A 114,610-nucleotide genomic window follows, 5' to 3' on the forward strand; every position below is an offset into this window, starting at 1 on the left:
GGCTGTTCTGCTGAGCCTTAAAGTCTCTTCCCTGGCGGTTGCGCTGAGTTTGCCCTTTGGGATCTTCTTTGCCTGGTTACTGGTGCGCTGCCGGTTTCCCGGCAAAGCGCTGCTCGACAGCGTACTTCATCTCCCGCTCGTTTTACCCCCCGTGGTGGTCGGCTATCTGTTGCTGATTTCGATGGGGCGACGCGGTTTTATCGGCGAGAAGCTCTACGACTGGTTTGGGCTGACGTTCGCCTTTAGCTGGCGCGGTGCGGTACTGGCCGTGGCGGTGATGTCATTTCCGTTGATGGTGAGGGCGATCCGCCTCGCGCTGGAAGGGGTGGACATGAAGCTCGAACAGGCGGCCCGCACGCTGGGTGCCGGGCGCTGGCGCGTCTTTTTCACCATCACGCTCCCGCTTACGCTGCCGGGGATTATAGTTGGCACGGTACTGGCGTTTGCCCGTTCGCTGGGCGAGTTCGGCGCGACCATCACGTTTGTATCGAACATTCCCGGCGAGACGCGAACGATTCCGTCAGCCATGTACACCCTGATTCAAACACCCGGCGGAGAAGGCGCGGCGGCGCGACTGTGCATCATTTCAATCGTCCTGGCCCTGGCTTCGCTGCTGGTGTCTGAATGGCTGGCGCGGCTGAGTCGCGAACGGATGGGGAAATAAGGATGCTGGAACTGAATTTCACCCAGACGCTGGGGAACCACACGCTGACGCTTAACGAGACGCTGCCTGCAAGCGGCATCACCGCCATTTTTGGCGTCTCCGGTGCGGGAAAAACCTCTCTGATTAATGCGATTAGCGGCCTGACACGCCCGCAGTCAGGGCGAATTGTTCTGAATGACCGCGTTCTGAATGACGTGGAGAACAAAATATACCTCTCGCCGGATAAACGTCGCATCGGCTATGTTTTCCAGGACGCGCGCTTGTTCCCGCACTACAGCGTGCGCGGCAACCTGCGCTACGGTATGGCCAAAAGTATGGCCGGGCAGTTTGATAAGCTGGTGACGCTGTTAGGTATTGAGCCTCTGCTCGACAGGCTGCCTTCCTCGCTTTCCGGTGGAGAAAAACAGCGTGTGGCGATTGGCCGTGCCTTGCTGACCGCGCCCGAGCTGCTGTTGCTCGACGAACCGCTGGCTTCGCTGGATATTCCGCGTAAACGTGAACTGCTGCCCTACCTGCAGCGCCTGACCCGCGAGATTAACATTCCCATGCTCTACGTCAGCCACTCGCTGGATGAGATCCTCCATCTGGCCGACAAAGTGCTGGTACTGGAAGAGGGCAGCGTAAAGGCCTTTGGCAACCTGGAAGAGGTGTGGGGAAGCAGCGTGATGCATCCCTGGCTTCCAAAGGAGCAGCAGAGCAGTATCCTGAAAGTGAGCGTGCTGGAACACCACCCGCATTATGCGATGACCGCGCTGGCGCTGGGCGACCAGCATCTGTGGGTGAACAAGGTCGACAAGCCGTTACAGTCCGCGCTGCGTATTCGCATTCAGGCATCGGACGTCTCGCTGGTGCTGCAACCGCCGCTGCAAACCAGCATTCGTAATATTCTGCGCGCCAAAGTGGCGGAGTGCTTTGATGATAACGGTCAGGTGGAAGTGAAGCTTGAGGTGGGAAGCAGGACGCTCTGGGCGCGCATCAGCCCGTGGGCCAGGGACGAGTTAGGTATCAAGCCCGGCCTGTGGCTTTACGCGCAAATCAAGAGCGTCTCGATCACTGCCTGATTACAGCAGGTGGGTATAAATATACTGCGCGATGCTATCGGTGGTGTTATCGCCAATCACCACGTTAGCGCGCGCTTTCACCGCGTCATCGGCGTTGCCCATCGCCACGCCGGTACCGGCAGCCTCCAGCATACTGATGTCGTTATAGTTATCGCCAAAGGCAATCACGTTACGCATCGACCCTCCCTGAGATTCTACGTACTGCGTCAGGCGCTTGCCCTTGCTGTTGCCTTTACGGGCAATATCTACCTGATCGTGCCAGGACCATTCACATTCCAGACCCAGGGTCTGTTCAACCTGTTTCGCGAAGGTATTCAGTTTGGTGGTGTCTTCATCCGTCAGGGCGAATTTCCAGATAGCGTCAACATCCTGAGCGGCCTGGCGCAGGGAGGACACCTGGGTAAAGACCGGACGCTGCGCTTCCGGCAGCGAAAGTGCCCAGTTACTGGTGCGCACCACATGGCCGGTAGGGCGCTCGTACAGCATCGCGTTGTCCACATACATCAGGCCATGAATGGCATGCTCATCCAGCAGATCAATCAGTTGCAGCGCCTGAGGAACCGGTAGCGGGTCGGAGGCTAAAACCTTTTTTGCCTGATAATCATACAAATAAGTGCCATTACAACAAATTGCAGGTGTATCTAACGCCAGTGCCTGATAAAAAGGATGAATGGCAACGTGATGTCGACCCGTTACGATAAGGAGTTGATACCCGGCTTCCTGGGCTCGTTTAAGCGCTTCAAGGGAGGAGGGGAGCAGGGTTTTCTGAGGGGTCAGTAATGTTCCGTCTAAATCCAGGGCAATCACACGCGAGGTCATTTGTTCTTCCGGGTTAATGTTGAATTTTAGGTCTCAGGCGATGTTACACCGAGAGTAAATCGCTGCAAAATTCCTGGCTAAAATTCAGCATTCACCGTTAAAAATAATCACTTTCACGCGCAGTGAGGAAAGGAGTATTCATGAAACAAACCGTTTATACCGCCAGTCCTGAAAGTCAGCAGATCCACGTCTGGCGTTTGAATGCAGAAGGTTCGCTCACGCTGGTTCAGGTTGTTGATGTTCCGGGGCAAGTACAGCCAATGGTCGTCAGCCCGGATAAACGTTTTCTCTATGTTGGCGTACGTCCTGAGTTCCGGGTGCTGGCCTACCGCATCTCGCCGGACGACGGTGCGCTGACCTACACTGCCGAAGCGCCGCTGCCGGGCAGCCCGACCCACATCTCGACCGATCGTAAAGGGCGTTTCATCTTTAGCGGCTCTTACAATGCGGGCTGCGTCAGCGTGACCCGCCTTGACGACGGCATTCCGGTCGACACTGTCGACGTGGTGGAAGGGCTGGAAGGGTGTCACTCGGCGAATATCTCTCCGGACAACCGCACGCTGTGGGTGCCCGCACTGAAGCAGGATCGCATCTGCCTGTTTACCCTGAGCGACGATGGTCACCTGGTGGCGCAAAACCCGGCTGAAGTGACTACCGTTGAGGGCGCAGGCCCACGCCATATGGTCTTCCACCCGAACCAGCAGTATGCCTATGTGGTAAACGAACTGAACAGTTCGGTAGACGTGTGGGAGCTGAAAGATCCAAACGGTCAGATCGAATGCGTGCAGACGCTGGATATGATGCCGTCTGACTTCTCTGACACCCGCTGGGCGGCGGATATCCACATTACGCCTGACGGCCGTCATCTGTATGCCTGCGACCGTACCTCCAGCCTGATTACCGTCTTCAGCGTCTCCGAAGATGGCAGCGTGCTGGCCATTGAAGGTTTCCAGCCAACGGAAACTCAGCCGCGTGGCTTTAATATCGATCACAGCGGTAAATACCTGATTGCGGCAGGGCAGAAATCCCACCATATCGCGCTGTATGAAATCAAAGGCGTACAGGGTCTGCTGGAAGAAAAAGGACGCTACGCCGTAGGCCAGGGTCCGATGTGGGTCCTGGTCAACGCTCACTAAGTGGCCTGAAACAAAAAACCTCGCGAATGCGAGGTTTTTTTATGCCCGGTGGTAGCCGGGTAGAGCACATCAAAACGTAACCAACCTGATTATCATAATGTTGACTTAAGACGATGTAAAATCATCACCAATGAAGAAAAGACGTTCTCAAGCGGTGGTGCGCAAAAATAATTAATATAATCAATTGGATATTTGGTTTTTCTTTATGGATTCCTAAACTCTTCATAACTGTTTTTATGTACAGTAATGGTTTGATATCATTCTGTTCGTTGGTTTGATGTGCTGCAGTTCCGCAATTCAGGATCCTTTTTAAGTCCTGGCTGTCGGGTGGTGCCGACAGTGCCTAAACTGCGGAGCACATCAAAACATAGCCAACACACCTCTGGTGACAGGCAGCGGAAAGGTAAGGCAGAGGAGAAGTGCTCTATACCAAAGGAGTGGCGTATGAGCGGTGTGGAATGGGCAATTCTGTTCCTGCAACTCATGGTTGCGATTATGCAACTAATGGATGCGTATCTTAAGTTTGGTGCCTGACGCATTCAGTCGCAGTAAAAAGGGGGATTAAAATCCCCCTTTTACTCTCATCTTACTGCTTCTTACTGCTTCGGCTCTGCTACCACCTTGCTACCCAGACCGCGGTTGTTGTATTCCCACATGCGGTTGAAGTTCGCGTCATTCAGATTGCGCTGGACGTTCCCTTTATCATCCACCGCACCGGTATTGCCGGAGAACGGACGTTTGGAGATCGCGGCATCAGCCCACGGCTTCGCCATGTTAAAGCCTTCGTTGATCACGCTGTCGCGGATCACGACCTGACCGTTAGTGGCAGAGTCCACATCCAGGGAGCGACCCAGCTGTGCCACGCCGTCGCCGGCAGCGTTAAAGCGGCTGTTAACGGCCAGGAAGCCGTAGAACAGGTTAGACTGTGTTGCTGGCGCAAACACGTAACCTTCCTGCTGAGTGCGCGAGTTCACCACGCGGAAATCGGTGTTTTCAAATACCACCGCACCACGACCGGACACCAGATCCACGTCACCTTCAATGTAGCTGTTGGTTACCAGCGTACGGGTCAGGCGGTTGTTCTGCAGCGTGTTCTTAACATCGCTGTTGGTCACGAAGAAGGTATTCTGACGGCCCAGAATGTTGACGTTGTTAATCTGCACCTTATCGCCATCACTACGCAGCGCGACGGCCTGGTGAGTACCGGCATCGACGCTGTCGCCGAGGGTATTTTGAATGGTCAGGTTTTGCAGCTGCAGACCATTATTTTGGGACCAGAATACCGCCGAGCACATCAGGCCAACGGTAGCGGAACGCTTGCTCTGGCAGTTATCAAACATGTACCACGCCGGTTTACCTGGCATATATTTACCGGCCGGGTTCACCAGGCGACGCCAGGTGGTGCTGTCGATTTCGGAATCAATCGCCAGGCCAATTTTCACGTCGATTGCTTTTTCGCCCAGACCGTAAAGGGTGATGCTGCCTGGTGCGGCCGGAACATACACGGTGCCTTCGTATTCGCCCGGCAGGATCGCGATGTACTGGCGAGAGGCGCTGTGTTTGGTAATGGCCGCGTCAACCGCTGCCTGAATGGACGTGTGCGTTACGCCCTGGGCGCCAGCCGGGCCAACCACGAAGTCAGGCTGTTTCGGCAGGTTAATAGAAGACGGTGTCCACGGCGCAGCGTTAGGATCCATCGCTGAGAAGTAGTGGGCACGGTCGAAGTTCTTCGCTTCATCAGCGGACAAAATCGGGCGGGACGCGGTGCCCGGTGCTACCTGCTCAGAAGGCAGCTGATCCGGTGGTGTTGAACTGCATGCGGATAAGGTCACGCCAAAGGCGAGCGCTAACGCCAGACGGGAAATCCTGGAAATGTTCAAGGTGGAGCTCCTGGGTATGCAAGTCTTAAACGGGATAGACGAAATAGCCTGCTTTTTTATACTAAGTTGAGCGAAACGGGAAGATAAAAAGGGTAAAAGTTGCATTTTTTACCCCCGGGAGGCGGGAAAGTCATCACAAATAAATAACATTTTCTACCAGAACGGTTGACAGCAGACGGCGGATGAAAATAAATGTCTATACAACCTATGACAAGTGGAATGCCCATGCAGCTTCATCCTGACGATGTAATATGGCGAAATGCGCGACTGGCAACGATGGTTCCCGATGCCTCCGCACCCTATGGTCTGAAAGCGCAACATGCCCTGGTCGTGCGCGGTCAAACCATCCTGGCCGTGATGCCTGAATCTGACATTCCTTCCGGTCACCGTCACTGCGTCGATCTCCAGGGGCGTCTGGTGACGCCGGGGCTGATTGATTGCCATACCCATCTGGTGTTTGGCGGCGACCGCGCGGCAGAGTGGGAGCAGCGCCTGAACGGTGTCTCTTATCAAACCATCAGCGCGCAGGGCGGCGGGATTAACGCCACAGTGACGGCGACACGCAACAGTTCGCCGGAAACCCTGTTGAAGCTGGCGCAGCAGCGGCTAGAGCGTCTCATGAATGAAGGCGTGACGACCATAGAAATTAAATCGGGATACGGACTTAACGCGGATGCCGAAGAGAAAATGTTGCTGGTTGCTCGCCAGCTTAGTCTGAGTAATCTGGTCGAGATTAGCCCGACGCTTCTGGCGGCACATGCCGTCCCTGCGGAATACCGACAAGATCCGGATGCGTATCTCACGCTGGTCTGCGAGCAGATCATGCCCACGCTGTGGCAAAAAGCGTTATTTGAAGCGGTAGATGTGTTTTGTGAAAACGTCGGCTTTACCCCGTCGCAAACCGAGCGCCTTTTCCAGGCCGCCACCGCGCTGGGTATTCCGGTGAAAGGGCATGTTGAGCAGCTGTCTAATCAGGGCGGTGCGGCGCTGGTCAGCCAGTATAAAGGGCTGTCAGCGGATCATATCGAATATCTCGACGACGCAGGCATTCAGGCGATGGCGCAAAGCGGTACGGTGGCGGTATTGCTTCCCGGCGCGTTCTATTTCCTTCAGGAGCGCCAGCGTCCGCCGGTTGAACAGCTCAGAAAACAGGGAGTGCCGATGGCGGTGGCCACCGACTATAACCCCGGCACCAGCCCGTTTGCGAGCCTGCACCTGGCGATGAATATGGCCTGCGTCCAGTTTGGCCTGACCCCTGAAGAGGCCTGGGCTGGCATCACGCGACACGCCGCGCAGGCGCTGGGTCGCGGCGCAACCCACGGGCAATTGCAGGCGGGGTATGTGGCCGATTTTATCGTCTGGGATGCTGACCATCCGGTTGAGATGGTCTATGAACCGGGTCGCAATCCGTTGTATCAGCGTATTTTCCGTGGGGAGGCAGTATGAGGTTATGGCGGCCCGTAGCCGAAACGGTCTGGCAGGGGCGTGACGACAGCGCCGAGGCCAGCAATGCAAAGCGTATTTTTCAGACGATACAGCAGCAGGCGCAGTTTACGCCGCTTTCCTCTGGCATCGCGCTGATCGGGTTTGAATGCGATGCAGGGGTTAAACGCAATCAGGGCAGGTCTGGCGCCGTACAGGCCCCTGATATCCTGCGCAACGCGCTGGCGAATATGGCCAGCCATCAGGGACACGAACGGCTGGCGGATATGGGGTCCGTATATGTCGAAGGTGATGAACTTGAAGCGGCACAGCGGGTTTTAAGCGATGCGGTGACGGCCTGCCAGCAGTCCGGGATGCGCACGCTGATCTTTGGCGGCGGGCACGAGACCGCCTGGGCGCATGGTCGGGGCATTCTCGATGCCTTCCCGAACGAGCGCGTGGCAGTGATTAATCTTGATGCCCATCTCGATCTGCGCAAGGCCGAGCGTGCAACATCCGGTACCCCGTTTCGTCAACTGGCCCATTACTGCGAGGACCACAGTCGGGCGTTTCGCTACGCCTGCTTTGGCGTCAGCCGGGCAGCCAACACGCAGGCACTCTGGGATGAAGCGGAACGCCTGAACGTCACGCTGGTGGAAGACTGGCATTTCAGACGCGATGCGTTATCTGCGCTGGAAAAGGTGCTGGCGCAGGCCGATCGGGTCTACCTGACTATTGACCTCGACGTTCTGCCGGCGAGCGAAATGCCTGCCGTATCCGCCCCTGCGGCGTTAGGGGTACCGGCGCTGGATCTTCTGCCGGTTATCGAACAAATCTGTCGCAGCGGTAAGCTGCAGGCCGCCGATCTGGTAGAGTTTAACCCGCAGTACGACAGGGACGGACAGGGCGCGAAGCTTGCCGCTCGTCTGGCCTGGCAAATTGCTCACTGGTGGGCATAACCCTATTTAAGGAGTCATGATGTTTTCACGCTCGCCCCTGGCGCAGTCGAGCCTTCCTGCGCCTTTCTACGAAAAGGTGAAGCAGGCTATCAGCGAAAAAATTGCTACCGGTGTCTGGCGCCCTCACGATCGTATTCCGTCCGAGGCCGAACTGGTGGCGCAATTTGGATTTAGCCGGATGACCATCAACCGGGCGCTGCGCGAACTGACCGATGAAGGTCTTCTGGTGCGCCTGCAGGGGGTCGGCACCTTCGTGGCGGAGCCCAAAGGTCAGTCGGCGCTGTTTGAAATCCGCAGTATTGCCGATGAGATACACTCGCGAAATCATCAGCACCGCTGCGAGGTGCTGGTGCTCGAAGAGACCGAGGCGAGCGCCGAGCAGGCCGCCGAGCTGAATGTTAAAGAAGGGAGCCGCATCTTCCACTCCGTGATGGTGCATTTTGAGAACGACATTCCGGTACAGATTGAAGATCGCTGCGTTAACGCAGAGCGGATACCGGAGTATCTGAGCCAGGATTACACCCAAACCACGCCGCATGCGTACCTCTCGCTGGTCGCACCGCTGACGGAAGGGGAACACATTGTGGAGGCTGTGCGCGCCACGCCGCAGGAGTGTGAACGGTTGCGCATTAAAGAGCACGATCCGTGCCTGCTGATCCGCCGTCGAACCTGGTCATCATCGCAGATTGTCTCCCATGCCAGGCTGCTTTTCCCGGGTAACCGTTACCGGCTGCAGGGCCACTTTATGTCATAAGTTTTATAAGCGTGATCGCTAACGCAATATAACAAAATTGTATCTTTTTTGTTAAAACTGACCTTGTGTGTGCTTGTCTATACAAGTATATCTAAATGCATCATCTGTCCTTTATGAGGAGCACACAATGTCGTCAGGTAAATACCGCCAGCAGGATGTCCGCGCCGCGCGCGGCACCACGCTTACTGCCAAAAGCTGGCTAACCGAAGCCCCGCTGCGCATGTTGATGAATAACCTCGACCCTGAGGTGGCGGAGAACCCCCACGAGCTGGTGGTCTACGGCGGCATAGGCCGCGCCGCGCGTAACTGGGAATGCTATGACGCAATTGTAAAATCCCTGACTCATCTCGAACACGACGAAACCCTGCTGGTACAGTCCGGCAAGCCGGTCGGCGTATTCAAAACCCATAAAAACGCGCCACGCGTGCTGATCGCCAACTCTAACCTGGTGCCGCACTGGGCGACGTGGGAACACTTCAACGAGCTGGATGCCAAAGGGCTGGCGATGTATGGTCAGATGACCGCCGGGAGCTGGATCTACATTGGCAGCCAGGGGATTGTGCAAGGCACTTACGAAACCTTCGTGGAAGCCGGCCGCCAGCACTATAACGGCTCGCTGAAAGGCCGCTGGGTATTGACTGCCGGTCTCGGCGGTATGGGCGGCGCGCAGCCACTGGCTGCCACGCTTGCTGGCGCCTGCTCGCTTAACATTGAGTGCCAGCAGAGCCGCATTGATTTCCGTCTGCGTACCCGCTACGTCGACGAGCAGGCTGATAACCTCGACGATGCGCTGGCACGCATCAAAAAATACACCTCGGAAGGCAAAGCGGTGTCGATCGCCCTGTGCGGCAACGCGGCAGAGATTCTGCCTGAACTTGTCGCCCGCGGCGTTCGCCCGGATCTCGTCACCGACCAGACCAGCGCCCATGACCCGCTGCACGGTTACCTGCCAAACGGCTGGACGTGGGAAGAATATCAGCAAAAAGCGGAAACCGACCCGGAAGGCACGGTACTTGCCGCGAAACGTTCGATGGCTGAACACGTCTCCGCGATGCTGGCCTTCAGCAAGATGGGCATTCCGACCTTCGATTACGGCAATAACATCCGCCAGATGGCGAAAGAGATGGGCGTGACGAACGCCTTCGACTTCCCGGGCTTCGTGCCTGCCTATATTCGCCCGCTGTTCTGTCGCGGCATTGGGCCGTTCCGCTGGGTTGCCCTGTCCGGTGACCCGGAGGATATCTACAAAACCGATGCCAAAGTGAAAGAGATCGTCGCGGATGACGAACATCTCCACCACTGGCTGGACATGGCGCGCGAGCGCATTAACTTCCAGGGCCTGCCGGCGCGTATCTGCTGGGTCGGTCTGGAGTGGCGGCAAAAACTGGGTCTGGCCTTCAATGAAATGGTGCGCAGCGGCGAAGTCTCCGCACCGATTGTCATTGGTCGCGACCACCTTGATTCCGGCTCCGTTGCCAGCCCTAACCGTGAAACGGAAGCCATGCGCGACGGCTCGGATGCCGTTTCAGACTGGCCGCTGCTGAATGCCCTGCTCAATACCGCCAGCGGCGCGACCTGGGTCTCGCTGCACCACGGCGGTGGCGTGGGAATGGGCTTCTCCCAGCACTCGGGGATGGTTATCGTTTGTGACGGTACCGATGAAGCCGCCGCGCGTATCGCTCGCGTGCTGCACAACGACCCGGCCACCGGCGTGATGCGTCACGCGGACGCGGGTTACGAGATTGCTATTGACTGTGCCAAAGAGCAGGGGCTAAACCTGCCGATGATCCCTGCCACACAAGGAAATCATGAATGAACGCCTTAACACTTACGCCCGGTTCCCTGACGCTTAAACAGCTGCGAAACGTCTGGCGTCAGCCGGTTACGCTCTCGCTTGATGAAAGTGCCCACGCCTCCATTAACGACAGCGTTGCCTGCGTGGAGGCCATTGTTGCCGAAGGGCGCACGGCTTACGGGATCAACACCGGGTTTGGTCTGCTGGCACAAACGCGCATTGCAACGCACGATCTGGAAAACTTACAGCGTTCGCTGGTGCTGTCTCACGCGGCGGGGGTCGGCCAGCCGCTGGATGATGAGATTGTCCGTCTGATGATGGTGCTTAAAATCAACAGCCTGGCGCGCGGTTTCTCCGGCATTCGCCTGAGCGTGATCCAGGCGCTGATGGCGCTGGTTAATGCCGACGTCTATCCGTGGATCCCGGCGAAAGGTTCCGTCGGCGCCTCCGGCGATCTTGCGCCGCTGGCGCATATGTCGCTGCTTCTGTTGGGGGAAGGGCAGGCACGCTGGCAGGGCGAATGGCTTCCTGCCAAAGAGGCGCTGAAAAAAGCCGGTTTAGCCCCGATCACCCTGGCGGCGAAGGAGGGGCTGGCGCTGCTGAACGGCACGCAGGCGTCGACCGCCTTCGCGCTGCGCGGCCTGTTTGAAGCGGAGGATCTGTTTGCCTCGGCGGTGGTGTGCGGCGCGCTCACCACCGAAGCCGTGCTGGGTTCGCGTCGTCCGTTCGACGCCCGCATCCACGAGGTGCGCGGCCAGCGCGGCCAGATTGACGCCGCCGCCATGTATCGCCACGTGCTCACCGACACCAGCGAAATTGCGGATTCACACCACAACTGTGAAAAAGTGCAGGATCCGTACTCTCTGCGCTGCCAGCCGCAGGTGATGGGCGCGTGCCTGACGCAGCTGCGCCAGGCCGCAGAGGTACTGCTGATAGAGGCCAACGCGGTATCCGATAACCCGCTGGTCTTCGCCCAGGAAAACGAGGTGGTCTCCGGCGGTAACTTCCACGCCGAGCCGGTGGCGATGGCGGCGGATAATATCGCCCTGGCCATTGCCGAAATTGGCGCGTTGTCAGAACGCCGTATCGCGCTGATGATGGATAAACATATGTCGCAGCTGCCACCGTTCCTGGTGCGTAACGGCGGGGTCAACTCGGGCTTTATGATTGCCCAGGTGACGGCTGCCGCGCTGGCGAGTGAAAACAAAGCGCTGTCGCACCCGCACAGCGTCGACAGCCTGCCAACCTCGGCGAACCAGGAGGACCACGTCTCGATGGCCCCGGCTGCCGGACGTCGTCTCTGGGAGATGGCCGCCAACACCCGCGGCGTGCTGGCGGTGGAATGGCTGGCGGCAAGTCAGGGTATTGATTTGCGTGAAGGGCTGAAATCCAGCCCGCTGCTGGAGCAGGCGCGTCAGGCGCTGCGTGAGCACGTATCGCATTACGATGACGACCGCTTCTTTGCGCCGGACATTGATAAAGCGATACAGCTTCTGGAAGAGGGACGGCTGGTAGGGCTGCTACCTTCCGTGCTGTGATTCGTACCCGGTGGCGCTGCGCTTACCGGGCCTACGAGTGCAAAATGTAGGCCGGGTAAGGCGTAGCCGCCACCCGGCTTTTTTTACGAATACATCGCCGTAATCGACGCGCTACCAAGCGAATGGAAATGCACGTTAAAGCCTACCATCGCGCCACTCGCGCCTTCATCGACCTCAATCTTGTCCACATCCAGCGCATGCACCGTGAAGATATAGCGGTGGGTTTCCCCTTTTGGTGGCGCCGCGCCGCCGTAGCCCGCTTCACCAAAGTCAGTGCGCGTCTGAATAGCGCCTTCCGGCAGGGCGACCAGGCCGGAGCCGGAACCCTGCGGCAGCACGCGCGTGTCGGCAGGCAGGTTTGCTACGATCCAGTGCCACCATCCGGAGCCGGTTGGCGCATCCGGGTCGTAACAGGTCACGACAAAGCTTTTCGTGCCAGCCGGAACCTCATCCCACGCCAGGTGCGGGGAGATATTATCGCCCTGATACCCCATGCCGTTGAAAACGTGGCGTTCCGGCAGCTTTTCGCCGTCGCGCAGATCTTTGCTGATGATTTTCATACGGTTTACCCTCGTTAATCACTCGTTCTCGAAGTGTAACGCATAGGGCTAAATCGTGAAATGCGCGGGTATGTTGACCGCGTCGACTACCGCGGCGGTGAGCTTACGCAGCTGCTCAGCAGTGATGATATACGGCGGCATCAGGTAGATCAGCTTGCCGAAAGGCCGCACCCAGACGCCCTGCTCAACGAAGAAGCGCTGCAGCGCCGCCATATTCACCGGATGCGTGGTTTCAATTACCCCGATGGCGCCCAGCACGCGCACGTCCGCCACAAAATGGGCACCCGAGGCGGCGCTCAGCTCGTCTTTCAGCTGCGCTTCAATCGCCGCGACCTGCGTCTGCCACTCGCCGCTCTCCAGTATGGCTAGGCTTTCACTTGCGACGGCGCAGGCCAGAGGGTTGCCCATAAACGTCGGACCGTGCATAAAGCAGCCCGCGTCGCCGTCGCTGATGGTGTCGGCAACATGACGGGTCGTGAGGGTGGCCGAGAGCGTCATGGTGCCGCCAGTCAGCGCTTTGCCCAGGCATAAAATATCCGGGGCGATACCCGCATGCTCGCAGGCAAACAGCTTCCCGGTGCGGCCAAAGCCGGTGGCGATTTCATCGGCAATCAGCAGAATGCCCTCGCGGTCGCACATCTTGCGAATACGCTTCAGCCATTCCGGATGATACATCCTCATTCCGCCTGCGCCCTGCACAATCGGCTCCAGGATCACGGCGGCGATATCATGACGATGTGCCGCCATGAGTCGCGCGAAGCCAACCATGTCCATCTCGTTCCACTCGCCGTCGAAGCGGCTTTGCGGGGCAGGCGCGAACAGGTTTTCCGGCAGATACCCTTTCCACAGGCTGTGCATGGAGTTATCCGGGTCGCAGACCGACATCGCCCCGAAGGTATCACCATGATAGCCGTTGCGGAACGTGAGGAAGCGCTGGCGCGTTTCGCCTCTGGCGTGCCAGTACTGCAGCGCCATTTTCATCGCCACTTCCACCGCCACGGAGCCGGAATCGGCCAGGAAGACACACTCCAGCGATTCAGGGGTCATTGCCACCAGGCGACGGCACAAATCCACCGCAGGTTGATGGGTGATCCCGCCAAACATGACGTGCGACATCTGGTCAATCTGGGCCTTCATCGCCGTATTCAGGCGCGGGTGGTTATACCCGTGAATGGCCGCCCACCAGGAGGACATCCCGTCAACGAGCTGTTCACCGCTGGCAAGGTGCAGCTCGCAGCCGTGGGCCGAGGCCACCGGATAGACGGGAAGAGGGCGGGTGGTGGAGGTGTAAGGGTGCCAGATATGCTGCTTGTCGAAGGCGAGATCGTCCTGGGTCATAATCGACTTGTAAACCATTTTGAAAAGTTTTAGGTTTACGAGTATAAACCGAACCGAAAATTAACAAAACCCTTTGGAGAAGCCCGATGGCTCACCACGCACGCTGGACGATGTCGCAAGTTACTGAATTATTCAATAAACCTTTCCTTGAGCTGATGTTTGAAGCCCAACAGGTGCATCGTCAGCACTTCGATCCGCGCCATGTTCAGGTCAGCACGCTGCTGTCGATCAAGACCGGCGCCTGTCCTGAAGACTGCAAATATTGCCCACAGAGCGCACGCTATAAAACCGGTCTTGAATCCGAACGCCTGATGGAAGTAGAGCAGGTGCTCGACTCCGCGCGTAAGGCGAAAAACGCCGGCTCGACACGCTTCTGCATGGGGGCGGCGTGGAAGAACCCGCACGATCGCGATATGCCGTATCTGGAGCAGATGGTGAAAGGGGTGAAGGAGATGGGCCTCGAAGCCTGTATGACGCTCGGAACGCTGAACGAAGAACAGGCGCAGCGCCTCTCGGCGGCAGGACTGGATTACTACAACCATAACCTCGATACCTCGCCGGAGTTTTACGGCAACATCATCACCACGCGCACCTATCAGGAGCGTCTGGATACGCTGGACAAAGTGCGTGACGCGGGGATCAAAGTCTGTTCCGGCGGTATTGTGGGCTTAGGTGAAACGGTGAAAGATCGTGCGGGTCTGCTGCTGCAGCTGGCGAACCTGCCAACGCCGCCGGAAAGCGTCCCGATTAACATGCTGGTGAAGGTCAAAGGCACGCCGCTGGCGGATAACGAAGACGTGGACGCGTTTGATTTTATTCGCACTATCGCGGTGGCGCGCATCATGATGCCGACCTCTTATGTACGCCTTTCTGCGGGCCGTGAGCAGATGAACGAGCAGACCCAGGCAATGTGCTTTATGGCCGGGGCCAACTCCATCTTCTACGGCTGCAAGCTGCTGACCACGCCGAACCCGGAGGAAGACAAAGACGTTCAGCTGTTCCGCAAGCTGGGGCTGAACCCGCATCAGACCGAGGTGCTGACGGGCGATAACGAGCAACAGCAGCAGCTGGAGCAGCAGATTTTCAATGCCGACACCGACCAGTTCTACAACGCGGCAGCAGTATGACCTGGCAGGCACGTATCCAGTCGGCGCTCGACGAGCGTCGGGCGACTGATGCGTTTCGCGTACGCAAGGTGGTCGAAAACGGCGCAGGCCGTTTTCTGACCCGCGACAGTCGGCGTTACCGTAACTTCTCCAGTAACGATTATCTCGGTCTTAGCCAGCATCCGGCTATCGTTCGCGCCTGGCAGCAGGGGGCAGAGCGGTTTGGCGTGGGCAGCGGTGGATCGGGGCACGTTAGCGGCTACACCCCGGCACATCAGGCGCTGGAGGAGGCGCTTGCCGACTGGCTGGGCTACCCGCGCGCGCTGTTGTTTATTTCGGGTTTTGCCGCCAATCAGGCGGTGATTACCGCCCTGATGGGGAAGGACGACCGCATTGTCGCCGACCGCTTAAGCCATGCCTCGCTGCTGGAAGCGGCAAGTTTGAGTCCGGCTCAGCTGCGCCGCTTTGCCCATAACGATGCGGGGCAACTCGCTGCGCTGCTGGATAAACCGTGCGAGGGGCAACAGCTGGTGGTCACGGAAGGGGTATTCAGCATGGACGGCGACAGCGCACCGCTTGCCGTACTGCACGAGGCTGCCAGACAGCAACATGCCTGGCTGCTGGTCGACGATGCCCACGGTATCGGCGTGACGGGTGATGAAGGGCGGGGAAGTGTTCACCAGCAAGGCGTCAGGCCGGAGCTGCTGATAGTCACTTTCGGCAAAGGTTTTGGCGTGAGTGGCGCCGCCGTACTGTGCAGCGAGTCCGTTGCAGACTATCTGCTGCAGTTTGCCCGGCACCTGATCTACAGCACCAGCATGCCACCGGCGCAGGCCGTGGCGTTGTCTGCGTCCCTGGCCGTCATTCGTAGCGCAGAAGGGGAGGAACGTCGCCAGCGGCTGGCAGAGCATATCTGCCGCTTCCGTCAGGGACTGGCGGCGCTTCCTTTCCGCAGTACTGATTCGCAAAGTGCCATCCAGCCGGTGATCGTAGGGGAAAACGCTCAGGCGCTCTCCCTGGCACAAACGCTGCGCGATCGGGAGATGTGGGTCACGGCTATTCGTCCACCCACCGTACCGCCGGGCACGGCGCGTCTGCGGCTCACGCTGACGGCGGCGCACGAGACCGAGGATATTGCTGCACTGCTGGAGGCGCTGCATGTTGCCAGTCAATAAGCAGGCCATTGCGGCGGCGTTCGGCCGGGCCGCGCGCAGCTATTCACAGCACGATGAACTGCAGCGCCAGAGCGCACAGGGGCTGATGACGTTGCTCGGCGAGAGGCGCTTTACCCAGGTGCTTGACGCCGGGTGCGGCCCCGGCGGGAATAGCCGACTCTGGCGCGAGGCGGGAAGTCACGTGACGGCCATCGACCTGTCTCCCGCTATGCTGGATGAGGCGCGCCAGCAGCAGGCTGCGCATCGTTATCTGGTGGCGGACATCGAGGCGATTCCGCTGGCGGACGCGCAATTCGATCTGGTCTGGAGCCATCTGGCGGTGCAGTGGTGCAGCAGCCTGCCGCAGGCGTTGAGCGAGCTTTATCGCGTCGCCTGCCCGGGCGGCAAGGTGGCGTTTACCACGCTACTGGAAAGCTCGTTACCTGAGCTCAATCAGGCATGGCAGGCGGTGGATGAACAGCCGCACGCCAACCGCTTTTTGTCATATGAGCAGGTTACGCAGGCCCTGGCAGGCTGGCGCTATCGCAGTACGGTGCAGACCATCACTCTCGATTTTAGCGATGCTTTAAGCGCGATGCGCTCGCTGAAGGGCATTGGCGCCACTCATCTGCATGCCGGGCGCGAGAAAAAACCGCTGACCCGGGGCCAGCTGCAGCGCCTTGAGCTGGCCTGGCCGCAGCAGCGGGGCCAGTTCCCGCTCTCTTATCAACTTTTTCATGGGATTATTGAACGTGACTGAACGTTATTTTGTCACCGGGACGGATACGGAAGTGGGCAAGACGGTTGCCAGCGCTGCCCTTTTGCAGGCGGCGCGAAAGCTTTGGAAAAACACCGCCGGGTATAAGCCTGTGGCTTCCGGCAGCGAGATGACGGCGGAGGGGTTACGTAACACCGACGCGCTGGCGCTTCAGCGTAACAGCACGCTCGAACTCGCCTATTCAGCGGTGAACCCGTATACCTTTGCCGAGCCGACCTCGCCGCACATTATCAGCGCTGATGAAGGCCGTCCGATTGATTTTGCCGTGCTCTCTGCCGGGTTACGAACCCTGGAAAGCCAGGCCGACTGGGTGCTGGTGGAAGGTGCAGGCGGGTGGTTTACGCCGCTCTCTCAGGACCAGACGTTTGCTGACTGGGTGCAGGCCGAGCAACTCCCGGTCATACTCGTTGTCGGCATCAAGCTCGGCTGTATTAACCACGCCATGTTGACGGCGCAGGCCGTTCAGCAGGCAAGGCTGCGTCTCGCGGGCTGGATAGCCAACGACGTGGTCACGCCGGGCAAGCGACACCATGAGTATCTGACGACCCTCAAACGGGTGCTCCCCGCACCATTCCTGGGGGAGATCCCCTGGCTTGCAGACGATGCCGAACAGGCCGAAACCGGTCAGTATCTTGACCTCAGCGTCTTGCTTCCAGCGACATCCAGTGGGCAATAAGCTCATCGTTGAGTTCGTTAACGTGGCCCTGTGCCACGTTACGTCCGCGATAGAGCATGCAAAACCGATCCGCAACCCGGCGGATAAACGACAGCTGCTGTTCTGCCAGCAGCACCGTCATCCCAAGCTCCCGGTTTAGCCGTACCAGCAGTTGTGCAAGCTTATGGGCAAAGCCCTGGCCGGCACCGTGCATAGGTTCATCCAGAATCAACATACGCGGGCGATTGACCAGCGCATTTGCCAGAGCAAGCTGATACTGCGCCTCTGGCGAAAGGGCGTTGCCTCGCGTCTGACGCAGCGCGTAAAGTTCGGGAAAGAGCTCGTACACTTCACTTTTCGCTGCCGGGTCGGATTTATCCATCGCCCGCATGGCAATGTGTAAATTTTCCTCAATAGTCAGCTGAGAAAAAATCCGCCTGTCCTGCGGGACATAGCCAATCCCCGGTCCGGAACGTTGTTCGGCCGTCTGGCTGAGTAAATCACGCGGCGGCGCACCCGCTTCATGCCAGATGATGGTGCCGCTATCCACGGGCACTTTCCCGGCAATGCAATTCATTAGGGTGGTTTTTCCCATCCCTGGCAGGCCAACAACGCCGGTACACATCCCTTGCGGAAAATCTAAATCCACGTTCCATAGCGTATGTTGGCTTCCGTAAAACTGATTCACTGCACGCAGACTCAACATCTTTCTCTCCTTAAAAATGTGTCGGTGACGCTCGGTTTTTGATTGTGCAAAACCCCTGCCAGAAACCGTGAAGTGATTAAAAAAGCGGCTTTTTTAAGAATGTTCCACCACTAAGTGGGGTAAGGAAACCCGGAATTGCACATCGACGGTGCTGGCGGTGTTGAGTCGTGGTGCAGGGGAAAATGGCGGAAATGTGAGCAAGATCCCATCAGGTGGTTATGAATGACGCAACTGTTTATCGACAAAAAATAGCGATAAAAATTTTTTGTTGCCGTCTCGTGGGAAAATCCGGGAATTTGCCGAGCGGCACTCTGCACGGGCTGGAAGCAGTTATCCACTATTCCTGTGGATAACCATGTGCATTAGAGTTAGAAAACACGCGATAAGCGAGAGAAGACGCGGCTTTCGCCCAAATTGACGCGAAACGCGGCTTTAGAAAATATCGTTTAAAATTTAATTGCTTAGATAAAAGCAATTACCGTAATGAAAGTGTCACGCGCTGCCATAAAACTCTCATTACCTGGCTTGACAAATGTTAAAAAAGAAAAAGTTCTGGGGATAACCCACGTTGACTGGTTTTTTATCTCGTCAGAGTCGAAATTTTATCCATTAACGCGCTAATCCTTAAGCCGCTATGCTAAATATCCTGACATGCTACTGGTTTTTCATCCAGTGTTTTTTACTGGCATTCCTGGCAACAACGAGTAAAATTACTCACCTGCCGCTTATAACGTCATCAGGTCGTCGCCCATGAGTAAACCGTTCAAACTGAATTCTGCTTTCCGTCCATCTGGCGATCAGCCTGAGGCGATCCGTCGTCTGGAAGAGGGGCTGGAAGATGGGCTTGCGCACCAGACGCTGCTGGGGGTAACCGGTTCCGGTAAAACGTTCACCATCGCCAACGTGATCGCGGATCTGCAGCGCCCTACGATGGTGCTTGCCCCCAACAAAACCCTCGCGGCACAGCTTTACGGCGAGATGAAAGAGTTCTTCCCGGAGAACGCCGTTGAGTATTTCGTCTCCTACTACGATTACTACCAGCCGGAAGCCTATGTGCCGAGCTCTGACACCTTCATCGAGAAAGATGCCTCAGTGAACGAACACATCGAGCAGATGCGACTGTCGGCGACCAAGGCGCTTCTGGAGCGTCGCGATGTGGTTGTGGTGGCGTCGGTTTCGGCGATTTACGGCCTGGGCGACCCAGACCTCTATCTGAAGATGATGCTCCACCTGACGCAGGGGATGATCATCGATCAGCGTGCGATTTTGCGCCGTCTTGCGGAGTTGCAGTACACCCGTAACGACCAGGCATTTCAGCGCGGAACGTTCCGCGTGCGCGGGGAGGTGATCGACATCTTCCCGGCGGAATCGGACGATATGGCGCTGCGCGTTGAGCTGTTTGATGAAGAGGTTGAACGTTTATCGTTGTTTGACCCGCTAACCGGTCACGTTGAGTCGGTGATCCAGCGTTTTACCATCTACCCTAAAACGCACTACGTGACGCCGCGCGAGCGTATCGTGCAGGCGATGGAAGAGATCAAAGTGGAGCTGGCAGAACGCCGTAAGGTGCTTCTGGCGAACAATAAGCTGCTGGAAGAGCAGCGCCTGAGCCAGCGAACCCAGTTCGATCTGGAGATGATGAACGAGCTCGGCTACTGCTCCGGTATTGAAAACTACTCCCGTTTCCTCTCCGGTCGTGGGCCGGGTGAGCCGCCGCCGACGCTGTTTGACTACCTTCCGGCCGACGGCTTGCTGGTGATAGACGAATCCCACGTCACCATTCCGCAGATTGGCGGGATGTACCGCGGTGACCGCGCGCGTAAAGAGACGCTGGTGGAGTACGGGTTCCGTCTGCCGTCGGCACTGGATAACCGTCCGATGAAGTTTGAAGAGTTTGAGGCGCTGGCGCCGCAGACTATCTACGTGTCGGCCACGCCGGGCAACTACGAGCTGGAGAAATCGGGCGATGAGGTGATTGATCAGGTGGTTCGTCCGACCGGGCTTCTGGATCCGATTATCGAAGTGCGTCCGGTGGCGACCCAGGTGGACGATCTGCTCTCTGAGATCCGCAAGCGTGCCGCCATCAACGAGCGTGTGCTGGTGACCACGCTCACCAAGCGTATGGCGGAAGACCTGACCGAGTATCTGGAAGAGCACGGCGAGAAGGTGCGTTATCTGCACTCGGATATCGATACCGTGGAGCGTATGGAGATCATCCGCGATCTGCGTCTGGGTGAGTTTGACGTGCTGGTAGGGATCAACCTGTTGCGAGAGGGGCTGGATATGCCGGAAGTCTCGCTGGTGGCGATTCTGGACGCGGATAAAGAGGGCTTCCTGCGTTCCGAGCGCTCGCTGATCCAGACCATTGGCCGCGCCGCGCGTAACGTCAATGGCAAAGCGATTCTCTACGGCGACAAAATTACCCCGTCGATGGCGAAAGCGATTGGCGAAACGGAACGCCGCCGTGAGAAACAGCAGCGCTATAACGAAGAGCACGGCATTACTCCGCAGGGGCTGAACAAGAAAGTGGTGGATATTCTGGCGCTCGGTCAGAACATTGCGAAGACCAAAGCGAAAGGCCGCGGCAAGGCGCGTTCCGTGGTGGAAGAAGATACCGTCGTACTGACGCCGAAAGCGCTGCAGCAGAAGATCCACGAGCTGGAGGCGCAGATGATGCAGCACGCCCAGAACCTGGAGTTCGAAGAGGCGGCACAGATCCGCGATCAGCTTCATCAGCTGCGGGATTTGTTTATTGCGGCATCGTGAGTTGGTGATGTGTTTTCTCCCTCTCCCTGTGGGAGAGGGCCGGGGTGAGGGCAACAGGCCGCATAAAACGAACCTAACCCAGCGCCTGAATCGCCTTCTCCAGCGCTTCGCGCAGCAGATGGCGGTCGTGGCGGTATTTAATATCGCTGGCCTCCAGCGGCACCTGAATCACCACCCGCTCGCCGATACCGGAGACATCCACCTTAGGCCCAACCACCACGCCGTCGATGATTTTCTTGCCGACGTACTGCTCCATCAGGCTCAGTTTGTCTGCCAGCGACAGGCTTGCCGCCGCCGGGCTCAGCTCACGCCCCAGATTACCGATGTAAACCATCGGAGCAGGGGTGCGACGCAGCGCCTGCGCCAGCTCTTTGACCAGCAGGATCGGCATCAGGCTGGTATAAAAACTGCCCGGGCCAATCAGGATTAAATCCGCTTCGCCAATCGCTTCGACGGCTTCACGCGTCGCCGGTACGCTCGGGTAGGTCATCAGCTCTTTGGGCGGCAGCAGAAGCTGGTCGATATTCACTTCGCCGTACACTTCGTGATCGTCAGCATCAATGGCCATTAAATCCACCGGCTGTTCTGACATCGGGATCAGGAACGCATCCACCTTCAGCAGATTTCGTATCAAATTGATGGCTTCAAGCGGGCGCACGCTCAGGTGATCCAGCGCCTTAAGCATTAAATTTCCAAGGTTATGCCCGGAAAGTTCCCCGTTGCCGCCAAAACGGTACTCAAACATCGCTGATGCGACGCTCGGTTCGGTAATCAGCTGGTTGAGACAGTTGCGCATATCCCCCCAGGCGATGCCGCCTTCGGCACGTCTGATCCGCCCGGTTGAGCCGCCATTATCGGTGGTTGTCACTATCCCTGTCAGCCTTGAGCCCAGTGACGACAAAGAGGACATCACCCGGCCCAGACCGTGGCCTCCGCCAAGAGCGACCACTCGGTCAAGATCCGCAAAAGTGCGATTGCGCATACCCGTTCCTTATCATGTTTGATCTGCGTAACACTACCTGAACTACCCCTAAAAGACGATGCCTCATACGAAGCAAAATGACGTATATCAATGCGAAAAGAGGGTTTTTAGGTATTCTGTAGCGAAAATGCACGATTGAGTCGCTATATACATAATTATATAGCGAAAGGCGATGATGGCGAAGTGAGAATTTCCGCGCTACTATCGCCATAACCACGTTTTCGAATTTGAAAACATACACTCTAGCCTTTGTGCCTGTGTCGAAAGATATGGCGCTCTGGCCGTGGCGGATCTGCCACCAGGGTACAGAAAGAAATGACTGTGCCTCCCGTATCTGGAAAGGTGTACATGGCTTCACAACTGACTGATGCTTTCGCGCGTAAGTTTTATTACTTACGTCTGTCGATTACCGATGTGTGCAACTTCCGTTGCACCTACTGCCTGCCCGACGGTTACAAACCGGGCAGCGTCACCAATAACGGCTTTCTCTCCGTGGATGAGGTGCGCCGCGTTACGCGCGCGTTCTCCGGGCTTGGCACCGAAAAGGTCAGGCTGACCGGAGGCGAACCTTCTCTGCGCCGTGATTTCCCCGACATCATTGCCGCCGTGCGTGAAAACGAACATATCCGCCAGATTGCGGTGACCACCAACGGTTACCGGATGGCGCGTGATGTGGCGACCTGGCGCGACGCGGGCTTAACCGCCATCAACGTCAGCGTGGACAGCCTCGATGCCCGCCAGTTTCATGCCATTACCGGCCAGGACAAGTTCCGCCAGGTGATGGACGGCATCGACGCGGCATTTGCGGCCGGGTTCGAGAAAGTCAAAGTCAATACGGTGCTGATGCGTGATGTGAACCATCATCAGCTCGATACCTTCCTGGCGTGGATAAAATCTCGCCCCATCCAGCTGCGTTTTATCGAGCTGATGGAAACCGGTGAGGGCAGTGACCTGTTCCGCCGCCATCACATTTCCGGCATGGTGTTGCGCGACGAGCTGCTCAAACGCGGCTGGATCCACCAGATCCGCCAGCGCAGCGACGGCCCGGCGCAGGTCTTCTGCCACCCGGATTACGAGGGTGAGATTGGCCTTATCATGCCCTATGAGAAAGACTTCTGCGCCAGCTGTAACCGTCTGCGCGTCTCCTCCGTGGGCAAGCTCCATCTCTGCCTGTTCGGCGACGGCGGCGTAGATCTGCGCGATCTGCTGGAAGACGATGCTCAACAGGCCGCGCTTGAAGCGCGCATTTCTGAAGCGCTGACGCACAAAAAACAGACCCACTTCCTGCATCAGGGCAACACCGGCATTACTCAGAACCTGTCTTATATTGGCGGGTGATCAGGCTTAAGAAGGAATCAGAAGATGAGTCAGATAAGCGCAGAATTTATCCCGACACGCATTGCTATTCTTACCGTTTCCAACCGCCGTGGCGAAGAGGATGATACGTCCGGCCACTGGCTGCGCGAGGCGGCCCATGATGCGGGGCATCACATCGTCGATAAAGCGATTGTGAAAGAGAACCGCTACGCCATTCGCGCGCAGGTTTCGCAGTGGATTGCCAGCGATGAAGTGCAGGTGGTATTGATCACCGGCGGCACCGGTTTTACCGCAGGCGATCAGGCGCCTGAAGCGCTGATCCCGCTGTTTGACCGCGAAGTGGAAGGCTTCGGCGAAGTGTTCCGCATGCTCTCCTTTGAGGAGATTGGTACCTCCACGCTGCAGTCGCGCGCCGTCGCCGGGGTGGCCAACAACACCCTGATTTTCGCCATGCCGGGCTCGACCAAAGCCTGCCGTACCGCATGGGAAAACATCATCGCCCCGCAGCTGGATGCCCGTACCCGTCCGTGTAATTTCCATCCCCATTTAAAGAAATAAGCTATGTCACAACTGACCCACATTAACGCCGCCGGCGAAGCGCATATGGTGGATGTCTCCGCCAAAGCGGAAACGGTGCGCGAGGCGCGCGCGGAAGCGTTCGTTACCATGCAGCCGGAAACGCTGGCGATGATTATCGACGGCAGCCACCACAAGGGTGACGTCTTTGCCACCGCCCGCATCGCCGGTATTCAGGCCGCCAAGCGCACCTGGGACCTCATTCCCCTTTGCCATCCGCTGATGCTTAGCAAGGTGGAAGTGAACCTGCAGGCGCAGCCGGAGCATAATCGGGTGCGCATTGAGTCCCTGTGCCGCTTAACCGGGAAGACCGGCGTTGAGATGGAAGCCCTGACGGCAGCCTCCGTTGCCGCGCTGACCATCTACGACATGTGTAAAGCGGTGCAGAAAGATATGGTGATTGGCCCGGTTCGCCTGCTGGCAAAAAGCGGCGGCAAATCCGGTGATTTTAAGGTGGACAGCCATGATTAAGGTGCTCTTTTTTGCCCATGTGCGCGAGCTGGTGAATACCGACAGCCTGACGCTGGAGGGCTCTTTTGAAAACGTCGCCGCCCTGCGTGCGCATCTGGCCGCACAGGGCGAACGCTGGGCGCTGGCGCTGGACGAAAGTAAGCTGCTGGCCGCCGTGAACCAGACGCTGGTTGAGTTCAGCCATCCACTAACCGCAGGGGATGAAGTGGCCTTTTTTCCGCCGGTCACAGGGGGTTAAGATGGCTGAGACCCGAATTCTGGTGAGCCCGGCGCGTTTTAACGTGGGGACAGAATATGACTGGCTGGCCGAGCGTGACGAAGACGGCGCGGTCGTGACGTTCACCGGCAAGGTGCGTAACCACAACCTCGGTGACAGCGTAAAGGCGCTGACGCTGGAGCACTACCCGGGCATGACGGAGAAATCGCTGGCGGCCATTGTGGAAGAAGCGCGTGGCCGCTGGCCGCTCGGGCGCGTCACGGTGATCCACCGCATCGGCGAGATGTGGCCAGGCGAAGAGATTGTTTTCGTTGGCGTGACCAGCGCGCACCGCGGCAGCGCGTTTGCGGCAGGGGAGTTCATGATGGATTATCTCAAAACTAAAGCGCCGTTCTGGAAGCGGGAAGCGACGCCGGAAGGGGAGCGCTGGGTGGAATCCCGCGATAGCGATAAACAAGCCGCCAGCCGTTGGTAGTCGGTTGACGTGGATGTGTTAATCTTAACGTGTGTGTCTACTTAATCTTAATCAGGAGTGAATCATGGACCGATTTCCGCGTTCCGATTCAATAGTACAGCAGACCCGTAGCGGCCTGCAGACGTATATGGCTCAGGTGTACGGCTGGATGACAGTTGGCCTGCTGCTTACCGCGTTTATCGCGTGGTATGCGGCGAACACGCCTGAACTGATGATGTTTATCTTCTCCAGCAAAATCACCTTCTTTGGGCTGATTATCGCGCAGCTGGCGCTGGTGTTTGTCCTCTCCGGGCTGGTGCAAAAGCTCAGTGCGGGGATGGCGACCACGCTGTTTATGCTCTATTCGGCGCTAACGGGGCTGACGCTTTCCAGTATTTTCATCGTCTACACCTACTCCTCCATCGCCAGCACGTTTGTGGTGACCGGCGGGATGTTCGGCGCGATGAGCCTTTACGGCTACACCACCAAACGTGACCTGAGCGGTTTCGGCAGCATGCTATTTATGGGGCTGATCGGGATTGTGCTGGCGTCGCTGGTGAACCTGTGGCTGAAGAGTGAAGCGCTGATGTGGGCCGTGACCTACATCGGTGTGGTGGTCTTCGTTGGGCTGACGGCGTATGACACCCAGAAGCTGAAAAACATCGGCGAGCAGATCGACGTGCGCGACAGTTCAAACCTGCGCAAATACTCGATTCTGGGCGCGCTGACGCTCTATCTGGACTTCATCAACCTGTTCCTGATGTTGCTGCGTATTTTCGGCAACCGTCGTTAAGGTTGTTTTGCCGGGTGGCGGCTTCGCCTTACCCGGCCTACGAAACGCGAACCGTAGGTCGGGTAAGGCGAAGCCGCCACCCGACTTATTCACTTCGCTAACATCCTCTCATTCTTCGCCCGTAGTTTCTTCGCCCGACTCTCCAGCACCAGATAACAGACCGTGGCCAGCGCCAGCGGCAGGAAGTAATAGAGCATGCGGTAGGCGAGCAGGGCGGCAATAATCGCTCCCTGAGAAACATGCTCTCCGGCCAGAAGCGCAATGAACACCGCCTCCAGCACCCCAATCCCCGCCGGGATATGCACAATAACCCCGGCGATACTGCTCACCAGCAGCACGCCCAACACGAAGAAGTAATTCACGTCCTCGCCAATCAACAGCCAGATAATTGCTCCCATCGCCATCCAGTTAGCGCTGGATACCGCCATCTGCAGCATGGCAAACTTCCACGACGGCAATACCAGTTTCTGCCCTCTGAGGGTCATATGACGGCGTTTAGCAAACGCGCAGGCCCACAGATAAAAAGCGATAATAAGCAGCAACACGATGCCGAGAATGCGCAGCGTGGCTTCATCGATGTACCAGTGCGCGGGCAGCTGGACCACGCCGATGGTGAAAATCACCCCGCCGAGCAGAATATAGCCCAGCCAGTTAGTGGTGATGCTCAGGGAAAAAATGCGGGTTATAGTCCCGCCCGGCAGCCCGAGACGCGAGTAGAGGCGATAGCGCATGCCAATCCCCCCGACCCAGGTACTCAGCGTCAGGTTGAAGGCGTAGCAAATAAACGACACCAGCATCACCTGGCGTTTAGCCAGCTTGTGGCCGCAGTATGCCCGGCCCAGCAGGTCGTAGCAGCCGTACATCAGGTAGCTCACGATCACCAGCCCTGTCGCGCCCAGCAGCACCATCCGGTTGTAGTTGCGGATAACTTTCCACACCTCCTCCCAGTCAACTTTTTGGGCGTAAACCACCAGCAGCACGGCGACCGCAATAAAGAACACCCAGGTGAGAATTTTTTTCGCCAGCCGCCAGCGCGGATGTGATTTCGACATCAGGGTTTGCCTCCATCTTCCGCTTCAACGCGGTCCTGGGTTTCCATTTCGGGTTGTACCGGCGGGTCCACCTGCGCCAGCTTCGGCGTATGCGCTGGCAGCCAGCCGACCATCGCCGGGAAATGACGCAGGAAGTGGAACACCACTACGCTGATGCCCAGGTTCCACCAGGTGCGTTTCGGCACCATAGACTCATCCACGCGCACGCAGTCGTTAACAATCAGGGCCTGCAAATTATCCCGCAGGGTCTGATTAAACTGGCGATCGTGGATGATCAGGTTAGCTTCGAGATTCAGCGATAAGCTCAGCGGATCCAGGTTGCTGGAGCCGACGGTGGCCCAGTGATCGTCCATCAGCGCGACTTTGCCATGTAGCGGCCGACGGCGATATTCGTAGATCTGAACGCCGCCTTTGACCAGATAGTTATACAGCAGCCGCGCGCCGACTTTGACTATCGGCATATCCGGCTCGCCCTGCACAATCAGCTTCACCCGTACGCCGCGCCGGGCCGCATTACGCATGGCATGCAGCAGGCGATAGCCCGGGAAAAAGTAGGCGTTAGCAATGATCACTTCGCGCTTCGCGTTGGCGAGCATCTTCAGGTAATGGCGTTCAATATCGTCCCGGTGCTCGCCGTTATCGCGCCAGACGAAAAGGGCCTGCGCTTCGCCGGGCTTGCGGTTCTCCTCCGGGCGATGGCGGCGTTTCCACCAGCGGCGAACGGCCTCTTTCCCCGGCAGGTTCTCCAGTTCGAATAATACGATGTCCTGCACTACCGGGCCCTCAATGCGAATGGCGTAATCCTGTTTTGCTTCCGGGCCGTAGTCGGACATATGTTCAGCGGAGTAGTTAATGCCGCCGACAAACGCCACCGTCTCATCCACCACCACAATTTTGCGGTGCATCCGCCGGAAAAGGTTGGTACGCATGCCAAACAGGCGCGGGCCCGGATCGTAGTAGCGGAACACCACGCCCGCAGCGGTCAGTTCATTCACGAACCCGTCGCTGAGGTCCGGTGAGCCATAGCCGTCCAGCAGCGCTTCAATTTTGACGCCGCGCCGGGCGGCACGCAGCAGTACGCTGTGTAACTGTTTGCCCACGTCGTCCTCGAACCAGATAAAGGTTTCGAGGATCACTCTCTGCTTAGCGTTATCAATCGCCTTAAAGACGGCCGGGTAATACTCGTCGCCGTTGACCAGCAGCGAGATCCGGTTGCCTTCCTGCCAGGAACATTTCATAAGTGGATCTCCGCGCTGAGCGGGGCATGGTCGGACAGATGTCGCCAGTTAAGTAAGGCCAGCGCCGTCGGGCTGCTGGCATGGGCATTTTTCACGTAGATACGGTCCAGGCGCAGCAGGGGAAAGCGCACCGGGAACGTCCGTGCCGGGCGACCATGGGCCCGGGTAAAAATCTCCTCCAGCCCTGCATTGACCTTCAGAGGATGGTTCGCGCGCTGCCGCCAGTCGTTAAAATCACCGGCCACGACCACGGGTTCACCGTCGGGAAGCGCATTGGTCCAGTCAGCCAGCATCTGTAGCTGCGCCTGACGGTGGGCTTCGCGCAGGCCAAGATGCACGCAACCGACATGAATGGGCACCGTGAGTGCCGGTGGCGCGATGCGGCAGTAAAGCAGCCCGCGCTTTTCGCTCTCACCTACGGAAACGTCCCGGTTCTCATAATGTTCGATAGGAAAACGTGACAGCACCGCGTTTCCGTGATGGCCTTCCGGATAGACCGCGTTGCGCCCGTAGGCGTAATCACTCCACATCGTGTCGGCCAGAAATTCATAGTGCGGCGTATCGGGCCAGTTCTCGAAATGCATGGGATGCACCTCGTGCGCGCCCATCACCTCTTGCAGGCAGACAATGTCCGCGCTGACGGTGCGAACCGCGTCGCGCAGCTCCGGTAAAATGAAGCGGCGATTAAATGCTGTGAAGCCTTTATGAATGTTTATCGTCAGCACTTTAAGCGAGAAATGCTGCATTTTTTGAGTCATAAGCCCCTTCCTGAGTGACTATCCCAATGAAAATAAAGTGTAGTCGGCGTCACAAAAAGATGCGGCGTTACGGAATTTTCCGTAAAGTGCGGTAGTCTGATTAAGCAGATAAAAATCCTTCAGGAGATAAGCCATGAAGTGGCAACAACGTGTTCGTGTCGCAACGGGGTTAAGTTGCTGGCAGATAATGTTGCATTTACTGGTCGTGGCCGTACTGGTGATGGGCTGGATGAGCGGCACGCTGGTGCGTGTTGGCCTGGGGCTATGCGTCCTCTATGGCGTCACCGTGCTGTCGATGCTGTTCTTACAGCGCCACCATGAAGCGCGCTGGCGCGAGGTGGGTGATGTGCTCGAAGAGCTCACCACCACCTGGTACTTTGGTGCCGCGATGATTGTGCTTTGGCTGCTGTCACGCGTGCTGCAAAACAACCTGCTGCTGGCCCTGGCGGGTCTCGCAATCCTTGCAGGGCCTGCGGTGGTCTCATTGCTCACCAAAGAGAAAAAGCTACGAAATGTTGCGTCTAAACATCGCGTACGCCACTGACCCCGTCGTGGCCGCTATGACCAGTAGCGGCCACAAACTCCCCCAGACAATATCCAGACTCGCATCCTTCAGATAGATCTGCTTGGTAATGTCCGTGAAGTGGCGTATCGGGTTTATCCATGTGATGTCCTGCAGCCACACCGGCATGTTCTCGACAGGGGAAACGTACCCGGAGAGCAAAATCGCTGGCATCATAAAGACAAACACGCCGATAAACGCCTGCTGCTGCGTCGAGCACAGCGCCGAAATTAACAGCCCAAACCCCACCAGCGACAGCCCGTAAATCACCATCGTGAAGTAAAACAGCGCCAGCGAACCGGCAAACGGGATTTGATAGGCCCAAATTCCCACGCCCAGCACGATAGTGGCCTGAAATGTCGCGACAATCAGCGCCGGCACCGCTTTGCCAACAAAGATTTGCCAGGTCGCGAGCGGGGAAACCAGCAGCTGATCCAGCGTACCTTGCTCCCGCTCGCGGGCGACGGACAGGGAGGTGACGATCATCACCCCGATGGTGGTGATCATGGCGATCAGCGACGGCACCACAAACCATTTGTAGTCCAGATTCGGGTTGTACCAGTTACGCACCACCTGCTCGCTGTTGTTGGGCTTTGGTTTGCCGTCCATCAGCTCCTGCTGATAATTCTTCACCACCTGCTGCAGATAGTTGGCCGCAATCTGGGCGCTGTTAGAGTTGCGCCCGTCGAGGATAAGCTGCATCGGCGCGGTCTGGAAGGTATCCAGGTTACGGGAAAAATCTGCCGGGAAGCGCACCAGCAGCAGGGCTTTTTGCGTATCGATGGTCGGCTGGATTTCCTGCGGGCTTTTCAGCAGCAGGATATGGGTAAACGCTTTTGCACGGGCAAAGCGCTGCGTCAGCTCGACGGAATGTTTACCGTTGTCTTCGTTGTAAATGGCGATGGTGGCGTTGGTCACCTCAAGCGTCGCGGCAAAGGGGAACAGCAAAACCTGGATCAGCACCGGCAAAACCAGAATGGCGCGGGTTTGCGGCTCGCGCAGCAGGGATTGCAGCTCTTTTCGTATTAACGTCCATAGTCGGTGAAACATGTTCGCTCCTTAATCCAGACGCCGTTTGGTTTTCAACCACGTCAATCCGATAAACATCACCGCTGACGCCATTAAAAACAGCGTGTTGATAATCAGCACCACCGGAATATTCCCCGCCAGGAACAGGCTTTGCAGCGTGCTCACGAAATAACGCGCCGGAATGATGTAGGTCACGGCGCGGATCACCGCTGGCATACTGTCTATCTGGAAAATAAACCCGGACAGCATAATCGACGGTAAAAAGGCGGCGTTGAGCGCCACCTGCGCGGCGTTAAACTGATTGCGGGTGATGGTGGAGATGAGCAGCCCCATCCCCAGCGTGCTGAGTAAAAACAGGCTGGTGATAAAAAACAGCACCACCAGCGAGCCGCGGTACGGCACGCCGAGGATAAAGACGGCGACAAGCATGCAGAGCAGCATCGCCAGCATGCCGAGGAAATAGTAGGGGATGAGCTTGCACAGTAGCAGCTCGACGCGCGTCACTTCTGTGGAGAGCAGCGCCTCCATGGTGCCACGCTCCCACTCGCGGGCGATCACCAGCGAGGTCAGAATTGCGCCAATCACCGTCATGATAATCGTCACCGCGCCCGGAATGATAAAGTGCTGGCTGATGGCGGCAGGGTTAAACCAGTAGCGTGTTTGCACGTCGATGAGCGGTTCAAACGTCTCCCCCCGGTCTTCGGCGCGCTGCATCTGCCATAGCTGCCAGATCCCCTCCACGTAGCCCTGCACGAAGTTGGCGGTGTTCGGCTCGCTGCCGTCGGTAATCACCTGGATCGGCGCGTCGGCATTCGCCCGCGCCATATTGGCGGCGAAATCCACCGGGATGACCACTAGCCCGCGAATTTTCCCGGCCTGCATCTTCTGGATCAGCGCCTGCCGGTTATCGCTGATGGTGGCGTCAATGTACGGCGAGCCGGTCATGGCGTGGGTGAAGTCCAGCGCCTCTTCGCTCTGCTGTTCCAGCAAAATGCCGACCCGCAGCTTGCTGGAGTCGAGGTTGATGCCGTAGCCAAAGATAAACAGCAGCAGCAGGGGGATCACCACCGCAATCAGCCAGCTACTCGGGTCACGCACGATCTGCCGCGTCTCTTTTATGCATAACGCGCGCACACGGCGCCAGGAAAGGGCGTTACTGCGCATGGGCATTCTCCTTATCCCAGTCGTGGATGAGGGTGATAAACGCCTGCTCCATGGTCGGGTCTGGCACGGCATCGTCGGCGGCCTGGTTTTTCAGGTCGTCCGGGGTGCCGTGGGCAATCAGCTTGCCGCGATAGACCAGCCCGATGCGGTCGCAGTATTCCGCCTCATCCATAAAGTGGGTGGTCACCATCACCGTCACCCCTTTCTCCACCATGCTGTTGATATGCAGCCAGAACTCGCGGCGGGTGAGGGGATCCACCCCGGAGGTCGGCTCATCGAGGAAAAGAATATCGGGCTCGTGCATCAGCGAGCAGGCCAGCGCGAGGCGCTGCTTAAAGCCGAGGGGCAGTTCGTCGGTGGCGTGGGAGGCAATATTCGTTAACCCGAAGGCATCGCTCATGCGGCGGATTTTCTCGTTCTGCGCGCGCCCGCGCAGGCCGTACACGCCGGAGAAAAAGCGCAGATTCTGCTCGACGGTCAGGTTCCCATACAACGAGAATTTCTGTGCCATATAGCCCAGATGCTGGCGCGCCTTGCCGGAGCTGACTTTGAGATCCATATCCAGCACCAGCGCCTTGCCGGACGTCGGCACCAGCAGGCCACACATCATTTTAAAGGTGGTGGATTTCCCCGCGCCGTTCGGCCCGAGCAGGCCAAAAATCTCGCCGCGTTTTACCGCAAAGTTGACGTTATCGGTGGCGGCGAAATCGCCGAACTTTTTGGTCAGGGATTTGGCTTCAATCACCGTCTCGCCCGGCGTACCTTCAACCGTGTGGAGGATCGCGCCGAGAGGCGATTCCGATGTCCCCGCGCCGCCCAGCAGGTCGATAAACGCATCTTCAAAGCGCGGCGCCGTCTCTGCCATTTCAATTTCAGGCATGCCAGGCGCGCGGCGAATATCCTCGACGGTGGCCTCCTTTTTGAGGATTACGCGCACGGACCTGCCCTGAATCATCCCGTCGCTCACCTGCGGCAGTTTCAGCACTCTCTGCAGCAGCCTGCGGTTGGACTCCTGCGGGCTGTGGAGGAGGAAACTGCGTCCGGCCATGCTCTGCGTCAACGTCGTTGGCTCGCCCTGATAAAGCAGCTCGCCTTCGTTCATCAGCAGCACGTCCCGGCACTGTTCCGCTTCGTCGAGGTAGGAGGTGCTCCAGAGGATCAGCATCCCGTCGCCTGCCAGCTCGTGCACCATCTGCCACAGCTCACGGCGGGAGATGGGGTCCACGCCGACGCCGGGCTCGTCCAGCAGCAGGACCTTTGGTTCGCCGACGAGCGTACAGGCCAGCCCCAGCTTTTGCTTCATCCCGCCGGAGAGCTTGCCCGCCAGCCGGCCGGTGAACGGGCCGAGGGAGGTGAACTCAAGCAGGCGGGCGAAGGTTTTCTGCCGGGTTTCGCCGGTCACGCTGCGCAGGTCGGCATACAGGTTCAGGTTTTCCATCACCGTCAGATCTTCATACAGACCAAACTTCTGCGGCATATAGCCGAGCATGGCGTGGAGCGCGCCGTCGTCTTTGATGGGGTCAAGGCCAAGCACGCTGGCTGTGCCTTCATCCGGCTTTAGCAAACCGGCCAGCATCCGCATCAGCGTGGTTTTGCCTGCGCCGTCCGGGCCGACCAGGCCGGTTACATAGCCTTTCTGAATGGTGCAGTTCAGCGGGGCGACCGCCGGTTTGTCCATCCCTGCGAAGCGTTTGACCAGATTGTTGAGCTGGATAACCGCGTCATTCATGTCGTTCCCCGTTGTTCACTTTTACGGTAACAGGCATGCCCTGACGCAGCGCGTCGTCCGCATCGGTGACGATGATGCGCAGACGGTACACCAGGTCGGTACGCAGGTCCGGCGTTTCAACGGTTTTCGGGGTGAATTCGGCGGTGGGGGAGACAAAGCCGACTTTGCCGTGATACGGCTTATCCGGACGACCATCGGTATAGAGCAGCAGCTCGCGGCCCGGCTGCATCTGGCCGAGATTTGGCTCGTCAATGTAGGCGCGCACCCAGACCGGGCGGGTCAGGGAGAGCGTTAATACGGTGCTGCCCGCGCTGAGCATGCTGCCCGGCTCCACGGCACGGGTCATCAGCGTACCGTCAGACGGGGCGATGAGGGTTGTATCATGCAGATCCAGCTCTGCCTGGGCCAGCTGCGCCTGCGCCTGTTCAAGGCTGGCTTTGGCCTGGGCAATGTCCTGCGGGCGGTTACCGGTGGTGTACTGGCTTAATTTATCCTGCGCGGATTTCAGCGTCGCCTGCGCCTGGTCGCGGGATGAACGCGCATTCTCCAGATCGTTGGCTGAAATGGTGCGGCTTTTCCACAGCCCCTGCTGACGGTTATAGAAATTCTGCGCGTAGTCGTAGGCAGCTTTCGCCTGCTTAACGGCAGCGGCGGCCTGGGCGATCTCTTCGTCACGATAACCCGCCAGCATCAGATCATATTGCGCCTGGGCAACGGAAACGCCGGCTTTGGCCTGCATCAGGGCGTTCTCGTAGGGGGCTTTATCCAGCATGCCCAGCGTCTGCCCGCGTTTAATGGCATCGCCTTCGTCAACGCTCAGCGAGGCGAGACGGCCACCCACGCGGAAGCTCATATTCACGGTACGAATATCCACATTACCGTACAGCGTCAGGCCCCGGTCCTGATGGCTCTGATACCACAGCCAGCCACCGACGCCCGCGGCAAGCAAAACAACAACCACCAGAATGATGGCGACAGGTTTTTTCATGACTTCAGGCTCCTTTGCGTTAAGCCTTGCAGGATCAGATCGAGATGACAGGTGATGACCTGGCTAATCTGCGCGGCTTTATCCTCATCGAATTGTGTCCAGCCAGTGCGTAACAGGATGGTTTCCCGCCCCAGACGAAAGGCAAGGATTTCACCCAGCAGGGCATGGGTATGCAAAATGGTCACGGTATCGCTGGCGTCCCGCCCGGTATAGGCGGCGATCAGGTGGGTCAGGTGGGTATGCATCGGAGCAATGACCTGATCGTGTACCAGCTGATAGGCAGTTGTAGGGGAGAGCTGCTCGCGGGAGATAAACTTACTCAGGTTGAGCGTATCGTCGTGCGTCAGCAGGCGGATCATATTATGGCAGGCATTCAGGATAAGCCGCCGGATAGCGTCACGATCCGGCGTCGGCTGGCTCAACAGCTCGCTGGCTTCTTCAACGTGCGGACGAAAATGTGTGCCGATAAAATCGGCAATCCACTGGGCGCAGGCGAGGTACAAATCCTCTTTTGAACCAAAATAGTAGGTGATCGCCGCAATGTTTTGCCCGGCCTGGGCGGCGATATCTCGCGTGGTCGCGTGCAGGCCATACTCGCCAAACTGCGCCAGCGCGGCAGCAATCAGCTGGCTTTTGGCCTGTTCACCTTTGGTTGTCGTTGGGGTCGTATTCATGGCGGCATTAAAAATTAATCAATCGATTGATTAAAAATAGCCCCGAATTGCTGAACCGTCGAGCGTTCGTGCTGGGATATTTTATGCGCCACGTCACAAAAGCTGCTACACTCCGCACCTTCACGACATTGTGGTTTTTGTCCTTCCCCTTTTCGTTATATCTCCCTGAAAACTACACCTGTGATGGTCGGGGCGGTTCGGAGTTTTTATGTCTTTTGATTCCCTTGGCCTGAACCCGGAAATTCTGCGTGCCATCGCAGAGCAGGGCTACGTTGAGCCAACCCCCATCCAGCAGCAGGCGATCCCCGCCGTTCTTCAGGGGCGTGACCTGATGGCCAGCGCCCAGACCGGCACCGGTAAAACCGCGGGCTTTACGCTGCCGCTGTTAGAGCTGCTGGTAAAAAACCAGCCGCACGCCAAAGGCCGTCGTCCGGTTCGTGCGCTGATCCTGACCCCAACCCGTGAGCTGGCGGCGCAGATTGGTGAGAATGTGCGTGACTACAGCCGCTATCTCAACATTCGCTCGCTGGTCGTTTTCGGTGGCGTCAGCATCAACCCACAGATGATGAAGCTGCGCGGCGGCGTGGACGTGCTGGTGGCAACGCCGGGCCGTCTGCTGGATCTCGAACACCAGAACGCGGTGAAGCTCGATCAGATTGAAATTCTGGTGCTGGACGAAGCCGACCGCATGCTCGACATGGGCTTTATCCACGACATTCGCCGCGTGCTGGCCAAGCTGCCTGCGCGTCGTCAGAACCTGCTGTTCTCTGCCACCTTCTCCGACGAGATCAAGGCGCTGGCAGAAAAGCTGCTGCATAACCCGCTGGAAGTGGAAGTGGCGCGTCGCAACACCGCCTCTGAGCAGGTGACGCAGCACGTTCACTTTGTTGATAAAAAGCGTAAGCGGGAGCTGCTCTCCCAGATGATCGGCCAGGGTAACTGGCAGCAGGTGCTGGTCTTTACCCGCACCAAGCACGGTGCGAACCACCTGGCGGAACAGCTCAATAAAGACGGTATCCGCAGTGCCGCCATCCACGGTAACAAGAGCCAGGGTGCGCGTACCCGTGCGCTGGCGGACTTCAAATCTGGCGACATCCGCGTGCTGGTGGCAACCGACATCGCCGCGCGTGGTCTGGACATTGAAGAGCTGCCGCACGTAGTAAACTACGAGCTGCCCAACGTCCCGGAAGATTACGTTCACCGTATCGGTCGTACCGGCCGCGCGGCGGCAACCGGTGAAGCGCTCTCTCTGGTCTGCGTCGATGAACACAAGCTGCTGCGCGACATCGAACGTCTGCTGAAGAAAGAGATCCCACGCATCGAAACCCCGGGCTACGAGGTGGATCCGTCCATTAAGGCGGAGCCGATTCAGAACGGTCGCCAGGGCGGCGGTCGTGGTCAGGGCGGCGGTGGTCGCGGTCAGCAGCCGCGTCGTGCTGAAGGCGGCGCGCCGAAATCATCCGGCAAACCCCCGCGTCGCAACAACGACAGCAAACCGGCCGGCGAAAGTCCGTGGCGCAGCGGTGAAGGGAAACCGGCAGGGGAAGGGCAGCGTCGACGCCGCCCGCGTAAACCTGCTAACCCGCAGTAATCTGGAAGCCCGGTCGTAAAGCCGGGCTTTTCTTTTTGCGGCAGCGAAGAGAAAGTGCCACAATGGTGGCTGTTTATACAGTATTTCAGGTTTTTCGATGGCTTTAACCGCGGCGCTGAAAGCGCAAATTGGCGCATGGTACAAGGCGCTACAACAGCAGATCCCCGACTTTATCCCCCGAGCGCCGCAGCGGCAGATGATTGCTGACGTGGCAAAAACGCTTGCCGGGGACGACGGGCGACATCTGGCGATTGAAGCGCCGACCGGCGTCGGGAAAACCCTGTCATATCTCATTCCCGGTATTGCCATCGCGCGGGAAGAGGACAAAACGCTGGTGGTCAGCACCGCCAACGTGGCCCTGCAGGATCAGATTTTCAGCAAAGATTTGCCGCTGCTGCGCAAAATCATCCCCGACCTGCGCTTTACCGCCGCCTTTGGGCGCGGGCGCTACGTGTGCCCACGTAACCTGGCGGCGCTCGCCAGCAGCGAGCCGAATCAACAGGATCTGCTCGCGTTTCTTGATGACGAGCTGACGCCGAACAATAAGGCCGAGCAGGAGCAGTGTGCAAAACTCAAAGCCGAACTCGACGGCTATAAGTGGGACGGCCTGCGGGATCACACCAGCCAGGCCATCAGCGACGACTTATGGCGCAGGCTCAGCACTGACAAAGCCAGCTGCCTGAACCGCAACTGTCACTACTACCGCGAGTGCCCGTTCTTTGTTGCCCGGCGTGAGATTCAGGAGGCGGAGGTGGTTGTCGCCAACCACGCGCTGGTGATGGCCGCGCTGGAGAGTGAGGCGGTGCTACCGGAGCCCAAAAATCTGCTGCTGGTGCTCGACGAAGGCCACCATCTGCCCGACGTGGCTCGGGACGCGCTGGAGATGAGCGCCGAGATCACCGCGCCCTGGTTCCGCCTGCAGCTGGATCTGTTCTGCAAGCTGGTGGCAACCTGCATGGAGCAGTTCCGCCCGAAAACCACGCCGCCGCTGGCGGTGCCGGAACGGCTAAGCGAGCATTGTGAAGAGGTTTACGGCCTGATCTCCTCGCTCAATAACATCCTCAACCTTTATCTTCCCGCAGCCCAGGAGGCGGAACATCGCTTTGCGATGGGCGAACTGCCGGAAGAGGTGATGGAAATTTGTCAGCAGCTGGCAAAGCACCTTGAAAAGCTGCGCGGGCTGGCGGAGATGTTCTTAAACGATCTGAGCGAGAAAACCGGCACGCATGACGTGGTGCGTCTGCACCGTATTCTGCTACAGATGAACCGCGCGCTGGGCATGTTCGAAGCGCAGAGCAAACTCTGGCGGCTGGCCTCAATGGCGCAGGCATCAGGCGCGCCGGTCACCAAATGGGCCACCCGCGACGTGCGGGACGGGCAGGTGCATCTCTACTTCCACTGCGTGGGCATCCGCGTGGCCGATCAGCTGGAAAAGCTGATCTGGCGCAGCGTGCCGCACGTGGTGGTGACCTCTGCCACGCTGCGTTCTCTGAACAGTTTTTCTCGTTTGCAGGAGATGAGCGGGCTAAAAGAAAAAGCGGGTGACCGCTTTGTGGCGCTGGACTCGCCGTTTAACCACTGCGAGCAGGGCAAGCTGGTCATTCCGCGCATGACGTTTGAGCCGCTGATCGACAACGAAGAACAGCACATTGCGGAAATGGCGGCCTATTTCCGCGAACAGGTCGAGAGTAAAAAATACCCTGGCATGCTGGTGTTATTCGCCAGTGGACGCGCCATGCAGCGTTTTCTGGAGCACGTCACCGATCTGCGTTTACTCCTGCTGGTGCAGGGTGACCAGCCACGTTACAGGCTGGTGGAAACCCACCGTAAACGCATTGATAACGGCGAGCGTAGCGTGCTGGTGGGATTGCAGTCTTTCGCGGAAGGTCTTGACCTGAAAGGCGACTACCTGACGCAGGTCCACATTCATAAAATTGCCTTCCCCCCCATCGACAGCCCGGTGGTGATCACCGAGGGCGAATGGCTGAAAAGCCTTAACCGCTATCCGTTTGAGGTGCAGAGCCTGCCTGCGGCATCGTTTAACCTGATTCAGCAGGTGGGGCGTTTGATTCGAAGCCACGGCTGCTGGGGCGAAGTGGTGATCTACGATAAACGTCTGCTGACCAAAAATTATGGACAGCGGCTGCTCAACGCGCTACCGGTCTTCCCGATTGAACAGCCGTCAGTACCGGAGATAAAAAAACGCCCGGCAAAACAGGCTGCCGGGCGTCGAAAAAGCATCCGTGCTAAGGGGCGCGGTCCTACTGGTAAGTGAAGGTCACCTGAACGACGCTGCTGAACGTGCCTGCGGTAACAGGCATAGCGGTGGCGTAATAGCGTGCGGCCAGCGGGAAGGTGGCGGTATGGTCGTTCTGGTCAATCAGCGCGTTAAAGCTGGCCTGCGGTGCGATGAGTATATGGTCCTGGCTGTCCGCCAGCTCCAGCGCCAGCCCCTTCGCGCTGCCCGTGTTGGCAAACTTGGTTGGGTGCGTGGCATCAGCCTGACCGTAAAAGAAGGCGGTCGCCAGGGCGAGGGATTTCGGACAATGCGTCACCTTCAGGCTGAAGGTTTTCCACGCGCCGGTATCCCCCACGTCATGGAATTCACTGGAAGCCGCCTGGCCTAAATCAACGGTTAAATCCTTGCTGGCGCTGTCCACGAGGCAGGTGTTGGCATAAATGTTACCGACCATTTGCAGCTGAATATCGTCAGCCCGGGCCAGAAAGGTGAGCGTGCTGGCCAGCGCGGCCAGCACAAAGAGACGTTTCTTCATTTTCATCACTTATAGGCCAGAGTAATGGTGGCGACGGCGTTCGCCGGGCCAGGGGTGACTTCATCTGCCACCTGCAAATAGTTCAGCTTGACCGGGATATCCATCGTCTGGTTGGCATAGGCCAGGGTTTCAGTTGGGGTGTAGGTATCGAACGTTGCCAGCTCGTTGTCGATCACCATTTCAATCCCGACCCCCGTTGCCACGCCATCCTCCGGCGTGAGCTTAAGCACCCCCTGATAACCGGGTACGTAGCCGTCGCTGCTGGTGACCTTAAATTCCGGCTGAACGGTGGAGTTACAGTTCACCGTGATGTTGAACTCCTTCGCGGGCATCGCCAGCGTGCCGACCATATTGAAATCGCTGACCGGGAAATCGCCCATGTTGACGGTCAGGCTTTTTGGCAGTACGGAGCAGGTGACGTTTTCAAGGTTTACGTTACCGGCATAGCTAACATTGTTGGGTGAACCGATACCTTCGTGACCAAAAACGCCAATGCCAAAAACGGTCTGGCTTTGATTTAGCGTACCGGATTCTACCGCGGTATCCGTTTTTACCAGCTCCAGCGTGACGTTAAAATCGAACGTCTGGTTGCCGTCAGTTGAGACATAGCCAATTGGCGTGCCGCGGGAGTCACAGGTGACCCCGCCCGCACCGCTGATGCGCTGACCTTTGTCATTCATCAGCGCAATACCAACCCCCTTCACGCCGGATTCATAGACTCCGGAAAGGCCGGGAATTTCCGTGCCGTAGCCGTAGTAGCAGGAGACGATCTCCAGACCCTTATCTGCAGCACTATCGCAGTGGCCCGCGACGTGTACCGTCTGTTCGGTGCCGGGGATGGTCGCGCCGACGGGAAGCGTGGTGGAGACGGAAACCGTGGACAGGTTAATGGTCTTTGGCATATCCGGCGACGTACAGGTGGCTTTTGCATGCGGCATAAACAGCGATGCGGTTGCCAGTATGAGTAAGAAAAAGCATTGTTTTACAAGCTGCATAGGTGAACCTGCTCGGTTGATTACTGACACTGCGCGGCAGCGTTAATAATGTCTGTTTTCTCTTTTTCATCCGTGAGCGTGTATTCCGCAACGCAGTGGTCGCTGGCTTCCTGTCCCCATGAGACGGAAAGCTTGCCGCGATCGGGCATTCCGGAAAGATAGGTTTGGCCATCAGTGCCGACGATAAATTCGCTGTCCTTATCCTCGGTGGTAACCGTTGCGCCGAAGGGCAGCGGCTTCCCGTTGTGCGTCAGCGTCATCAGGACGCGATGACCCACGCGGGTATTGAAGCTTGCCCGCACCACCGCACCGCGGGTTGGCGTGACGATCTGCGAAGCGTGCGTCACGTCAGCCTCGTCAGGCAGCGTTTCGGTATCCAGCGAAATCGTGTTGTGGCGATAGGCGGTGACAAAGGGCACCACGGTATAGCCGCGGAAGTCAGTTTCCACGCCCGTCTGGTTGGCGATGTGCGTGCCGCTGGCTCCGGGCGCTTTCACCAGCGCGATGGTCTCGCCCAGCGGCTGGCTCAGCGTCAGGCCGTTAGCGTGGGCTATCATGCCCCCCTGCAGACCGACGTTGGTGGTCCGCTGGTATTTGTCCTGGCTGAAACCGCCGCTCACTTCCCCATAGGTGGCTTTATAATCGGCGTTCAGACTGGTAGAGGTACCGTTCTCTGATGAGTCATAGCCTTCCTGCACGTTCCAGTTAAGGTTGTTCTCCTCCAGCGCCGTCCCGTTCAGGCCCAGCGTGTGCGTGGTGCCGTCTTTATTGTTATTCATGTTGTAGGAGGCCCAGGTGTTGCTCATCCAGCGATCCAGCGGTACCGACACGCTCAGCGCGAACAGGTTATCGTTACTGACCGAATCGCCTTCGTCATCACGGCTGTTGGTGTTTTTGTTGAGGCTATAGCTCATGCTGTAGGTGATTCCCTTCCAGCTGTTGTTATAGCTGACGCTCATCGAGGTCATGTCCTGACCCTGGTTCCAGTAGGTCTCTTTGACCAGGCTCAGCGTAAACGATCCCCAGCCTTCGCCGAGGGTTTGATCGATGGTGGCCTCGGTACGCGCGCGGCGCTGCTGCGGTGCTGACCAGTCATCGGCGCGGGTATAGGATTCCATGGTGTCTTCGAGGGTGTAAAACCCTTTACTGTTGTAGCGATAGCCAGCCAGAGCGAAGTTTGTGCCCGTACCCGCGAAATCTTTGCTGTAGCGCAGACGCCAGGATTGCCCCTTGCTGGCCTGCTGTTTTTTGAGCAGCGCTTTGGCGCGCGTCACGTCGACAGAAAACGCGCCAAGATCGCCAAAGTTTTTACCGGTGCCCAGCGCCTGTGACTGATAATGGCTGCTTTGCTGCACGCCACCGTAGGCGGTGAATCCGTACGGCAGGCCATAAATGACACTCCCCTGAGCGAAGGGCGTTTTTTCCACGTCTTTGTCATAAGAGCGGTAGCGCCCGGCAGTGACGCTGTATTTCAGATGCTTTTCGCGCTGGAGGACCGGTACGGAGGCGTAGGGCACCACAAAGTGACGTTCGCTGCCGTCCGTCTCTTTCACGGTGACCTGGAGATCGCCGCTGCTGCCGGTGGGATACAGGTCATTGATTTCAAATGCACCCGGCGCAACGGTATTTTGATAAATCACGTAGCCGTTCTGACGTACCACCACCAGCGCATTACTGTGGGCCGTGCCGCGGATGATCGGGGCATAGCCTTTTTCGCTGTCCGGCAGCATATCGTTGTCGGAGTTCAGCTGCGCGCCGGTATACGGAACGCTGTCAAATACGTCTGCCGGGGAGCTGCTTTGGCCTACGGTCAGATCGCTTTTTAACGCCACGATATCGCGCTGGGCATAGGTGTAGACCGAGTTAAAGGATTGCTCTTCTTCGTGACCGCTGGTGCTGCGACTCCAGGTGGAATAGTTGCGCAGGCGCCACGCGCCGACGTTCATGCCCGGACGCAGGTTAACGTACTGGCTGCTGTTGTCCTGCATGCCCTGCTGACGGGCGTGGCTCTGGCTGGCGCTGGCGCTGTAGTTGAGGATGCCCGCCGTGATCCCCTCATCAAATTCTGTTGGGTCAATATAGCCACGGGGAACCTGACCGAGCGCGGACTGCGGAATGCTCAACACAAGCTGCTGGTTGCTGACGCGAAATGTCGCCGTCGCCGCCGGTATGGCGTGCAAATCCGCGCATGAGCCTTTCACGGCAAGCTGAGGATAGTCGTCAGTTTTAATACCCAGGCTTTTTAAATCGGACAGAGTAAAGCAGGGCTGAAGGGAATTTTCTCCATTATCCTGCTTTTGCAATATAAAGGTCACGTCGCGGGTATCAATTTTATTATTATTGATAAAGATCGTGACCTGATATTTCCCTGGCGCCTGTCCCGGGCCTTTTTCATAAATGGAGAGATCGGTTTTTCCCTGCTGTGGATTATCCACATCCAACAACGCTGGATTAAAATAATCATCCGCCCGCGTTTGCTGCGAAAAACCCACGGCTGCTAACCCGCATAGCAGGGTCAGCAGCGTAAGCATCCGATAAACGGAAGGCAATTGCCTTCTTGGGGTTGAAGAATAGGTAATCATAAGGTGCGTTATTGGGTACGGTATTAATGCACGGATGCAGAGAGCGTTTTGCTGATGCTGCCGTAATCAGTAATAATTGACCAGGACACGGTTGAACCGCCGGTATGTGCAGGCAACGCAAAATGGGTTTCGGTTTTTGGTACGGCCCAGGTCGCTTTATCGACCTTATGACCGTTAAGGGTGACCGACTGGAAATTCATATAAAACGGCGTCGGGTTGTTAACCACTAAATCATTGCCCTCGCGGTGCCACTCAAGCTGATCCGCTACCGCTTCCGGTTTACCCTTGACGGAGGCCGGGCGGTACATCAGCTTAATGCGCGTGTTAACCGCAATTTGCAGGGTATTGACCCCTGCCACCTTTTTTGAGGAGGGGATGGCTTTTATATTCAGCCAGAACATCGACTCGCGATCTTCAGGCAAATTTCCGCCGGTACGTACGACGCGCAGAACGTTTTCCTGCTTCGCATCAAGACGAAACAGTGGCGGCGTAATCAGAAAGGGGGCTTTGGCCAGGTCTTTACCGCCAGAATCCGCCCAGGATTGCACCAGATAATCCGTTGCATCTGGGTTTGAAATACCGATAGAGGATTCCTTTTTGCCTCCCTGGTAGACCAGGCGCGTGCCGTTAATAATAACGCCTGCATGTGCCGTTGCAGCTACCAGTAAAAGGGTGCTGAGTAAATAACCGTGACGCATAGTTTTTTCTCAAAATAAGACGGGACTATCTCTTTCTTGCAAAAGGAAATAGTCCCTGGTGAGCAATATCAGTTATAAATAACCGTGAATGTTGAAACAGAGTTTGCCGGGCCAGCGGTAATAGCCGCACCAGTTTGAATATAACGCGCGGCAAACTGCAGATCGTTTACTGCGGTGCCGGAGGCCAGCGGATACTCTTTTGACGGAGTATATAAACTGACGGGCTGTTCAGAAGAGTCGATCAGCTGAATGGCTACGCCGGTTGCGGCATCTGCATCGGGGGTTAACGCCAGGGTGCTGTTGTTATTTGCATCCGGGGTTCCACCGAAGTTGATTGCCGCCGCCGTAACGGTTTCCGGGCAGTTTTTTAACTCAATATCAAACTTCGTGGCGGTGCTGGTGGAGCCGGCACCGGTAAAGACCGTCTTGGAGACTTTGCCTAATGTCACGTTCAACGGGTTACTTAAACCATTCACAACCTGACAGGCGGAATCGATGATTTCGCCCGTAAAGTTGATCTGTCCTTCACCGTCTGTTGCTGCAAAAGCGGATGCCGAGCAGCCAATCACCGACGCGATAAAAAGACCTAACGCAATCTTGTTCATAATAGTTCCTGGTGTGTGGGTAAAAACGTGCCTAAGGTTTTTGCCCGTTGTCCTCAATGATTTCCGTTCGTTATTTAATCAAAGAATGGATGGATAAGAATCTTCTATAGGCATCACAAATAATTGAATCAGTGCTTGCATAATTTTTTTCTTCGGCAAAACAGATGGCTCTGGCGGTGGGGATAAAAAGCTACCGGGCAGGTTTCATCGGGGATATAGTGTTAACAAGGTGACGTTTTCAGGAGAGATACCGTGGATTATCGTAAAATTATCAAAGAGGTAGGGCGTGGAAAAAACCATGCCCGCGACCTGGATCATGAGACTGCGCGTGCGCTTTACACCCGTATGCTCAACGGTGAGGTTCCCGATCTCGAACTCGGCGGCATTCTTATCGCCCTGCGCATTAAGGGAGAAGGTGAAGCGGAGATGCGCGGCTTTTATGAGGCGATGCAGGCGCAAACGCTGCGTCTGACGCCACCGGTGGCAAAACCGATGCCGATCGTCATTCCCAGCTATAACGGCGCGCGCAAGCAGGCCAACCTGACGCCGCTGCTGGCTATTCTGTTACATAAGCTGGGTTTTCCGGTGGTGGTGCATGGGGTGAGTGAAGACCCGACCCGCGTGCTGACAGAAACGATTTTTGAACTGCTGGGGATCGAACCCACCCTCCACGCCGGGCAGGCGCAGGCGAAGCTCGATAGCCATCAGCCGGTCTATATTCCCGTTAAGGCGCTCTGCCCGCCGCTGGAAAAGCAGCTCGCAATGCGCTGGCGAATGGGCGTGCGTAACAGCGCGCATACGCTGGCGAAGCTGGCCACGCCATTTGCCGAAAATGCCGCGCTGCGCCTTTCCAGCGTTTCGCACCCGGAATACGTGGGGCGCGTGGGGAAATTCTTTGAAGAGATTGGCGGCAACGCGTTGCTGATGCATGGGACGGAAGGCGAGGTGTACGCTAATCCGCAGCGCTGCCCGCAAATAATGCTGATCGACGCGGCTGGGACGCGTATCGCGCTTGAACGTGGGGAAGAGAACAGCGGCGTTATTCTGCCGGAGGCGAAAGATCCCTACATCACCGCGAAGTGGATTGAACAGTGCCTTGCCGGAAATGTGCCGGTGCCGCAGTCCATCAGGTTACAGATGGCCTGCTGCCTGCTGGCGACCGGGGAAGTTGACACGGTCGAGGCTGGCATGAAACGGGTTGAGGCGGCATTTTAGGCAAAAAAAAGCCCGTCCAGTGGCGGACGGGCAAGCAAGGGTAACAAACAACAGGGTCAATGAGGGTTGGAGCAGCTCACCAGAGGGTTTGGTGAGGGTACAGCATTCATTCAGGCGATTATTTGTAGATAACCGCAGTACCGCTCAGCTTGTTGTTGGTGTTAGCGGAGGTGATGGTGTATCCGCTTGCACCGGCAGCAGCCGCTTTCTCAGCCAGTTTGGCTTCCAGACCGTCCAGCGTGGTCGCGCCTTCTGCACTCACCACACCGATTTTATTCATGCTCTGCGCCTGAGTAGATGAAACAGGCTCTACAGCGAATGCGCCGAAAGACAGAGCGGACAGGGCAACAGCAGCAACAGCATATTTGATGGTTTTCATAATTAATCTCTCGCAGGTTATTCTGTTAATGGGACGATGTTCCGTCGATGTGATAAGTATCACGTTTTTTCTGCAGAGATAAAATCGAAGAGAATTGACGTGGTTAATCAAAAAAATTGAATGACAAATAACTTATTGATTATTAATAAATTCAAATTACGGCTTTACACTTCTTGTTGATACGCTTTACAGAAGAAAGATGAATGGCACATTTTGCTACGCGGTTCGCTAAAAAGCGTGAGCGTAAAGGTAAGCATTCGGGCGGTTAACTTAGGTAAAGGAAAGTCAGCGTAACTGGCTGTCTTTCGATCCTCTGCGATTATATCCCGAATGTGAAGCATTTTTCGAATCTTTATCCTGCTGGCAGGTTATGCATAACCTTACTCCTGGAATGGCTTTTTGCCGCGCCTCAGGAATGGGCTCTCCACACTCTTCGCATTCCGTTAAACTTTCGCCGCGCGGAATTTCGCCGCGAGCGCGCGCAACCGCATCTTCAATCGTACTGTTGATCTGTTCGTTCACGGCATCATCATTTGCCCAACCGGAAGCCATCTTGCCCTCCTGATATCGGTTTAAGCCATAGCGTTAATATGGGGTTAAAAAATGCACAATCAAGGTGAGAGGGGAGACAAACTGCATCTGGCAGGCAGATGCAGTCGAGTGAAAGGAAACACGTTATTTATAGATAGTCGCTGTGCCGTACATATGGTTATCTCCACCTGCGGAGTTCACCACGAAGCCTTTAGCGCCTTCCTGGCGAGCTTTTTCAGCCAGTTTATCCTGAAGATCGTCAAGGTTGCTTGCGCGGCTTACCGAGACGGTACCGGCCGGGCGCAGCTGGCTGGTGTCCGTGCTTTGGGTCAGGGACTGAACGGCCATAGCGGAGAAAGAGGCGCTCGCCAGGGTACCGGCGAGAAGAGCAAGGGTTAGATACTTTTTCATAATCACATCCTCATGAGGAAACAACAGGTGATTCCCTATAAGTTTAGAAGCCTGACGAGTGTGATTTAGCGCAAATATTTGATGATGATCTGCTTATTTTTTGAACGATAAAAGCTGACAATCCGCTGACAGATCATAGACATAAAGGTGTTTGATTTATGGCGGTTTTTTAAGGGTTGCAGAGAAAGATTTACCGTAGAGCCAGCACAAGGTATCTTACGCCGCTGTTTAAAGGAGAATGCCATGACTTCCCAAAAGCCGGGATTGCACCCACGAAATCGCCATCGCAGCCGCTACGACATGAACGCACTGTGCCAGAGTTGTCCGGCGCTGCAGGACTATATTGTCGAGACCCCCGCGGGTGAACCGTCGGTTAACTTTGCCGATCCGCTGGCGGTGAAAACCCTGAACAAGGCGCTGCTGGCGCATTTTTACGGTGTGGCGCACTGGGATATCCCGGAAGGCTTTCTCTGTCCTCCTGTTCCGGGCCGTGCTGATTACGTTCATCACCTTGCCGATCTTCTCGCCGACGATCGTGACGGCGCGATCCCCCAGCAGGCTTCCGTCCTGGATATTGGTACCGGGGCAAACCTGATTTACCCCCTGATTGGCGTGCATGAGTACCACTGGCGCTTTACCGGGAGCGAAATCGGTGCCGAGGCGTTTGCCAGCGCGCAGGCGATAATCAGCGCTAACGCTGGCCTGAGTCGTTCCATTCGTCTGCGTCGCCAGAAGGAGGCGACGTCAATCTTCAACGGCATCATTCACAAAAACGAAAGCTATGACGCCACGATGTGTAATCCGCCATTCCATGATTCGGCGGCAGCGGCCCGTGCAGGCAGCGAGCGCAAACGCCGCAACCTGGGGCAGGCCGAAGATGCCGCGCTGAACTTTGGTGGGCAGCAGCAGGAGCTGTGGTGCGAGGGCGGTGAAGTCGCCTTCATCCTGCGGATGATTGCTGAAAGCAAACAGTTTGGTCGCCAGGTGAAATGGTTTACCACGCTGGTTTCCCGCGGAGATAACCTGCCGCCACTCTACCGGGCCCTCACCGAAGCAGGCGCGGTGAAAGTGGTGAAAAAAGAGATGGCGCAGGGCCAGAAGCAGAGCCGCTTTATTGCCTGGTCGTTTATGGATGACAACAAACGCCGCAAATAAGGTGTCCCGCAGGCCGGGTCAGGCGAAGCCGCCACCCGGCAACACGGCTACAATGTCGGCTCCTGCGGAGGTGGCATCGATGCCGGTGAAGGCAACACCTGATACGTCTGCACCGGCATCCGCACGTTTGCCAGATCAAAGTGTTTTTTCACCATGCTGTCGAGCGCAAAGCGCACCGTCCACTGCTTCAGCGGCTGGGTGGTGAACGACACGCGAAGCGTAAATGCCGTATTCGTCAGCCCGACAATCCCGGCAAATGACGGCTCGCCAATTACCAGGCCGCGAATATCCTCCATCTGCATTAACTCTTCAACGGCGTCCCGCAGCGCCTGCTTCGCTTTGTCCGCATCCTCATGACGATCCACATCGTAGTTCGCCACAACGGAGCCAATGCCGCGCACAAAGTTGGCGAAGGTGGTGATCGATGACCACGGAATAATGTGGTATGCCCCGGTATCCTGACGCACGCCCACCGAACGAATCGACATCCGCTCGACCGTGCCGGTCAGCGGCCCGATGGTTACCAGATCGCCGGTGTTCATTCCGTTCTCAAACTGGATAAAAATGCCGGTAATAATATCCTTCACCAGCGTTTGTGACCCGAAGGAGATCGCCAGTCCCAGCGCACCGGCACCTGCCAGCAGCGGAGCGATGTTTACGCCGATTTCCGACAGCACAATCATGATGGTGATGGTACTGATGATCACCGCCAGCGCATTGCGGAACAGGGTCAACAGCGTGCGCGCACGGGCGCTGGGGAGCGGTCTGCCGTGAATATCGGACACCAGACGGTTCTCGATAAGGCTCGCCAGCAGCGTCCAGCCAACGGCGGAGAAAAACAGAATCAGTGCGATACGAATTAAAATATCAACGGTCTTCTCACCTGCGCCGTTATGCAGCCAGTTCCAGAAATCAAACAGGTTCCACGCATTCAGCAGCAGCATAATCGCCACGCAGACGGTCAGAATGCGCGCCACTTTGAGGGAGACTGACATCCAGCCGTTCACGCGTTTTTGCAGTTCCGGATAATTACGCTGTACGTGCGGGGACAGGGTGATGGTTTTCGAAATCCAGCGCGACAACAGCCCCGACACAAATGCCGCGATGCCGATAATCGCCAGGCTTTTGAACGTCGCCCCCATCATAAATTTCAGGCTATTACCCGGGTCGAACAGCGAGAAGAAGCACAGCACGATGAAGTAAGCGCTTGCCAGCCAGTGCCACACCAGCGCGAAGGCGCGAATGAAGAGGCTGAAGAACGACAAAGAACGATCGGCCAGATGCAGCAGACTCTCCGTGATCGCCTTTTTATTGTGGAAGATGAGGTACAGCGACCAGACGGTAATACAGAGCATGATCAACACGTTCGCCAGCGCGCCAAACTGCACGTTGACCTGGTTGGAGATGATCGGCACCGCGACCAGCAGGCCGTAGCCAATCAGGCCGCTGAGCACGCTGAGCCGCACGGCCCAGTATTTCGCACTGTCGTTACCGATCGTAAACGGGCGGAGTTCAGGCACGCGCGGGCAAAAGATGACGCGCAGTACCGCTTTAAAAAATTCGATGAGCGCAAACGCATTCAGAAAGAGCGCCTGCTGGAAGGCAATGGTTTTGTTGCCCGTATTGAGACGGTCCGCCAGCACCTGACCCACAAACAGCGTCAACGCCAGCAGCAGTAAATCAATAATAAAGGCTCCGGCGATCATGGCGGGGAGGTGCAGCCAGCTGTTTTTATGCTGGTTCTTTTTTCGGCCCCAGTAGCCCATCTTGCGGTACAGCGGCCAGGCACAGAGGCGTACCAGCCAGTAAAAAAGAAATACCGCGCCCGCCAGCATCAAAAACTGGGTGGCGGCGGCGCTAAAGGTTTGCGGGTTAAATGCCTTATGCGGTGATCCCATCAGGTTGCGAAAGAGCTGGGCAAAGCGTGTGGAGAGCGCTTCACCAAAGCGTCGGCTCACGTCGGTGACGTTTTCCAGCACGGTTTTTTGTTCCTCTACCTGCGGCGGGGTGAGGGTAGGAACGGTCTCCTTTGGCGGCGTGGCGGCGGCTTTACGCAGCTGATCGATTAACTCTTTTCGGGAGGCATCGTTTTCAAGCACGTCGGCAAGTGCGCCGTAAGCCGCTTTTTTTTGTTCAACATCCGGTTCCGGGGGCGGCGTACTTTGCTGGGACGCGGTCGTTCCGGTGGTCATGCCGGGGATCGCCACGGCGAGGGATGGCGCACTAAACAGGCTTATCAACAGCAGCAGGAACCACGGCACGGCGTCCTCCGACAAAATATCGTGCAAAATGATAAGTATAGAGGGCGCGGGGAGGAGGAGAGTTTTTGGGAACAATCTGGCGTAAAAAAGCCGGGCAAGCCCGGCTCAGCGTGAAGCGTAAGATCAGGAGACGTGCTGCAGGAACTCCTGCAAACGCTGGCTCGGCGGATTGGCAATCAGTTCCTGCGGGTTACCGTCTTCCGCGATACGACCTTTATCGATAAAGATCAGGCGGGACGCGACTTTCTCCGCAAAGCCGATTTCGTGGGTCACGATAACCATCGTCATCCCTTCCTCTGCCAGATCCTGCATGACTTTCAGCACTTCGTGGCGCAGCTCCGGGTCGAGTGCGGACGTTGGCTCATCAAACAGCATCATCTTCGGCTTCACTGCCAGCGCGCGGGCAATCGCGACGCGCTGCTGTTGACCACCGGAGAGCTCGGAAGGGTAGTGGTGCGCACGTTCTGCCAGACCCACTTTTGCCAGCAGATCTTTTGCCAGCGCTTCCGCCGCCGCTTTGCTGGCACCGCGCACGCGCAGCGGGCCGAACATCACGTTTTCCAGCGCCGTCAGGTGCGGGAACAGGTAGAACTGCTGGAACACCATGCCCGCTTCCTGGCGAATCAGGCGCTCGTCCACTTTCGGGTCATTGACCTTCAGACCGTCGACAATCAGATCGCCGCTGGTGATCTCTTCCAGTTTGTTAATGCAGCGCAGCAGAGTGGATTTACCGGAACCGGACGGTCCGATAATGACCACCACTTCACCCTGCGTAATATTCAGATCAATATTGTGCAGCACCTGGGTTGGGCCAAAGTGCTTGGAAACGTTTTTAAATTCAATCACAGGATTTTCATCCTTCTTTCAAGACGACGCAGAACGAAGCTCAGAACCAGAGTAATGATCAGGTAGACAACGGCTACCGCACTCCAGATTTCCAGCGCGCGGAAGTTGCCAGCAATGATCTCCTGCCCCTGACGGGTCAGCTCAGCCACGCCGATAACGATGAACAGCGACGTATCTTTAATACTGATGATCCACTGGTTACCCAGCGGTGGCAGCATGCGACGCAGCGCCAGCGGAAGAATGACGTGGCGGATCGTTTCGCGACGCGAAAGGCCCAGCGCCAGACCCGCTTCACTGAAACCTTTATGAATCGACAGCACCGCACCGCGGGTGATTTCCGCAATGTAGGCGCCCGAGTTGATCATAATGGTCACGACGGCTGCGCTGAACGGATCGATACGCAGGTCGGTGAAGGCCATTGGCAGGGCGAAGTAGATGAACATGACCTGCACGACAATCGGGGTGCCGCGGATCACTTCGATGAAAACCAGTGCGATGTGGTTTGCAATCCAGCCGCCGTAGGTGCGGGCGAAACCGGCGACAAGACCGATAATCAACCCGCCCACCAGACCCAGGACCGAAATCCACAGGGTCATTTTAGCGCCTTCAAGCAAGAGTGGAATGGCAGGCCAGATGGCGCTCCAGTCAAACTGCATGATGTATTCCTGTATACCGTGGTGAAAAACGAAAAATGTAGGCCCGGTAAACGTCAGCGCCACCGGGCGTTACAAACCTGATTTCAGGTGAAATTATTTAGGCTCAGTACCGAACCATTTTTTGTAGATTTCGTTATACGTGCCGTTCTCTTTAAGCGTTTTCAGCGCGCCGTTCACTTTCGTGCGCAGATCGTCGCTGCCTTTCGGGAATGCGATACCGTACTGCTGTGCTTCCAGAGAGTCGCCTACCGCTTTGAACTTGCCGTTACCTGCGGTTTTGATGAAGTACAGGATGTTCGGTGTATCGTGCAGAACAGCGTCAGCACGGTTGGTGCCGAGTTCCATGTACGCGTTGTCGATGTTCGGGAACTGACGCAGGTCTTTGGTTTTAATGTTCGCTTTTGCGTAATCCACGGAACCGGTACCGCCCTTCACTGCGACAACTTTACCGTCGAGGTCTTTCACGCTTTTGACGTCATTGTTATCGGCTTTGACCATGACCAGCAGACCACTTTTGTAGTAACCGTCAGAGAAGTCGATCGCTTTTTTACGCTCTTCGGTGATGGTGATACCCGCCAGGGCCAGATCAACGTTTTTGGTTTGCAGTGCCGGGATGATGCCGCTGAAGTCCATTGGCTTCAGGGTGTAATCCAGTTTGAGTTCTTTTGCGATAGCGGCCCACAAATCAACATCGAAGCCAACGTATTTATCACCCTGTTTGAATTCAAACGGAACGAACGCCGTGTCGGTCGCCACAACCAGTTTGTCGGCAGCCTGAGAGGACACCGCAAAAGCCAGGGTAAGTGCAGCCAGTGAAACTTTTAATACAGACTTCATAGCATTTCCTTTTATATCCACGGGGCGATCCCCTGAGAGAACGACAGGCACAATGAAAAAATCGTGCCAACTTTACAAGCTGTTGTTTTGCAAAGGGGATGGAGTCATGCATTGCACAAAAAACGGGGCAATGATGTTGTGTTGCACCATGATGGAGCACCATTTTGGTGCGCGTCGTTTGGCTCAACTGACGGGGAGATATTTAGCGTAAATTCTGACGAAAAAACAATCTTCCATTAACGGTTGTGTGAGGTGATTATTACAATTTCTTCACTTTTGCACCGTATCAGGCCAAAAGTGTGCACCATAGATGTGCAAAACCCTCACCGGAAGGCGAGGGTTCGATAGAAAAATCGTATGGATTACTCGATGTTAGATTCGATAAACCACAGGAACTGATCCAGATCGCGGGAGGCGGCGGTGAAGATATCTGCCGTATCCTCATCTTTGGCTTCGCTAATCGCTTTGCGCACGTCATTGGCCACAATCGCGTAACGGTCTGCCAGCTCTTTCAGGTGATCCTGCACGGTATGGATATCCAGCGGGTAGCTTTTCAGTGGCGTTTTACTGTTAATCACCTGCGTGGTACCCAGCGCAACACCACCCAACTGTACGGCACGTTCAGCCATCGTATCGAGGTGTGTCACCAGTGCTGTGCGGAAGCCATCCAGCATTTCATGAACGGCAATAAAGTTTGCACCGCGCATATTCCAGTGGGCCTGTTTGGTGATCAGCGAAAGATCGATGAGCTGGATCACCTGGCGATTCAGCAACTCAATGGTCGCTTTTTTGTCGCTATCCGATACATCGTTACGGGTATAAAGCAGATTAGACGCTTTCGTTTTCACCAGTTTAGCGGTACTCATAATCTCATATCCTCTTGATGTTAATGTCCCAGGTAATTACGGAACTAAGTATAGCACCGGATTTTTTCTCTGCGGTCTGGCTGTGCCTATCGGTTTAATAGCAAGAAGGAGGTTGATAATATAATTTACTGATATAAATAGATTATTTTAGAATTGATACAGATCAATCTTAATTGAGGACAGAGAAAAAAGGCCTGGCAGGATATTTCGATAATATGACAAAGTATGTAAGAAATTATAACGCCTGACGATCTGGCCTTTATTCTGCATGGCCACAAAGCCATGCAGAATATATGGCATCAGTTGATGTCGATTTTCTCAACTTTGGGTTCCGGGCGCATGGTGAGCGTTGACCCCATTGAGGCTGCAATAATAGAGCAGAGTGCCAGCGTCTGGGTAAACGTCAGCGTTTCGCCAAGGAATACCATTCCGGAGATTGCCGCCAGGGCAGGCTCCATGCTCATCAGGGTGCCAAAAATGCGTGTCGGCAGACGCGTCAGAGCGATCATCTCCAGAGAATAGGGGAGCGCCGTTGAGAGCACTGCGACCGCCAGTCCAATGGGCATAACTGACCATTGCCAGATAGACGCCGTGGCCTGCGCCATACCGATCGGCACAAAAACGATAGCCGCAATCACGGAACCCAGGGCGACCGTTGCCGGGCCATGTTCTTCGCCAGCGCGCTGCCCGGTGAGGATATAAACGGCCCAGCAGGCACCGGCTCCGAGAGCCAGCGCGGCACCCGTAAGATCAATCTCAGTGACATTCTGGCCGAGCGGCAACAGGAACCATAAGCCCAGCACCGCCAATACGACCCAGATAAAATCCACCGGACGACGGGAAGAGAAAAGTGCCACCGCCAGCGGACCGGTAAACTCCAGCGCGACGGCGATCCCGAGGGGGATGGTCTGGATGGAGAGGTAGAACATATAGTTCATCGCCCCAAGAGACAGACCATAAAACAGCAGGGGGAGACGTTGCTCTTTTTTGAAGCGCAGACGCCAGGGTTTGAAAATGGCAACCAGTATCGCCGTGCCCAGCACGATACGCAGGGCCGTCACCCCGGGTGCCCCTACCAGTGGAAAGAGCGATTTTGCCAGCGAGGCACCGCTTTGAATGGACAACATGGCAATGAGTATGACTGCTACCGGCAACCAGACCGACGACGTGCGGGATAACCCAGGCATCCTTTCTCCTGTCAGCTTCTGTCAAATGAAGTAAAGGTTGCAGTGTAAAGGAAATATACAGCGACGGTTGAGACTCTGTTGAAAAAAAAGCCCCATGAAATCCGTAAAATGGTTAACTACTGCTGGATTAATCGTCTTAAAGATTAGGAATAATCTGGATGAATGTAACAGCACAGACGCGCAATATGGGCGTTTTGTAGGAAAAATCGCATGTGATTTGAAAGAGTTAGCTGAGGTTGGAAACGTTCTGTTACAGGAAAGACCTCGTTAGACATCACGAATCACAAAGAGTTTCGCAAAATTTTTTGATATATTTAAAACTTACGGACTTACTTGAAGCACATTTGAGGTGGTTATGAAAAAAATTGCATGTCTTTCAGCACTGGCCGCTGTACTGGCTGTTTCCGCAGGTACCGCTGTAGCGGCTACTTCTACTGTAACCGGTGGTTACGCTCAGAGCGATATGCAGGGCGTAATGAACAAAACTAACGGTTTCAACCTGAAGTATCGTTACGAGCAGGATAACAACCCGCTGGGCGTGATCGGTTCTTTCACCTACACCGAGAAAGATCGTACTGAAAACGGCGCGTACAACAAAGGCCAGTACTACGGTATCACTGCTGGTCCAGCTTACCGTCTGAATGACTGGGCAAGCATCTACGGTGTTGTAGGTGTTGGCTACGGTAAATTCCAGCAGACCGAAAACCAGGGTCTGAACCGCACTGCAAGCACCAGCGACTACGGCTTCTCCTATGGCGCAGGCCTGCAGTTCAACCCAATCCAGGACGTTGCTCTGGACTTCTCCTATGAGCAGAGCCGTATCCGCAACGTTGACGTTGGCACCTGGATCGCGGGCGTAGGTTACCGCTTCTAATCACTCCGGTGATCGAATAAAAAATCCGCCCAATGTGGCGGATTTTTTTTTGTTTGTTCCCTCTCCACGTGGGAGAGGGTCAGGGCATCAGTCTGCACGAGACGGCAGAAATCACTTACTCTTAATATCAAAAATATCCGTACCCAGATGGTTATAGTCAACTTTCTGTAACTTGAAGTTGGTAACGTACACTGGGGGCGCTTTCTTGTTGGAGATGAACGGATACGTATTTTTTATCTCTTCGGCTTTAATCCCCGTCCACTGAGAGAAGAACTGCAGGAAATCATTCGCCGAACGGCGCGCTTTAATCACGCGATGCGTTTTATCATCACTCGACAGCACCATAAACGGTACCTGGAAGTTCTGCTGGAACTTGTCGTCATGGGCCAGGTATTGCACTTCTTTGCCACGCTCTTTAAACGCCAGCCCGTGATCCGAGAAATAGACCACAGAGAAACTGTCGCCCGTATTGCGCAGCTGATCGTACAGCTTGCTGAGCAGGTCGTCGGTTTGCGTCATGGTGTAGAGATAACAAGAGGTCTCTTTGGACTGCACGAAATCCACGTATTTCCCGTCAGTGCGATCGCAGGCCTGGGGGTGTGAGCCCATCAGGTGAAGGACAATCAGCTGAGGCTGGGTGCGTGGGGTGGCAAACACCTGCGCCGTCATTTTCAGCAACGCTTCGTCTTTCGTATTTTTGTCGGCCTCAAAGTCACCGCTCTTCAGGAACTGCACTTCGTCAGCACGCTTCGCGATACTGGCGATGGCCGTATCGTATTCGCCAATTTGCCCCTGATTAGAGAACCACCATGTCTGGAAACCTGCGCGGTTTGCCAGGGTAACAAAGTTATCCTGGTACTGGGGTTTGCCCTCTACCACACGGTTTAGCGTCAGACCCAGCGATTTCTGCGTCGAGCCACTGGCCGCGACATAATCAGTAAACAGGGTGCCATTGACCGAGCTGGCAAACGGCGTGTTATTCCAGTGTCCGCCGAATGCGCCCATTGCGTCGCGACGGGCACTCTCGCCGATCACCACCACGTAGGTATGGTATTTCGGCTTCACCGCCAGCACGTTCCAGGTGTCTTTCTTATTGGAAAGTTCAGCCATGCGCGCCTGCTCGTCGAGCACTTCTCTGTTATTCACGACAACGTCTTTCACGAAGCGGAAAACCGGATAGCCTACGTTAATGAGCCTTAACTTACCGTCCCAGGGAATATTCTGGATGGGGGCGACGAACGCCACGGCAATACTGAATACCAGACAAAGAATTTCGATCTTGCCCCAGGACTTTTTCTCAACTGACTGACGGCGGAGGGCAATAACCCCCAGCGCGAAGATAAAGAGCCCTACCACGTAGCTGTACCACGGGAAGATGGTCAGGATCTCCGTCGACTCTTCCATATTGGTCGAGTGAAGCGCGAGCAGGGTATTAAAGTTTGGCGAGCCATAAGCCTGGCCAAACGGGAAATAGAGGGCAGCGACCAGCGAACAGATCCCAATCAGCGTTTTTTGCACGCGCGGAGCGGCCCGCCACAGCACATGCAGAATGCAGGTGAACGCCACCGCATACAGCAGGCTGAAGGGATAGCCAAGTGCAAAGTTAATCAGCAATGACTGCAAAAAGTAAAACGCCGTCCACGGGCTTAAGGCCCGGCTACGGGTAACGACAGAATCTATCAGGGTTAAATTCATAGGTCACTATCATGGATAAAAACGCCATGTGCTCACCCTGGCGTCAAGGGTCATAACCTGCCTGACAGTGCGTAGAAAGGGAATGAGGGTCCGCTTCAGCGAGCCGCAAATAGTGCAGGGCTGCAAGAAGATAGTGCGAGCGCAAAATAATAGCAACAGTTGCTCAACAGATGTTTTGCGAAGAGGATTGCAAATCCGTAAAAAAGATCGGGAATAGGGCGGCCGGGAGCCAGTTTACAGCGGGAATGTGACGCAGAGATGAAGCGGCGTACCGCAACGCCGCTTAGTGGGAAGGTTTGTCGTCCTGATGCGGTTTGTTGTTAAACATATCGCACAGCATGTTCAACAGCATCAAGCGCACTTTAAAGGGAGAGTGGGTAAACACGGTCATACACCTCTTGAATTCGTTCATAAGACCTCCTGATTTTTGATCCCTTCGATCCGTGAAGGGTGACTGCATTACATACAGATATAGCACAGGCTATATTGTATAGCTATGGCTATTTCGTTAATTTTTTGTGCTTGCAGAGGGATGGTTTACAATGTGCGCTCTCGATACCGGGCGCTGGAAGCGTCACCCCACTGAGGAAGTACAATGAACCGTCGCGCAGGTAAGCCAACAATCAGAAAAACGACGCAGCTGGTGAATGTTGAAGAACATGTCGAAGGGTTTCGCCAGGTCCGTGAAGCGCACCGTCGTGAACTGATTGATGACTATGTTGAGCTGATTTCCGATCTGATCCGTGAAGTCGGGGAAGCGCGGCAGGTCGATATGGCCGCTAGACTGGGGGTATCACAGCCGACAGTGGCTAAAATGTTAAAACGTCTGGCTTCGGTGGGCTTAATTGAAATGATCCCCTGGCGCGGTGTATTTCTGACGCCGGAAGGGGAGAAGCTTGCGCAGGAGAGCCGCGAGCGTCACCAGTTGGTCGAGAACTTTTTACTGGTACTGGGCGTTAGCCCGGAGATTGCCCGCCGGGATGCGGAAGGAATGGAGCACCACGTAAGTGAAGAGACGCTGGTGAAGTTTCGTGAATTTACCCTTAAATACGGTCCCTCCGCTGAATGAAAATCCCCGGACTGCATGCCCTGGCACGCGATCGTTTCTTCCATCTCTTATTAATCATTGGCGCAGGGTTAAGCCTCTTTGTGCCGTTTGCGCCCCGCGCCTGGGTTGCCGCCATTGACTGGCGCACCATCATTACCCTGAGTGGGTTAATGATGCTGACCAAAGGGGTTGAGCTGAGCGGCTATTTTGACGTGCTGGGCCGTAAAATGGTGCGCCGTTTTGCCACCGAGCGCAGGCTGGCGCTGTTTATGGTCTTCTCCGCTGCGGTGCTGTCGACGTTTCTGACCAACGATGTGGCACTGTTTATCATCGTGCCCCTCACGCTGACGCTACGCAGGCTTTGCGAGATCCCGGTCAGCCGGCTGATCATCTTTGAAGCGCTGGCCGTGAACGCCGGTTCTCTGTTGACCCCTATCGGCAACCCGCAAAATATCCTGCTCTGGGGGCGGTCCGGCCTGTCGTTTGCCGCCTTTACCTGGCAGATGGCCCCGCTGGCACTGGTGATGATGCTGTCGCTACTGGCGGTATGCTGGTTTGCTTTTCCGGATAAAAAACTGCAGTACCATAGCGGAACCGCGGGCCCGCAGTGGCAGCCGCGTCTGGTCTGGAGCTGCCTCGGGTTGTACATCGTCTTTCTCATCGCGCTGGAACTGAAGGTTGAGCTGGCGGGTGTGCTGCTGGTCGCCGCAGGCTTTGTCGTGCTGGCACGCCGGGTGCTGGTGAGCGTGGACTGGACGCTGCTGCTGGTCTTTATGGCGATGTTTATTGATGTGCATCTTCTTATCCAGCTTCCGGTGCTGCAAAACGTGTTGCACAGCGTCAGCACGCTGTCTCAGCCGGGTCTGTGGCTGACGGCCATTGGCCTGTCGCAGTTTATCAGCAACGTGCCTTCCACCATTCTGCTGCTCAACTATGTTCCGCCTGACACCCTTCTGGCCTGGGCGGTGAACATTGGCGGGTTTGGGCTGCTGCCCGGCTCGCTGGCAAACCTCATTGCCCTGCGTATGGCCAGCGATCGTCGTATCTGGTGGCGCTTCCATCTCTGGTCCCTCCCCATGCTGGTGTGGGCTGCGGCGATCGGTTTCGGATTATTCCTTCTCATATAGTGCGCAATTTGTCAGTTTTTCCTGGCAAACGTATAGCAACGTCCTAGCTTTAGTGAACGGCATAGTGTGATGCCGCTCACTGACAGGACCGTTGCTGAACTATGGCTGAAGATCAAAAAACGCCTGCTGACGAGCAGGAAAACAACAATAATGAACGTAAGCGACCGGGCAAAAAACCGTTAATTATCCTCGGCATTGTCGTGGTAGTGATGGTTGTCGTGGCGCTGGTCTGGTGGTTTTTAACCCGTAACGAAGAGACAACTGACGACGCCTTTACCGATGGCGATGTGGTGACGATTGCCCCCAAAACGGCGGGCTATGTCACCGGGCTGCACGTGCGCGATAACCAGCGCGTTAAAAAAGGCGATCTGCTGGTGGTTATCGATCCACGCGATACCACCGCCCAGCGCGATCAGGCTCAGGCTCAGCTTGGACTGGCTATCGCGCAGCTCCATCAGGCCCAGGCGCAGCTGGCGCTCTCAAAAGTGCAGTATCCTGCCCAGCGTGACGAAGCGAAAGCGCAGGTACTGAAAGCGCAGGCCGATCTGGCGAACGCGCAGGCGGAGTACCGTCGTCAACGCGGCGTCGACCCGCGGGCGACCACGCAACAAAGTATTGATTCTGCGAACGCACAGCTACGCAGCGCGCAGGCTGCACTGGCCAGCGCCCAGGCGCAGCTGGAAGTGGCGGAGCAGGTTCAACTGCAAATTCGCCAGCAGGAAACCAACGTTGAAGCGCGTGAGCGTCAGGTCGAGCAGGCGAAAGCGCAGCTCGAAACGGCCAATCTGAATCTCTCCTACACCGAAGTCCGCGCCCCGTTCGACGGCTTTGTCACCAAACGCAACGTGCAGCCCGGGACGCTGGTGCAGGCGGGCACCGCGCTGTTCTCACTGGTTTCCCCTAACGTATGGGTGGTGGCGAACTTTAAAGAGTCCCAGCTTGAACGCATGAAGCCCGGCGATAAGGTCACCGTCTCCGTGGATGCGTGGCCGGATATGGAACTTGAGGGCCACGTCGACAGTATTCAGCAGGGCAGTGGCTCACGCTTCTCCGCTTTCCCGGCGGAAAATGCCACCGGCAACTTCGTCAAAATTGTGCAGCGCGTGCCGGTGAAAATCGTGATTGATAAGGGACTCGACCCGAATAAACCGCTGCCGCTGGGGCTGTCGGTGGCGCCGAAGGTGACAGTGGAATGACGGATCATAGCCACGACAGCTGGAAACCCGCCAGTAACCCGTGGGCGGTGGCGATTGTGGTCACCCTGGCGGTGTTTATGGAAATTCTGGACACCACCATCGTTAACGTGGCGCTGCCGCACGTCGCGGGTTCGCTCTCCTCCAGCTATGACGAATCGACCTGGGTTTTAACCAGCTATCTGGTGGCGAACGGCATCGTGCTGCCCATCTCGGCGTTTCTGAGCCGGGTGTTTGGCCGCAAGCAGTTCTTCTTAATCTGCATTGTGATGTTCACCGTCTGCTCGTTCCTGTGCGGGATCGCCACCGAGCTGTGGCAGATCATCCTGTTCCGCGTGATGCAGGGCTTCTTTGGCGGCGGGTTACAGCCTACCCAGCAGTCGGTGCTGCTCGACTACTTCAAGCCGGAGGACCGGGGCAAAGCGTTTGGTCTCTCCTCTATTGCGATTATCGTTGCGCCGGTGCTCGGCCCCACGCTCGGCGGCTGGATCACCGACAACTACTCCTGGCGCTGGGTGTTCTTTATCAACATCCCGGTGGGGATCGTCACGGTACTGGCGATCTATCAGCTGCTGGAAGATCCGCCGTGGGAAAGTAAATCGAAAGAGAAGCTAACCATCGACTGGACGGGGATCGGGCTGATCGCCTTAGGGCTCGGTTGTTTGCAGGTGATGCTGGACCGGGGAGAGGATGAAGACTGGTTCTACTCAAACTTTATCCGCACTTTCGCCGTGCTGACGCTGATCGGCATCATCGGCGCGATCTACTGGCTGGTGTATGCCAGAAAGCCGGTGGTGGATCTCTACTGCCTGAAAGACCGCAACTTCGCGATCTCCAGCCTGTTAATGGCTGGGATGGCGATGATTTTATACGGCAGCTCGGTGGTGATCCCGCAGCTGGCGCAGCAGGATCTGGGCTATACCGCCACCTGGTCCGGGCTGGTGCTGTCGCCCGGCGCGGTGCTGATTGTACTCACCATCCCGCTGGTGCTGAAGCTCATGCCGGTGGTGCAGACGCGCTGGATTATCGCCTTTGGCTTTACCTGCCTGGCGGCATCGTTCTTCTGGTCACGTACGCTGACGCCGGATATCGACTTCGAAACTCTGGTGCTGTTCCGCAGCGCTCAGTCGATTGGGCTGGGGTTCCTGTTTGTGCCGCTCACCACGATTGCCTTCATCTCGATACCGAGACGGCTCAACGCCGACGCGGCGGCGCTGTTTACCATGTTCCGCAACGTGGCGGGCTCGATTGGGATTTCGCTCTCGACGGCGGCCATTACCGAGCGCTCGCAGGCCCATAGCGCGCATCTGGCGTATCACGCTTCGCCGTTTAACGAGCAGTTTCAGCAGGCGATACGCGAAAGCGCCCAGGCGATCCAGAACTTCACGACTCAGGTGGGTGACCCAACCGGCATTGCCACCGGGCGGATGTACCAGACCATGATCGAGCAGTCGCGCTTCCTGGCCTACATCGACGTCTTCACCCTGCTGAGCGTGGTGGCCTTGTTACTGATTCCGTTTTGTTTGTTGCTCTCGCCGGTTAAGAGCGAGGGGAGTGCAGGAGCACATTGATGATACACAGACGTTTACACCCCCTGATGATAATGCTGCTGCTGGCTGGCTGTGCCGTGGGACCGGATTACCAGCCACCCGCGCCGCCGGCCGTCACGCACTGGAACGATAAGGGCGACAGCGGCGTGAAATCGCAAACCATCTCCGCTGCGACCAACCCGCGCTGGTGGAAAACCTTCGGCTCGCCGCAGCTCGATAGCCTCGTTGAACGGGCTATTGCCGGAAACCTGACCCTGCAGCAAACGGTGCTACGCATTGCCGGGGCGCGTGAACAGATTAATCAGGCAGGCGGAGCATTTTTCCCGTCGGTTAACGGCAATCTACAGGCGACGCGCCAACAGCTCGGGCTGGAAGGCGAGCTGAAATCCCACGGCGTGTATGACCAGCTGGATAATGTCGATCCAGCCCTGCGGGGCGCGTTAGGCCCGCTGACGCAGCCGATCAACCTCTACCAGGGCAGTTTCGACGCCCAGTGGGAAATTGACCTGTGGGGCAAGGTGCGCCGTCAGGTGGAAGCCGCGGAAGCCCAGCAGAAGGCGGCTATCGAGCAGCGTAACGACGCGCTGGTGTCGCTGGAAGCGGAAGTGGCGCGGGCGTGGCTACAGCTGCGCGGCGCGCAGAGCATTATCGCCACCCTGAACACCCAGATTGAGAGCGCGCAGCAGACGCTGGATCTCACCGAAAGCCGTCAGCGCGGCGGGCTCTCGCCACAGATGGACGTAGAAAATGCCCGGGCGCAGCTGGGAAATCTGGAAGCGCAACTGCCGCAATATCAGGCGCAGGCGCGGCAGGCGATGAACGGCCTGGCAATCCTCCTCGGCAAGCCGCCGGGCGCACTGGATGCCGAACTCCAGTCAGCGCAGCCAATGCCTGCGCTGCCGGATATCGTGCAAACGGGCATTCCGTCAACGCTGGCGCGCCGTCGTCCGGACGTGCGTGAGGCGGAGGCGAATCTTCATGCCGCCACGGCGCAAATCGGCGTCTCGGTGGCCGAGCTGTTCCCGAGTTTTACCCTCTCCGGGCAGTTTGGCCTGCGTAACAGCGAAACCAACTGGCTGACCGACTGGAGCAGCCATTTCTACAGCTTCGGTCCGCAGGTTTCTATTCCGATTTTCCAGGGCGGACGACTGGTCTCCAGCGTGAAGGTGGCGCGCGTGCAGCAGGGGGCAGCGGTGCTGGACTATCGGCAGACGGTGCTCACCGCGCTCGGCGATGTTGAAAACGCGCTGGTCAGCTACCGCACCGACCAGCAGCGTGAAGCGGGCCTCGCAAAAACGATCGACGCCCTGCAAAACGCCTTTGACTTAGCCAGCGACAGCTACCGACAGGGCATCGCCAGCTTTATCGACGTACTGGATGCCCAGCGTCAGCTCGCCCAGGCTCAGCAGCAGCGCGCTCAGGCGCAGGTGCAAAGCGCGCTCGATCTGGTGGCGCTCTACAAGGCGCTTGGCGGCGGCTGGGAGCCGTATCAGCAGGTGCAGCTCCCGGATTACAGCGTCTTTGGCGACGCCCCGCGCGGATAAATTCAGAGGATTGGGCAAGAAACGGACAGGAACGCCACATTCGCGATGACAGAGGGGCGGGTATAACTAACTGGCACCCATTCGACATGTGAGGAATGACTTATGCGTTATCAAAAACTGGGCAACACCGGTCTGTTTGTTTCTGAACTCTGCCTCGGGACCATGACCTTCGGCGGGGAAGGCGGCATGTGGGGCAAGATTGGCCAGCTGCAGCAGAGCGAAGCCGAACAGCTGGTGGGCCGCGCGCTGGATGCCGGGATCAACTTTATCGACACCGCCGACGTTTACTCGGAAGGGCGCTCGGAGGAGATCACCGGCCAGGCGCTGAAGAACCTGAAAGTTCCGCGGGAGAACGTGGTAGTCGCGACCAAAGTGTTCGGTGAAACCGGCACCGCGGGCGTGAACTCGCGCGGCAGCTCGCGGTATCACATCATCGGCAGCGTGAAGGAGAGTCTGCGCCGCCTGCAGCTGGATCATATCGATCTCTACCAGCTGCACGGCTTTGACCCTGCCACCCCCATTGAAGAGACGCTCCGTGCGCTGGATACCCTGGTACAGCACGGCCACGTGCGCTATATCGGCGTCTCGAACTGGGCAGCGTGGCAGATTGCCAAAGCGCTTGGCATCTCCGAGCGTCTGGGGCTGGCACGCTTCGCGTCTTTACAGGCGTATTACACCATCGCCGGGCGCGATCTTGAGCGCGAGCTGGTGCCGATGATGCAGAGCGAAGGCGTCGGGCTGATGGTCTGGAGCCCGCTGGCGGGCGGTCTGCTGAGCGGGAAATACGATCGCAACGGGCAGAGCGAATCGGGCGGGCGCCGTCTGGAGTTTGACTTCCCGCCGGTCAATAAAGATCGCGCCTTCGACTGCGTGGATGTAATGCGCACGATTGCCGAAAGCAAAGGCGTCTCCGTCGCGCAGATCGCGCTGGCGTGGCTGCTTCATCAGAAAGCGGTAACTAGCGTGATCGTGGGCGCGAAACGCGTCGATCAGTTGAATGACAATATCGCCGCAACCGGGATCCGCTTAAGCGAAGACGAGCTTAAAAAGCTTGATGCCGTCAGCGCGTTGCCGGGGGAATACCCGGGCTGGATGCTTGAGCGCCAGGGGGAATATCGTCGTAACCAGCTTGCACAGCAATAACCGTCCTCTCCCCGGTGGCGCTTCGCTTACCGGGGCTACTTTCCGTAGGCATTATTTCAATCCATCTCACAAAAAACGATCCTCCCCTTTGATCACCTTTTCATCTTCGCCTATATGACTAGTCATGAAATTTAAAATGACTAGTCATATAGGGAGGGAGCATGAATACATCGCTGCCAGCCAATTTTTTATGGGGCAACTCGGTCTCCAGCATGCAGACGGAAGGGGCATGGAACGAGGGCGGAAAGGGCATGTCGGTCTACGACATTCGTGAAGCCGGGGAAAATATCTCCGACTGGAAAGTGGCGACCGACTCCTACCACCGCTACAGGGAAGATTTCGACCTGATGCAGGATCTGGGCATGAACTGCTACCGCTTTCAGATCTCATGGAGCCGTGTCTGCCCGCAGGGTGATGGCGCGTTCAACGACGAGGGGATCGCCTTTTACGACCGATTTATTGACGATCTTATCGCGCGCGGCATCGAGCCGATGATCTGCCTCTATCACTTCGATATGCCGTTGGCGCTGGCGCAGGAGTACAACGGATTTAACGATCGCCGCGTGATGGAGGCCTTTATCCGCTACGGCAAGAAGATGATCGACTGCTTTGGCGACCGGGTGAAGTACTGGCTGACCTTCAACGAGCAGAACATTTTCCATATGCCGGAAGCCTTCCGCATTTCCGGTTACCTGAAAGGGGAGCAAACTCTTCGCGAGCTCTATGAGTTACAGCACCATGCGATGGTGGCGCATATGTCGCTGACCGAGTATCTGCACCAGACCAAACCGGGCCAGCTGATGGGCGGCATGCTGGCGCACCAGCTGATTTACCCGGCGACCTGCAAACCGCGCGATATCTTCTGCGCCCAGCAGTACGATGAATTCCTCAACCAGAACCTGCTGCGCGTTTTTGCGGGTCAGGGTTACAGCCCGGCGGTGATGGCGGTGGTGGAGCAGGAAGGCTTTGGCGATATCTACCGCGACGAAGATTTAGCGCTGCTGGCGCGCACCAAAAACGACTTTATGGCCTTCAGCTATTACGCCAGCAAAACGCTGGACAGCGATGCCATCCCGGAAGGCACGCCGGTCAACTATTACCTGCTACACGGTGAGAAAAATAACCCGTACCTGAAAGCCACCGAGTGGAACTGGCAGATCGACCCTATGGGCTTTCGCACCATCATCACCCGCTACGCCAACGACTGGCGGATGCCGGTCTTCCCGATTGAAAACGGTATTGGCGTGATTGAGTCCTGGGACGGCGTCAACCCGATTGAGGACACCTACCGCATCGACTACCACCGGGCGCATATCGACGCAATGAAAGCGGCGATGTTCGAAGATGGCGCAGAGGTCATCGGCTACCTCGGCTGGGGGTTAATCGACATTCTCAGCTCCCAGGGCGACATGCGTAAGCGCTACGGCGTGGTCTACGTCAACCGAGAAAACCACGACCTGAAAGACCTGAAGCGCGTGCCGAAGAAAAGCTACGCCTGGCTGAAACAGGTCATTCATACCAACGGACGCGAGATGTAAGCCGTACGCTGCCGGGCCGTTTTTGTGACTGATTGATGGGAACTATCCGCTATGTCTGAAACAAAAATCACACCGCATATGCAGTCCTTTGTCGATAAATTTGTTGAGTTCTCGGCGCGCCTGGCAAACCAGGTGCACCTGCGCTCCCTGCGCGATGCCTTCGCCACGGTGATGCCGATTTTCATCCTTGCCGGTCTGGCGGTGCTGGTGAACAACGTGGTGTTCCCGTGGATTTTTGACGGCGACACGCTCACGCAGTTTAAGGTCTGGGGGGAGGCGATAATCAACGGCACGCTGAATATCGCCGCGCTGCTGCTGGCCCCGATGATTGCCTGGTCGCTGGCGCGCAATAAAGATTTCGACAATCCGGTCTCGGCAGTGGTTATCGCCGTCAGCAGTTTTATCATCATGATGCCGATGCGCCTGCAGTTGACGCCCGTCGGCAGCGAGACCACGGTGAACGTCACTCAGGTACTGACGTTCGCCAATATCGGCTCTACCGGGATTTTTGCCGGAGTGCTGATCGGGCTACTCTCAACGGAGCTGTTTATTGCCATTTCGCGGCTCAAGGCGCTGCACATTTCGCTGGGGGAAAATGTGCCTCCGGCGGTGAGTAAATCCTTTACCGCGCTGATCCCAACCATTCTGACATTGTCAGTATTTGCCGTGCTGGCAGCACTGCTGGCAAACGTGCTGCACACGGACCTGATCCATCTCATCACGACCTTTATCCAGCAGCCGCTGCGGCTGATCAACACCAGCCTGCCGGGAACGATTTTTATCTACAGCTTCGGTAACTTCCTGTTCACGCTAGGGATTCATCAGTCGGTGGTCAACAGCGTGGTACTGGAACCGTTCCTGCTGATCAACACCAACGAGAACATGCTGGCCTTTGCCAATGGCCAGCCCATCCCGCATATCATCAACAACATCTTCGTGCCGACGTTTGGCATGGTGGGCGGGACGGGCAGCACCATTTCGCTGCTGATCGCCATCTTTATCTTCTCCCGGCAGAAGTCGGCGAAGCAGGTGGCGCGCCTGTCGCTGGCGCCCGGTTTATTCAACATCAACGAGCCGGTGATTTTTGGCCTGCCGATTGTCTTTAACCTGCCGCTGATGATCCCGTTTGTGCTGTTGCCCGCGATTGGCATTTACGTTGCCTGGCTCTGCACCACGCTGGGGTTAATGTCGCGCTGCGTGGTAATGATCCCGTGGACCACGCCGCCGATTCTGAGCGCCTGGCTGGCCACGGCAGGGGACTGGCGGGCGGTGGTGGTGCAGTTGGCAATCATTGTTTTTGGTGTATTCTTCTACCTGCCTTTCCTCAAGATTGCCGAGCGAGTGGCGTTGAAAAACAGCGGGATAGAAAACTAACTGAAAGGAAGGACGATGGCGGCGAAGTACATCACCATAGCGCGGGAAATTAAAAAACGCATTATCAGCCAGCAGTACGCCGCCAATGAACCACTTCCGGACCAGTTTGCGCTGGCGGCGGAGTTCAGCACCAGCCGGATGACCATCCAGCAGGCGATGCGCCAGCTGATTGTCGAAGGTCTGGTTTATACCCGTCAGGGGCAGGGCACCTTTATCCGCAAAAACTTCCTTCAGCTTTCCCAGTGGGATCTCTCCGGCAGCGACTATTTTGGTGCCACCAAAACCTGGGAACATCTGGGTACGGTCACGAGCCAGGTGGTGCATTTTGAACTGCGCTTCCCGAACGAGAAAGAGCAGGCGTCGCTGATGATTAATGCCGATGCGCCGGTCTATGATTTTATTCGCCTGCGTTTATTAAACGGTGAACCGATGTCGCTGGATTCAACGGTAATGCCGATGACCCTGGTGCCCGGCCTGACGAAAAGCCATCTTGACGGTTCGGTGTTTCAGTATGTTCAGGAGACGCTGGGGCTGAAAATTATGGGGTCATACAGGGTGGTGCGGGCGCTAAAACCCAATGCGCTGGACAGGCAACATCTGGTCTGCGAGGAAACCGATCCGGTGCTGGAGGTGGAGCAGGTCATTTATCTGGAAGATGGCACGCCGCTGGAATATGCCCACTGCCACTATCGGTACGACCACGGCGGGATAGTTATCGTGAATAACGGGTAAAAAAAAGCGGGCATCGAAGCCCGCTTTTTTAATGCTCGTTATTAGTTCAAACGCACCGGCATACCGGAGCGGTTCTGCACGGCCTGGTCAACGATGGTCGTTTCCACGTCAGGCTGAGAGGTCACCGCCTGCACCGCGCTGCTCAGCGTTACAGGGACGACTTCGTTGTTGTTGATCTGGTCTTCGCTGGTAGACAGCGGGTTGTGCACTTCAATGTAACGGCTACCGTCTGGCTCAGTGGTCGCTTTTACCGGTTCGTTAATGAACTGCACGCGCGTACCGACCGGCACGTTTTCGAACAGGAACTTGATGTCGTCGTTACGCAGACGCACGCAGCCGTGGCTTACGCGCAGGCCGATACCGAAGTTGGCGTTGGTGCCATGAATGGCGTACAGACGGCCAATGTACAGCGCGTACAGACCCATCGGGTTATCCGGGCCGGCTGGCACAACGGCTGGCAGCGGTTCGCCGGCAGCGATGTATTCTGCGTGCATTTTGGCGGTAGGGGTCCAGGTTGGGCCCGCTTTCTTACGCTCAACTTTGGTGGTCCAGTTCATTGGGGTGTCTTTACCCAGCTGGCCGATACCGATTGGCAGCACGATAACGGTGTTGGTGCCTTTCGGGTAGTAATACAGACGCATTTCAGCGCTGTTAATGACGATACCTTCATGAACGGTATCCGGCAGGATCAGCTGCTGAGGAATATTCAGTACGGTACCCGCTTTTGGCAGATACGGGTCAACGCCCGGGTTTGCTTCCAGCATGTTGGACAGGCCCAGCTGGTACTGTGCGGCGAAATACTCCAGCGGCTGAGAGTTACCTTCTGGTACCGTCACCACCTGGTTTTCGCCCACCAGACGGCTTCCGTCTGTCGGCAGGGGATACGTCACCGCAGACGCGGTCTTACAAAAACCTACTACGGCTAACGCCGCCGCAAAAAGCGTTGTTAATTTCATGTTCATGTTGTGCGAGGTATCTAAGCCATTCAGGCGATGAGTTGATAAGTCTGAATCTATGATGGGAGCGCATTATATGTGCATTCCCGCTCGCAGGGAATTCAGATGTGTACGAAATCACATTTTTTTCGATTTTGTTAAAGTTTAGTGGATTGCCGCAACACGGGATCTCAATTCGGAATTGTGGCATAATGCCGTGTTTATCACACTTTTCGCAGGAATCTCCCCGTGTTAGTTACCAGCAACGTCACCATATAGTTTCAAAGGGGGAAATTAAGAGATGCGGAGAGAAGTTTCTTTCATCCTGCTTGCGTACATTGGTCAGTCTTCGTTGTTTAAAATTTTGGTTTCATTTGGGTCAATATCCTTATACTGGCCTGGTGGTTTTAACCACTCAACCCAAGAATATCATAAGGTCAACCAGCAAATCGGACCCACTGTTCAGCCCGGATAAATTTTAAATTGCATTTTTTTTTTCTTTCTGTTATGGTGGGAGGTTGAATAAATACATTCGTAAACTTTGTTCCGTAGTATTTCTCTCCTCCAAAACATCCCCAACGTCAGATATAAGGCGGCTTTGCGCTATCGCAAATGCCCTCATTTTACCGTGGTTTTAGGTAGTAACTATGTAGGAGGTGTGATCTCTTTCTGAATACAAAAAGGCTAATTTAACAATGATGCAACAATCTGAAATGCAGTTTCAATCGTCGATTTTATCGACAACAAGTTTTCGTACCATCTACCATGAACACGGACGTTACAAAACCATTAATGGCAACTCCTTTGTTTATGATGGTCACGAATACCGGGTTAACACAAGAATCGGATCTGGTGTTCGTCATGATATACTTATGCCGATAGTTAACGAACTGAAAGCAATCCTGAAGCTCTACAGTCGAGTGTTCCTGACCCGTTTTGATCTCCACCTCCCTGAGTTCACTTCTGTTGAAGCAGGTAACAAATACATACGCAACCTGTTCAAACGATTACGTGACCGCCTGGAGTCTGGAAACAACGGTTTATCAGAACCTATCATCGATTTTGCTTACGGTTGGGTTTGCGAACAGGAAAAGGCTTCACAACCCCATTACCATTGCTGGATTGCACTTCCACATCGTTCGGTAAGGTGGTTTGGAACGCCAGAAAGAGGGATCGCTGGTATTATTACGGAAATCTGGATGAAACTGACAGGTGGGAAAGCAACACTTGTGAACTTGTCTAAAGCCACTAAAGACTATCCCGATCACTACGTCATTCATCGTGATGATCCTTCGACACTCGAAGGTCCGGTATTCTGGCTTTCTTACCTGGCAAAAGAACGCGGGAAGTCGCAGACAGGGAAGGGAACGCGCTTGTATTCAACATCGAAATTGAGTGGTAAAGCACTGAATTCGTAAATGTCGCACTGGAAGCCCGTAGAGCGTTTTTCTTTCCAAGGTATGCAATCGCATTACCCATATCATAAAAAACGCTTACAGCTTCGCTCAGAGCGTTTTAATGACCTGCTCCCCGTTGATTAGTACACCCCGATGTTAGTAATGTCTTCATAAGCCACATGAGGACATCCCCATGAAGAAGCGTTTTTCCGACGAACAGATCATCAGTATTCTCCGCGAAGCCGAAGCTGGGGTACCCGCCCGTGAACTCTGCCGCAAGCATGCCATTTCCGATGCCACGTTTTACACCTGGCGTAAGAAGTATGGCGGTATGGAGGTGCCTGAAGTTAAGCGCCTGAAGTCGCTTGAGGAAGAGAACGCCAGACTCAAGAAGCTGCTTGCCGAAGCCATGCTGGATAAAGAGGCGCTTCAGGTGGCTCTGGGGCGAAAGTACTGACGACAGACCAGAAGCGGGAAGCCGTGATGTTGATGTGTGATGCGACCGGTCTGTCGCAACGTCGTGCCTGCAGGCTTACAGGTTTATCCCTGTCGACTTGCCGCTATGAGGCTCACCGTCCGGCTGCTGATGCGCATTTATCAGGGCGCATCACTGAGCTGGCACTGGAGCGCAGGCGTTTTGGCTACCGTCGTATTTGGCAGTTGCTGCGCCGTGAAGGGCTTCATGTTAATCATAAGCGCGTGTACCGGCTTTATCACCTCAGTGGCCTGGGCGTAAAACGCAGAAGACGTCGTAAAGGGCTGGCAACAGAACGTCTGCCGCTGCTCCGTCCGGCGGCGCCCAATCTGACCTGGTCGATGGATTTCGTCATGGACGCACTTTCCACCGGTCGCAGGATCAAGTGTCTTACCTGCGTCGATGATTTCACAAAGGAATGCCTGACGGTCACTGTTGCCTTTGGGATTTCAGGCGTTCAGGTCACGCGTATTCTGGACAGCATTGCACTGTTTCGAGGCTATCCGGCGACGATAAGAACTGACCAGGGGCCGGAGTTCACTTGCCGTGCACTGGATCAATGGGCCTTTGAGCATGGTGTTGAGTTGCGCTTAATCCAGCCGGGCAAGCCAACGCAGAACGGATTTATTGAGAGCTTTAACGGACGATTTCGCGATGAATGTTTGAATGAGCACTGGTTCAGCGATATCGTTCATGCCAGGAAAATTATTAATGACTGGCGGCAGGATTATAACGAATGCCGCCCGCACTCCACGCTGAATTATCAGACACCGTCTGAATTTGCAGCGGGCTGGAGAAAGGGTCATTCTGAGAATGAAGATTCCGACGTTACTAACTGAGTGTTGTATCTAATCGTGGGGGCAGGTCAATTACTGAGTGCATCTTGGTTTTGAGAAGTTAAGGTTATCATTAATAAAAAGGCATAATATTGAGTGGTCAACCAACCTTAAAAAAGTGGCTAAATTATGAACGAAAATTTACGTAATGCTCTTCCTCACAAAAACACACCATTTCTACGTGTGCTGCATATCATCGTAGCTGTATTGATTTTATTGCAGATTATTAATTCAAACCTTACCGAAAGCGATGCGCTTAGTGACTATACTCTCACTGGGTTCGTAACATGGTTCCATGTTATCACTGGGTTATCACTGATTGTCCTTGGGTTTGTCATGCTTGCATGGATGCTGACACAACGAGGATTTCGTTACTATTTTGCCTGGGTGGTCCTTGATTTTCGAGGTGTGGTTGAAGATATCAAAATGCTGATATCATTCCGTCTTCCTGAAGCTCATGCTGGTGGGATTGCTGCTCTGGTTCAGGGGCTTGGTGTACTTGCACTATTGGGCGTTGCATTATGTGGTGGATTCTGGTTTGCTCTCAATACTGCTCTTGGCACGTCACCTGTGCTGACAGAAACCGTCCTGCATGTGCATAAGTTTCTGACTGTATTTATTGAAACCTATTTCTGGGCACATGGTGCGATGGGGTTGCTGCATATCTTCCTCACCGTTCGTAGCCAAAGGAAAAATCCCGTTACCGAATAGTGCTGTAGGTTTATGATGGATAAGATGCCCTGTAATGGTTGGCTAAAACAGACTATAACCGCGCATTTATCCGTCAATGCATTTTCTATTTATCCGTAATTCCGATGAGTATGCGTATTTGAAGGAAAAAATATATGCATCTTGAACGACATAGTATCGAAAAAGTGGGATGGCTGAGGGCAGCTGTACTGGGGGCAAATGACGGAATTGTTTCGACAGCGAGCCTTGTTCTTGGGGTTGCATCTGCAAATAGCAGTCCTTCCGGTGTTTTACTTGCAGGTGTTGCAGGACTGGTTGCCGGAGCTATGTCAATGGCTACAGGGGAATATGTTTCCGTCTCATCTCAGGCGGATACCGAAAACGCAGCACTTGCCCAGGAAAAAAGGGAGCTGGAAACTGATTATCAGGGAGAGGTGCGGGAACTGACTTCACTTTATATGCAACGTGGACTGGAGCCAGAGCTTGCCCGGCAGGTTGCGGAGCAACTTATGGTCAAAGATGCCCTGGATGCTCATGCCCGTGAAGAACTGGGGTTGACGGATATAAATTCTGCACAGCCCCTACAGGCAGCTGTCTTTTCTGCCCTGAGTTTTTCCGCTGGTGCGGTGTTACCCTTAATCGTGGCATGGCTCTCCCCTCTGAAACTGGCTTTTTTGTTGATAATCCTTTCCACCCTTTTTTCACTGGCGGTCCTTGGCTATATATCTTCGGTTTTGAGTAAAGCCTCTCCTGTCAGGGCGATCATAAGAATTACGTTCTGGAGTACCATGGCTATGCTTTTGTCTATGGGGATTGGTCATTTTGCAGGGTAGGCCCTGCTTTAATGTTATGAAGCACAATTCGAGTACCATCTTACTGGCGATGCTTCGCAAAACAATTTGCAATGCAGCTCCCTTCAAACTCGATTCCTGCTTGCGCCAATACCTGTTGAAGGGGTGATGGAGGGGATTCTCCCCCTCCATTTCAAGGGCAAGGACAACGCTACTTCTGGCAAATTTCCCGGTCGTAAACGCCACCATTGACAACCAAAATTTGTCGTTTCTTCTTTGAAATCATATCAGTCATTATCTTCGAGTCATCAAGAAAGATACCACCAAAGGTTCCAGGTCGTGCATTCTTCCCGGCGATTATAATCAGATCCCCAATATTCAATGCAGCAACTTTATCGTTATTGTAATTCGTATCTTCAAATATGAACTTCAGGCCTTCATCTGAACCGGGAATACCCAATGTTACTACAGGATTTTTTCTGAAAGTAACAGTACCGATACCAGTTATTTTTCCTGTTACCATTAACTGACATTTTTTGAAGTCATTTGTTGCCCTGAATTCATGTTGTTCAAACCGCGCATAAACTTCCCCTGTTGTATACATTCGCGGAAGTATATCGATTATCGATGGTTTGGATGGTTGCTCAGGTTGTTGCTGAGTTACGGTATCAGCATTTACCTTGGCCTTCACTTCGGGGGTTTTAGGCTGATATGGGGGGGGCGTCAGCCCGTAAAGGAGATTGATGCCGTAGGCTATTGCGACGGTTATGACTGCTATTTTAATATAACGTTCATTGGGTGATTTCATTTCGTTCTTCCATGAATTCTATTTTGGTAACATGATTGCCATTGCGGTGTATTTTCATATTGTCTGTTGGGGACTTCACCGTATTACGAATTTCGTTCATTGTTTCTTTCGATAACATATCGCAGCCTTCCATATACATAACCCTACGGGTATCGGTATCTGGTATGTTAGTGAAACTGCTACTGACCCATAAATCGGGTATTTCAATTCCATGTATCAGCTTCATATACACAACGATGAACGCATCTGTCAGGTGAAACCGTCCAACTGTGTATTTTCCGGTATAGGTATTACCAGAAGACGATGCTACCCAATCGTTTTTTAAAACCAAAGTCAGTGCATTATTTTCCATATTCAGACTCCAGTTCACGAATGCGATTGTTCGTCATGTCGGTAAGACATTTCTGTTCATTATTGCAGCCGGATTTGTGCTTTATCCATTCTCTTTGAGAAGGAAGCAATCGTTTTCGGGTTTCAGGGCTAAGGCTTTTCCAGACCGAATTAAGTTTCTCATCGCTTGCTTTATAACTGTGTGTATCGACGTTTGAGGTTACTGCATTGTTTTTGGGAGCTTCGCTACCGCTGCTATAGAAAACGGGTGCACGTACTCCCTGAGCGTAGTCTTTAGCTGCTTTTTCCCCCACGGCTTGCCCATTCGCAGTCAATACCTTTCCGAACTCTGTAGTGTCGAAACTGTAATTGCGGATCTCGCCATTGAAGTCCAGCTTCACGTTAACGGTTGTTGACTTCGAAATGGCAGTCAAGAAATCACCAGCTTCGGACCCGAAGGAACAAGTGACTTCTTTAGAATCACTGACATTAGGGCGTAACCCGTGCATCGTGAATCTGCCGTTATCAGTTGTAGCAGTGATATCTACCAGCGGAACGATTGATGATGATTGCTTTGTCATCGCGAAGCATATTCCCTTCAGATTTACATCCCTGTCCATCCCGAGAAACATCAGTGCGTTTTTGTCGCTGCTGGCGACACCCATTGATTTTGCCTCTGGCAAGAAATACACGGTACTGGAGGCGGTGGTTAAACCTGAAACGAAAACAACACCTGACGCCATGATTTTTAACGTTTTAATAAGAATTGTCATTCTGGATACCTTCTTTCTTTCGCACTCCATCGTGGACAGAGTATTCATTCCGTGAGTCTTGTTTACGAGAAACACTAACCGAAGAATCATGATCTTACATTGATCTATGAAATCTATCAATATCGTATAATTGATCTGTAAAAACGATCGATTAACATGGGGAGAAGAGGGGGAAGATGCGAAGGGTATTGTTTTTAAAGGGTTTTAAAATGGTTCATATGCTTGGTGTTAACGTCGGGCGGCGGGCAGCGGTTAGTCTTGAATACTGCGATTGAAAGACATAACAATCTACTTTGTGCGGGCTTTCCTGCAACCATAGAGGTGTTTCGATAAGAAGTGGTGCAATTGTACAGTTCGTAGACATAATGAATACGATGTAATTTTGAACCCTTGCTCTACAACGCTCTGTATCAAGTTTTACGGGGGTTTTATATTGAACGATGCCTGAAGTCTGCTTTAATCGCTCTGACAAGATACAGAGCGATTCATGGCTATATAGCGATGGATAGACGCTCATTTTAGCCCCAGGAGTTAACGAGATCTAATATTTCTTTAGTATCGGTAATGAAAGTAATGTTTTCGCCATCCCAAAGGAAACTCTGAACGTGTTTGTTTTTGTACTGAACCTTTATTCTCCACTTTTTTCCTATGTTATAGACAATGATATTTTCGATGATTCGTTTAAGCATCATATTCAGTTCTTGTGGCTCTTTGATATCCTGTAATAGTTTCAAGTCAAACGCCCGCTCAGAGATAATCATACTATTCTGTTGTTTTATTTTTTCTTCAACTTCTTGTAGTTTATCTTCAAGGTTATTTATCGTTTCCATTACACTTTTCGGGATCTTGGCCGCAGTAAGAAGCATATCATTTAGTTCCTGAATCCTCTTTTTTATTGTTTCCTGTTCTAACGGTAATGCCCCGTCAAAATTGGTGTTTTTCTCAAGTTTAAGTTTTTTCATTATCCTGTAAAGTGCTATTTCTATATTTTTGAAATTCTTGGTTGTGTTACATTTTCCATCTCTTGCATTAGCGCAAACATGGTATTGATATGTTTTTCCGGAAGCGATGTGAAATTTTCTGACAAGTGAGCCGCCGCATTCGTGCTTTAATATTCCGGCGAAGGCATTATGTTCAGATTTATATCCCGGTTTGTTTTGTTTATGATCAGACTGTAAGAGCATGAATTCTTCTTTACTGATAACAGCAGGATAATAATCCTCTATGATATCAAGCAGAATGATTTTGCGATCTTTAGTTGTCTCTGATGTTTGATATGCACCGTAAAGTGCAACCGAATTTATTGTTTTTCCAACTGTTGTATGATTCCAGCCAGCAGAACGTAATGGTTTGTGACCTTCGTCATTTAACACTTTAGCGATTTTATTTGTTCCAAACCCTTCACGTCGTAACTGAATGATTCTCCTGACCGTATCAACTTTGTCACTAAAAACAAATTTACCTTCTTTCCGTTTTAACCAGAAAGGCAGGATTTTATTGATAACCTCACCGCTTAGCGCTCGTTGTCGCTGCTGACTTTTCGTTTCACGCAGGCGCTGCGATTTTTTTTCAGATTCTTTATGGGCAAGGTCCGCAGCCAGAGCTATCCTGATGACACTCACGAGGTCATTGACGGATTCACGATTAAGTAATAAACCATCAACCAGTGAAGCGATAAAGACGTTGTGTTGCAGAATCGACTTAATTATCTGTTGAGTCACGTCAATACCTCTGCGGCTCAGACGATCTAACGACTCGATGATGATGGTTGAACCGGGTTCAATCTGTCCTTTCTCGATTGCTTCGAGCATGTCGCCCAGCGAAGGCCTGTTTCCCTCTTTGAATGCTGAGATTCCGAGGTCTTGAAAGTTCTTATCTGATAGAATCAAGCCATGCACGTGTGCGTACTGTTCTGCAAGCTCAGTTTGACGTCTTACGGAGTCACCTTGTTCTTGCTTCTTTGATGAGAACCTTATGTAAGAGTATGCTTTTCCGTTTTGTTTCATAAGTACCTCAGTAACTTACAAGAGAGTATCAATTTTGCTTCTTTGCAACAATATTACTATGCAGTTTGGCAGTAAGCCGCTGTTCGAAAACATTTCCGTCAAATTTGGCGGCGGCAACCGTTACGGCCTGATTGGTGCCAACGGTAGCGGAAAATCCACCTTTATGAAGATCCTCGGCGGCGACCTGGAGCCGACGCTTGGCAACGTGTCGCTCGATCCGAACGAGCGCATCGGTAAGCTGCGTCAGGATCAGTTCGCCTTCGAAGAGTTCACCGTGCTGGACACCGTGATCATGGGGCACGCGGAGCTGTGGGAAGTGAAGCAGGAGCGCGATCGCATTTACGCCCTGGCTGAAATGAGCGAAGAGGACGGCTACAAAGTGGCCGAACTGGAAACGCATTACGGCGAGATGGATGGTTATTCAGCTGAAGCGCGTGCGGGCGAGCTGCTGTTGGGCGTGGGCATTCCTGTTGAACAGCATTACGGCCCGATGAGTGAAGTCGCGCCAGGCTGGAAGCTGCGTGTCCTGCTGGCGCAGGCGCTGTTCTCTAACCCGGACATCCTGCTTCTCGACGAACCAACGAACAACCTGGACATCGACACCATCCGCTGGCTGGAGCAGACGCTGAACGACCGCGACAGCACCATGATCATCATTTCGCACGACCGTCACTTCCTGAACATGGTCTGTACGCACATGGCGGATCTGGACTACGGCGAGCTGCGCGTGTACCCGGGCAACTACGACGAATACATGACGGCTGCGACCCAGGCGCGTGAACGCCTGCTGGCCGACAACGCCAAGAAGAAAGCGCAGATTGCGGACCTGCAATCCTTCGTCAGCCGCTTCAGCGCGAACGCCTCTAAGTCTCGTCAGGCGACGTCCCGCGCCCGTCAGATCGACAAAATCAAGCTGGAAGAAGTCAAAGCTTCCAGCCGTCAGAACCCGTTCATCCGCTTCGAGCAGGACAAGAAACTGTTCCGTAACGCGCTGGAAGTGGAAGCCCTTACCAAAGGCTTCGATGAAGGTCCGCTGTTTAAAAACTTCAACCTGCTGCTGGAAGTGGGCGAGAAAATTGCCATTCTGGGTGCCAACGGCGTGGGTAAATCCACCATGCTGAAAACCCTGGTGGGTGAACTGCAGCCGGACAACGGCACCGTGAAGTGGTCAGAAAACGCGCAGATTGGTTACTACGCGCAGGACCACGAATACGAGTTCGAAAACGACCTGACCGTGTTTGACTGGATGAGCCAGTGGAAGCAGGAAGGCGACGACGAGCAGGCGGTGCGTAGCATTCTGGGTCGTCTGCTGTTCAGTCAGGACGACATCAAGAAGCCGGCGAAAGTGCTGTCCGGTGGTGAAAAGGGTCGCATGCTGTTCGGCAAGCTGATGATGGAAAAACCCAATATCCTGGTAATGGACGAACCGACTAACCACCTGGATATGGAATCTATCGAATCGCTGAACATGGCGCTGGAGATGTATCAGGGCACGCTGATCTTCGTTTCTCACGACCGTGAATTCGTCAGCTCGCTGGCGACCCGCGTGATCGAAATTACGCCAGAGCGCGTGGTGGACTTCACCGGTAACTACGAAGATTACCTGCGCAGCAAAGGTATCGAGAGTTAAAAAAAGCCGGGTGGCGGCTTCGCCTTACCCGGCCTACGTTCCATTCCCTCTCCCTGTGGGAGAGGGTCAGGGTGAGGGCATCAGGCCGCACTACACCACCCAATCACACCTTTCTTCACCATTCACCAGCAGCTTACGTTTTTCCCCCGCCGGTAACGACACCTTCAGCGCGTTCCATGCCGGACGATAATCACCGCGTGCACTGATGTTCAGGTTGACGGTTGCCCCGTCACACACCATTTCCCACGCCACCCACAGCGCATTGCCGTTCTGGTAGCCCCAGGACTCGCCGTCATCTTCAAACAGCAGGCCGGACGTGGTGCCGACGCCTTTCACCGGGAACAGCTTCAGCTCGCGGATATCGTCTTTTTCGGCGCTCACGTGACGGATGCGCTCGCTGAGCGGCAGACCGGCACCGGCGCGCACCAGCAGCGGCAGTTTCTCCAGCGGCGCGTCGAGGACGATCGCTTGTCCGCCAGCGAACCATTCGTGAGTGTAGAAATCGTACCAGCCGGTTTCGTTATCCGGCAGCCAGACGTGGCGTTTACGCTCCCCGGCCTCGACGACGCTGGCGACAAGGAGGTCGCGACCCAGCAGGAAGTCATCGCACTCTTCGAAGGTCCGCGCGTCGTGCTCGTGGTCGAGGAAGGTCGGGCGCAGCATCGGTTCGTCGTCGGCGTGCGCCTGCCAGAGCAGGGTGTAGAGATAGGGCAGCAGACGGTAGCGCAGCTCAATCGCACCGCGAATAGCGGGGGTGACGCCCGGGTACATCCACGGCTCGTTGACCGTGTGGTCATCGTTCCACGAGTGAATGGTAAAGCGCGGATGCATCACGCCGTTTTGCACCCAGCGCACGAACAGTTCGGCGTCTGGCTTGTCGCCGGAGAAACCGCCGACGTCGTGGCCGACGTTGAACAGCCCGGAGAGGCTCATGCCCAGCCCCATGCGGATGTTATAGCGCAGGGTATCCCAGTGAGTGCGGTTATCGCCGCTCCAGGTCTGGACGTAGCGCTGCATCCCGGCGCAGCCGGAGCGGGAAATGAGATACGGACGTTTTTCCGGCGCGAAACGCTGCTGCGCTTCCAGCGAGGCGCGCATCATCAGCAGCGGCATCACCGGGCGAATGTGTTTGATGGCAATCTCTTTGCCGAAGCCAAAACAGCGTGCTTCCCCGTCCCATACTTCGTATTCGTTGTTATCGTTCCAGGTCGAGTCGATCCCCATCTCCAGCAGCTGCGTGGTCACGCCGTTCTGCCACCACTGTACCGTCTGCGGGTTGGTGAAATCGAGATGCGAGCCTTCGTCATCCCAGAAGCTGGAACGTTCAGGTGCATCAGTTTCTGAGTCGCGAATGAACAGGCCACGTTCCGCCACTTCGTTATAGCGGGGATGATCCTGCAGCAGACACGGCTTGATGTTGGCAGCCAGCTTTAACCCGGCATCGTGGAACGCCTGGCTCATTACCTTCGGCTGCGGCACTTTGTCATGGTTCCAGTTAAAGACGTAGCGCTTGCCGTTAATGGATGTATAGCCGGAGGAGAGCTGGAACGAGTCGCATGGAATCGCGTGTTCTTCACACAGGCGGATAAAGTTCATCAGCTGGTTTTGCGCGTCCGGCGCGTCGGTATAGTGCATGGTCGAGCCGCTGTAGCCCAGGCTCCATTTCGGTCCGAACAGCGTTTTCCCGGTCAGGCGCACGAAGGCTTTGGTGACGTCCAGTACGCGCTTGCCGGTAAAGATGTAGTAATCGATATCGCCCGCTTCCGCCTGCCAGCGCCGATAGGCGGTGTGGTAGTTGTCGATCTCGTTGCCCAGATCCAGCCAGCAGCTGCTCAGGTTATCGTAGAACAGGCCGTAGCTCACGTCGTCGCGACGGGTAAGGGTGAATGGAATGTGCTTGTACAGCGGGTCGGTGCTGGCGGCGTTGTAGCCCATCGCATCCAGGTTGCGCATCTCGTAGCGTTTACCGTTGCGCTGTAGATCGCCCGCTTTCTCGCCCAGCCCGTAGAAACGTTCGTCCTTGCGACGGCTCAGATAGTGCGCCACGCCGTCACCGTGGGCGTTCAGCAGGTACGCACTGGTCGGACGGTCATTGACCAGCGGCTGCCACTCGCCCGCGTCATTGCGGTAGTGCCACTCCAGCCACAGGGGCTGGTGGACGGTCACCCGAAGCTGCTCCGTCGCCACCGTCACGGTATTTTCCTGCCCCGTCAGCGTCCAGGCCGGGCAGGTAAAGCCACTGACATCGTCACGACGGCGACCTTCCCACGGCACGTCTTGCGCCGGGGCGATGCTCCAGGTGCGGTCCAGCGCCAGTTCACCTTTGCGTTTGATCAGCACGCGGAACAGGTTCTCTTCCAGCACATACAGGCACAGGCGGTGCTGGTTATCCACCAGCAGTTCCAGATGGTTTGCCGACTGCGTATCAACGGTCCAGTTTTTCAGGGTTTTCATATGCAATACATCCACTATCAGGCGCGCTTGGCGCGACGTTCAGCAATAAATGCTACCAGGAAGACAGCGCCAATCAGGTCAAAGAAGCCCATTGCAATAAAGAGCGGGTTAAAGCCGATTTTGTCGGCGGTCACACCGATTAACAGCGAGAACAGGAAGCTGGCGATCCACGCCGCCGAGCCGCGCATGCCGTTGACGGTCGCCATCTGGCCCTTATCAAACGACTCCACGACCAGGGCGCTGAGCATGCAGGAGATAATCTGGTGCCCAAAGCCGCCGATGGAGATCAGCACGATGGTGATATACGGATCGCGGGTAATGGCGACAATGCCCAGAGAAATCATCAGAAACGCGCCGGTGACGGAGCTGGCGACGACGGAGTTAACGCGGGAGCAGCCGAACAGGCGGGTGTACAATCGCGTCAGGTAGCCACTTGCCACGCTGCCGAGGTCAGCAGCGAGGAATGGCAGCCAGGCGAACATCGCAATCTGCTTCAGGTCCATGCCGTGTTCTTTGGCGAGATACAGCGGCACCCAGAAGCTCAACACCGCCCAGGCCGGTTCCGCCATAAAGGCCGGGATGGCGATACCGTAGAAACGTTTGTTTTTCGAGACGGTTTTCAGCGCGGTCAGGAACGGCAGTTTGACCGCAGGCGGTTCGTTATCCTGCTTGATAAATGCCAGCTCATCCTTGCTCAGGTTCGGGTGCTGCTCCGGGTTGTGGTAGAACGCCCACCAGAGGATCACCCACAGCAGCGCCAGCACGCCGGTAAACATAAACGCACCCTGCCAGCCAAACGACGCGTGAGCAAAGTAGATAATAGGCGGGGCAAGCATCGCACCGATGGAGAAGCCCACGCCCGCCCAACCGGCGGCAACAGGACGTTCCGATTTCGGGAACCATTCACCGATGGTTTTGGCGTTCGCCGGGGTTGCGGCGGCCTCAGAGGCTCCCATAAAGAAGCGCAGGATAGCCAGGTGCAGCCAGCTTCCGGCCCCCGCGTGGAAGATACACATCAGCGCCCAGATCCCGGCGCAGACCATAAAGCCAATCTTCAGGCCGATGACGTCAATCAGCCAGCCGCACAGGGGCTGGAAAATGGTGTAGGCGATCTGGAATGCGCCGACGATCCAGGAGTATTGCTCGGTGGTGATCCCGAGGCTCTCTTTCAGTTCCGGCGCGAGGATCCCCAATGAGTTTCGGGTGATGTAATTAACGGTGACGCCCAGTAAAAACAGCACCAGCACGTACCAGCGCAGGTTCTTGATGACGCGACGGGTTTTGCTTGTCGCAACGGTGTTATTGATGTCCTGACTCATTTTACTCTCCACAAGACGGACGCTAAGGGGACGGAGGTTCAGATGTCACACAGATTGTTATGCCTTTGATTTCTATCCGTTTAGAATGCTTAAGTTGCTATACAACTAGTATGGAAGTTGTGTGACAAGTTCACCTTAAGGGAGAAAATGAGTGGGCAATAGTGGATTTTGTGCAAAGTTTCTCATAACGGGCGCAAACCCTCTGGCATGATGGTCGTTATGCCCGTTATTACCTGACAGATACGCTATGAAAATTTTTTCATTTCGCAAATGGAGCCAGATCACAAAATGGACAAAAGGCTAAAAATCACCGAAATCGCGGCCCGTACGCAACTCTCTATCAGTACCGTTTCCCGCGTGCTGGCGGGCAAAGCGAACACCAGCGAAAAAGCGCGTGCAAAGGTGCTGGCGTGCGCACGGGAGCTGGGGGTGATGGATGGCATGGCGGCGGGGCGTCTGCTGCTTAACAGCCTGGTGGTTTTTGCTCCCCAGCGAGCCTTTGACGAGCGGTCCGACATCTTTTACTACCGCGTGATCCAGAGCATCAGCAAAGGGCTGGCTTCGCACGAGGTTCGGCTACGCTACTGTGCGCTGGAGGAGAACGACAGCGACGCGCAGCTTTTTCTGGCACGCATGAACGAGCCGGATACCCAGGCAGCCATTCTGCTCGGTATTGACGATCCGCATATCCACGATCTGGCGGTGGACGTGGGAAAACCCTGCATGCTGATTAACTGCCGTGACCGTCACATGCGTCTGCCTGCCGTAGCGCCGGACCATCGCGCCATTGGCGAGCGGGCGGCGGAATACCTGTTCGAAATGGGACACCGCGACGTGATGAACGTGCTGTGCCTGCGCCGTTACACCATGGAGCTGCGCCTGGCAGGGATCCGCGACGCGTGGCACGCCCATAACCTGACGTTTAGCGACAAGCGCGATCTGCTGGTGGTGCCGAGCTTTAGCGCGCGCGAAACGGAACAGCTGGTTAGCGAGTGGCTTAACCAGCAGAAGGGAAAAGATCTGCCCACCGCGTTTTTGGTCGGCGGCGACTTTATGGCGGCGGGCACCATCAGCGCTTTGCAGAAACAGGGATTGCGGGTACCGCAGGACGTTTCCGTCATGAGCATCGACGGCTTTAATCTGGCGGCGATTCAGGATGTGCCCCTGACGGCAGTGCATGTCCCGCGTGATGAACTGGGAACGGAAGCGGTGCATATGCTCCAGCAGCGGCTGATGCGCCCGGACGCCCTGGTGGGAACCTTGCTGCTGAACGGCACGTTGACCGTGCGGGAATCGGTACGGCGGATACGTCAGGGGAAACGACGTACCGCCGTTGAGCGGGAAGGGCTGTACGACAGTTAAACCATACCCAGCGCGCGCTTGCCGTGGATGTTGAGATCGTTCACGGTAAAGCGGTCCTGCCAGCTTTTTTCATAATCTTCACGCGGGAAATCTCCCGGTGACGCACCGGTTTCCAGCGCTTCCTTCACCTTTTTCGCGTAGGCGAGGTTCTTCTCGCACATCGGCGCGGCAGGGATGTACATCACGTTGCCCCAGCCCTGCTGATTTTCCACCGGAGCGACGGAGTGGATCACATCGCAGTGCCACCACACGGAATCCCCTGCGTCCAGCGCCGGTATGCTGGTTAATGCTTCGATGAGCAGCGGGTGCCATTTTTCCGAAATCGGCAGCACGCGGCCCGGCGCGACGCCGCAGAGTTCGTCTTCCGGCACGTCGTCCAGCAGCGGACGCAGCAGAATGTACGCCATCGCTTCCGGGATGGGCACCACGTGCAGCAGTCCCTGGCCGGGGATCATGTCCGACAGCGCCGTCCAGCCCTGGAAAGTACGGAACACCGAACACTTGGTGGTGTTATCCACGGTGTACTCTTCCACTTCGGTGCGGTGCGCGGCGTTCCACGGATCGTACTTATCAATATTGCCGTCAAACACGCGGGCAAACACCTGCTGATAGGCAGGCAGCAGCCAGCGCTCCAGCGCGCCGGAATCGGTGTGCGCGCCCAGCCCTTTAGAGGTGGTGCCCGGTGGGCGGCGGCGAATACGATCCGGATAAATCACGCTGACATCCGGGTCGAACCACTGCTTGCCGTTGCTCTCGAATGTCCATAAACGGTTCAGGAACGACTGCACCTGCGCCATCTCTTCGCTCTGACGCGCCTGCATTTGCGCCTGCGACCAGTAGATCGGGTAAATCTCCGGACGAGAGGCGGTTAAGGTGCCGAAGAAGTTATCGCCCGGCCCTTTGTACACCTCGTCAAACTTATTGAGATCGAGATAGTCGAGCATCGACTGATCCCACGCCAGCGCCTGTTCGCGCGGAAAATGACCTTTGATCACCGCGCAGCCACGACGCTTAACCGCCTCGCGCTGTTCAGCGGTGATTGTGCCGTTTTTCACATCCGCGAACGGGATCGTCGGCCAGACGGGTTGGCCTTTATTCTTGAGGGCGTTGATCTCTGCCACGCGGGTGGCAATGTTGTCGCTGAGCTTGTCGAACACCGCCTGAACATCACCGATCTGGGCGCGTAGCTCGCGCTTCATCTGACGAATTGCCGCTTTGTGGTCCGCTGGCAAAGTTTCACTGGTAAAGGTCATAACTGCCTCGCATCTTTCATTCGAAAGTAAAAATATCTACAAGTGATACTTTAAGTTAAAAATTAGTTAATGCAAGTTTAAAAACTTGACGCAAGCCACAGGTCGGAAAAAGAGTGATAGGCCGGAGCGGGGCTCCGGCGGGAGAGAGATTAGGCGTCGAACGGGGAATGGTTATCGAGCACGGCCTGAATGACGTTCAGCGCGCCCTGGTGGTTGTTGTCGTCGGTGCTGTAGCGGGCGATCTGTTTGATGCTTTCTGCCGCGTTGTTCATCGCAAATGAGTATTTCACCAGCTTCAGCATCTCCGCGTCATTGCCGCTGTCGCCAATTGCCACGCACTGCTGCGGGGAGAGCTCCCAGCGCTTCAGCAGGCGGCTGATGCCGTTGGCTTTATGCAGGCCAGGAATGATCAAGTCCACAAACCCAAAGCCGCTGGTGACCGGTTTCATAATGCCGTCGAGAGAAACATGCAGCGCGTCGATCAGGTTCGGGATATCGCTGTCGGGCAGGTTCAGTGAGAACTTGAACAGCACATCGTCAATCTCGTGATAATCGCTGACGCGCGTTAAGCGATGGTAGTGCTTAGACATCAGCGCCACAAATTCGTCCGGGGCTTTATCGCTGACGTAAGCGCTCTCCAGTCCGCAGGCCACGAAGTTCAGCGCGTTATCTTTCAGCAGTTCGCCAATGACGATCTGCGACTCATGGCGAGTCAGTTCGCCGTGGAAAACGTGTTCCCCGTGATCGAACACCAGCGCGCCGTTTTCCGCCACGAAGGAGATACGATCTTTAAGCTCAGGGAAGAAGGAGATGAGCTGATAATACTGATTGCCGCTGGCGACAACGAATTCAATACCGCGGGCGTTAAGCTGCTCAAACTGTGCCTGGAAGCGGTCACGATCGTACTGCTTGGCATCATCAAGGAAAGTTCCGTCCATATCGGTGACGATAACTTTTACGGTCATACTGTGCTCCTGGGTCACTGCGTTTTGAAACATTCTAATAACAAGGTGACGGGGAGCACAAATTTAATTTCGAATGAAAGTCAGAAAGCCGGGTGGCGGCTTCGCCTTACCCGGCCTACGGGGGAGACAATGTAGGCCCGGTAAGCGCAGCGCCACCGGGCGTTTTTTTACAACGTATGCTCGGTACGCGCAATAATATCGTCCTGTGCATCCGGCGACAGGGCGGTGAAGAACGCCGAGTAGCCCGCCACGCGTACCACTAAATCGCGGTACTGGTCAGGGTGTTTCTTCGCTTCCAGCAGCGTTTCGCGCGAGACGATGTTGTACTGAATATGCCAGCCTTTATGCACCTCGAAGAAAGTGCGCAGCAGCACCATCAGCTTCTGGCGATCGCTGTCGTTTTCCAGCGTCGACGGGTTCAGCTTCTGGTTCAGCAGCACGCCGCCCAGAATCGCCTCGGTAGGGAGTTTACCCACGGAGCCGATGACCGCCGTCGGGCCGAGGTGGTCGGTACCGGACGCCGGGCTTGCCCCTTCCGCCAGCGGGGTATGCGCCTTACGTCCGTCCGGAGTCGCCATCGTTGCCGCACCAAACGGCACGTTTGCGGAGATGGAGGAGGTGCCCGCGTAGTAGTTACCGCCAATCGGACCACGACCATAGCGCGGGTTGTGGTACTGCTTCAGCTCTTCAATGTAGGTCTGGTAAGCACGCGTCAGCAGCATATCCACGCTGTCGTTGTCGTTACCGTACTTCGGCGCGCCGTTGATCAGACGCTGACGTAGCTGCTCGTGGGTCAACCCGTCGAAATCATCCGCCAGCGCCGCCGCCAGCTGCTGTTGACCGATGACGCCCTGTTCAAACACCAGCTTCTTCACCGCCGCCAGACTGTTGCCGAGGTTGGCGATACCCACCTGCAGGCCGGAAACCCAGTCATACTTCGCGCCGCCCTGCTTGATGCTTTTCGCGCGTTCGATGCAGTCGTCCACCAGCGCCGAGCAGAGAATATCGTGCACGTTCTCTTCCAGCATGGTGTCTACCACGTACTCAATTTCGATGGATTTGCGGGTGTAGTAGCGAATCTGCGTATCCCACGCCGCCATCACCTCCTCGAAGTTATCGAAGTTACCGGCAGAGAGCGCTTTTTCCTGCGGCAGGAATACCTTACCGCTGGTGGCGTCGCGGCCGCCTTCCAGCGCGGCGAGCATCACGCGGGCAAAGTTGATAAAGCTCATGCCGGTGCAGCGATAGCCCCACTTGCCGCCCACGGCGGTTTCGATACAGCCGATGGCCGCGTAGTCATAGGCGTCATCACGTTCAACGCCGAGCTTGATAAATTCCGGGATAACGATTTCATCGTTGTTGAACGCCGGCATCCCGAAGCCGCAGCGAATCACCTGTACGCAGGCGTCAAGGAAGTCGTTACTCATGCCTGCGTGGTAACGCACGCTCAGGTTCGGCTGAGTGGAGCGCAGGCGACCGCAGGATTCCAGAATCGCGTAGGAGAGCGGGTTGACCGCGTCCATTGGCTCACCGTTGACCAGCTTCTGGCCGCCGATGGTGACGTTCTGGTACAGCGGGCTACCGGCAGAGGCCTTAGAGTGCGAGCCGGAGCGGATCTTGTTCACTTCCAGCAGCTTCAGCCAGCAGCTGTGCAGCAGCTCAATGGCGTGTTCGCGGTCCAGGCTCTGGTTCAGCTCCACGTCGCGGCGGTAGAACGGATAGAGATACTGGTCCATACGGGCGAACGACACGGAGTGACCGTTAGACTCAATCTGCAGGATCAGCTGAATGAAATAGCACAGCTGCAGCGCCTGCCAGAAGGTTTTTGGCGGCTCGTGGGCAATCACGTCGCAGTTTTCCGCCATCGCCAGCAGCTCGTCGCGGCGGCTTTCGCGGGTTTCCGTGGCCGCCATTTCGCGTGCCAGAGCGGCAAAACGTTTGATGTGCAGGCTCACCGCGTCCAGCACGATATCGATCGCTTTCAGGAACTGGTCGCCGTGCAGATCGTCCAGCACCGTCAGGTTGATACGCGAGCGGCGCTCGGCGACTTTAGCGCGCAGGCCGTCGAGACCTTTCTCCAGCACCAGCGGGAAGTTCACCGCCAGGTGCGCGTCGCCGGAGGTCATGTTGCCTTCGGCTTTGATAATACCGGTTTCCAGCAGGCCTTTTTGCTCGTCGGTGAACATGCCGTAGCAGCGATCCTGCACCGTCTGGCCGCGCCACCACGGGCAGATCGCATGCAGGACGCGCTTGTTCTCTTCGCTCACCGCAAAGCCCGCGCCCGGACGGTCCGCCAGATCGTCGATCTCTTTTTCAATCCAGGAGACGGTGTATTCCGGGAAGATAGGTGCGGCGCGAACTTCGCTTGCCTGGTTACCGATAATCAGCTCGTCGTGTTTGATCCAGATGGTACGCTCAGCCAGATGATGCGCCAGCGCCAGGGCGCGACGCACCGGGATCGGCTTGTCCATGTGCTGCTGGTACATTTCGGTGTAATGCTGCGCGCGCTCGGTACAGACCGGCGGCTTAACGATATGGACCAGCGCGGTTTTGTGCGCCTTGATGCGCTCGCTGAGGGTGTTGAGATTTAACGTCGTCATAGGTTTATCCTCGTAAGGTCGCGGTTAACCCTTTCTGGCAGGCGTACTGCTGCGCGAAGTCCAGCAGGGCAGGGTTATCCAGCGGTTTGTCAGGGGCAGAGTAGGGTTGGCCAAGCAGGGTGTATTTGTTCATGCCCAGCGTGTGATACGGCAGAAAATGAATATCATCGACGCCAAGTTCATCGGCGGCGAAGTTGGTAATGGCGGTTACGGACGCTTCATCGGCATTGAAGCCCTGAATCAGCGGTACGCGAATGGTGATTTTTTTCCCGGCAGCGGCAAGGCGCTTCAGGTTATCGAGGATCCGTTTGGCCGAGCCGTCCGTCCACTGTTTGAACACCTCAGGATCGACGTGTTTCAGGTCGGCGAGGAACAGATCGACGTACGGTAATGAAGGCTCGATATAGTGCCACGGCACGTGAAGACAGGTTTCAACGGCGGTGTGGATCCCCTGTTCGTGGCTGGCTTTAAACAGCGCGTGCGCCAGCTCCGGGTTCATAAATGGCTCGCCGCCGGAAAGCGTAATACCGCCGCCGCTGCGGTCGTAAAAGGGCTTATCGCGCAGCACGGTCGCCATGATCTCGCCCACCTGCTGTTCTTCACCGCATACGGTCAGCGCCTGCGTCGGGCAGCAGTCGGTGAGGGCGTTGAGCGTCTCTTCACGCAATTTTTCACGGTGGATGACGAGACCATCCAGCGCGCGTTCGATACAGCCCGGCGCCGCCTGCTGACACAGGTCGCAGCCTTCAAGGCACAGGCGCGCATCAAACAGCACGTCCCGGCTACGGGAACGGCTTTCCGGGTTCTGGCACCAGCGACAGCCCAGCGAGCAGCCTTTCAGGAACACCACGGTACGAATACCGGGGCCATCGTGGGTGGAGTAACGCTGAATATTGAAGATCATGTTTTTACCCTCAAGTTGCATATGAAGATTAAATTACTTTCGAATGAAAGTTATCTTGATGCAGGTCAACTCCTGAGCAGGTTTTCCTGTGATAGGTTAAGTGCAGGCTAATTTTGAGGGTGACATCATGGAACTTTATCTCGACACATCAGACGTTGCGGCAGTCAAAAAGCTGGCGCGTATCTTTCCGCTGGCGGGCGTGACCACCAACCCAAGCATTGTGGCGGCAGGTAAAACGCCGCTGGATGAGCTTCTGCCCGCGCTGCACGACGCGATGGGCGGTAAAGGCCGTCTGTTCGCGCAGGTGATGGCGACGACAGCTGAAGGTATGGTGGAAGACGCGCGTAAGCTGCGCGCGATGATTAACGACCTGGTGGTGAAAGTGCCGGTAACTGCCGAAGGGCTGGCAGCCATCAAGATGCTGAAAGCGGAAGGCATTCCGACGCTGGGCACGGCGGTGTACGGCGCGGCCCAGGGTATGCTCTGCGCGCTGGCAGGAGCAGAGTATGTCGCGCCATACGTGAACCGCGTGGACGCGCAGGGCGGGGACGGTATCCAGACCGTGGTTGAGCTGCAACAGCTGCTGACGCTGCACGCCCCGCAATCAAAAGTGCTGGCCGCGAGCTTTAAAACCCCACGTCAGGCGCTGGACTGCCTGCTGGCAGGATGCGAGTCCATCACGCTGCCGCTGGACGTGGCGCAGCAGTTTATTACCTCTCCTGCGGTAGACGCAGCGATTGTGAAGTTTGAGCAGGACTGGCAGGGGGCGTTTGGTCGGACGTCGATCTGACGGGTGCGGCCTGATGCCCTCACCCCAACCCTCTCCCACAGGGAGAGGGAGCAAACACTTAAACGGCAACCTGAAGGTTGCCGTTTGCTTTAACCTCCACAAACCTCACACCCCGGATTACGCATCAGCTTCATCTCGCGGAACTGGCAGGTCATCGCGTCATACATCACGATTTTTCCTGCGGCAGGCGTACCGTAATGTGCCAGCACTTTAATCGCTTCCATCGCCTGCAGCGACCCAATCACGCCGACGAGCGGCGCCATCACGCCCGCCTCAACGCAGGTTAGCGCATTCTCACCAAACAGACGGCTCAGGCAGCGGTAGCAGGGGGCCCCCTCCGCATAGGTGAAGACGCTGATCTGCCCCTCCATGCGGATCGCCGCACCGGAGACCAGCGGGGTTTTGTGGGCAAAACAGCCTGCATTAAGCTGGTTACGAACGGCGACGTTATCGGTGCAGTCGAGCACCAGATCGTGCTGCGCAATCTGCGCAAATAACGCCTCGTCATCCAGCATCGCGTCAAGCAGGGTGAACTGAACGTTGGGGTTGATGCGCGCCAGAGCAGCCCGGGCGGATTCCACTTTTGGCTGGCCAATGGTCGCGTCGCTGTGCAGCGTCTGGCGCTGCAGGTTAGACACCGATACGGTATCAAAATCCAGCAGCGTCATCCTGCCCACGCCCGCCGCGGCCAGGTATTGCGCGGCGGCGCAGCCGAGCCCGCCGAGGCCAACAACCAGCACGCTGGCCGCCTTGAGTGCTTCCTGTCCCTCGAAATCAAACCCGCGCAGGACAATCTGGCGGTTGTAGCGCATCATCTCCTGGTCGCTCAGTTCCACCGTCATGTCAGCCTCCGAACAGGTGGTTGAAGCGCTCTACCTCAACCCATTCACCCGCTTCCACGTTGCCGCGCTCGCGCTCCAGCACGATAAAGCAGTTGCCCAGGCTGAAGGAGCTGAAAATGTGCGAACCCTGGTGCCCGGTCGTGCTGACTTCCAGCTCACCCTGCGCGTTATGCGCCAGAATGCCGCGCTGGAAATCAAGCCGACCCGGCGATTTTTTCAGGCGCGTCGCGGCGCGCACGCGCAGGCGTTCCGGCAGCGGGCTGGCGGTGTTGCCGGAAAGCTTCGCCAGCAGCGGGATCACCAGCTGGTAAAAGGTGAGTGCCGCTGAGACCGGATTACCCGGCAGACCGCAGAACCAGCTGTGCGGAAGCTTGCCAAACGCGAACGGTTTGCCCGGTTTGATTGCCAGCTTCCAGAAGGCGATTTCGCCCAGCTCTTCAAGAAGGGTTTTGGTGTAATCCGCTTCCCCCACGGAGACGCCGCCGGAGCTGATGACCACATCGGCGGATTTATCCGCCTCAATAAATGCCGCGCGCAGTTTTTCCGGATCGTCAGGAATGATGCCGAGATTAATCACTTCGCAGCCCAGCTGCTCCAGCATCAGGTGGACTGCCAGCCGGTTGGTGTCGTAAATCTGACCGTCCTGCAGCGGCTGGCCCGGAAGCTGCAGCTCGTCACCGGTGGAGAACACCGCGACGCGCACTTTCCGGATAACGTCAATGTCCGCGATGCCGAGCGAGGCCAGCACCGGCAGCTCCGCCACCGTCAGCTTCTGCCCGGCGGCAAAGACCGTTGCGCCAAGGGTAATGTCCTCGCCGGTACGGCGGATGTTCTGGCCCGCTTTGACGCTGGCGGTAAAACGCACGCCGTCGTCCGTCTGTTCGGTTTCTTCCTGCATCACCACGGCATCGCAGCCTGGCGGAACCGGCGCGCCGGTCATGATGCGCACGCAGGTGCCCACAGGCCATTCACAGCTAAACGGCTGACCGGCAAAGGCTTTACCCGCCACCGGCAGGGCGTTGCCCGTCTGGAGGTCCGCCAGGCGTACCGCATAACCGTCCATCGCGGAATTATCGAACCCCGGCACGTTAAGCGGAGAGACGATATCGCGCGCGGCGATTCGGCCAAAACAGCGCACGAGGGGCAGCGTTTCGACGTCTTGCAGCGGCGAAAGTCGGTCAAGCATCTGCGTGAGTGCCGTCTCAAGCGGCATCAGTCCGGCGGTAAAATCCATGGTGGGCTCCTGAGGAGTAACAACGAAAGCGTCCATTATGGCAGAAAAGTGCGGCTAACTGTATGACCCGATGGGTGTACGCTTTACATCACAGTTGCGTCTTTCTATATTCAAAAATCATCTGAAGTTTCATCGACGATAATGATATTTATAGAAAAAGCCGCGAATCAGGCTAACGGGTGATGTGAATGGTTAATGCGGTAATCGCAATTCATGGTGGCGCAGGGGCAATCACCCGTGCACAGCTCAGTCCTGAGCAGGAAAAGCGTTATATTGACGCGCTGTACGCCATTGTTGAAACAGGTCAAAAAATGCTGGAAGCGGGCGAGAGCGCGCTGGATGTGGTCACCGAGGCGGTGCGTCTGCTGGAGGAGTGTCCGCTCTTTAATGCTGGCATCGGTTCAGTCTTTACCCGGGATGAAACCCACGAGCTGGATGCCTGCGTGATGGACGGCGTCACCCTTAAGGCAGGCGCCGTGGCGGGCGTGAGTCATCTGCGTAATCCGGTGCTGGCGGCGCGTCTGGTGATGGAAGAGAGTCCGCACGTTCTGCTGACGGGCGCCGGGGCGGAGAAATTTGCCCGTGAGCACGGAATGGAACCGGTATCGCCCGATCTGTTTTCCACGGACGCGCGTTTTCAACAGCTGCTGGAAGCCCGTTCGGCGGGCATGACGCAGCTTGATCATGCTGCGCCGCTGGATGAAACCACCAAAATGGGCACGGTCGGCGCGGTGGCGCTGGATAAGGCCGGCAACCTCGCGGCGGCGACCTCAACGGGCGGCATGACCAACAAGCTGCCCGGCCGCGTCGGCGACAGCCCGCTGCCGGGCGCCGGCTGCTATGCCAATAACGCCACGGCGGCGGTGTCGTGTACCGGCACCGGGGAAGTGTTTATTCGCGCCCTCGCGGCCTACGACATCACCGCGCTGATGGATTACGGCGGTTTAAGCCTGAGCGAGGCCTGCGAGCGTGTGGTAATGGAAAAATTGCCTGCTCTGGGCGGCGTTGGCGGCCTAATTGCCGTGGACCGTGAGGGCAACGTGGCCCTGCCGTTTAACAGCGAAGGGATGTATCGCGCCTGGGGTTACGCCGGTGATGAACCGAGCACGGGCATCTATCGTGAATAAGGGGGCCGCGCGTGCCGCACAGTGAAGAGCTGGACAACGGCGAAGTACTGGCTGTCCATCAGCTGAATATTGCGTTTCAGGAAGAGCGGCAGTTCATCCCCGCAGTAGAAAATTTATCGTTCTCGCTCAGACGCGGCGAGACGCTGGCGATTGTTGGCGAATCCGGTTCCGGTAAATCGGTCACCGCGCTGGCGCTGATGCGTCTGCTGGAACAGACGGGCGGGCAAATCAGCAGCGAGAAGATGCTCCTGCGCCGCCGTAATCGTCAGGTCATTGATTTAAACGAGCTGAGCGGCGCGCAGATGCAGGGCGTGCGCGGGGCAGATATTGCGATGATCTTTCAGGAGCCGATGACTTCGCTTAACCCGGTTTTCCCGGTAGGGGAACAGATTGCCGAGTCCATCCGGCTGCATCAGGGGCTAAGCGGCGATGAGGCGCTCAACGAAGCCAGAAGGATGCTGGAGCTGGTGCGCATTCCCGAGGCGCAGGCCATTCTGGGACGTTACCCGCATCAGCTTTCCGGCGGTATGCGCCAGCGGGTGATGATTGCCATGGCGCTCTCCTGCCGTCCGGCGGTACTGATTGCGGATGAACCGACAACGGCGCTGGACGTGACGATTCAGGCGCAGATCCTGCAGCTTATCAAAGTGCTGCAGCAAGAGATGGAGATGGGGGTGATATTTATCACCCACGATATGGGCGTGGTGGCTGACATCGCCGACCGGGTGCTGGTGATGCACAAGGGCAATGCGGTGGAAACCGGCACGGTCGAACAGATTTTTCATGCCCCTGTGCATCCTTATACTAAAGCGCTGCTGGCGGCGGTGCCGCGTCTTGGAGCGATGAACGGCAGCGACCTGCCGCGTCGTTTTCCGCTGATTTCCCTTGAAGCGACAGGGCAGCAGGAGGATGAACGCGAGCAGGATACCGTGGTGCCGGGCAAACCCATTCTTGAAGTGCGCGACCTGGTGACCCGTTTTCCGCTGCGCAGCGGGATTTTCAATCGCCTGAAGCGCGAAGTCCACGCGGTCGAAAACGTCAGTTTCGATTTATGGCCGGGCGAAACGCTGGCGCTGGTGGGGGAGTCCGGCTGCGGGAAATCCACCACCGGACGCGCACTGCTCCGGCTGGTGGAGACGCAGGAAGGGACAATCACCTTTAACGGCGAACGAATCGATACCCTGCCAGACAACAAATTACAGGCGGTACGCCGGGATATTCAGTTTATTTTCCAGGATCCGTATGCCTCCCTCGATCCGCGCCATACGGTGGGGTACTCCATTATGGAGCCGCTGCGGGTGCATAATCTGCTCGACGGCGAAGCAGCGCAGCGCCGCGTGGCCTGGCTGCTGGAGCGCGTCGGCCTCAAGCCGGAACATGCCTGGCGTTATCCGCACGAGTTTTCCGGCGGGCAGCGGCAGCGTGTCTGCATTGCCCGTGCGCTGGCGCTGAACCCGAAAGTGGTGATTGCGGATGAATCCGTTTCGGCGCTGGATGTCTCAATCCGGGCGCAAATCATCAACTTATTGCTCGATTTACAGCGGGATATGGGCATCGCTTTCCTGTTTATCTCGCACGATATGGCGGTGGTCGAGCGCATCAGCCATCGCGTGGCGGTGATGTTCATGGGGCAAATCGTGGAGATAGGTCCGCGAAGGGCAGTGTTTGAGAACCCGCAACATCCTTACACTCGCAAGCTTATCGCGGCGGTACCGGTTGCTGACCCCGCGCATCGTCACGGCCAGCGCGTGCTGCTGCAGGATGAAATGCCGAGCAATATTCGCAAACGCGGCGAGGCCGTTGAGCGCGTGACGCTGCGCGAAGTCGGGCCGGGTCATTTCGTCGCTCCCCCGCGTCAGGACAATGCGTTTTCGCGGTTATAACTTACAACAGGCAGGAGAACACAATGGTTACTTTTGTAGCGCGTAGATGGTTGTTAGCCGCGAGCGTGACGGCAGCCCTGGCCGCTGCCCCCGCGTTCGCTGCCAAAGATGTGGTGGTTGCTGTTGGCTCCAACTTCACCACGCTGGATCCGTATGACGCCAACGATACGCTTTCCCAGGCGGTGGCGAAATCGTTCTATCAGGGGCTGTTCGGCCTGGATAACGAGATGAAGCTCAAAAATGTTCTGGCGCAGGGGTATACCGTCTCCGACGACGGTCTGGTCTATACCATCAAGCTTCGTTCCGGCGTGAAGTTCCAGGACGGTACCGATTTCAATGCGGAGGCGGTAAAGGTCAACCTTGACCGTGCCAGCAACCCGGAAAACAGCCTGAAGCGCTATAACCTTTATAAAAACATCGCCAGCACCGAGGCGGTGGATCCGACGACGGTCAAAATCACCCTGAAAGCGCCGTTCTCGGCGTTTATCAATATACTGGCGCACCCGGCAACGGCGATGATCTCGCCTGCCGCGTTGAAAAAGTACGGCAAGGAGATTGGCTTCCACCCGGTCGGTACCGGCCCGTACGAGCTGCTCACCTGGAACCAGACCGATTTTGTGAAGGTGAAGAAATTCCCAGGGTACTGGCAGAAAGGGCTGCCGAAGCTGGACACCATCACCTGGCGTCCGGTGGTGGATAACAATACCCGCGCAGCGATGCTGCAAACGGGTGAGGCGCAGTTTGCTTTCCCCATCCCGTATGAGCAGGCCGCTATTCTGCAGAAAAACAGCAAGCTGGAGCTGGTGGCCAGTCCGTCGATCATGCAGCGCTATATCAGCATGAACGTCACGCAGAAGCCGTTTGATAACCCAAAGGTACGTGAAGCCATCAACTATGCGATTAACCGTCAGGCGCTGGTGAAGGTCGCTTTTGCGGGCTATGCCACCCCGGCGACCGGCGTGCTGCCTCCGGCCATTGCCTATGCGCAAAGCTATCAGCCGTGGCCGTACGATCCGGCTAAAGCGCGCGAGCTGCTCAAAGAGGCGGGCTTCCCGAACGGTTTCAGCACCACGCTGTGGTCGTCGCATAATCACAGTACCGCCCAGAAGGTGCTGCAGTTCACCCAGCAGCAGCTGGCGCAGGTGGGCATCAAGGTGCAGGTCACCGCGATGGATGCCGGTCAGCGGGCCGCCGAGGTCGAGGGGAAAGGGCAGAAAGAGAGCGGCGTGCGGATGTTCTATACCGGCTGGTCGGCGTCGACCGGTGAAGCCGACTGGGCGCTTGCACCGCTGTTTGCTTCGCAAAACTGGCCGCCAACCCTGTTTAACACCGCGTTTTACAGCAATCCGCAGGTGGATAACGATCTGGCCGATGCCCTGAAAACCACTAAACCGGAAGAGAAAGCGCGCCTCTACAAAGACGCCCAGGACCTTATCTGGAAAGAGTCGCCGTGGGTACCGCTGGTGGTGGAGAAACTGGTTTCAGCCCATAACAAAGCGCTGACCGGGTTCTACATCATGCCGGATACGGGCTTTAGCTTTGACGATGCGGATTTAAAATAACACTCATGCTGAATTATGTTTGTAAACGCTTGCTTGGGCTTATCCCGACGTTGCTGATTGTGGCGATACTGGTATTTTTGTTTGTGCATATGCTGCCGGGCGATCCGGCGCGTCTGGTTGCCGGGCCGGAAGCAGATGCCGCCGTCATTGAGCTGGTGCGCAAGCAGCTGGGCCTCGATCAGCCCCTGTATATGCAGTTTCTTCATTACATTTGCAACGTTCTGCAGGGCGATTTTGGCATCTCGATGGTGTCGCGTCGTCCGGTAGCGGAGGAAATCGCCAGCCGCTTTATGCCCACGTTCTGGCTAACGATTGCCAGTATGAGCTGGGCAGTGGTGTTTGGGCTGGGCGCCGGGATTGTTGCGGCGGTCTGGCGCAACCGCTGGCCGGATAAGCTCGGTATGGCGCTGGCGGTCACCGGTATCTCTTTTCCGGCGTTCGCGCTGGGGATGCTGCTGATGCAAATCTTCTCCGTTGAGCTGGGCTGGCTGCCGACCGTTGGGGCCGATACCTGGAAGCATTACATTCTGCCCTCTATGACGCTGGGGGCTGCCGTCTCGGCGGTAATGGCCCGCTTTACCCGCGCCTCCTTCGTTGACGTGCTGAGTGAAGATTATATACGCACCGCGCGGGCGAAAGGGGTCAGCGAGAAGTGGGTCATTCTTAAGCACGGGTTTCGTAATGCGATGATCCCGGTGGTGACGATGATGGGGCTGCAGTTTGGCTTTCTGCTGGGCGGCTCTATCGTCGTGGAAAAGGTTTTCAACTGGCCGGGGCTGGGGCGTCTGCTGGTCGATTCGGTCGAGATGCGCGACTACCCGGTAATTCAGGCGGAAGTCCTGCTTTTCTCCCTGGAGTTTATTCTTATCAATTTAGTGGTGGATGTGCTCTACGCCGCCATTAACCCGGCCATCAGGTATAAGTAAAATGCGATTGTTGAACTGGCGACGTCAGGCCGTATTAAACGCTATGCCGGGGCTGAAACCGGAGCATATCCGCACGCCGTGGTCGGAATTTTGGCGGCGTTTTCGCCGTCAGCCGGTCGCCATGACGGCGGGGCTGTTTGTGCTGCTGCTGATTGCGGTGGCCATCGTTGCACCCTGGGTGGCGCCGTTTGATGCGGAAAACTATTTTGACTACGACCGCCTGAACGATGGGCCGTCCATGCTCCACTGGTTCGGCGTGGATTCCCTTGGGCGCGATATCTTCAGCCGCGTGCTGGTGGGGGCGCAAATCTCGCTTGCCGCCGGGGTGTTTGCGGTACTGATCGGCGCGGCAATCGGTACCGTGCTGGGTCTCGTCGCCGGATATTACGAAGGCTGGTGGGATCGCATCATCATGCGAATCTGCGACGTGCTGTTTGCCTTCCCCGGCATTCTGCTGGCCATTGCCGTGGTGGCCATTATGGGCAGCGGCATGGCGAACGTGATTATTGCCGTCGCGGTATTTTCGATTCCCGCCTTTGCCCGCCTTGTGCGCGGCAACACGCTGGTGCTTAAACAGCAGACGTTTATCGAGTCCGCCCGCAGCATGGGGGCCAGCGATGCCACCATTCTGTTCAGTCATATTCTGCCGGGAACGGTGTCGTCTATTGTGGTCTATTTCACCATGCGCATCGGCGTGTCGATTATTTCTGCGGCCAGCCTGTCGTTTCTGGGGTTAGGCGCACAGCCACCGACGCCGGAGTGGGGCGCGATGCTGAACGAGGCGAGGGCAGATATGGTGATTGCGCCGCACGTGGCGATCTTCCCGAGTCTGGCGATTTTCCTGACCGTGCTGGCATTTAACCTGCTGGGGGACGGGCTGCGCGACGCGCTGGATCCGAGGATTAAGGGGTAGGGCAGTGGAATGTGCCGGGTGGCGACTACGCCTTACCCGGCCTGGAAATGAGGTGCAGTACGATTAAACCCGGCTACCCCACAGGTCATATTCGTCCGCGTTTTCAACCTTCACGCGAATAATATCACCCGGCTTAACGCGAGTTTCGCCGTTCAGGTACACCGCGCCGTCGATTTCAGGGGCATCTGCCATGCTGCGGCCAATTGCGCCTTCTTCGTCCACTTCGTCAATGATAACCATGATCTCACGACCCACTTTCTCCTGCAGACGTTCAGCAGAGATCTGCTGTTGCAGCTGCATAAAGCGGTTCCAGCGCTCTTCTTTCACCTCTTCCGGCACCTGATCCGCCAGTTCGTTGGCGGTTGCGCCTTCCACCGGGCTGTACTTGAAGCAGCCTACGCGGTCCAGACGCGCTTCTTTCAGGAAATCGAGCAGCATCTGGAAATCTTCTTCGGTTTCACCCGGGAAGCCGACGATGAAGGTTGAGCGCAGGGTCAGATCCGGGCAGATTTCGCGCCACTGTTTAATGCGTGCCAGCTGACGGTCAACGGAGCCAGGACGCTTCATCAGCTTCAGGATACGCGGACTGGCGTGCTGCAGCGGGATGTCCAGATACGGCAGGATTTTGCCTTCCGCCATCAACGGAATGACGTCGTCAACGTGCGGATATGGGTAGACGTAATGCAGACGCGTCCAGATCCCCAGCTTCGCGAGCTGCTCGCACAGGCCCACCATGCTGGTTTTCACCGGCTCGCCGTTGTGGAAACCGGAACGGTGCTTCACGTCTACGCCGTAAGCAGAGGTATCCTGGGAAATCACCAGCAGTTCTTTCACGCCAGCATCGGCCAGACGTTTAGCTTCCGCCAGCACGTCGCCAATCGGACGACTCACCAGATCGCCACGCATGGACGGGATGATGCAGAAGGTGCAGCGATGGTTGCAGCCTTCGGAAATTTTCAGGTAAGCGTAGTGACGCGGCGTCAGCTTCACGCCCTGTTCCGGCACCAGGCTCAGGAACGGATTGTGCTTTGGTTTTGGCACGTAGTGATGAACATGTTCCAGCACCTGCTCGTAACTGTGCGGGCCAGTGATCTCCAGCACCTTCGGATGCACTTCGCGGATCTGGTCCTCTTTCGCGCCCAGACAGCCGGTCACAATGACTTTGCCGTTTTCCGTCAGGGCTTCACCGATGGCTTCCAGGGACTCCTGAACCGCGCTGTCGATAAACCCGCAGGTGTTCACAATCACCATATCGGCGTTGTCGTAGCTTGGCACCACGTCATAGCCTTCGGTACGAAGTTCGGTCAGGATGCGTTCGGAATCCACCAGGTTTTTCGGGCAGCCGAGGGAGACGAAGCCGATTTTCGGCGGGTGCGTAACATTGCTCATAGGTTAAAAATTATTCGATTTTTGGAATGGTCAGGGCAGGGATTCTACAGAGGTTGGGGGGAAAATTGTACTGAAGAATTGTGCTCGCGGCAGGTTTTCGGTGCCAACCGATTCTTCTGATTAAGAAACGATGTTTTGATTAGAACTAATACCTATTGAATGCATGGGTATTGATTGTAAAATGACCTGATGGATTATTTTTATAACAAGTAGAGGGACTTATGCAACAGTACATCAGTGAATTTTCTGAACTAAGGCGGTCACTATGGCATTTGTAAACAGAGGCTGCACTGTTCACGGTAAAAATGTTGGACTACATGGAGATAAAACCTCTACAGGTGCACAATGTATTGCCGCCCGCCCTGGTATGTCGGTTATGGGCAAGTGGAAACTTTACATTGGCGATAAGACCACACCTTGCCCGAAATGCGGAAAAGTTGGCGTTATTGTTACAGGAGATCACCGTCAAACAAACAGCGAAGCTGTCGCCGTAGACGGTTCAATCATCCACTGTGATTGCCCGATGGGGTCGAACTTTCTCATTGCGCCTGGAACCGTGGAGATCAATGAGCCATTCGCCGCGTCAGAGCCACCAGTAAATAAAACTATCGCAGCAGCAGCGCTAAGTACATTACCTGTTTATGCAAAATCCTGCCTTCGTGGTGTAGGTTGCACCGATGCAGGCACAGAGCAAGAGTTACTCGATAATTTTGGTCATGCAGGCTATTACCGTGCAGCGCCTCAGGCAGAGCAACCAAAAGAAGAACCTGTTCAGCACGCGCAGGCAGCAAAGAAACGTAAACCAGCCGAACCAGCCCCACCATCAGAAGATACTCGCCCTTGGTACAAACGCCTCTTCAGTTCACCGGATACAACCAAAGCCGCTGCGACAGCAGGAATGGCGACAGCAAGAGCCGCGACAACTACCGGGATCACGACAGGCACAGCAACCGAAGCTGGATATGCTGCATTGCAAAAAATCGGCGGCAATCTTTCTACTGCTGGTCGCTGGATTGCGCCCAGCCCCCCAACAGTACTCCTCTTCGGTATATTCTACTCGCCAAAGCTCAACAGCGGTGAGCAGGATTATATCGACAGGATGCGGCTTGAGCAGGCCGCCCGGAATAAGGAAGATGTGCCGACCCGTGTTCGCTTTCGTTGGGAAGCAGACCAGAACGGGATGATAAGGCCGAAAGGTTTTCATGTCAGCGTCGGAGGTGGGCAGGACAAAGTTCCGGTTCGAATGCTTCAGAAGAACACAACCACCGGGAACTATGAATTCTGGGAAGATGGTGCAAGCAAGCCAACAATCGTATGGACACCAGACGATCCAGGATATGTGTCGCCATCTAATACCGGGAATCGGGACAATGTATACGTCCCTCCGAGTGTGCTGGTTTACCCCGAAAGTGAAATCAATAGCCCGTGGTCAACAGAAACGCCAGCACCGGGAGAGCGTCCATTCAGGGATTACATTCTGGTGCACCCAGCAGGAACGTTTGACCCAATTTATGTTTATCTTCGCAATCTACCGGGGCAGGTCACAGGCAAGGGCCAAAAGGTTACTGGCACCTGGTTAGCTGATGCGGGTCAGGGGAACGGATCACCAATACCGTCTCAGATAGCCGATAAATTGCGTGGGCGTACATTCTCCAACTTTGACGGCTTCAGGGAGGCATTCTGGCAAGAGGTCAGCAAAGATCCTGAGCTTTCTAAACAGTTTATTCCAGCGAACGTTACACGAGCAGCAAATGGCAGAGCACCTCGCGCTAGATTTGCAGATACTGTAGGGAAACGACGCTCTTTTGAAATTCACCATTTAACCCCGATTAGTCAGGGGGGCGAAGTTTATAACGTAGATAATATGGGCGTCATGACACCCAAGCATCACATTGTTACACACTCAGGCAGAGGAAATAGCAGTGAGTAAATTGCTCAGTGATTATACAAAAAACGAATTTATCAGCCTCGTTGCTGAAATCATTAGTGATCAAGGTACTGAAGAGCACCAAGATAATCTCTTGGAATTGTTCATCCAACTGACAGAGCATCCTGAAGGTTCAGACTTGATTTACTATCCCCAATCAGCAGCAGATGCAACCCCTGAAGCTATCGCTGATAAAGTTCAGGAATGGCGTAAAACCAACGGTAAATCAGGATTTCGTGAAGATTGAGCCAGTGATGTTAAGCATTAAATGTTGATTAAAAGCGCCGGGTTTTTATCCCGGTGTTTTTTTGCCTTAACCTGTCAGGCCGGGGATTAGAGTAATATCAGCAATGTGTTATTTTTGACTTTTGGGTAGCCGAGGGAGACGAAGCCGATTTTCGGCGGGTGCGTAACATTGCTCATAGGTTAAAAATTCATCAATTATGGAGTTATCAGGGCGGGATTTTACAGCGTATCGCGTGGGATTTATACACTCTTTGCAAGCGGGATGTACCGGGCAGAGGTTGTAACATTGTAAATAATGTTAATCAGTTAAGAATAATTGATCTCAGGCATTAAACTGTACAAAAAATGAACTTATTCTGACTGTGCAACATGGCTGACAGAGGAGGAAATAGCATGTCCGTTGACAGACTGAAACGCGATCTGCTTAACAAGCTGATCAACGCCCGAATCGACCTGGCCGCTTATCTGCAGCTCAGGAAGGCCAAAGGCTATATGTCAGTCAGCGAAAGCGAACATCTGCGTGATAATCTGTTTGAACTTTGCAATTTCATGCGTGAAAAAGCACCGATCCTGAGGGCGGAATACGATGAATGCGAGTTAATGGCGCTGCGTCGTGCCGCTGAGGTGCTCTCCATTGCTGGGGTATGTTTGATGAACGGACGCCACGACTGCCCGAATTTTATCGCTGTGAACGCGGAGAAGCTTGAAAACTGCCTGACAACGCTCTCTCTATGCATCATGTGTCTGTCCGAGCACGAGAAGCTTGAACAACACTGAGCCCGGGGGAGGCAACTCCCCCTTCTGATTAAGCTTTTGTAAAAGTGGTAACGCGCCCGGAGGTACTGGCTAATCTTTATGCCATATGCCGAAAAAGGAGCGCGTCATGCCACGATCCTCGTTGATTTTTCTTCCTGCGTTGTGCTTTTCCTTTTCACTTCTTGCGGCGCCAGAGGCGGTGAAGGTCGAGGTGCTGCAAAACCGACTCGATCACCCCTGGTCGATGGCGTTCCTGCCGGACAATAAAGGGCTTCTGGTCACCCTCAAGGGCGGGCAGCTCAAACACTGGCAGACCGGAAAAGGGCTTTCCGATCCCATTGTCGGCGTTCCGAAGGTCTGGGCGAACGGTCAGGGAGGATTGCTGGACGTGGTGCTGGCGCCGGATTTTGCAACGTCGCGCCGCGTCTGGCTGAGTTACGCCGAAGCAGGGCATGACGGCAAAGCCGGAACGACGGTGGGTTATGGCCGCTTAAGCGACGATCTTTCCCGCATCGAGGCATTCCAGGTCGTGTTTCGCCAGATGCCGAAACTCTCTACCGGTAACCATTTTGGCGGACGGCTGGTGTTTGACGGCAAAGGCTACCTCTTTATCGGACTCGGCGAGAACAACCAGCGCCCGACGGCGCAGGACCTGGACAAGCTGCAGGGGAAAGTGGTGCGCCTGACCGAGGACGGTAAAGTGCCTGCGGATAACCCCTTTGTGAACACCGCCGGCGCACGTCCGGAAATCTGGTCTTATGGCATTCGCAACCCGCAGGGAATGGCGATGAATCCGTGGAGCGACACGCTCTGGCTGAACGAACATGGCCCGCGCGGCGGGGATGAAATCAACATCCCGGAGAAAGGCAAAAATTACGGCTGGCCGCTGGCGACACACGGCATTAATTACAGTGGCCTGAAAATCCCCGAAGCCAAAGGTGAACACGTCGAGGGAACCGAGAAGCCGCTGTTTGTCTGGAAAGTCTCGCCCGCGGTCAGCGGCATGGCGTTCTACAACAGCGACGTTTTCCCGCAGTGGAAAAACAAACTGTTTATTGGGGCGCTGAAGGAGAAAGACGTTATCGTCCTGAGCGTGGACGGAAACAAGGTCACGGAGGACGGGCGCATCCTGGGCGATCGGGATCAACGTATTCGCGATGTGCGGGTGGGGCCGGACGGGTATCTGTATGTGCTCACCGATGAAACGGACGGGCAACTGCTAAAAGTCAGCCCGTCCGGTGCGTAATCAGGTGACCGGGGTCATCACGACGTTACGGTACGCCGGACGCTCGCTCAGTTGCTTGAGCCAGCGTTCAAGGTGAGGGCGCGGCGTCCAGTTCAGCCCCATATTGGTCAGGTTCCAGACAAACGGCGCCACGGCAATATCCCCCACGCCGAACGTCTCGCCGGAGAACCAGGCGTGCTTCGCCAGTTCGTCATCCATCATGGCAAACAGGTTTTCACAGGCATCCTGAGCGGCATGAATAGCGGGATAGTCGCGCTCGGCCTCGGGGGTTCTCACCAGCCCCATCAGGATCACCCGGTGAACAGGAGAGAATGTCTGGTTTGCCCAGTCCATCCACTTTTCACCCTGGGCGCGCTGCGCCGGGTTTTCAACCCACAGACGGCCAAGGCCGTACTGGGCAGCGAGGTAGCGCACAATGGTGTTAGATTCCCAAAGCGTCGCGTCTGTTTCGTCATCGCGCAGCAGCGGCACCAGGCCGTTCGGGTTCATCGCCAGATAGTCGGCCTCTCTGTTTACCCCGAATGCCATGCCAGCCATGATTTGATTAAACGGTAAATCCAGCTCTTCCAGCGTCCAGAGCACTTTCTTCACGTTGGTCGAATTGTTCCTGCCCCACAGCGTAATCATATTTACTCCTGATGAGTTGTGAATCCGGGTCACCTTTTTCGCCATGGTGAGATAAACCTAACAATTACGCAACAGAAGACAAAAAAATCGCCTGAATCAAAGCGTAAATGAATGTTATTGCATAAACTTTAATAACTTTACCCTCGCTGGGTTTCTTTCACCGTTTTAGTGCGCTATTACTCATCGCTTCTTGCGACACGGTGATGTGACGTAATTTTTGAATGGACACTCGGGTGGCATTTATGACGCGAAAAATGACTTCTCTGCGCAGCCTGGCGGCAGGCTCTGCGCTCCTTTTCCTGTTTGCACCAACTCTCTACGCAGCAGAACAGGCTGCGCCCGAAGCGCCACCGGTGGATGCGCGCGCCTGGATCCTGATGGACTATGCCAGCGGGAAAGTGCTGGCGGAAGGCAATGCCGATGAGAAACTCGATCCGGCCAGCCTGACCAAAATCATGACCAGCTATGTGGTCGGCCAGGCCTTGAAAGCCGGTAAGATCAAGCTGGACGATATGGTCACCATCGGAAAGGACGCCTGGGCGACCGGTAACCCCGCGCTGCGCGGGTCATCGGTGATGTTCCTGAAGCCAGGGGATCAGGTGTCCGTTTCCGCTCTGAACAAAGGGGTAATTATTCAGTCGGGAAATGACGCGTGTATCGCGCTGGCCGATTATGTGGCCGGCAGTCAGGATTCTTTCATTGGTTTGATGAATGGCTATGCGCAGAAACTCGGCTTAACCAACACGACATTCAAAACGGTTCACGGCCTGGATGCGCCTGGACAGTTCAGTACCGCGCGCGACATGGCGCTGTTGGGGAAAGCGCTGATCCACGACGTACCGGATGAATACGCGATCCACAAAGAGAAAGAGTTTACCTTTAACAAAATTCGCCAGCCGAACCGTAACCGTCTCCTGTGGAGCAGCAACGTTAACGTGGACGGCATGAAGACCGGCACCACGGCGGGCGCGGGCTATAACCTGGTGGCCTCTGCGACGCAGGGCGACATGCGTTTGATCTCGGTTGTGCTGGGCACCAAAACCGACCGCATCCGGTTTAACGAATCAGAAAAACTGCTGACCTGGGGCTTCCGTTTCTATGAAACCGTGACGCCGATTAAACCGGATGCCACGTTCGTCAGCCAGCGCGTCTGGTTTGGGGACAAGAGTGAAGTGAATCTCGGGGCGGGGGAAGCCGGTTCCGTGACCATTCCACGCGGTCAGCTGAAAAACCTGAAGGCCAGCTTTACCCTGACCGACCCGCAGCTCACCGCGCCGTTGAAAAAAGGCCAGGTGGTTGGGACGATTGATTTCCAGTTAAACGGTAAGTCAATTGAACAGCGTCCGCTGATCGTGATGGAAGCGGTAGAAGAGGGTGGCTTCTTCAGCCGGATGTGGGATTTCGTATTGATGAAATTCCACAGCTGGTTTGGCAGCTGGTTCAGCTAATCCATCATGCTTTTCTCCCTCTCCCTGTGGGAGAGGGGCGGGGTGAGGGCATCAGACCGCACCCCTCTCAATACATCAACTTCACCTGCTGCGCCTTCGCATGGGCCACAATTTCCTCATCCGGGCGGCAATCGCTGACGATGGCGTCAAACTGCGCCAGCTCGCCCATTCTTGCCGACCGCACTTTGCCAAATTTACTGTGATCGACCACCAGCACATGGTATTGCGCGGCGCTTAAAGCCCAGTGCTTTACCGGCAGCTCCTCCAGGTTAAAGCAGGTCGCCCCCTGACGCACATTCACGCCCGCGGCGGAATAGAACGCGATGTCCGGACATAAGTTGCTGAGCGTGTCCTGCAGGTTGAGCGGCTTAAAGATAGCGTTGCTGGCGTGAAACTCACCGCCGCAGAGGATCACCCGGCACTCGGGTTTCTCCTGCAGCGCCAGAAAGGTGTTCAGGGAGTAACACACGGCGGTAAAGGGAATACTGCTGTCGATGGCTTCGATAATCCACGGCGTGGTGGTGCCGCAGTCAAAAAACAGCGTCTGGTGCGGCTGTACCAGCGTGGCGGCCAGGCGCGCGGCTTTGCGTTTCTCTTCCACCAGACGCGTTTTCTGATCGCTTATCAGATAATGGCTGGCGCTACGCGGCTCAAGCACAATGTACCCGCCCAGCAGTACCACGGGAGCGCTGTCGCTGTTCAGATCACGACGAATGGTCATCTCTGAGACGCCGAGGAGGTTGGCGGCTTCCTTAAGATGCAGCTTATCACTACGCTTCAGCGCCTGAAGCAGCTGAGCTATGCGGTCATCGCGTCGTGTTTCCATAGTTCCTCAGGATAAAAAAAATGAGCCCCCGCAGGGCGGGGGCTCAGTGTAACCTGTCCGGTTGGGGTTAGTCACGTATCCAGCCTTTGCGGATCGGGAGGGCAAAAATGGCGCGATAAAGGGAAGAGAGCCCCCGGTAGAGCGCTTCACCGAAGAGATTCCACAGGATTGCCGCGCTCACGCAGCCAATCAGTCCTACCAGGAAACCGCCGACCATATCCAGCGGCCAGTGGACGCCAAGATACACGCGGGACCAGGCAATCGCCGCGGCTGCCACCATCAGCACCGCACCAGACCACAGGCGATGCCAGAACAGGAAAGCCAGCGCGAAGGTGAAGATAACCGTACCGTGATCGCTCGGGAAGGAGTCATCCGGCGCGTGGTGCAGGAAGGTATAACCGACATGGTCGACAAAAGGACGATCGTGCGGGAACGCATGGCCGAGAATATAACTAACCAGTACGCTGACCCCGAGCGCTATCGCGACTTTGATCACCAGCTGGCGCTGTGCCTTCACCTGGCTGCGAGGGCCCCAGAGCCAGAGGACAGCGGCCAGCACAGGCACGATACTAATCAGATCTTTTGCCAGGAAGGTGGCGAAATCAATCATCCACTCTGGCGAGGCCGGTGTGGCGTTGATCAGATAAAACAGCTGATAATTCAGATTCTCTAGCATAGCGTTATTACTCTTTTGCAAACCGGGTGGAAACCAGCCCGTAGACGGCCACCTGGGAAAACCAAACCCACCACCCGGCCCACAGGTTGTGAGAGAAAAAATGTGCCCCGCGCATCACCTGACCGAAGCCCATCGCCAGACCCAGCAGCACGCCAAGGGCAACAAAGCTCCAGGCGAGACGTGGACGCTCGCGCCAGAAGGCAAAAAACAGCCCCATCACCATAAAACCGCTGGAGGCATGGCCGCCGGGGAAACAGCGCCCCGGCCCGCTGTCTGTCGGGACGGCGCTAAACAGTGGGTAAGACATCGCCTTCCCGCCATACTCCACCAGATCCCACGGGCAGCTGTGGTGGCTAATGCTTTTCAGTACGCCCACTACCAGCGCGCCAAGCCCCATCAGCAGCGCCGCCGTAACCAGCCTGGCGTTACGTTTGTAAGCGCCGTAAAGCAGCGCCACGGCACCTAAGGCGATGGCGATGTACTTCGCCAGACGATGGTTGAGCAAATCCAGCAGGTGGTCTTTCTGTAGCGGGAAGCTCTGCGTCGCCGCGTCATACCAAAAACCGGTGATCCATCTGTCGAGCGCTTCATCGCGCGAAAGCCACGTAAACACCACGGCAAGGACTAACAGCACGAAAAGCTGATAACCATAAAAGCGGGAGGGTAAGCGGTAAAGTCGTTTTGTCTTATTTGTCTGTAAGTTAGACAATTCTGAACGGCTGGAAGTGAGTGCCATAATTTGGGATCGTTGACGAGTAATCGGGCTATCATAAATCTGTCAACTTAAGGAAACCTTAAACGAAGACGATATGTGCTTTATTTCTGTTTATCCTCGATAAATCACTATCTCGGGCTGCGGCATTTCATTACACTCGTCGCGATTTTGTCATTTTAAAGAGATTGCATGTTAAACCGTTCTTCTTCTGGTTCACGTCTGGGTCGTCAGGCGTTGCTTTTCCCCCTGTGTCTGGTGCTCTACGAATTCTCCACCTATATCGGCAACGATATGATCCAGCCCGGCATGCTGGCCGTTGTGGAGCAGTACAACGCGGGAATTGAATGGGTGCCGACCTCCATGACCGCCTATCTGGCTGGCGGCATGTTTTTACAGTGGCTGTTAGGGCCGCTGTCGGATCGTATTGGCCGCCGTCCGGTGATGCTGACCGGCGTGGTGTGGTTTATCGTCACCTGCCTCGCTACGCTGCTGGCGCAAAACATTGAGCAATTTACCCTGCTGCGTTTCCTGCAGGGGGTGAGCCTGTGCTTTATCGGTGCCGTGGGATATGCCGCCATTCAGGAGTCGTTTGAAGAGGCGGTGTGTATCAAAATTACCGCGCTCATGGCAAACGTGGCGCTGATTGCCCCTTTACTCGGGCCGCTGGTGGGTGCCGCGTGGGTGCATGTTGCGCCCTGGGAAGGGATGTTTATCCTCTTTGCGGTTCTCGCCGCTATCGCGTTCTTTGGCCTGCACCGCGCAATGCCGGAAACGGCGACCCGTCTGGGTGAAAAACTCTCGCTCAAAGAGCTGGGCCGGGATTACAAAGAAGTGCTGAAGAATGGCCGATTTCTGGCGGGGGCGCTGGCGACCGGGTTTGTGAGCCTGCCGCTGCTGGCGTGGATTGCGCAGTCTCCGGTCATTATCATCAGCGGTGAAAAGCTCAGCAGCTACGAGTATGGTCTGCTGCAGGTGCCGATTTTTGGCGCGCTGATTATCGGTAACCTGGTGCTGGCACGTCTGACGTCACGCCGCACCGTGCGTTCACTGATTATTATGGGTGGCTGGCCGATTGCAGCAGGGCTGATTCTGGCCGCGGTGGCGACCGTTGCGTCATCCCACGCTTATCTGTGGATGACGGCGGGGCTCAGCCTTTATGCTTTCGGGATTGGCGTGGCGAACGCCGGGCTGGTGCGCCTGACGCTGTTTGCCAGCGAGATGAGTAAAGGCACGGTGTCCGCGGCGATGGGTATGCTGCAGATGCTGATCTTTACCGTCGGTATCGAGGTGAGCAAGCACGCTTACGCGATGGGTGGCAACGGTCTGTTCAGTCTGTTTAACCTCGCCAACGGCGTGCTGTGGGTTGGCCTGATGATGGTGTTCCTGAAGGACAAACGCGTCGGCAACGCCCTGCAACCATAATCTTTTTCCCCTCTCCCCTTTGGGGAGAGGGCCAGGGTGAGGGGCGAGGGCACCAGACCGCACGATATCAATTAAACGGTGCCTCCCCGTTCAACACCTTCTCAATCACATCCAGCACACCTTCCTCGTTATTGTGCGGCGCTTCAAACCGCGCCACTGCTTTAATATGCGGTCTGGCATTCGCCATCGCGAAGCTGAACCCGGACTGACGCAACATCTCCACGTCGTTGCCGCTGTCACCGAAGGCAACCACTTCACTGTCCTCTATGCCCCAGCGCTGTTGCAGGATCCGCAGGCCGTTGGCTTTGTGCACGCCGGGGATAATCAGGTCGATACTGCCGTGGCCGGTTGTCACGGGCACCATAATGTCGTTAAGCTTTTCATGCAGCATCGCCTGGATGCGCGGAATTTCATGGTCTGACACGTTCAGCCCAAACTTGAAGAAAATGTCGTTCAGGTTGTCGAAATCACTCACCATTTCGAGCCGGTGATAGTACTTCGCGGCGATATCCTTAAAGCTATCGTCATAGCATTTCAGCGTATAGGCGCTGTTTTTTCCGCAGGCGATAATCTCAATGCCCGGAACGTCGTTTAATACATTCGCGACGGTCTCGAAATGGGCTTTCGACAATTCACCGTTAAAGACATCCTCTCCGGCGCTCACGACCCAGCCGCCGTTCTCAGCGACGAACGCAATTTCATGGGCAATCTCCGGGAAAAAGGAGATCAGCTGATAGTACTGGTTGCCGCTGGCGACCACGAAGCGAATGCCTTGCGCCTTCATGCGGGCGTACTGCGCCAGAAAGCGCGGGCGGTTATAGGTCTTGGCATCGCTCAGGAATGTGCCATCCATGTCGACGGCGATCAGTTTAACGCTCATATCCCTTCTCCAGTGTCGTTTGTTTCGTTTCCGGCTTTGCCACCGCGCGCGCCACCAGCGCAGCGATGATCACCAACCCTAACACCACCAGCATGGCGCTGCGCAGCCCGTAGTGTTCACCCAGGAAGCCGAGCAGCGGCGGCCCCACCAGGAAGGCGAGGTAGCCCGTTGTCGCCACCACGCTGACGCGCGTCGGGGCATCCGGCCCGGTGTCGCTGGCGGCGGAAATGGTCAGCGGGAAGCCGAGTGACGCCCCCAGTCCCCAGAGGATCACCGAGACGCCGGCAATCCAGTCCACGTCCACAAAGATAATCATCGCAATCCCCAGGCCGCCCAGCAGGGCGCTGGCGCGCACCACCGCCACGCGGCTGTAGCGGTCGATAAACCAGCCGCCGGTGAAGCGCCCGACGGTCATCCCCAGCGTAAACCCGGCGTAAATCAGCGAGCCAGAGGTCGGGCTAAAGCCGTGACCGTCCACCATCAGCAGCGGCAGCCAGTCGTTGGCGGAGCCTTCTGCAAACGCCATCGCCAGTACCACCACGCCGATCAGCATCAGCTGGAAATCGCGGTAGAAGGGGAGTCCTTTTTCGGCTGACGAGCGTTCGTCAGCAGAGTTTTTACCGGTGCCGTCCGGGATGGCCCGGATGCCGGTGAGGATCGGAATGATGCACACCAGCGCCGCCAGCAGGATATGCAGATTGGCGGTCACACCCGTGGCCGTCAGCGCCATCCCCACGCCCGCACCGGCCAGCGTACCGAGGCTATAGAAGCCATGCATCATGGGCAGCACGGTTTTGTTCATCTCACGTTCGACCGCCGCCCCTTCAACGTTGATGGCTACCTCCGCAGAACCGAAGCTGCCGCCAAATACCGTCAGCCCCAGCGCGAACAACACCGGCGAGGCAAACCACAGCGCGATGCTCAATACCACCATCCCGAACACCGCGCAGCACATGGTGGTGCGGATCACAGCTCGCGTACCAAAGCGCTTCACCAGCCATGCGGAACAGAGAATGCCGCTCATGGAACCGATCGACAGGCCGAACAGCACGATGCCCATCTCAGCCGTAGAGACAGACAAAATATCGCGAATGGCGGGCGTGCGCGTGGCCCAGGAGGCCATCAGCAGACCGGGAATAAAGAAGAACATAAACAGCGCCCACATGCGGAGCTGCAGGGTTTTACGGGGAGAGGTCAGCGTCATTGGGGTAGCACCAGAAGTACAACAATAGCGACAACACTAGCAAGTTTGTGTACATTTGTACACAAACCACGTGAGGAATTTATGAGCAGACCACCGAACGATCCGCATCGCCGGGAGAAGATCCTGCAGGCAACACTCGATACCATTGCCGAGCACGGTATTCACGCCGTCACGCACCGTAAAATCGCCGCCTGCGCGGGCGTGCCGCTGGGGTCGATGACCTACTATTTCGACGGTATGGAGCCACTGCTGGAGGAAGCGTTCACATGGTTTACGCAACAGATGTCGCAGCAGTATCGGGATTTCTTTGCGGGCGTCACCGGGCCTGAAATGGCGTGCGAGTCCATCACCACCTTGATCCACAGTTCGCAGGTGACGACGCCGCACAACATGGCGCTGATGTACCAGCTTTACGCCTTTATGCACCGCAGCGCGGCGCTCAAAACGGTGATGCAGGACTGGATGAAGATGAGCCAGACTACGCTGGAGCAGTGGTTCGATCCGGTTACCACCCGCGCGCTGGATGCGTTTATCGAAGGGATGACGCTGCACTATGTGACCGACCGGGCGCCGTTAACCCGGGACGAGATTCGGGCGATGGTTGGGAGGATTGCGGGGGAGGGAAACACTTAGACATCGCTCGTTAAGCCTGACATTACGTATTCTCACGTTTAGAAAAGCTGGATAACGGGCTTTGGTTATTCTTTGTTGGGGTTTATTTAAGGCAACAAAAAACCCATCAACCTTGAACCAAAACGGCGGGGTTGATGGGCTCCACAAATTGGGGACATCAAAGAAAAGCAGTGGCACTAGTTATGACTGCCCCCTGATAAAAAAGTTCTGCGCGTAACAAAAATTTTTTCATTACGCACAAACTTCAGAGTTATCCGAGTCCTGGCCAGATGATGATGATCAGCGTACCTGCCAGCGTCAGCAGTACGTTGGCGATAGCGTAGGTGCCTGCATAGCCCAGCGCCGGGATGTTGCTGCGCGCGGTGTCGCTGATAATTTCCATGGCCGGCGCACAGGTACGCGCCCCCATCATTGCTCCGAAGAGCAGGGCGCGGTTCATGCGCAGCACGTAGGCACCAAACAGGAAGCAGATCACCACCGGCACCAGGCTGACGATAAGGCCGGAAACCAGCATCTGCCAGCCGACGGCACCCAGGCTGTGTCCAATGCCGCTGCCGGCACTTAGGCCGACACCCGCCATAAACACCATCAGACCGAACTCTTTCACCATGTTCAATGCGCCCTGCGGAATGTAACCGAACGTCGGATGGTTCGCTCGCAGGAAGCCCAGCATGATCCCGGCAAACAGCAGACCGGCGGCGTTACCGATTCCGAAACTGAAGTTGCTGAACTGGAAGGTGATCATCCCGATCATCAGGCCCACAATAAAGAAGGCGCAGAAAGCCAGCAGGTCAGTGACCTGGCTGTGAATGGAGATAAAGCCGATGCGGTCGGCAACGGTTTTTACGCGTCGCGCGTCGCCGCTGACCTGCAAAACGTCGCCTTTGTTGAGCACGACGTTGTCGTCGATGGGCATCTCAATCTGGCTGCGGATGACGCGGTTAAGGAAGCAGCCGTGGTCGGTCAGCTTGAGCTGCGCCAGACGACGGCCAACGGCGTTATGGTTTTTCACCACGATCTCTTCGGTGACGATGCGCATGTCGAGCAGATCGCGGTCGAACACTTCTTTGCCGTTTCGGAAGCTTGGGTCGAGACGGGCATGCGCGTCCGGGTAACCCACCAGCGCGATGTCGTCGCCCATCTGCAGCACCGCGTCACCGTCCGGGTTCGCCAGAATGCCGTTACGGCGGATACGTTCGATGTAGCACCCGGTCTGGCGGTAAATCCCCAGCTCGCGAAGATTTTTCCCGTCTGCCCATGCCACCAGCTCAGGTCCGACGCGGTAGGCGCGGATCACCGGGAGGTAGA

Annotated in this window: 105 protein-coding genes and 1 riboswitch (2 of these 106 cut by a window edge); of the genes, 54 read left to right on the forward strand and 51 right to left on the reverse strand. The window is 56.0% G+C overall.

What is annotated here, in order from left to right; all coding sequences use genetic code 11:
• Together modB and modC are read left to right on the forward strand one after the other, a co-directional pair.
• Positions 1-664: the 3' portion of a molybdate ABC transporter permease subunit gene (modB, locus tag AAER43_RS06590; protein WP_023332437.1), read on the forward strand. The gene continues 26 nt to the left of window position 1, outside the view; 664 of the gene's 690 nt are visible here — the last part of the coding sequence; its start codon lies beyond the left edge, outside the window; the stop codon is at positions 662-664.
• A gap of 2 nt (positions 665-666) precedes the next feature.
• Entirely contained in the window at positions 667-1,725 is a 1,059-nt protein-coding gene (modC, locus tag AAER43_RS06595; protein ID WP_032637159.1) for a molybdenum ABC transporter ATP-binding protein ModC, read from the forward strand.
• Here the strand turns inward: modC and AAER43_RS06600 are convergent, their stop codons facing one another.
• Positions 1,726-2,544: a pyridoxal phosphatase gene (locus tag AAER43_RS06600; protein ID WP_023332438.1), complete on the reverse strand. Its 819-nt coding sequence runs from the start codon at positions 2,542-2,544 to the stop codon at positions 1,726-1,728.
• A gap of 140 nt (positions 2,545-2,684) precedes the next feature.
• On the opposite strand from AAER43_RS06600, the gene pgl reads away from it, so the two are divergent.
• Entirely contained in the window at positions 2,685-3,680 is a 996-nt protein-coding gene (pgl, locus tag AAER43_RS06605) for a 6-phosphogluconolactonase (protein ID WP_023338174.1), read from the forward strand.
• 444 nt (positions 3,681-4,124) lie between these two features.
• Positions 4,125-4,214 (forward strand): type I toxin-antitoxin system toxin TisB, encoded by a 90-nt coding sequence (locus AAER43_RS06610; RefSeq protein WP_157843867.1) that lies wholly within the window; start codon positions 4,125-4,127, stop codon positions 4,212-4,214.
• A gap of 62 nt (positions 4,215-4,276) precedes the next feature.
• On the opposite strand, the gene AAER43_RS06615 is transcribed toward AAER43_RS06610, so the two are convergent.
• Positions 4,277-5,560 (reverse strand): putative acyl-CoA thioester hydrolase, encoded by a 1,284-nt coding sequence (locus AAER43_RS06615; RefSeq protein ID WP_014883065.1) that lies wholly within the window; start codon positions 5,558-5,560, stop codon positions 4,277-4,279.
• A 192-nt stretch (positions 5,561-5,752) separates the two neighbouring features.
• Between AAER43_RS06615 and hutI the strand changes: the two genes are divergently transcribed.
• The 5 genes from hutI (at position 5,753) to hutH (ending at position 12,028) form a co-directional block, all read left to right on the forward strand.
• Positions 5,753-7,006: an imidazolonepropionase gene (gene hutI, locus AAER43_RS06620; protein ID WP_192856924.1), complete on the forward strand. Its 1,254-nt coding sequence runs from the start codon at positions 5,753-5,755 to the stop codon at positions 7,004-7,006.
• Positions 7,003-7,941 (forward strand): formimidoylglutamase, encoded by a 939-nt coding sequence (gene hutG / locus AAER43_RS06625; protein ID WP_023332442.1) that lies wholly within the window; start codon positions 7,003-7,005, stop codon positions 7,939-7,941. Before hutI ends, hutG begins: the two co-directional genes overlap by 4 nt.
• Before the next feature lie 19 nt (positions 7,942-7,960).
• Positions 7,961-8,695, forward strand: coding sequence for a histidine utilization repressor (locus AAER43_RS06630; protein ID WP_050861543.1), 735 nt, complete (start codon positions 7,961-7,963; stop codon positions 8,693-8,695).
• 127 nt (positions 8,696-8,822) lie between these two features.
• Positions 8,823-10,511 (forward strand): urocanate hydratase, encoded by a 1,689-nt coding sequence (hutU, locus tag AAER43_RS06635; RefSeq protein ID WP_014883069.1) that lies wholly within the window; start codon positions 8,823-8,825, stop codon positions 10,509-10,511.
• Complete coding sequence (gene hutH / locus AAER43_RS06640; protein ID WP_050861545.1) at positions 10,508-12,028, forward strand: histidine ammonia-lyase; 1,521 nt, start codon at positions 10,508-10,510, stop codon at positions 12,026-12,028. The genes hutU and hutH overlap by 4 nt, the downstream gene beginning before the upstream one ends.
• 83 nt (positions 12,029-12,111) lie before the next feature.
• Here hutH and AAER43_RS06645 read toward each other — a convergent pair whose 3' ends face one another.
• Positions 12,112-12,588 (reverse strand): kinase inhibitor, encoded by a 477-nt coding sequence (locus AAER43_RS06645; protein ID WP_045134239.1) that lies wholly within the window; start codon positions 12,586-12,588, stop codon positions 12,112-12,114.
• 48 nt (positions 12,589-12,636) lie between these two features.
• Positions 12,637-13,944: an adenosylmethionine--8-amino-7-oxononanoate transaminase gene (gene bioA, locus AAER43_RS06650; protein ID WP_045134238.1), complete on the reverse strand. Its 1,308-nt coding sequence runs from the start codon at positions 13,942-13,944 to the stop codon at positions 12,637-12,639.
• A gap of 68 nt (positions 13,945-14,012) precedes the next feature.
• Here bioA and bioB point away from each other — a divergent pair, with 68 nt between their 5' ends.
• The 4 genes from bioB to bioD are packed head-to-tail and all read left to right on the forward strand — an operon-like array spanning position 14,013 to position 17,640.
• Entirely contained in the window at positions 14,013-15,053 is a 1,041-nt protein-coding gene (gene bioB / locus AAER43_RS06655) for a biotin synthase BioB (RefSeq protein ID WP_008501133.1), read from the forward strand.
• Positions 15,050-16,207, forward strand: coding sequence for an 8-amino-7-oxononanoate synthase (gene bioF / locus AAER43_RS06660; RefSeq protein WP_014883073.1), 1,158 nt, complete (start codon positions 15,050-15,052; stop codon positions 16,205-16,207). The genes bioB and bioF overlap by 4 nt, the downstream gene beginning before the upstream one ends.
• A complete protein-coding gene (gene bioC / locus AAER43_RS06665) occupies positions 16,191-16,946 on the forward strand; it encodes a malonyl-ACP O-methyltransferase BioC (RefSeq protein ID WP_050861546.1) in 756 nt (251 codons plus the stop codon). Before bioF ends, bioC begins: the two co-directional genes overlap by 17 nt.
• Positions 16,939-17,640, forward strand: a complete 702-nt coding sequence (bioD, locus tag AAER43_RS06670) for a dethiobiotin synthase (protein ID WP_050861548.1) — start codon at positions 16,939-16,941, stop codon at positions 17,638-17,640. Before bioC ends, bioD begins: the two co-directional genes overlap by 8 nt.
• On the opposite strand, the gene AAER43_RS06675 is transcribed toward bioD, so the two are convergent.
• Complete coding sequence (locus tag AAER43_RS06675; protein WP_023332449.1) at positions 17,603-18,325, reverse strand: ATP-binding cassette domain-containing protein; 723 nt, start codon at positions 18,323-18,325, stop codon at positions 17,603-17,605. The two genes, bioD and AAER43_RS06675, sit on opposite strands and share 38 nt — an antisense overlap.
• Positions 18,326-19,075: 750 nt before the next feature.
• On the opposite strand from AAER43_RS06675, the gene uvrB reads away from it, so the two are divergent.
• Positions 19,076-21,091 (forward strand): excinuclease ABC subunit UvrB, encoded by a 2,016-nt coding sequence (gene uvrB / locus AAER43_RS06680; protein ID WP_014883077.1) that lies wholly within the window; start codon positions 19,076-19,078, stop codon positions 21,089-21,091.
• A 73-nt stretch (positions 21,092-21,164) separates the two neighbouring features.
• On the opposite strand, the gene yvcK is transcribed toward uvrB, so the two are convergent.
• The gene (yvcK, locus tag AAER43_RS06685; RefSeq protein ID WP_045281104.1) at positions 21,165-22,073 is read right to left on the reverse strand and encodes a uridine diphosphate-N-acetylglucosamine-binding protein YvcK; all 909 of its coding nucleotides are present in this window, start codon (positions 22,071-22,073) and stop codon (positions 21,165-21,167) included.
• Positions 22,074-22,299: 226 nt separating this feature from the next.
• Positions 22,300-22,434: riboswitch (molybdenum cofactor riboswitch) on the forward strand.
• On the opposite strand from yvcK, the gene moaA reads away from it, so the two are divergent.
• The 6 genes from moaA to AAER43_RS06715 all read left to right on the forward strand — a co-directional run bounded on the left by moaA (position 22,422) and on the right by AAER43_RS06715 (position 25,901).
• The gene (moaA, locus tag AAER43_RS06690; RefSeq protein ID WP_045269736.1) at positions 22,422-23,411 is read left to right on the forward strand and encodes a GTP 3',8-cyclase MoaA; all 990 of its coding nucleotides are present in this window, start codon (positions 22,422-22,424) and stop codon (positions 23,409-23,411) included. It overlaps the preceding riboswitch by 13 nt.
• Before the next feature lie 24 nt (positions 23,412-23,435).
• Positions 23,436-23,948 carry a molybdenum cofactor biosynthesis protein B gene (gene moaB, locus AAER43_RS06695; RefSeq protein WP_057057592.1) on the forward strand — a complete coding sequence of 171 codons (513 nt, stop codon included), beginning with the start codon at positions 23,436-23,438 and terminating at the stop codon, positions 23,946-23,948.
• 3 nt (positions 23,949-23,951) lie between these two features.
• Positions 23,952-24,437, forward strand: a complete 486-nt coding sequence (gene moaC / locus AAER43_RS06700) for a cyclic pyranopterin monophosphate synthase MoaC (RefSeq protein ID WP_014883081.1) — start codon at positions 23,952-23,954, stop codon at positions 24,435-24,437.
• Positions 24,430-24,675: a molybdopterin synthase sulfur carrier subunit gene (gene moaD, locus AAER43_RS06705; protein WP_050861554.1), complete on the forward strand. Its 246-nt coding sequence runs from the start codon at positions 24,430-24,432 to the stop codon at positions 24,673-24,675. Before moaC ends, moaD begins: the two co-directional genes overlap by 8 nt.
• Position 24,676: 1 nt before the next feature.
• On the forward strand, positions 24,677-25,129 hold the full coding sequence (gene moaE, locus AAER43_RS06710; RefSeq protein ID WP_014883083.1) for a molybdopterin synthase catalytic subunit MoaE: 453 nt from the start codon (positions 24,677-24,679) through the stop codon (positions 25,127-25,129).
• Between the two features lie 64 nt (positions 25,130-25,193).
• Positions 25,194-25,901: a Bax inhibitor-1/YccA family protein gene (locus AAER43_RS06715; protein ID WP_014883084.1), complete on the forward strand. Its 708-nt coding sequence runs from the start codon at positions 25,194-25,196 to the stop codon at positions 25,899-25,901.
• A gap of 89 nt (positions 25,902-25,990) precedes the next feature.
• Here the strand turns inward: AAER43_RS06715 and AAER43_RS06720 are convergent, their stop codons facing one another.
• Genes AAER43_RS06720 through AAER43_RS06730 form a run of 3 tightly spaced genes read right to left on the reverse strand, consistent with a single transcriptional unit; the run spans position 25,991 to position 28,949 of the window.
• On the reverse strand, positions 25,991-26,953 hold the full coding sequence (locus AAER43_RS06720; RefSeq protein ID WP_014883085.1) for a YbhN family protein: 963 nt from the start codon (positions 26,951-26,953) through the stop codon (positions 25,991-25,993).
• Positions 26,953-28,191 (reverse strand): cardiolipin synthase ClsB, encoded by a 1,239-nt coding sequence (gene clsB, locus AAER43_RS06725; RefSeq protein WP_014883086.1) that lies wholly within the window; start codon positions 28,189-28,191, stop codon positions 26,953-26,955. The genes AAER43_RS06720 and clsB overlap by 1 nt, the downstream gene beginning before the upstream one ends.
• A complete protein-coding gene (locus AAER43_RS06730) occupies positions 28,188-28,949 on the reverse strand; it encodes an endonuclease/exonuclease/phosphatase family protein (RefSeq protein ID WP_023332454.1) in 762 nt (253 codons plus the stop codon). Before AAER43_RS06730 ends, clsB begins: the two co-directional genes overlap by 4 nt.
• A gap of 133 nt (positions 28,950-29,082) precedes the next feature.
• Between AAER43_RS06730 and AAER43_RS06735 the strand changes: the two genes are divergently transcribed.
• Positions 29,083-29,493, forward strand: coding sequence for a YbhQ family protein (locus AAER43_RS06735; protein ID WP_014883088.1), 411 nt, complete (start codon positions 29,083-29,085; stop codon positions 29,491-29,493).
• On the opposite strand, the gene AAER43_RS06740 is transcribed toward AAER43_RS06735, so the two are convergent.
• Genes AAER43_RS06740 through cecR form a run of 5 tightly spaced genes read right to left on the reverse strand, consistent with a single transcriptional unit; the run spans position 29,455 to position 35,095 of the window.
• Complete coding sequence (locus AAER43_RS06740; RefSeq protein WP_057057594.1) at positions 29,455-30,561, reverse strand: ABC transporter permease; 1,107 nt, start codon at positions 30,559-30,561, stop codon at positions 29,455-29,457. The genes AAER43_RS06735 and AAER43_RS06740 overlap by 39 nt on opposite strands.
• A gap of 9 nt (positions 30,562-30,570) precedes the next feature.
• Positions 30,571-31,704 (reverse strand): ABC transporter permease, encoded by a 1,134-nt coding sequence (locus AAER43_RS06745; protein ID WP_023332456.1) that lies wholly within the window; start codon positions 31,702-31,704, stop codon positions 30,571-30,573.
• Positions 31,694-33,433 (reverse strand): ATP-binding cassette domain-containing protein, encoded by a 1,740-nt coding sequence (locus AAER43_RS06750; protein ID WP_014883091.1) that lies wholly within the window; start codon positions 33,431-33,433, stop codon positions 31,694-31,696. Before AAER43_RS06750 ends, AAER43_RS06745 begins: the two co-directional genes overlap by 11 nt.
• Positions 33,426-34,421, reverse strand: coding sequence for a secretion protein HlyD (gene hlyD, locus AAER43_RS06755; RefSeq protein ID WP_023332458.1), 996 nt, complete (start codon positions 34,419-34,421; stop codon positions 33,426-33,428). Before hlyD ends, AAER43_RS06750 begins: the two co-directional genes overlap by 8 nt.
• Positions 34,418-35,095: a transcriptional regulator CecR gene (cecR, locus tag AAER43_RS06760; protein WP_014883093.1), complete on the reverse strand. Its 678-nt coding sequence runs from the start codon at positions 35,093-35,095 to the stop codon at positions 34,418-34,420. The genes hlyD and cecR overlap by 4 nt, the downstream gene beginning before the upstream one ends.
• 208 nt (positions 35,096-35,303) lie before the next feature.
• On the opposite strand from cecR, the gene rhlE reads away from it, so the two are divergent.
• Complete coding sequence (rhlE, locus tag AAER43_RS06765; RefSeq protein WP_023332460.1) at positions 35,304-36,686, forward strand: ATP-dependent RNA helicase RhlE; 1,383 nt, start codon at positions 35,304-35,306, stop codon at positions 36,684-36,686.
• A 97-nt stretch (positions 36,687-36,783) separates the two neighbouring features.
• Positions 36,784-38,961 (forward strand): ATP-dependent DNA helicase DinG, encoded by a 2,178-nt coding sequence (dinG, locus tag AAER43_RS06770; RefSeq protein WP_023332461.1) that lies wholly within the window; start codon positions 36,784-36,786, stop codon positions 38,959-38,961.
• Here the strand turns inward: dinG and AAER43_RS06775 are convergent.
• From AAER43_RS06775 to AAER43_RS06795, 5 genes are all read right to left on the reverse strand, one after another.
• Positions 38,948-39,460 carry a fimbrial protein gene (locus AAER43_RS06775; protein WP_041163089.1) on the reverse strand — a complete coding sequence of 171 codons (513 nt, stop codon included), beginning with the start codon at positions 39,458-39,460 and terminating at the stop codon, positions 38,948-38,950. The genes dinG and AAER43_RS06775 overlap by 14 nt on opposite strands.
• A gap of 5 nt (positions 39,461-39,465) precedes the next feature.
• Positions 39,466-40,455, reverse strand: coding sequence for a fimbrial protein (locus tag AAER43_RS06780; protein ID WP_047343493.1), 990 nt, complete (start codon positions 40,453-40,455; stop codon positions 39,466-39,468).
• Positions 40,456-40,475: 20 nt separating this feature from the next.
• On the reverse strand, positions 40,476-43,037 hold the full coding sequence (locus AAER43_RS06785; protein ID WP_080361033.1) for a fimbria/pilus outer membrane usher protein: 2,562 nt from the start codon (positions 43,035-43,037) through the stop codon (positions 40,476-40,478).
• A gap of 23 nt (positions 43,038-43,060) precedes the next feature.
• The gene (locus AAER43_RS06790; protein ID WP_023332465.1) at positions 43,061-43,735 is read right to left on the reverse strand and encodes a molecular chaperone; all 675 of its coding nucleotides are present in this window, start codon (positions 43,733-43,735) and stop codon (positions 43,061-43,063) included.
• A gap of 68 nt (positions 43,736-43,803) precedes the next feature.
• Positions 43,804-44,340 carry a fimbrial protein gene (locus AAER43_RS06795; protein ID WP_014883100.1) on the reverse strand — a complete coding sequence of 179 codons (537 nt, stop codon included), beginning with the start codon at positions 44,338-44,340 and terminating at the stop codon, positions 43,804-43,806.
• 252 nt (positions 44,341-44,592) lie between these two features.
• Between AAER43_RS06795 and ybiB the strand changes: the two genes are divergently transcribed.
• Positions 44,593-45,555, forward strand: a complete 963-nt coding sequence (gene ybiB / locus AAER43_RS06800) for a DNA-binding protein YbiB (RefSeq protein WP_014883101.1) — start codon at positions 44,593-44,595, stop codon at positions 45,553-45,555.
• Positions 45,556-45,673: 118 nt separating this feature from the next.
• Here ybiB and ybiJ read toward each other — a convergent pair whose 3' ends face one another.
• The 3 genes from ybiJ to mcbA all read right to left on the reverse strand — a co-directional run bounded on the left by ybiJ (position 45,674) and on the right by mcbA (position 46,876).
• Complete coding sequence (ybiJ, locus tag AAER43_RS06805; RefSeq protein WP_014883102.1) at positions 45,674-45,934, reverse strand: DUF1471 family protein YbiJ; 261 nt, start codon at positions 45,932-45,934, stop codon at positions 45,674-45,676.
• A 285-nt stretch (positions 45,935-46,219) separates the two neighbouring features.
• Positions 46,220-46,486: a DksA/TraR family C4-type zinc finger protein gene (locus tag AAER43_RS06810; RefSeq protein ID WP_014883103.1), complete on the reverse strand. Its 267-nt coding sequence runs from the start codon at positions 46,484-46,486 to the stop codon at positions 46,220-46,222.
• Between the two features lie 123 nt (positions 46,487-46,609).
• Positions 46,610-46,876, reverse strand: coding sequence for a DUF1471 family periplasmic protein McbA (gene mcbA / locus AAER43_RS06815; RefSeq protein ID WP_014883104.1), 267 nt, complete (start codon positions 46,874-46,876; stop codon positions 46,610-46,612).
• 243 nt (positions 46,877-47,119) lie between these two features.
• On the opposite strand from mcbA, the gene rlmF reads away from it, so the two are divergent.
• Positions 47,120-48,031 carry a 23S rRNA (adenine(1618)-N(6))-methyltransferase RlmF gene (gene rlmF / locus AAER43_RS06820; protein ID WP_014883105.1) on the forward strand — a complete coding sequence of 304 codons (912 nt, stop codon included), beginning with the start codon at positions 47,120-47,122 and terminating at the stop codon, positions 48,029-48,031.
• A 47-nt stretch (positions 48,032-48,078) separates the two neighbouring features.
• Here rlmF and ybiO read toward each other — a convergent pair whose 3' ends face one another.
• The 6 genes from ybiO to rhtA form a co-directional block, all read right to left on the reverse strand.
• Positions 48,079-50,292, reverse strand: coding sequence for a mechanosensitive channel protein (ybiO, locus tag AAER43_RS06825; protein ID WP_050861560.1), 2,214 nt, complete (start codon positions 50,290-50,292; stop codon positions 48,079-48,081).
• Positions 50,293-50,415: 123 nt separating this feature from the next.
• Entirely contained in the window at positions 50,416-51,138 is a 723-nt protein-coding gene (gene glnQ / locus AAER43_RS06830) for a glutamine ABC transporter ATP-binding protein GlnQ (protein ID WP_045134224.1), read from the reverse strand.
• Complete coding sequence (glnP, locus tag AAER43_RS06835) at positions 51,135-51,794, reverse strand: glutamine ABC transporter permease GlnP (RefSeq protein WP_003858462.1); 660 nt, start codon at positions 51,792-51,794, stop codon at positions 51,135-51,137. Before glnP ends, glnQ begins: the two co-directional genes overlap by 4 nt.
• Positions 51,795-51,887: 93 nt before the next feature.
• Positions 51,888-52,631, reverse strand: a complete 744-nt coding sequence (glnH, locus tag AAER43_RS06840; RefSeq protein ID WP_014883108.1) for a glutamine ABC transporter substrate-binding protein GlnH — start codon at positions 52,629-52,631, stop codon at positions 51,888-51,890.
• A gap of 362 nt (positions 52,632-52,993) precedes the next feature.
• On the reverse strand, positions 52,994-53,497 hold the full coding sequence (gene dps / locus AAER43_RS06845) for a DNA starvation/stationary phase protection protein Dps (RefSeq protein WP_050861562.1): 504 nt from the start codon (positions 53,495-53,497) through the stop codon (positions 52,994-52,996).
• A gap of 299 nt (positions 53,498-53,796) precedes the next feature.
• On the reverse strand, positions 53,797-54,684 hold the full coding sequence (rhtA, locus tag AAER43_RS06850; protein ID WP_014883109.1) for a threonine/homoserine exporter RhtA: 888 nt from the start codon (positions 54,682-54,684) through the stop codon (positions 53,797-53,799).
• Positions 54,685-55,039: 355 nt separating this feature from the next.
• Here rhtA and ompX point away from each other — a divergent pair, with 355 nt between their 5' ends.
• On the forward strand, positions 55,040-55,558 hold the full coding sequence (gene ompX, locus AAER43_RS06855) for an outer membrane protein OmpX (RefSeq protein WP_014883110.1): 519 nt from the start codon (positions 55,040-55,042) through the stop codon (positions 55,556-55,558).
• A 111-nt stretch (positions 55,559-55,669) separates the two neighbouring features.
• On the opposite strand, the gene AAER43_RS06860 is transcribed toward ompX, so the two are convergent.
• The gene (locus AAER43_RS06860; protein WP_050861564.1) at positions 55,670-57,253 is read right to left on the reverse strand and encodes a phosphoethanolamine transferase; all 1,584 of its coding nucleotides are present in this window, start codon (positions 57,251-57,253) and stop codon (positions 55,670-55,672) included.
• Between the two features lie 283 nt (positions 57,254-57,536).
• A complete protein-coding gene (gene mntS, locus AAER43_RS06865; protein WP_014831181.1) occupies positions 57,537-57,665 on the reverse strand; it encodes a manganase accumulation protein MntS in 129 nt (42 codons plus the stop codon).
• A 183-nt stretch (positions 57,666-57,848) separates the two neighbouring features.
• On the opposite strand from mntS, the gene mntR reads away from it, so the two are divergent.
• The 9 genes from mntR to AAER43_RS06910 all read left to right on the forward strand — a co-directional run bounded on the left by mntR (position 57,849) and on the right by AAER43_RS06910 (position 68,502).
• The gene (gene mntR / locus AAER43_RS06870; RefSeq protein WP_014169260.1) at positions 57,849-58,322 is read left to right on the forward strand and encodes a manganese-binding transcriptional regulator MntR; all 474 of its coding nucleotides are present in this window, start codon (positions 57,849-57,851) and stop codon (positions 58,320-58,322) included.
• On the forward strand, positions 58,319-59,428 hold the full coding sequence (locus AAER43_RS06875; RefSeq protein ID WP_023332471.1) for an anion transporter: 1,110 nt from the start codon (positions 58,319-58,321) through the stop codon (positions 59,426-59,428). Before mntR ends, AAER43_RS06875 begins: the two co-directional genes overlap by 4 nt.
• A 101-nt stretch (positions 59,429-59,529) precedes the next feature.
• Positions 59,530-60,624 carry an HlyD family secretion protein gene (locus AAER43_RS06880; RefSeq protein ID WP_014883112.1) on the forward strand — a complete coding sequence of 365 codons (1,095 nt, stop codon included), beginning with the start codon at positions 59,530-59,532 and terminating at the stop codon, positions 60,622-60,624.
• Positions 60,621-62,192 carry a DHA2 family efflux MFS transporter permease subunit gene (locus AAER43_RS06885; RefSeq protein ID WP_045134221.1) on the forward strand — a complete coding sequence of 524 codons (1,572 nt, stop codon included), beginning with the start codon at positions 60,621-60,623 and terminating at the stop codon, positions 62,190-62,192. Before AAER43_RS06880 ends, AAER43_RS06885 begins: the two co-directional genes overlap by 4 nt.
• The gene (locus AAER43_RS06890; protein WP_050861565.1) at positions 62,192-63,715 is read left to right on the forward strand and encodes an efflux transporter outer membrane subunit; all 1,524 of its coding nucleotides are present in this window, start codon (positions 62,192-62,194) and stop codon (positions 63,713-63,715) included. The genes AAER43_RS06885 and AAER43_RS06890 overlap by 1 nt, the downstream gene beginning before the upstream one ends.
• A gap of 102 nt (positions 63,716-63,817) precedes the next feature.
• Positions 63,818-64,858 (forward strand): aldo/keto reductase, encoded by a 1,041-nt coding sequence (locus AAER43_RS06895; RefSeq protein ID WP_014883115.1) that lies wholly within the window; start codon positions 63,818-63,820, stop codon positions 64,856-64,858.
• Between the two features lie 161 nt (positions 64,859-65,019).
• Positions 65,020-66,396, forward strand: a complete 1,377-nt coding sequence (locus AAER43_RS06900) for a glycoside hydrolase family 1 protein (RefSeq protein ID WP_023336963.1) — start codon at positions 65,020-65,022, stop codon at positions 66,394-66,396.
• A 51-nt stretch (positions 66,397-66,447) separates the two neighbouring features.
• The gene (locus AAER43_RS06905; protein ID WP_014883117.1) at positions 66,448-67,770 is read left to right on the forward strand and encodes a PTS transporter subunit EIIC; all 1,323 of its coding nucleotides are present in this window, start codon (positions 66,448-66,450) and stop codon (positions 67,768-67,770) included.
• A 15-nt stretch (positions 67,771-67,785) separates the two neighbouring features.
• Positions 67,786-68,502 (forward strand): GntR family transcriptional regulator, encoded by a 717-nt coding sequence (locus AAER43_RS06910; RefSeq protein WP_014883118.1) that lies wholly within the window; start codon positions 67,786-67,788, stop codon positions 68,500-68,502.
• A gap of 41 nt (positions 68,503-68,543) precedes the next feature.
• Here AAER43_RS06910 and ldtB read toward each other — a convergent pair whose 3' ends face one another.
• Entirely contained in the window at positions 68,544-69,464 is a 921-nt protein-coding gene (gene ldtB / locus AAER43_RS06915; protein ID WP_050861566.1) for a L,D-transpeptidase, read from the reverse strand.
• A gap of 668 nt (positions 69,465-70,132) precedes the next feature.
• Between ldtB and AAER43_RS06920 the strand changes: the two genes are divergently transcribed.
• The 4 genes from AAER43_RS06920 (at position 70,133) to AAER43_RS06935 (ending at position 73,668) form a co-directional block, all read left to right on the forward strand.
• Positions 70,133-70,855 carry an inovirus-type Gp2 protein gene (locus AAER43_RS06920; RefSeq protein WP_057057595.1) on the forward strand — a complete coding sequence of 241 codons (723 nt, stop codon included), beginning with the start codon at positions 70,133-70,135 and terminating at the stop codon, positions 70,853-70,855.
• 172 nt (positions 70,856-71,027) lie between these two features.
• Positions 71,028-72,148, forward strand: a protein-coding gene (locus AAER43_RS06925) for an IS3-like element ISSen4 family transposase (protein WP_087451024.1) whose coding sequence is annotated in 2 segments (ribosomal slippage) — positions 71,028-71,286 and positions 71,286-72,148 — 1,122 coding nt in all. Because the reading frame shifts where the segments join, the coding sequence is not laid out codon by codon here.
• A 126-nt stretch (positions 72,149-72,274) separates the two neighbouring features.
• A complete protein-coding gene (locus AAER43_RS06930; RefSeq protein WP_001004932.1) occupies positions 72,275-72,856 on the forward strand; it encodes a cytochrome b/b6 domain-containing protein in 582 nt (193 codons plus the stop codon).
• Between the two features lie 134 nt (positions 72,857-72,990).
• On the forward strand, positions 72,991-73,668 hold the full coding sequence (locus AAER43_RS06935; RefSeq protein WP_342701843.1) for a VIT family protein: 678 nt from the start codon (positions 72,991-72,993) through the stop codon (positions 73,666-73,668).
• Positions 73,669-73,837: 169 nt separating this feature from the next.
• Here the strand turns inward: AAER43_RS06935 and AAER43_RS06940 are convergent, their stop codons facing one another.
• The 4 genes from AAER43_RS06940 to AAER43_RS06955 form a co-directional block, all read right to left on the reverse strand.
• A complete protein-coding gene (locus AAER43_RS06940; RefSeq protein ID WP_342701844.1) occupies positions 73,838-74,434 on the reverse strand; it encodes a hypothetical protein in 597 nt (198 codons plus the stop codon).
• Positions 74,418-74,786 (reverse strand): hypothetical protein, encoded by a 369-nt coding sequence (locus AAER43_RS06945; protein WP_342701845.1) that lies wholly within the window; start codon positions 74,784-74,786, stop codon positions 74,418-74,420. The genes AAER43_RS06940 and AAER43_RS06945 overlap by 17 nt, the downstream gene beginning before the upstream one ends.
• Positions 74,776-75,537, reverse strand: a complete 762-nt coding sequence (locus AAER43_RS06950; protein WP_172421297.1) for a lysozyme inhibitor LprI family protein — start codon at positions 75,535-75,537, stop codon at positions 74,776-74,778. The genes AAER43_RS06945 and AAER43_RS06950 overlap by 11 nt, the downstream gene beginning before the upstream one ends.
• Positions 75,538-76,055: 518 nt before the next feature.
• Positions 76,056-77,543 (reverse strand): recombinase family protein, encoded by a 1,488-nt coding sequence (locus tag AAER43_RS06955; RefSeq protein ID WP_033145010.1) that lies wholly within the window; start codon positions 77,541-77,543, stop codon positions 76,056-76,058.
• A gap of 34 nt (positions 77,544-77,577) precedes the next feature.
• Here AAER43_RS06955 and AAER43_RS06960 point away from each other — a divergent pair, with 34 nt between their 5' ends.
• Positions 77,578-79,173, forward strand: a complete 1,596-nt coding sequence (locus AAER43_RS06960; protein ID WP_057057826.1) for an ABC-F family ATPase — start codon at positions 77,578-77,580, stop codon at positions 79,171-79,173.
• A gap of 90 nt (positions 79,174-79,263) precedes the next feature.
• On the opposite strand, the gene AAER43_RS06965 is transcribed toward AAER43_RS06960, so the two are convergent.
• Together AAER43_RS06965 and AAER43_RS06970 are read right to left on the reverse strand one after the other, a co-directional pair.
• Positions 79,264-81,627, reverse strand: a complete 2,364-nt coding sequence (locus tag AAER43_RS06965; protein WP_050861568.1) for a glycoside hydrolase family 31 protein — start codon at positions 81,625-81,627, stop codon at positions 79,264-79,266.
• Between the two features lie 17 nt (positions 81,628-81,644).
• Positions 81,645-82,946, reverse strand: coding sequence for an MFS transporter (locus AAER43_RS06970; protein WP_014883122.1), 1,302 nt, complete (start codon positions 82,944-82,946; stop codon positions 81,645-81,647).
• Between the two features lie 288 nt (positions 82,947-83,234).
• Between AAER43_RS06970 and AAER43_RS06975 the strand changes: the two genes are divergently transcribed.
• Positions 83,235-84,308 (forward strand): LacI family DNA-binding transcriptional regulator, encoded by a 1,074-nt coding sequence (locus tag AAER43_RS06975; protein WP_050861570.1) that lies wholly within the window; start codon positions 83,235-83,237, stop codon positions 84,306-84,308.
• Here AAER43_RS06975 and AAER43_RS06980 read toward each other — a convergent pair.
• The 4 genes from AAER43_RS06980 to AAER43_RS06995 form a co-directional block, all read right to left on the reverse strand.
• Positions 84,305-85,561 carry a DUF1479 domain-containing protein gene (locus tag AAER43_RS06980; RefSeq protein ID WP_045134218.1) on the reverse strand — a complete coding sequence of 419 codons (1,257 nt, stop codon included), beginning with the start codon at positions 85,559-85,561 and terminating at the stop codon, positions 84,305-84,307. The genes AAER43_RS06975 and AAER43_RS06980 overlap by 4 nt on opposite strands.
• A 149-nt stretch (positions 85,562-85,710) precedes the next feature.
• Entirely contained in the window at positions 85,711-86,526 is an 816-nt protein-coding gene (locus AAER43_RS06985) for a Cof-type HAD-IIB family hydrolase (protein ID WP_032637121.1), read from the reverse strand.
• 167 nt (positions 86,527-86,693) lie between these two features.
• The gene (locus tag AAER43_RS06990) at positions 86,694-89,126 is read right to left on the reverse strand and encodes a formate C-acetyltransferase/glycerol dehydratase family glycyl radical enzyme (RefSeq protein ID WP_023336968.1); all 2,433 of its coding nucleotides are present in this window, start codon (positions 89,124-89,126) and stop codon (positions 86,694-86,696) included.
• Between the two features lie 4 nt (positions 89,127-89,130).
• Positions 89,131-90,030, reverse strand: a complete 900-nt coding sequence (locus AAER43_RS06995; RefSeq protein ID WP_050861572.1) for a glycyl-radical enzyme activating protein — start codon at positions 90,028-90,030, stop codon at positions 89,131-89,133.
• A gap of 127 nt (positions 90,031-90,157) precedes the next feature.
• Here AAER43_RS06995 and fsa point away from each other — a divergent pair, with 127 nt between their 5' ends.
• Positions 90,158-90,820, forward strand: coding sequence for a fructose-6-phosphate aldolase (fsa, locus tag AAER43_RS07000; RefSeq protein WP_014883128.1), 663 nt, complete (start codon positions 90,158-90,160; stop codon positions 90,818-90,820).
• An 89-nt stretch (positions 90,821-90,909) separates the two neighbouring features.
• Here fsa and moeB read toward each other — a convergent pair whose 3' ends face one another.
• Together moeB and moeA are read right to left on the reverse strand one after the other, a co-directional pair.
• On the reverse strand, positions 90,910-91,662 hold the full coding sequence (moeB, locus tag AAER43_RS07005; protein WP_050861574.1) for a molybdopterin-synthase adenylyltransferase MoeB: 753 nt from the start codon (positions 91,660-91,662) through the stop codon (positions 90,910-90,912).
• Position 91,663: 1 nt separating this feature from the next.
• Positions 91,664-92,896, reverse strand: a complete 1,233-nt coding sequence (gene moeA / locus AAER43_RS07010) for a molybdopterin molybdotransferase MoeA (protein WP_050861576.1) — start codon at positions 92,894-92,896, stop codon at positions 91,664-91,666.
• Between the two features lie 188 nt (positions 92,897-93,084).
• Here moeA and iaaA point away from each other — a divergent pair, with 188 nt between their 5' ends.
• The 5 genes from iaaA to gsiD are packed head-to-tail and all read left to right on the forward strand — an operon-like array spanning position 93,085 to position 99,307.
• Positions 93,085-94,023, forward strand: a complete 939-nt coding sequence (gene iaaA, locus AAER43_RS07015) for a beta-aspartyl-peptidase (RefSeq protein ID WP_050861578.1) — start codon at positions 93,085-93,087, stop codon at positions 94,021-94,023.
• Between the two features lie 11 nt (positions 94,024-94,034).
• A complete protein-coding gene (gsiA, locus tag AAER43_RS07020) occupies positions 94,035-95,906 on the forward strand; it encodes a glutathione ABC transporter ATP-binding protein GsiA (RefSeq protein WP_050861582.1) in 1,872 nt (623 codons plus the stop codon).
• 23 nt (positions 95,907-95,929) lie between these two features.
• Positions 95,930-97,468, forward strand: coding sequence for a glutathione ABC transporter substrate-binding protein GsiB (gsiB, locus tag AAER43_RS07025; protein ID WP_047026679.1), 1,539 nt, complete (start codon positions 95,930-95,932; stop codon positions 97,466-97,468).
• A 5-nt stretch (positions 97,469-97,473) separates the two neighbouring features.
• On the forward strand, positions 97,474-98,394 hold the full coding sequence (gene gsiC / locus AAER43_RS07030) for a glutathione ABC transporter permease GsiC (RefSeq protein WP_014883134.1): 921 nt from the start codon (positions 97,474-97,476) through the stop codon (positions 98,392-98,394).
• A gap of 1 nt (position 98,395) precedes the next feature.
• Complete coding sequence (gene gsiD, locus AAER43_RS07035; protein ID WP_014883135.1) at positions 98,396-99,307, forward strand: glutathione ABC transporter permease GsiD; 912 nt, start codon at positions 98,396-98,398, stop codon at positions 99,305-99,307.
• Between the two features lie 63 nt (positions 99,308-99,370).
• Here the strand turns inward: gsiD and rimO are convergent, their stop codons facing one another.
• Positions 99,371-100,696 (reverse strand): 30S ribosomal protein S12 methylthiotransferase RimO, encoded by a 1,326-nt coding sequence (rimO, locus tag AAER43_RS07040; RefSeq protein ID WP_045134211.1) that lies wholly within the window; start codon positions 100,694-100,696, stop codon positions 99,371-99,373.
• A 265-nt stretch (positions 100,697-100,961) separates the two neighbouring features.
• Here rimO and AAER43_RS07045 point away from each other — a divergent pair, with 265 nt between their 5' ends.
• The 4 genes from AAER43_RS07045 (at position 100,962) to AAER43_RS07060 (ending at position 104,871) form a co-directional block, all read left to right on the forward strand.
• Positions 100,962-102,626: an S-type pyocin domain-containing protein gene (locus AAER43_RS07045; protein ID WP_057057825.1), complete on the forward strand. Its 1,665-nt coding sequence runs from the start codon at positions 100,962-100,964 to the stop codon at positions 102,624-102,626.
• Entirely contained in the window at positions 102,619-102,870 is a 252-nt protein-coding gene (locus AAER43_RS07050) for a bacteriocin immunity protein (protein ID WP_050861585.1), read from the forward strand. The genes AAER43_RS07045 and AAER43_RS07050 overlap by 8 nt, the downstream gene beginning before the upstream one ends.
• A 392-nt stretch (positions 102,871-103,262) precedes the next feature.
• Positions 103,263-103,646, forward strand: a complete 384-nt coding sequence (gene bssR, locus AAER43_RS07055; RefSeq protein WP_023332493.1) for a biofilm formation regulator BssR — start codon at positions 103,263-103,265, stop codon at positions 103,644-103,646.
• Positions 103,647-103,752: 106 nt separating this feature from the next.
• Entirely contained in the window at positions 103,753-104,871 is a 1,119-nt protein-coding gene (locus AAER43_RS07060; protein ID WP_050861586.1) for a PQQ-dependent sugar dehydrogenase, read from the forward strand.
• On the opposite strand, the gene AAER43_RS07065 is transcribed toward AAER43_RS07060, so the two are convergent.
• Positions 104,872-105,498 carry a glutathione S-transferase family protein gene (locus tag AAER43_RS07065; protein ID WP_023338183.1) on the reverse strand — a complete coding sequence of 209 codons (627 nt, stop codon included), beginning with the start codon at positions 105,496-105,498 and terminating at the stop codon, positions 104,872-104,874.
• A 242-nt stretch (positions 105,499-105,740) separates the two neighbouring features.
• Between AAER43_RS07065 and dacC the strand changes: the two genes are divergently transcribed.
• Entirely contained in the window at positions 105,741-106,946 is a 1,206-nt protein-coding gene (gene dacC, locus AAER43_RS07070) for a serine-type D-Ala-D-Ala carboxypeptidase (RefSeq protein WP_050861677.1), read from the forward strand.
• A 67-nt stretch (positions 106,947-107,013) separates the two neighbouring features.
• On the opposite strand, the gene deoR is transcribed toward dacC, so the two are convergent.
• From deoR to AAER43_RS07085, 3 genes are all read right to left on the reverse strand, one after another.
• Entirely contained in the window at positions 107,014-107,772 is a 759-nt protein-coding gene (gene deoR, locus AAER43_RS07075) for a DNA-binding transcriptional repressor DeoR (protein ID WP_014883141.1), read from the reverse strand.
• Positions 107,773-107,839: 67 nt separating this feature from the next.
• Positions 107,840-108,448, reverse strand: a complete 609-nt coding sequence (ybjG, locus tag AAER43_RS07080) for an undecaprenyl-diphosphate phosphatase (RefSeq protein ID WP_050861587.1) — start codon at positions 108,446-108,448, stop codon at positions 107,840-107,842.
• A 7-nt stretch (positions 108,449-108,455) separates the two neighbouring features.
• Entirely contained in the window at positions 108,456-109,184 is a 729-nt protein-coding gene (locus AAER43_RS07085) for a phosphatase PAP2 family protein (RefSeq protein ID WP_023332498.1), read from the reverse strand.
• 168 nt (positions 109,185-109,352) lie between these two features.
• Between AAER43_RS07085 and AAER43_RS07090 the strand changes: the two genes are divergently transcribed.
• A complete protein-coding gene (locus AAER43_RS07090) occupies positions 109,353-110,585 on the forward strand; it encodes an MFS transporter (protein ID WP_014883144.1) in 1,233 nt (410 codons plus the stop codon).
• 67 nt (positions 110,586-110,652) lie between these two features.
• Here AAER43_RS07090 and AAER43_RS07095 read toward each other — a convergent pair whose 3' ends face one another.
• Both AAER43_RS07095 and AAER43_RS07100 read right to left on the reverse strand, forming a co-directional pair.
• Positions 110,653-111,465, reverse strand: coding sequence for a Cof-type HAD-IIB family hydrolase (locus tag AAER43_RS07095; RefSeq protein WP_045134207.1), 813 nt, complete (start codon positions 111,463-111,465; stop codon positions 110,653-110,655).
• Positions 111,455-112,669 carry an MFS transporter gene (locus AAER43_RS07100; protein WP_014883146.1) on the reverse strand — a complete coding sequence of 405 codons (1,215 nt, stop codon included), beginning with the start codon at positions 112,667-112,669 and terminating at the stop codon, positions 111,455-111,457. The genes AAER43_RS07095 and AAER43_RS07100 overlap by 11 nt, the downstream gene beginning before the upstream one ends.
• An 81-nt stretch (positions 112,670-112,750) precedes the next feature.
• Here AAER43_RS07100 and AAER43_RS07105 point away from each other — a divergent pair, with 81 nt between their 5' ends.
• On the forward strand, positions 112,751-113,302 hold the full coding sequence (locus AAER43_RS07105; RefSeq protein ID WP_023332500.1) for a TetR family transcriptional regulator: 552 nt from the start codon (positions 112,751-112,753) through the stop codon (positions 113,300-113,302).
• A gap of 250 nt (positions 113,303-113,552) precedes the next feature.
• On the opposite strand, the gene AAER43_RS07110 is transcribed toward AAER43_RS07105, so the two are convergent.
• On the reverse strand, positions 113,553-114,610 hold the 3' portion of the coding sequence (locus AAER43_RS07110; protein ID WP_014169303.1) for an aspartate:alanine antiporter. The gene runs 628 nt beyond the window's last position; 1,058 of the gene's 1,686 nt are visible here — the last part of the coding sequence; its start codon lies off the right edge, out of view — the gene reads right to left on this strand; its stop codon occupies positions 113,553-113,555.

Source organism: Enterobacter sp. FUJ80071, from assembly GCF_038739915.1.
GTDB lineage: Bacteria > Pseudomonadota > Gammaproteobacteria > Enterobacterales > Enterobacteriaceae > Enterobacter > Enterobacter kobei.

Bases quoted from the DNA above. Each gene is read 5' to 3' on its own strand.
- modC (WP_032637159.1), top strand. From the start codon at position 667: ATGCTGGAACTGAATTTCACCCAGACGCTGGGGAACCACACGCTGACG.
- AAER43_RS06600 (WP_023332438.1), bottom strand. From the start codon at position 2,544: ATGACCTCGCGTGTGATTGCCCTGGATTTAGACGGAACATTACTGACC.
- pgl (WP_023338174.1), top strand. From the start codon at position 2,685: ATGAAACAAACCGTTTATACCGCCAGTCCTGAAAGTCAGCAGATCCAC.
- AAER43_RS06610 (WP_157843867.1), top strand. From the start codon at position 4,125: ATGAGCGGTGTGGAATGGGCAATTCTGTTCCTGCAACTCATGGTTGCG.
- hutI (WP_192856924.1), top strand. From the start codon at position 5,753: ATGTCTATACAACCTATGACAAGTGGAATGCCCATGCAGCTTCATCCT.
- hutG (WP_023332442.1), top strand. From the start codon at position 7,003: ATGAGGTTATGGCGGCCCGTAGCCGAAACGGTCTGGCAGGGGCGTGAC.
- AAER43_RS06630 (WP_050861543.1), top strand. From the start codon at position 7,961: ATGTTTTCACGCTCGCCCCTGGCGCAGTCGAGCCTTCCTGCGCCTTTC.
- hutU (WP_014883069.1), top strand. From the start codon at position 8,823: ATGTCGTCAGGTAAATACCGCCAGCAGGATGTCCGCGCCGCGCGCGGC.
- hutH (WP_050861545.1), top strand. From the start codon at position 10,508: ATGAACGCCTTAACACTTACGCCCGGTTCCCTGACGCTTAAACAGCTG.
- AAER43_RS06645 (WP_045134239.1), bottom strand. From the start codon at position 12,588: ATGAAAATCATCAGCAAAGATCTGCGCGACGGCGAAAAGCTGCCGGAA.
- bioA (WP_045134238.1), bottom strand. From the start codon at position 13,944: ATGGTTTACAAGTCGATTATGACCCAGGACGATCTCGCCTTCGACAAG.
- bioB (WP_008501133.1), top strand. From the start codon at position 14,013: ATGGCTCACCACGCACGCTGGACGATGTCGCAAGTTACTGAATTATTC.
- bioF (WP_014883073.1), top strand. From the start codon at position 15,050: ATGACCTGGCAGGCACGTATCCAGTCGGCGCTCGACGAGCGTCGGGCG.
- bioC (WP_050861546.1), top strand. From the start codon at position 16,191: ATGTTGCCAGTCAATAAGCAGGCCATTGCGGCGGCGTTCGGCCGGGCC.
- AAER43_RS06675 (WP_023332449.1), bottom strand. From the start codon at position 18,325: ATGTTGAGTCTGCGTGCAGTGAATCAGTTTTACGGAAGCCAACATACG.
- uvrB (WP_014883077.1), top strand. From the start codon at position 19,076: ATGAGTAAACCGTTCAAACTGAATTCTGCTTTCCGTCCATCTGGCGAT.
- yvcK (WP_045281104.1), bottom strand. From the start codon at position 22,073: ATGCGCAATCGCACTTTTGCGGATCTTGACCGAGTGGTCGCTCTTGGC.
- moaA (WP_045269736.1), top strand. From the start codon at position 22,422: ATGGCTTCACAACTGACTGATGCTTTCGCGCGTAAGTTTTATTACTTA.
- moaB (WP_057057592.1), top strand. From the start codon at position 23,436: ATGAGTCAGATAAGCGCAGAATTTATCCCGACACGCATTGCTATTCTT.
- moaC (WP_014883081.1), top strand. From the start codon at position 23,952: ATGTCACAACTGACCCACATTAACGCCGCCGGCGAAGCGCATATGGTG.
- moaD (WP_050861554.1), top strand. From the start codon at position 24,430: ATGATTAAGGTGCTCTTTTTTGCCCATGTGCGCGAGCTGGTGAATACC.
- moaE (WP_014883083.1), top strand. From the start codon at position 24,677: ATGGCTGAGACCCGAATTCTGGTGAGCCCGGCGCGTTTTAACGTGGGG.
- AAER43_RS06715 (WP_014883084.1), top strand. From the start codon at position 25,194: ATGGACCGATTTCCGCGTTCCGATTCAATAGTACAGCAGACCCGTAGC.
- AAER43_RS06720 (WP_014883085.1), bottom strand. From the start codon at position 26,953: ATGTCGAAATCACATCCGCGCTGGCGGCTGGCGAAAAAAATTCTCACC.
- clsB (WP_014883086.1), bottom strand. From the start codon at position 28,191: ATGAAATGTTCCTGGCAGGAAGGCAACCGGATCTCGCTGCTGGTCAAC.
- AAER43_RS06730 (WP_023332454.1), bottom strand. From the start codon at position 28,949: ATGACTCAAAAAATGCAGCATTTCTCGCTTAAAGTGCTGACGATAAAC.
- AAER43_RS06735 (WP_014883088.1), top strand. From the start codon at position 29,083: ATGAAGTGGCAACAACGTGTTCGTGTCGCAACGGGGTTAAGTTGCTGG.
- AAER43_RS06740 (WP_057057594.1), bottom strand. From the start codon at position 30,561: ATGTTTCACCGACTATGGACGTTAATACGAAAAGAGCTGCAATCCCTG.
- AAER43_RS06745 (WP_023332456.1), bottom strand. From the start codon at position 31,704: ATGCGCAGTAACGCCCTTTCCTGGCGCCGTGTGCGCGCGTTATGCATA.
- AAER43_RS06750 (WP_014883091.1), bottom strand. From the start codon at position 33,433: ATGAATGACGCGGTTATCCAGCTCAACAATCTGGTCAAACGCTTCGCA.
- hlyD (WP_023332458.1), bottom strand. From the start codon at position 34,421: ATGAAAAAACCTGTCGCCATCATTCTGGTGGTTGTTGTTTTGCTTGCC.
- cecR (WP_014883093.1), bottom strand. From the start codon at position 35,095: ATGAATACGACCCCAACGACAACCAAAGGTGAACAGGCCAAAAGCCAG.
- rhlE (WP_023332460.1), top strand. From the start codon at position 35,304: ATGTCTTTTGATTCCCTTGGCCTGAACCCGGAAATTCTGCGTGCCATC.
- dinG (WP_023332461.1), top strand. From the start codon at position 36,784: ATGGCTTTAACCGCGGCGCTGAAAGCGCAAATTGGCGCATGGTACAAG.
- AAER43_RS06775 (WP_041163089.1), bottom strand. From the start codon at position 39,460: ATGAAGAAACGTCTCTTTGTGCTGGCCGCGCTGGCCAGCACGCTCACC.
- AAER43_RS06780 (WP_047343493.1), bottom strand. From the start codon at position 40,455: ATGCAGCTTGTAAAACAATGCTTTTTCTTACTCATACTGGCAACCGCA.
- AAER43_RS06785 (WP_080361033.1), bottom strand. From the start codon at position 43,037: ATGATTACCTATTCTTCAACCCCAAGAAGGCAATTGCCTTCCGTTTAT.
- AAER43_RS06790 (WP_023332465.1), bottom strand. From the start codon at position 43,735: ATGCGTCACGGTTATTTACTCAGCACCCTTTTACTGGTAGCTGCAACG.
- AAER43_RS06795 (WP_014883100.1), bottom strand. From the start codon at position 44,340: ATGAACAAGATTGCGTTAGGTCTTTTTATCGCGTCGGTGATTGGCTGC.
- ybiJ (WP_014883102.1), bottom strand. From the start codon at position 45,934: ATGAAAACCATCAAATATGCTGTTGCTGCTGTTGCCCTGTCCGCTCTG.
- AAER43_RS06810 (WP_014883103.1), bottom strand. From the start codon at position 46,486: ATGGCTTCCGGTTGGGCAAATGATGATGCCGTGAACGAACAGATCAAC.
- mcbA (WP_014883104.1), bottom strand. From the start codon at position 46,876: ATGAAAAAGTATCTAACCCTTGCTCTTCTCGCCGGTACCCTGGCGAGC.
- rlmF (WP_014883105.1), top strand. From the start codon at position 47,120: ATGACTTCCCAAAAGCCGGGATTGCACCCACGAAATCGCCATCGCAGC.
- glnP (WP_003858462.1), bottom strand. From the start codon at position 51,794: ATGCAGTTTGACTGGAGCGCCATCTGGCCTGCCATTCCACTCTTGCTT.
- glnH (WP_014883108.1), bottom strand. From the start codon at position 52,631: ATGAAGTCTGTATTAAAAGTTTCACTGGCTGCACTTACCCTGGCTTTT.
- dps (WP_050861562.1), bottom strand. From the start codon at position 53,497: ATGAGTACCGCTAAACTGGTGAAAACGAAAGCGTCTAATCTGCTTTAT.
- rhtA (WP_014883109.1), bottom strand. From the start codon at position 54,684: ATGCCTGGGTTATCCCGCACGTCGTCGGTCTGGTTGCCGGTAGCAGTC.
- ompX (WP_014883110.1), top strand. From the start codon at position 55,040: ATGAAAAAAATTGCATGTCTTTCAGCACTGGCCGCTGTACTGGCTGTT.
- AAER43_RS06860 (WP_050861564.1), bottom strand. From the start codon at position 57,253: ATGAATTTAACCCTGATAGATTCTGTCGTTACCCGTAGCCGGGCCTTA.
- mntS (WP_014831181.1), bottom strand. From the start codon at position 57,665: ATGAACGAATTCAAGAGGTGTATGACCGTGTTTACCCACTCTCCCTTT.
- mntR (WP_014169260.1), top strand. From the start codon at position 57,849: ATGAACCGTCGCGCAGGTAAGCCAACAATCAGAAAAACGACGCAGCTG.
- AAER43_RS06875 (WP_023332471.1), top strand. From the start codon at position 58,319: ATGAAAATCCCCGGACTGCATGCCCTGGCACGCGATCGTTTCTTCCAT.
- AAER43_RS06880 (WP_014883112.1), top strand. From the start codon at position 59,530: ATGGCTGAAGATCAAAAAACGCCTGCTGACGAGCAGGAAAACAACAAT.
- AAER43_RS06885 (WP_045134221.1), top strand. From the start codon at position 60,621: ATGACGGATCATAGCCACGACAGCTGGAAACCCGCCAGTAACCCGTGG.
- AAER43_RS06890 (WP_050861565.1), top strand. From the start codon at position 62,192: ATGATACACAGACGTTTACACCCCCTGATGATAATGCTGCTGCTGGCT.
- AAER43_RS06895 (WP_014883115.1), top strand. From the start codon at position 63,818: ATGCGTTATCAAAAACTGGGCAACACCGGTCTGTTTGTTTCTGAACTC.
- AAER43_RS06900 (WP_023336963.1), top strand. From the start codon at position 65,020: ATGAATACATCGCTGCCAGCCAATTTTTTATGGGGCAACTCGGTCTCC.
- AAER43_RS06905 (WP_014883117.1), top strand. From the start codon at position 66,448: ATGTCTGAAACAAAAATCACACCGCATATGCAGTCCTTTGTCGATAAA.
- AAER43_RS06910 (WP_014883118.1), top strand. From the start codon at position 67,786: ATGGCGGCGAAGTACATCACCATAGCGCGGGAAATTAAAAAACGCATT.
- ldtB (WP_050861566.1), bottom strand. From the start codon at position 69,464: ATGAACATGAAATTAACAACGCTTTTTGCGGCGGCGTTAGCCGTAGTA.
- AAER43_RS06920 (WP_057057595.1), top strand. From the start codon at position 70,133: ATGATGCAACAATCTGAAATGCAGTTTCAATCGTCGATTTTATCGACA.
- AAER43_RS06930 (WP_001004932.1), top strand. From the start codon at position 72,275: ATGAACGAAAATTTACGTAATGCTCTTCCTCACAAAAACACACCATTT.
- AAER43_RS06935 (WP_342701843.1), top strand. From the start codon at position 72,991: ATGCATCTTGAACGACATAGTATCGAAAAAGTGGGATGGCTGAGGGCA.
- AAER43_RS06940 (WP_342701844.1), bottom strand. From the start codon at position 74,434: ATGAAATCACCCAATGAACGTTATATTAAAATAGCAGTCATAACCGTC.
- AAER43_RS06945 (WP_342701845.1), bottom strand. From the start codon at position 74,786: ATGGAAAATAATGCACTGACTTTGGTTTTAAAAAACGATTGGGTAGCA.
- AAER43_RS06950 (WP_172421297.1), bottom strand. From the start codon at position 75,537: ATGACAATTCTTATTAAAACGTTAAAAATCATGGCGTCAGGTGTTGTT.
- AAER43_RS06955 (WP_033145010.1), bottom strand. From the start codon at position 77,543: ATGAAACAAAACGGAAAAGCATACTCTTACATAAGGTTCTCATCAAAG.
- AAER43_RS06965 (WP_050861568.1), bottom strand. From the start codon at position 81,627: ATGAAAACCCTGAAAAACTGGACCGTTGATACGCAGTCGGCAAACCAT.
- AAER43_RS06970 (WP_014883122.1), bottom strand. From the start codon at position 82,946: ATGAGTCAGGACATCAATAACACCGTTGCGACAAGCAAAACCCGTCGC.
- AAER43_RS06975 (WP_050861570.1), top strand. From the start codon at position 83,235: ATGGACAAAAGGCTAAAAATCACCGAAATCGCGGCCCGTACGCAACTC.
- AAER43_RS06980 (WP_045134218.1), bottom strand. From the start codon at position 85,561: ATGACCTTTACCAGTGAAACTTTGCCAGCGGACCACAAAGCGGCAATT.
- AAER43_RS06985 (WP_032637121.1), bottom strand. From the start codon at position 86,526: ATGACCGTAAAAGTTATCGTCACCGATATGGACGGAACTTTCCTTGAT.
- AAER43_RS06990 (WP_023336968.1), bottom strand. From the start codon at position 89,126: ATGACGACGTTAAATCTCAACACCCTCAGCGAGCGCATCAAGGCGCAC.
- AAER43_RS06995 (WP_050861572.1), bottom strand. From the start codon at position 90,030: ATGATCTTCAATATTCAGCGTTACTCCACCCACGATGGCCCCGGTATT.
- fsa (WP_014883128.1), top strand. From the start codon at position 90,158: ATGGAACTTTATCTCGACACATCAGACGTTGCGGCAGTCAAAAAGCTG.
- moeB (WP_050861574.1), bottom strand. From the start codon at position 91,662: ATGACGGTGGAACTGAGCGACCAGGAGATGATGCGCTACAACCGCCAG.
- moeA (WP_050861576.1), bottom strand. From the start codon at position 92,896: ATGGATTTTACCGCCGGACTGATGCCGCTTGAGACGGCACTCACGCAG.
- iaaA (WP_050861578.1), top strand. From the start codon at position 93,085: ATGGTTAATGCGGTAATCGCAATTCATGGTGGCGCAGGGGCAATCACC.
- gsiB (WP_047026679.1), top strand. From the start codon at position 95,930: ATGGTTACTTTTGTAGCGCGTAGATGGTTGTTAGCCGCGAGCGTGACG.
- gsiC (WP_014883134.1), top strand. From the start codon at position 97,474: ATGCTGAATTATGTTTGTAAACGCTTGCTTGGGCTTATCCCGACGTTG.
- gsiD (WP_014883135.1), top strand. From the start codon at position 98,396: ATGCGATTGTTGAACTGGCGACGTCAGGCCGTATTAAACGCTATGCCG.
- rimO (WP_045134211.1), bottom strand. From the start codon at position 100,696: ATGAGCAATGTTACGCACCCGCCGAAAATCGGCTTCGTCTCCCTCGGC.
- AAER43_RS07045 (WP_057057825.1), top strand. From the start codon at position 100,962: ATGGCATTTGTAAACAGAGGCTGCACTGTTCACGGTAAAAATGTTGGA.
- bssR (WP_023332493.1), top strand. From the start codon at position 103,263: ATGTCCGTTGACAGACTGAAACGCGATCTGCTTAACAAGCTGATCAAC.
- AAER43_RS07060 (WP_050861586.1), top strand. From the start codon at position 103,753: ATGCCACGATCCTCGTTGATTTTTCTTCCTGCGTTGTGCTTTTCCTTT.
- AAER43_RS07065 (WP_023338183.1), bottom strand. From the start codon at position 105,498: ATGATTACGCTGTGGGGCAGGAACAATTCGACCAACGTGAAGAAAGTG.
- dacC (WP_050861677.1), top strand. From the start codon at position 105,741: ATGACGCGAAAAATGACTTCTCTGCGCAGCCTGGCGGCAGGCTCTGCG.
- deoR (WP_014883141.1), bottom strand. From the start codon at position 107,772: ATGGAAACACGACGCGATGACCGCATAGCTCAGCTGCTTCAGGCGCTG.
- ybjG (WP_050861587.1), bottom strand. From the start codon at position 108,448: ATGCTAGAGAATCTGAATTATCAGCTGTTTTATCTGATCAACGCCACA.
- AAER43_RS07085 (WP_023332498.1), bottom strand. From the start codon at position 109,184: ATGGCACTCACTTCCAGCCGTTCAGAATTGTCTAACTTACAGACAAAT.
- AAER43_RS07090 (WP_014883144.1), top strand. From the start codon at position 109,353: ATGTTAAACCGTTCTTCTTCTGGTTCACGTCTGGGTCGTCAGGCGTTG.
- AAER43_RS07095 (WP_045134207.1), bottom strand. From the start codon at position 111,465: ATGAGCGTTAAACTGATCGCCGTCGACATGGATGGCACATTCCTGAGC.
- AAER43_RS07100 (WP_014883146.1), bottom strand. From the start codon at position 112,669: ATGACGCTGACCTCTCCCCGTAAAACCCTGCAGCTCCGCATGTGGGCG.
- AAER43_RS07105 (WP_023332500.1), top strand. From the start codon at position 112,751: ATGAGCAGACCACCGAACGATCCGCATCGCCGGGAGAAGATCCTGCAG.